Below are 115,343 nucleotides of genomic sequence, written 5' to 3' on the forward strand. Positions count from 1 at the left end.
GGAAGGTCGCGCGCATCCGTTCCTCGTCGCCGAAGCCGCACTGGCGGGCGATCTGGTCGATATTGCGCGCGGATTCCTCCAGCAGCCGGCGCGCCGCTTCCAGGCGGAAGATCTCCACGGCCTTGGCCGGCGTGCGGCCGGTCTTCTGCTTGTACAGGCGCGAGAAGTTGCGCGGGCTCATATGGCTGCGCTCGGCCAGGGCCTCCACGCTGAGGTCCGGGTTGCCGAGGTTGTCGGCGATCCAGTGGTGCAGCTCGTCGAACATCTCGCTGTCCTGCGTCTGGGCCTGCAGCAGCTCGCTGAACTGCGCCTGTCCGCCCGGCCGCTTGAGGAACACCACCAGTTCCCGCGCCACCTGCATGGCGATCTCGCGCCCGCAGTCCGCCTCGACCAGCGCCAGGGCGAGGTCGATGCCGGCGCTGACTCCGGCCGAGGTCCAGATTTTTCCCTGCTGGATGAAGATGGAATCGTTGTCGACCTCCACGGCCGGGAAGTTCGTCCTGAGCATGTCGCACATGGCCCAGTGGGTGGCGGCGCGCTTGCCGTCCAGCAGCCCGGCCTTGGCCAGCAGGAAGGCGCCGCTGCAGACCGAGGCGGTACGGCGGAACGTCCCGGAGTTGCTGGCGATCCACTCGATGAGCTCGCCGGACTCGGCCACCGCGCGTTCGATCTCCGGCGCTCCCGGGACGATCAGGGTGTCCAGGCGCGTGCCCTTGAAGCTGTCCAGCGGCTGGCTTTCCACGGCCAGCCCTTCGGCGGTCGGCATCAGCCCACCGTGAAGACTGGCGGTGTGTCTTTCGTAGCCCGGCAGGTGGCGCTGCTGCAGGGCCTTGTTCGCAGCCCAGAACACGGTCTGCGCCCCGGTGAGGTCGAGCAGGCCCATCTGCGGATAGGCGACGAACAGGATGCTGCGAGGATGGCTTGGCATGAATTCAGGGATATCCGTCATTTAGGCTGAATTCTTTTGTCCCTAGCATTGCCGGGTCAAGACGATTCACCCAGACGAGAGGGGCGAGCGATGAAACAACATATTCTCATTATTGGTGCGGGCTTTGCGGGTTTGTGGAGTGCGCTCAGCGCCGTGCGTCTGCTCGATCGTCATGGGCGCAGCGACGTGGTGGTGAGCATGCTCGCGCCGCAGCCTGAACTGCGCATCCGCCCGCGCTTCTACGAGCCGGACGTGCAGCGCATGGCCGCGCCGCTGCTGGAGCTGCTGGACGCGGTCGGCGTGCGCTTCATCCAGGGCACCGCCGTGCAGGTGGATGCCGACGGCCAGCGCGTCGAGTACCGCGATGCCAGCGGCGCCGTGGAGTGGATCGGCTACGACCGCCTGGTGCTCGCCTCGGGCAGCCGGCTGATCCGGCCGGCCGCGATCGGCGTGGTGGAACATGCCTTCGACGTCGACCAGATCGAATCGGCGGCGCGCCTGGAGCGGCACCTGCAACAACTGGCCGACCTGCCGGAATCGCCCGCGCGCAACACCGTGGTGGTGGCCGGCGGCGGCTTCACCGGCATCGAAACCGCCACCGAGCTGCCCGCCAGGCTGCGGACGATACTGGGGGACGCTGCGGATATCCGGGTGATAGTCGTCGATCGCGCCGAGCAGATCGGCGCAGCGCTGGGCGACGGCATCCGCCCGGCGATCGTCGAGGCGTCCCGCGAACTCGGCGTCGAATGGCGCCTGGGCACCTCGGTGGCGTCGGTGGATGGCGAAGGCGTGGTGCTGGCGGACGGCGAGCGCATCGAGGCGAAGACCGTGGTCTGGACCGTGGGTTTCCGCGCCAGCGACCTCACCGAGCAGATCGCCGCCGAGCGCGACCACCTCGGCCGGCTGCAGGTGGACCGCTACCTGCGGGTCAACGGCCATGCGGAAATCTTCGCCGCCGGCGACGTCGCCCGCGCCGCCACGGACGAGAGCGGCAACTACAACGTCATGTCCTGCCAGCACGCCATCCCGCTGGGCCGGCATGCCGGCAACAACGCGGCGGCGGACCTCATCGGCGTCGAACCGACGGTCTACAGCCAGCCGAAGTACGTCACCTGCCTCGACCTGGGGGCCTGGGGCGCGGTGTTCACCGAGGGCTGGGAGCGGGCGACGAAGCTGATCGGCGCGGAGGCCAAGGAGCTGAAGATGCAGATCAACAGTCAGTGGATCTACCCGCCGGTGGCGGACCGGGCGGTGGCCCTGGCGGCGGCGGATCCGGCGATTCCGGTGGCGTGAGTACCACGCCGGGATTGTAGGAACGGGCCATGCCCGCGACAGCCGTGCCCGGGTCGCGGGCATGGCCCACTCCTACAGGATTCTCGCCATCCGCATGGCACGAATGGTGGATCGATGGAGCCGATCCACCCTGCATCCCTTACAACGAAATCCCGTCCCCGAAGCCGTAGGGTGGATGAGGATTTTTTCATCCACCATTGCGGGGCCGCATGCGCGGCCATGGTGGATCGATGAAGCTGATCCACCCTACGATGGCCCGGCATTGCGTCCTTACAACGAAATCCCGCCCCCGCAGATCAGCACTTCCCCGGACACATAGTCCGACTCCGGATAGCAGAACATCGCTACCGCACCGGCGGCTTCGGCCGGGCGGCCGGCGCGGCCGAGGGGGATGGAGCGTTCCAGCATCTTCGCCAGGTCGGGGCTGACGCCGACCTTGATCTTGCGGCCCTCGATGTCCACCGAGGCGTCGGCATCGGCGGTGGCTTCGGTCAGGCGGGTGGTGATGAAGCCGAAGGCCACGCAGTTGACGTTGACCTTGAAGCGGCCCCATTCCTTGGCCAGGGTCTTGGTCATGCCGACCACGCCGGCCTTGGCGCTGGAGTAGCCCATCTGCCCGGAGTTGCCGCCGAGGCCGGCGACCGAGGAGATGTTGACGATCTTGCGGAAGTTCTCGATGCCCGCTTCGGCTTCCTTCTTCGCGGCCTCGCGGATGAAGCCGGCGGCGGCGCGGAAGATGCGGAAGGGCGCGGTCATGTGCACGTCGAGCATGGCGTACCACTGCTCGTCGGTCATCTTCTGCACCACGTTGTCCCAGGTGTAGCCGGCGTTGTTGACGATGATGTCGAGGCCGCCGAAGTTGTCGATGGCGGTGCGCACGAAGCGCTCGGCGAAGTCCGGCGCGGCGACGTTGCCGACGCAGGCCACGGCCTTGCCGCCGAGGGCGCGGATGTCGGCGACGGTTTCTTCCGCCGGTGCCGCGTCGAGGTCGTTGATCACCACGGCGGCGCCTTCGGCCGCCAGCTTGAGCGCCACTTCACGGCCGATGCCGCGGCCGGAGCCGGTGATCAGCGCCACCTTGTTTTCGAGCTTGCCCATCGTTTCTCTCCTCGTGATTCAGTTGTTATTGCGCAAGGGCGATCACGGCCTTGCCAAGGATCTTGGTTTCGCCGAACTGGTTGGCCATCTGCACCTCGACGGCGACGCGGCGTTCGCCGTCCTGCTCGTACTTCTCCACCACCTGGCCGGTCAGCACCGGCTGGTTGCCCAGGTGGGTGATGGCGACGAAGCGCACGCCGAACGAACGCAGCGCCGACTGCGGCACCCACTCGGTGAGCAGGCGGCCGAGGTAGGCCATGCCGAGCATCCCGTGGGCGAACACGTCGGGCATGCCGGCGCGGCGGGCAAAGTCGATGTCGATGTGGATCGGGTTGTCGTCGCCGGAAGCGCCGGCGAAGTGCGAAAGGGTGGCGCGGTCGATCGGCGCCAGGCGCAGTTCCGGCAGCGCGTCGCCGACCTGCAGGTCGTGGTAGCTGATAGGCGTCATGGGCGGTTCCTTACTTGTTGCGCACGACGAGGACAGTGCGCAGCTCGCCCACTTGTTCGCCGTTCTGATTGGTCAGGGTGGTCAGCTGGGTGACGAACTCCATGGCGCCGTTCTTCTTCTCGATGATGTCGCTGACGCGGGTTTCCACGCTCAGCACGTCGCCGGCGAAGATCGGCCCCTGGTAGTCGAAGGACTGCTCGCCGTGGAGGATGCGTGCGATCGGCACGTTCATCAGCTCCAGCGCGCCGGTCAGGCTGCGCGCGTCCATCATCGCGCTGAAGGCGAAGGTCGGCGGCGCCAGCAGGGACGGGTAGCCCAGCGCTTTCGCCGCTTCCTCGTCATTGCATTCCGGGCGGGTGTCGCCGATGGCGCGGGCGAAGGCGCGCACGCGGCCCTTTTCGATCTCCCAGCGGCTGGCGGGCAGCACCAGGCCGATGAAGCTCTTGTCGATCATCAGAATCTCCTTTGGATGGTTGCGCGCGGTCAGTCGACGCGGCGATAGAGGGTGACCACGCAGGCGCCGCCGAGCCCGAGGTTGTGCTGCAGGCCGATGCGCGCGTTGGCGACCTGGCGGACGCCGGACTGGCCGCGCAGCTGCTCCACCAGTTCGGTGCACTGGGCGAGGCCGGTGGCGCCCAGCGGGTGGCCCTTGGAAAGCAGGCCGCCGGACGGGTTGACCACGTATTTGCCGCCGTAGGTGTTGTTGCCGGCGGCGACGAATTCGCTGGCGCCGCCCTCGGGGCACAGGCGCAGGCCTTCGTAGGTGAGCACCTCGTTCTGCGCGAAGCAGTCGTGCAGCTCCACCACGTCCACGTCTTCCGGGCCGATGCCGGCGTGGGCGTAGACCTGGTCGGCGGCGGCGCGGGTCATGTCGGTGCCGACCAGGGCCATCATGCTGCGCTTGTCGAAGGTGCCGGGCAGGTCGGTGGTCATGGCCTGGGCGGCGATGTAGACGCTGGCGTCGAGGTTGTGGCGGCGGGCGAAGTCGGCGGAGACCAGGATCGCCGCGGCGGCGCCGCAGGTCGGCGGGCAGGCCATCAGGCGGTGCAGGTGGACTTCCGGGAAGACCAGCGGCGAGGCCAGCACCTCTTCTGCGGTGACCACGTTGCGCAGCAGCGCCATGGGATTGTGCTCGGCGTGGCGGCTGGCCTTGGCCTTCACCCTGGCGAACAGCTCCGGCCTGGCGCCGTAGCGGCCCAGGTACTCCTTGCCGGCGCCGCCGAAGTAGCGCAGGGCCAGCGGCTGCTCGTAGGGGCAGATCTCGTCGCACAGGCCGTCGAAGTTGGCGAACGGCGACGGGCGGTCGTCCCACTGGGATTTCAGCGCGCCCGGCTGCATCTGCTCGAAGCCCACGGCCAGCACGCACTCGACGGCGCCGGACTCGATCAGCTGGCGGGCCAGGAACAGCGCCGAGGAGCCGGTCGAGCAGTTGTTGTTGACGTTGACGATCGGAATGCCGGTCATGCCCACCTGGTACAGCACGCGCTGGCCGGCGGTGGAGTCGCCATAGACGTAGCCGGCGATCGCCTGCTGCACGTCGCGGTAGTCCAGCCCGGCGTTGGCCAGGGCCTTGCGCACGGCGGCGGCGCCGAGCTGGTCGTAGTAGGCACCACTGCCGGGCTTGACGAAGGGCACCATGCCCACGCCGGCGACATAAGCTTTGCTGTTCATTGCGTGTTTCCTCAGTCCGAAGTTGCCGGATCGCTCCGCTTGCGTGATTCGCATAGTGCAAAGAAACCCCGGCGGGGCACCCCTCCCGGCGCGGGAGGGGTGGCGGGGGGCGGGCATCGGTTACGTTGCCCACCATCCGCAATCGGGCGAGTGCAACTTCTGGAGGAAACCCAATGAGCATCCCGCGCACCCTGTTCAACGAGGAACACCTGCAATTCAGGGAGTCGATCCGCCGCTTCCTGGAGGTGGAAGTCCTGCCGCATTACGAGCGCTTCGAGGAACAGGGCTTCATCGATCGCGAGGTCTGGACCAAGGCCGGGGAGGGCGGCTTCCTCTGCTTCAGCATGCCGGAGGAATACGGCGGGCTGGGCGCGGACAAGCGCTACAGCGTGATCATGCTGGAAGAGTTCGCCCGCGCCGGCGCGACCAACCTGCTCGGCCTGACCCTGCATTCGGAGATCGTCGCGCCCTACATCCTGCACAACGGCAGCGAGTACCTGAAGCAGACCTACCTGCCGCGCATGGCCAGCGGCGAGCTGATCGGCGCCATCGCCATGACCGAGCCGGGCGCCGGTTCCGACCTGCAGGGCGTGCGCACCAGTGCCGTGCGCGACGGCGACCATTACGTGCTGAACGGCTCCAAGACCTTCATCACCAACGGCATGCACTGCGACGTGGTGATAGTCGTGGCCAAGACCGATCCGGCGGCCGGCGCCCGCGGCATCAGCCTGTTCCTGGTGGACACCTCGATGCCCGGCTTCAGCAAGGGCAAGCGCCTGAAGAAGGTCGGCATGAAGGCCCAGGACACCGGCGAGCTGTTCTTCGACAACGTCCGCGTGCCGGCGCAGAACCTGCTCGGCGCGGAAGGCCAGGGCTTCGCCTACCTGATGCAGGAGCTGTCCTGGGAGCGCCTGCAGATCGCCATCAGCTCCACCGCCCTGGCCGAGGCCGCGCTGGACTGGACCGTGCGCTACTGCCACGAGCGCAAGGCGTTCGGCAAGGAGCTGCTGGAGTTCCAGACCACCCGCCACAAGCTCGCCGAGCTGAAGACCGAGGTGCAGATCGGCCGCGTGTTCCTCGACCGCTGCATCGAACTGTTCCTCGACGGCGCGCTGGATGCCCCTACCGCCTCGATGGCCAAGTACTCGATGACCGAGCTGCAGTGCCGGGTGATCGACGACTGCGTGCAGCTGCATGGTGGCTACGGCTACATGTGGGAATACCCGATCGCCCGCGCCTGGGCCGATGCGCGCATCTCGCGGATCTACGGCGGCACCACCGAGATCATGAAAGAGCTGATCTCCCGCACGCTCTGAAACCGGCCGCCGGAGACGCATCATGCAGCCAACCCGCATCGACCACTTCATCGGCGGCGCCTCCGTGGCGCCGGCGAGCGGCCAGTACATCGAGGTCGAGAATCCCGCCACCGGCGAGGTGATCGCCCTGGTGGCGGCCGGTTCGCCGGCCGACCTCGACCGGGCCGTCGACGCCGCGCAGGCGGCCGCCGCCGACCCGGCCTGGCGCGACATGCCCGGCGAGCAGCGCGCGACGCTGCTCTACGCCCTTGCGCAGCGCATCCATGCCCATGCCGAGGAGCTGGTCTACCTGGAGTCGATCAGCTCCGGCGGCACCGTCAGCCGCATCGCCGGGCTGGACCTCCCGGCCGCCATCGACCTGTGCTGGAGCATGGCGGAGATCGTGCGCAGCTATCCCTTCGTCGAGAACCTGCCGCCACGGCCGCTGCCCGAGCCGACCCACGCCCAGGTGGTGAAGGAGCCGATCGGCGTCTGTGGCCTGATCACCGCCTGGAACTTCCCGCTGCTGCTGTTGCTGGCCAAGACCATCCCGGCGCTGGCGGCGGGCAACGCGGTGGTGGTCAAGCCGTCGGAACTGACGCCGCAGACCACCGCGCGCTTCGCCGAGATCACCGCCGACCTGCTGCCGCCGGGCGTGCTCAATATCGTCCATGGATACGGCCACGAGGTCGGCGCGGCGATGAGCCGGCATCCCGGCATCGGCAAGCTGTCGTTCACCGGGTCGAGCCGGGTCGGCAAGCTGATCCAGGCCACCGCGGCCGAGACCTGCAAGCGCGTCACCCTGGAACTCGGCGGCAAGGGCGCGGCCATCGTGCGCGCCGATGCGGACCTGGAACTGGTGGCCGAGGGCGCGTTGTTCGGCGTGATGCTGAATGCCGGGCAGATGTGCGAGTCGGGGACCCGGCTGATCGTGCACAAGTCCATCGAGCAGCCGCTGCTGGATGCGCTGGCGCAGGCTGCGCGGCGCCTGGTGGTGGGTAATCCGCTGGACCCGGCGACTTCGCTCGGGCCGCTGTCCAGCGTCGCCCACGGCGAGCGGGTGCTCGGCTACATCCAGTCGGCGCTGGTAGACGGCGGACGGCTGGTCTGCGGCGGCGAGCGGGTCGGCGTGCCGGGTTGCGAGGGCGGGCTGTTCATAGCGCCGACGGTGATCGCCGGCGCGAACAACCGGATGCTGGCCGCCCGCGAGGAAATCTTCGGGCCGGTGCTGCTGGTCATGACCTGCGAGGACGACGAGGAAGCCATCGCCATCGCCAACGACAGCCCCTACGGCCTGTCCGCCGGTATCTGGACCTCCGACCTGGTGGTCGCGCAGAGCATGTCGCGGCGCCTGCAGGCCGGCTCGGTGTGGATCAACGACTGGCACGCGATCCGCACCGACGCGCCCTTCGGTGGCTACAAGGAAAGCGGCTACGGCCGCGAGTTCGGTGTCGCCGGGCTGGAGAGCTACCTCGAAACCAAGACCGTGGTCACCGCCTTCCAGCGCGATCCCCGCGCCAAGCCGTTGTACGGCCTGCTGCACAAGCGGGCCTGAGGAACCGAGTCATGTCGAATACGGGATATTTCCACTACTGGATGCGCACGCAGGTGCACAGCGGTGACGGCGCACTGGTACGGGTGCCGGCGCTCATGCAGCAACTGGGCGGCCGCCGCGTGCTGCTGGTGACCGGTGCGGGCGTGCGCCGCGCCGGGCTGGTCGAGCGGCTGGAGGCGGTGTTCGCCGCCAACCGGGGCGGCGGCCAGCCGGTGCTGGTCGGCGTGGTCGAGGCCGATGCCGCGGCGGAAAGCGTCAACCATGCGGCCGCCGTTGCACGGTCGCTGCAGGTCGACGCCATCGTCGCCCTCGGCGGTGGCCGTGTGCTGGATGCGGCCAAGGCGATCAAGTACGCGCTGGGCCATGGTCTTGCCGACATCCAGGACGTGCTGCTCGGCGGCATCCGCCTGGAAACCAGTCCGCCGGCGCAGCCGCTGGGCATCGCCCATATCGCCGTGCCGACCCTGGCCGGCAGCGGCGCCGAGGCGAGCAATGCCGCGGCGATCCGTTGCGAGCGCCTGGGCGGCTATCGCGCGCTGCTGGTGGCGCCGTACCTGGACGCCGATATCGCCGTGCTCGATGCGCAGCTCACCGCCGAGGTGCCGGTGGCGCTCGCCGTGGCCGGCGGCCTGCACGCGCTGGCCCAGGCGCTGGAGGTGATCGCCAGTCCGGCGAGCAATGCCTTCAGCGATGCCAGCGCCTTCGCCGCCGTCGACCTGATCCGCCGCTGGCTGCCGCTGCTGTCCCGCGAGCCGGGCAATGCCGAGGCCCGCGCCGCGCTGCTGCAGGCCAGCATGCTCGCTGGCCAGGCGCGCGCCGGCGTGCTCGGCGCCATGCCGGTGCATGGCTGCGCCAGCGCCCTCGGCCTGTTCCACGACATTCCCTTCGGCCAGCTGAAAGGCGCGCTGCTGCCGGTGGCGCTGGACGTGCTGCGCGACTACTACCGCCCGGCCGCGTCCCGGCTGGCGCGTGCCTTCGCCATCACCGATGCGGGATGCAGCGCCGACGAGTGCCTGCAGCAGGTCATCGTCCTGCTGCAGGCGCTGCTGGACGAGACCGGCATGCCGCGGGCCATTCCCGAGGTGGCGCAGGCGGAAATGCAGTGGATCGTGCAGGCCGTCGGCGCCGATCCGGCGGCCATGTTCCTGCGCCTGACACCGGAGCAGGTCGGCCTGATGGTCGCCCGGCTGGCAGGCGCCTGAGCCGCCGCATCTCTTCCCAAGAACAAGAAGCCCTATCCAGGAGATCCCATGTATTTCACCCAGCCCCTGCACCGCAATCTCCAGCAGTCCCCCGAGCGGACGATGACCCTCTGCGGCGAGCGCAGCCACAGCGTCCGCCAGTTCGTCGAGCGCGTCGCCCGCCTGGCCGGCGCCCTGCGCCGACTGGGCGTGAAGAGCGGCGACCGGGTCGCCATGCTGGCGCTCAATTCCGACCGCTACCTCGAATACTGCTTCGCGGTGCCCTGGGCGGACGGGGTGCTGAACCTGTGCAACACCCGCTGGAGCGAAAAGGAAAACGCCTACGCCCTGGCCGATTCGGCGACCTCGATCCTGATCGTCGACGAGACCTTCAGGGACATGGCCGCCGGCCTGCGCGCGGCGGTGGATTGCATCGAGCACGTCATCTACGCCGGCGACGGCGAGATCCCGGCCGGCATGCTCGGCTACGAGGCGCTGATCGCCGCCAGCGAGCCGGTGGAGGACGCGCGGCGCGGCGGCGAGGAACTGCTCGGTCTGTTCTACACCGGCGGCACCACCGGTTTCCCCAAGGGCGTGATGCTCAGCCACCGGAACTTCTGGAGCAGCCAGATCGCCCTCGCCAGCGAGAAATTCTTCCAGCCGGAGGAAACCATGCTGCGGGTCGCGCCGATGTTCCATCTGGCGGACATGGCGCTGGGCTACGTCGCCACGCTGCTCAACCACACCCACGTGATCCTGCCGGCGTTCGCCCCGCTGGAAGTGGCGGCGGCGATCCAGCGCCACCACGTGCAGACGACCATCCTGGTGCCGACCATGATCCAGATGCTGGTCAGCCATCCGCAGCTGGCCGGCTACGACCTGTCCTCGCTGCGCCTGATGGTCTACGGCGCCTCGCCGATCCAGGAACGCCTGCTGCACGACGTCCAGGCCAGGCTGCCGGGGCTGCAGCTGTGCCAGGCCTACGGGCAGACCGAGATGGGCCCGCTGATCTCCACCCTCGGCCCCGACCAGCACACGCCGGAGGCCGCCGCCCGCGGCATGCTGCGCTCCTGCGGCCGCCCCGGGCGCGCGCTGGAGGTGCGCATCGTCGACGCGGAGGGCAGGGAAGTGCCGCGCGGCGAGGTGGGCGAGATCGCCGTGCGCGGGCCCAACGCCATGCAGGGCTACTGGAACAAGCCGGAACAGACCGCCGCCGTGCTCCGCGAGGACGGCTGGCTGCTCACCGGCGACGGCGCCTACATGAACGAGGACGGCTACCTGTTCATCGTCGACCGGGTCAAGGACATGATCGTCACCGGCGGCGAGAACGTCTTCTCCGCCGAAGTGGAAAACGCCCTCGCCAGCCACCCGGACGTCGCCATGTGCGCGGTGATCGGCATTCCCAGCGCGGAGTGGGGCGAGTCGGTGCACGCGGTGGTGGTCCCCCGGCCCGGCTGCGCGCCGTCGGTGGATGAGCTGCTCGCCCACTGCCGTGCGCGCGTCGCCAACTACAAGACGCCGAAGAGCATCGAGTTCCGCAGCGAACTGCCGCTGTCCGGGGCGGGCAAGGTGCTGAAGACCGAGCTGCGCGCGCCGTTCTGGAAGGGCGCTTCGCGCAGCGTGGCCTGAGCGGCGCACGCGCCCGGGGCCGCGTTCGCGGCCGTGGTGGATCGATGGAGCCGATCCACCCTACGGAAACTCCGGAGCCGGACGATCCCTTGGCCGTAGGGGGATGAGGCTTTTCTCATCCGCCATTGCGGGGCCGCGTTCGCGCTCCGCCCACCTCCCATACCTCCAAGCCCACCTCCCATACCTCCAAATCGTTCCCACGCTCCCGCGTGGGAACGCATCCGTGGACGCTCCTGCGTCCGCTTCTTCGCGGGCATGGCCCGCTCCTACAAAAGAACGCCGTGCGCCGGGACACTCCTTCCCCTCCCACCCCGGCAGGGGTCCCAAACCTCCTACCCCTCCCGCCTGGGGAGGGGGTATGCGGCCCGCGAAGCCCGTTTACTAACCCCAGCCAATCGCTGACCGAGGACCGCTAGGGAAGGGGCGGCTCGGAGGAGGGTTGGCCGTTTCGTCCCCCACGAACGGGATCACTTAGGGAAGGCACAATGACAACAACAATCGCTTCACACGCCACCGGTTTCGTCCGCCACGCGCTGGGCCGCGCGGTCCTGCTGGGCATGCTGGGAGCCGCTGCCGGGAACGCCCAGGCATTCAACTTCGAGATCGGCGACGGCTGGTCCGGCAGCCTCGACACCACGCTTTCCTTCGGCAGCAGCTGGCGCGCCGAGGAGCGCGACAACGAGCTGTACAGCCGCCTCGACGGCCAGGTGATCGGCAAGAACGATGGCCTCGGCGGCTCCAACACCGACGGCGGCAACCTCAACTACGACCGTGGCGACCGCTTCTCCACCGTCGCCAAGTTCCTCTCCGAGCTGTCGGTGAGCAAGGACGAGATGGGCGGTCTGCTGCGCGTCAAGGGCTGGTACGACCAGGCGCTGGAAGACGAGGACGTGCACTTCGGCAACCAGGCCAACGGCTACCAGCGCAAGCCGCTGTCCGACGACGGCTTCGAGGACCTGCAGAAGAACAAGGGCGTCTACCTGCTCGACGCCTACGTCTACGACACCTACTACCTCGACGAGCACCCGCTGCAGGTGCGTCTCGGCCGCCAGGTGCTGAACTGGGGCGAAAGCCTGTTCGTCCAGGGCGTCAACCAGATCAACCCGCTGGACGTGCCGTCCCTGCGCCGCCCGGGCACCGAGATCAAGGAAGCGCTGCTGCCGGTATGGATGATCTCCGGCAGCTTCGGCCTCAGCGACGGCCTGTCGCTGGAGTCCTTCTACCAGTTCAAGTGGGAGCCCACCGTCATCGAGGGCTGCGGCAACTACTGGTCGGTCACCGAGACCATCGTCTCCACCCATCCGGGCGGCTGCACCATGGCCACCTCGCTGACCAACGTCAGCAACCCGGTGGGCTTCGCCACCGGCGCGCGCCTGCCGCTGGTCAAGGGCAAGGACGCCAAGGACTCCGGACAGTGGGGTATCGCGCTGCGCTACCTGGTGGATTCCATCGACACCGAGTTCGGCCTCTACGCCATGAACATCCATGCGCGCACGCCCAACGTCTCCGCGCAGACCGGCGACTGGGGTGCGATTCCGGTCGGCGTCGCCGGGCGTGGCGCGCCCTTCCTCAACCCGGTGCAGCTGCACCAGGACCTGCCGTTCGGCGCCACCTCCACCAGCGCCTTCTGGGAGTACCCGGAGAACATCCGCCTGTACGGCATCAGCGCCGCCACCACCCTGGCCGGCTGGTCGGTGGGCAGCGAGCTGAGCTACTCGCCGAACGTCCCGGTGCAGCGCAACGGCAACGACGTGCTCGCCGCCGCCCTGCAGGGCGTGGGTCCGGTGGGCGCGGAGGCGCAGGCGATCGGCCAGAACGCCTACCTGCGCGGCTACGACCGCTTCGAGAAGACCCAGCTGCAGATCAACGGCATCAACCTGTTCCCCAACGTGCTGGGCGCCTCCAGCCTGCAGGTGGCCGCCGAGATCGCCTTCCAGTGGAACGACGTGCCGCAGGGCGACGACGACCTGCGCTACGGCCGCGGCTTCATCTTCGGCAGCGGCTCCCACCCGACCTACGGCGGCAACACCTGCGGCCCGCGCAACCCGCAGCCGGACGGCTGCAAGGACGACGGCTACGTCACCGACTTCGCCTGGGGCTACCGCCTGCGCGGCCAGCTGGAATACCCCGACCTGCTGGGCATCGGCGTGGCCACCTACCCGAGCCTGTTCCTCGGCCAGGACGTGGAAGGGGTATCGATGGACGGCCAGTTCAACGAGGGCCGCTTCACCGTGGGCACCGGCGTGCGCTTCGACTACCTGAAGCAGCACAGCCTGGAATTCAACTACGTCACCTTCAACAACGACGCCGAATACGACCCGCTGCGCGACCGCGACTACTACTCGGTCAACTACAGCTACAAGTTCTGACGAGGACACTGCCATGAAAACAATAACGATGCGCCGCACCCCGCTGGCCTGCATGCTGGCGGCCACCCTGTCCCTCGGCGCCGGCAGCGCCTGGGCCAAGCTGACTGCGGAAGAGGCCGCGCGCCTGGGCGCCGACCTGACCCCGGTGGGCGCCGAGAAGGCCGGCAACGCCGATGGCAGCATCCCGGCGTGGGATGGCGGCCTGACCACGCCGCCGGCCGGCTGGAGCGCCGACAAGGGCTACATCGATCCCTTTCCGCAGGACAAGCCGCAGCTGGTCATCACCGCGGCCAACGCCGAGCAGTACAAGGACAGGCTGACCCCCGGCACCCTGGCGCTGCTGAAGAAGTACGACAACTTCAAGATGCCGATCTACCAGACCCGGCGCACCGCCGCGCTGCCCACGGAAGTCACCGACAAGGCGAAAGCGCAGTCCACCCAGGTCGAGCTGCAGGGCTTCGGCGTGAGCAACCTGGCCGACTCCAACATCCCGTTCCCGATTCCGAAGAACGGCCTGGAGGCGATCTGGAACCACCTGGTGCGCTACATGGGCGGCGGCTTCGACCGCACCTACCACTGGTTCCCGGTGCGCAGCGGCGGCGATTCCTACAAGGTCGGCTTCCGCGAATACCGCATCTACAACCAGAACATGGACCGCGGCGACAACAACCGCCTGTTCAACATCCTCGGCTACTTCCTCGAGCCGGCGACCCTGCAGGGCACCGTGTACCTGGTCAAGGAGCCGGTGGACCAGGTCGCCGAGGCGCGTTCGGCGTGGATCTACAACTCCGGCGCGCGGCGCGTGCGGCGTGCCCCGGACCTGGCCTACGACAACGTCAGCGACGGCACCGAGAGCATGCGCGTGACCGACCAGTACGACGGCTACAACGGCGCGCCGGACCGCTACGAGTGGAAGCTGGTGGGCAAGAAGGAACTGTACGTGCCGTACAACGCCTACAAGCTCTCGGACAAGTCGCTGAAGTACTCGTCGATTCTGCAGAAGGGCACCATCAATTCCGACCTGATGCGCTACGAGCTGCACCGCGCCTGGGTCGTCGAGGGCACCCTGAAGACCGGCCAGAAGCACATCTACGGCAAGCGCGTGATGTTCCTCGACGAGGACAGCTGGACCGTGCTGGAAGAGGACGCCTACGACACCCGCGGCCAGCTGTGGCGAGTCGGCGTGCACCCGCTGATCCAGTTCTACGACGTCAAGCTGCCCTGGTATCGCGCCAACATCTGGCATGACCTGTCCAACGGCAACTACCTGGTCGGCGGCCTGGACAACGAGGTCAAGCAGCCGTGGAAGTTCGGCGTGAAGGGCCGCCAGGCCGAGTTCCAGCCGGACGCCCTGCGCCGCGCCGGGCACTGAGCCCGGAATGTGCGACGGCGGCTCCCAGTGGGGCCGCCGGTTGCCGTTCCATTCGAGAACATTCCAATAAGAACGAGGAGCCGCCAATGGCTATCTTCGCCAAGCCCGCCCGCGCGCTGCTGTGCGCCGCGCTGATCGCGGCGTCCACGGCCGAGGCCCGGGCGCCCGCCGCGGGCGAGCCGCGCATCCGCACCGACCGCATCATCCTGCTCGACATCCAGCGCGTCGGCGGCCAGCTGTTCAGCGCCGGCGAGCAGGGCTGGATTCTCCGCTCGGACGACGACGGCGCCAGCTGGCAGGCCGTGCAGACGCCGGCGGACCGCACCCTGACCGGCCTGGCCTTCGCCGACGACCGGCTCGGCATCGCCGTCGGCCACGGCGCCACCCTGCTGCGCACGACCGACGGCGGCCGGCAGTGGACGAAGGTCGAGCTGGACGGCATCGGCCGCGACTCGCTGCTCGGCGTCACCCATCTCGGCGGCCAGCGCTTCGTCGTCTACGGCGCCTTCGGCCACTACCTGGAATCCCTCGATGGCGGCCTGAGCTGGGAGCGCAAGCCGGTGCTCGACGAGGAGTTCGACCGCCACATCGCCCGCGTTCTCAAGGTCGGCGGGCAGCTGTTCCTGTTCGGCGAGTCCGGCACCCTGCTGCGCTCCAGCGACCTCGGCGCCAGCTGGGAACGCCTGCCGTCGCCCTACGAGGGCTCCTTCTTCGGCGGCCTCGCCACCTCCAGCGGCACGCTGCTGGCCTTCGGCATGCGCGGCAACCTGTACCGCTCCACGGACCACGGCGACAGCTGGACGAAGGTCCCGCTGGAGACCCGGGCCGCGCTGCAGGGCGGGCTGGTCCTGGCGGACGGGCGCATCGTCCTGCTCGGCAACGCCGGGCTGGTCGCTATCAGCGACGACGACGGGCGCAGCTTCGCGCCGGGCGACAAGGCCCGCGGCGGCCTCGCCCAGGCGGTAGCGGTGGCGGACGGCCTGCTGGCGGTCGGCGACAGCGGGGTTCAGGCGCTGCGCCTGGCCTCATCGACAGCGAACTGAGGTTGCTATGAGTCAATTCCAAGACAGCCGTGGTCTGCAGTCCGACCTCGATGAAGCGCGGCTCGACCGCCAGCATTTCTCCCGCGGTCTGGTCGGCCGGGTCTCGTACTGGATCTTCCATTTCCGCCGGCCGCTGCTGGCCTTCTTCATCCTGGTGACGATCGCGCTGGCCTTCAGCGCCACGCGCCTGCGGGTGGAGGCGGGCTTCTCCAAGATGATCCCGCTGCAGCACGAATACATGCAGTCGTTCCTCAAGTACCAGGACGACTTCGGCGGCGCCAACAAGGTGCTGCTGGCGCTGAAGAGCGAGAAGGGCGACATCTTCACCCCCGGCTTCATGGACAGCCTGCGCCAGGTGACCGAGGAGGTGTTCTACGTCAGGGGCGTGGAGCGCAGTTCGGTGACCTCGCTGTTCACCGCCAACGTCCGCTACAACGAGGTGATGGAGGACGGTTTCCGCGGCGGCAACATAGTCGCCGCCGACTTCTCCGGCACTCCGGAACAGCTCGGGGCGGTGCGCGAGAACGTGCTCAAGTCAGACTGGGTCGGGCGCATCGTCGCCAACGACCTGAGCGCGGCGATGGTGGTCGCCAACCTGCAGGAAATCGATCCGGAAACCGGCGAGCGGCTGGACCTGCAGCAGGTCGGCCGGGCGCTGGAGGCGATCCGCGCCAAGCACGAGAAGGACGGCGTCAGCGTCCACATCATCGGCTTCGCCAAGTCGGTGGGCGACATCGCCGACGGCTCGGCGGGCGTGCTGCTGTTCTTCGCCCTGGCCTTCCTGATCACCGCGGCGCTGCTCTACTGGTACTCCGGCTCGCGCATGCTCACCGCCTGGGCGCTGATCTGCGCGCTGGTGCCGGTGGTCTGGCTGCTCGGCCTGCTGCCGCTGCTCGGGCTGGCGCTCGACCCGATGTCGATCCTGGTGCCGTTCCTGATCTTCTCCATCGGCGTGTCCCACGCGGTGCAGATGACCAACGCCTGGCGCCTGGAAACCCTGCACGGCCACGACGGCCTGACCGCCTCGCGCAACTGCTTCCAGAAGCTGTTCATCCCCGGCGCCATGGCGCTGCTGGCCAACGCCCTGGGCTTCCTGGTGATCGCCTTCGTGCAGATCGAGATGGTCCGCGAGCTGGCGATCACCGCCACCCTCGGCGTCAGCCTGATGATCCTCACCAACAAGCTGCTGCTGCCGATCCTGCTGTCGTTCATGCGCTTCTCGGCGCGTGACGCGGAACACCTGAAAGGCAAGGAAACCGCCGGCGACTGGCTGTGGGAACGCCTCGGCCCGCTGGCGACGCGCAAGGGCGGCGCGGCGGTGATAGTCGTCGCGCTGGCGCTGCTCGGCTTCGGCCTGTGGGAAGCCGGCCAGCTGAAGGTCGGCGACATGGGCCAGGGCGTGCCGGAACTGCGCCCGGACTCGCGCTACAACCAGGACGTGGCGCTGATCACCCGCGACTTCGCCATCGGCGTCGACCTGCTGCAGGTGGTGGCGGAAGCCAACAACGGCAGCGATTCGCCCTGCGTCGACCGGGCGGTGCTGGGCAAGGTCGAGGACTTCGAGTTCGCCATGAAGCAGACCGACGGCGTCGGCACCGTGCGCGGGCTGGCCGGCTTCGTCGGGCAGGTCACCCAGGGCTACGCGGAGACCTTCGTCAAGTGGCGCGCGGTGCCCGAGGAGCGCGCGCAGATCGCCCAGGGCGTCGGCTTCGCCACCCGCCTCGGCAACGAGCTGATGAACTCCACCTGCACCGCCATGCCGATCTCGCTGTACACCGAGGACCACCAGGCTTCGACCATCGACCACATCATCCAGCGGATCAAGGCGTTCAAGGCCGCCAACGACAGCGACCAGCTGCGCTTCCAGCTCGCCAGCGGCAACGTCGGCGTGATGGCCGCGACCAACGAGGCGGTGGCCGCCGCGGACAAGTGGGTGAACCTGGCGCTGTTCGCCTCGGTGACGCTGCTCTGCCTGCTGAGCTTCCGTTCGCTGCGCATCACCCTCTGCATCATCCTGCCGCTGGCGCTGGTGACCGTGCTGTGCAACGCGCTGATGGCGCTGCTCGGCATCGGCCTCAAGGTCAACACCCTGCCGGTGGTGGCGCTCGGCGTCGGGGTAGGGGTGGACTACGGCATCTACCTGTTCGAGCGCATCCGCCACGAGATGCACTCGCGCAACCTGGACCTGCGCGCGGCCTTCGTCGAGTCCCTGAAGCAGCGCGGCACCGCCTCGCTGTTCACCGCGGTGACCATGACCATCTCGGTCAGCACCTGGCTGTTCTCCACCCTCAAGTTCCAGGCGGACATGGGCCTGCTGCTGGCCTTCATGTTCCTGGTCAACGTATTCGGCGCCATCCTCCTGCTCCCCGCGCTGGCCGCATGGCTGGTGCGCCCGGCGGGCAAGGTGGCCTGAAGCAGCGCTTGTCGTGCGGCGCCGGCGGCCTTCGGGCCGCCGTTCGGGTCCCGGGCGGTGCCGTTCATTGGCATTGGTTTTCCCCGGGACCTTTCTTTTTGTGCGCCGGCCTTGGTGGCGGATAACGCTGGCGCGTTATGCCTACGTGGCTGCTCATGGCCCGCTTGACGCCATACCTGTAGGAGCCAGCTTGCTGGCGATTGCCGTATTCTCCTTCCACGCCGACGTTGAGGGAAAACCTGGTTCGCCAGCAAGCTGGCTCCTACAGGTTCTGTGCGTGTTTCAAGGGCGGCGCGACTCCATGTAGGAGCGGGCCATGCCCGCGACCCGCGCGCATCGCGCGCCTATGGCGCGTTCATCTTCCGAACCGCCCGAACATCCGCTCATCCTCCTCCAGCAGCATCGCCTTCAGCGCCGCGCCGGCCGGCGACGGGCTCTGGCCCCGGCGGCTGACGATCGCATAGTCCGTCGCCAGGTCCAGGCGTTCCTTCGGCAGCGGCACCACGGCCAGGCGGCCGGCCTCCACGTCCTCGGCGAGCAGGTCCCAGGGCGCCATGCCCAGGGTGTCGCTGCTGCCGACCACCCCGCGCAGGGTGGTGAAGTTGTCGCACTGGAAGCTCAGCGGCGGGTAGCGGTCGTTCAGGCGGCCGACGTGGATGGTCTCGCGGGTCGGCAGCGGGGTGGTCGCCAGCGGGAAGCGCCCCAGCTGCTCGGGACCCAGGTCGCTGCCCTGCAGCAGCGGATGTCGCGGCCGGCAGAACACCAGGATCGGATAGTTGTGCAGCGGCTCGATGGCCAGCTGCGGATCGTCGAAGACCTCGCGGACGTCCGCCACGTACAGCTCGATGCGGTTGTTCAGCAGGTAGTCGCGCAGGCGCAGGCGGTTGTCGGAGATCAGCGACAGCTGCACCCGCGGGTGCGCTTCGAGAAAGCGTCCCAGTGCCCGCGGCACCAGCCCGACCGAGGGGAAGGTGCCGGCGCCGATATGCAGTTCGCCGCCTTCCAGGTTGCTCAGCCGGCTCACTGCGCGCTTCAGCGCCTGGTCGGCCGCCAGCAGGCGTCTGGCGTGTTCGAGGACCAGGCGGCCGTGTTCGGTGAGGTTCACCCCGCTGCGGGCGGAGCGGTCCAGCAGCTGGCAGTCCAGCGCGCGTTCCAGCGCCTGCAGGCTGCGGGTGAGGGCCGGCTGGGAGAGGTTCACCGCCTCGGCGGCGCGGGCGAAGTTGCAGTGCTCGGCCAGGGCGATGAAGTGGCGCAGTTGACGCAGGTCGTGCATGTGCGTGCTTCCGTCGGGGGGACTCCCCTACACATTAGCCAGCACAAGCGCGCACAGGGAGATGCGGAACGCTGGCGCGGGTGCGCGCCAGCGTCCGGGAGGAGGTCAGCGGTTGGCTTTCGCCGTGGTGGCCGACTGCATCTGTTCCACCACCTGGTCGATGGAGAAGCTCGCCGGCTTCTGCCGCGGCGGGAACTCCTTGAAGCTGGACAGGAAGGCACCCACCCGCTGCTGGGCGGGAACCAGCAGGAAGACGTGGTCGAGCAGCCAGTCGTAGTAGGTGTTGGAGGTGATGTTGGCGCGCTCGTAGGGGTCCCGGCGCAGGTTGAAGATCAGCGGCACGCGCAGCTTGACGAAGGGCTCGGCCCAGACCTGCAGGGTGCCGGCGACGCGCTGTTCGGCGAAGACGAACTTCCAGTCGTTCCAGCGCATGGCGGTGAGGTCGCCGTCATCGGAGAAGTAGAACACTTCCTCGCGCGGCGAGCGTTCCACCTTGCCGGTGATCAGCGGCAGCATGTCGTAGCCGTCGAGATGCACCTTGTAGCTCCGGCCGATGGCCTGCACGCCGCCCTTCAGCAGCTTTTCCTTGATGTCCGGCGCGCCCGCCGCGTCGAGCAGGGTCGGCAGCCAGTCCATGTGGTGCATCAGCTGGTTGGAAACGACGCCCGCCGGCACGTGGTTCGGCCAGCGGACCATGGCCGGCACGCGCCAGCCGCCTTCCCAGTTGGTGTTCTTCTCACCGCGGAACGGCGTCTGCCCGGCGTCCGGCCAGGAGTTCATGTGCGGGCCGTTGTCGGTGCTGTAGATGACGATGGTGTTGTCGGCGATGCCCATGTCGTCCACCGCCTTGAGCAGGTCGCCGACCATGGCGTCGTGCTCGACCATGCCGTCGGCGTACTCGTCCTGCCCGGACTTGCCGCGGTTCTCCGCCTTGACGTGGGTGCGCAGGTGCATGCGGGTGGCGTTCCACCAGACGAAGAACGGCTTGTCGGCCTTGACCTGGCGCTGCATGAAGTCGATCGCGGCGGCGGTGACTTCCTCGTCGATGGTCTCCATGCGCTTGCGGGTCAGCGGGCCGGTGTCTTCCACCTTGCCGTCGGCGAACGACTTGATCACCCCGCGCGGGCCGAATTTCTTGCGGAATTCCGGATCCTTCGGGTAGTCGGGCAGTTCCGGCTCCTCCTCGGCGTTGAGGTGGTAGAGGTTGCCGTAGAACTCGTCGAAGCCGTGGGCGGTGGGCAGGAACTCGTCCTTGTCGCCCAGGTGGTTCTTGCCGAACTGGCCGGTGGCGTAGCCCTGGGCCTTGAGCAGGCCGGCGATGGTCGGGTCTTCCTTGCGCAGGCCGAGGTCCGCGCCCGGCAGGCCGACCTTGGACAGGCCGGTGCGGAACACGCTCTGCCCGGTGATGAAGGAAGAGCGGCCGGCGGTGCAGCTCTGCTCGCCGTAGTAGTCGGTGAAGAGCATGCCTTCTTTGGCGATGCGGTCGATGTTCGGCGTCCGGTAGCCCACCAGGCCCAGGGTGTAGGCGCTGATGTTGCTCTGGCCGACATCGTCGCCCCAGATCACCAGGATGTTGGGTTTCTCGGCGGCCACTGCCGCCGAGGCGCTGCTGAGCATGGCCAATGCGGCCAGCCATGTTCTTGTTCTTTTCATCGCTGTCTTCTCTCGCGTGAGGGTCCCGCTGCCCGAAGGCATTCCTGCACCCGAAGCGAAGCCGGATGCTGGGCGAGGATGGTCGGCCGCGAGGGCGAATCCGGGCAAATGCGACTTTCGCATCGTGACGATGCATGGGGTGGGTACCCAATGCATCGAACCTTGTAGGAGCCAGCTTGCTGGCGATCAACCGTATCTGCCGGCAATGCCGTGGTCTGATGAAACCGCGGATCGCCAGCAAGAACTAGGCGTCCCCCTGGCTCCTACATGGATGGTGCAGGGTCGTACCGCGCCATCAGCGAGTTGATGCATTCCCACGCGGGAGCGTGGGAACGATCGGTTCAGGGCAACAAGCCGAGGTTGCGCGCCTTGGCCACCGCATCCTCGCGGGAGAAGGCGCCGAGCTTGCTGAAGACGTTCTTCAGGTGCCACTTGACGGTGCCGGGGGACAGGTTCAGCTCGCGGGCGACGCTCTTGGTGGACAGCGCCCGCGCCAGCAGGGTGACCACCTCCAGTTCCCGCGGCGAGAGGATGCCCTGGCCGGTGGGCTCGGCATCCTGCGTCTCGTCCGGGGCATCCTCCGGGGCGCTGGCGCGGTCCAGGCAGCGCTGCAGGTAGGCGCGGTCCCGCAGCGCCAGCGTGGTATCGGCGGACAGGCCGCGCAGCAGGCGGATGCCGGCCGGGCCTTCGTCGAGGAAGATGCGGTTCATGCCGTACTCGCTGGCGTCATGCAGCGCCGCCAGGGCATGGCGGTGGGCCGATTCCTCGTCATCCAGCGCCTGGTGGGCGATCGCCACGCGAATGCGCAGGATGCCGGCCGGCAGCAGCAGGCCTTCGTCCAGGCAGGTCTGCGCCCAGCGACCGGCGACCTCCGCGGCGTGGCGGTAATCGCCCTCGGCCAGCGCCAGGGCCGTCTCCGCCAGGCCGCAGGCCAGGGGAATCTCCGCCCAGGCGCAATGGCGGGTGTCGGCATAGTCCTGCGCCAGGGTACGCAGCAGGCGCATGGCTTCCCGCGCCGGCGGCAGGTCGTCGTGGAAGCAGGCGATGCGCACCTGCTCCGCGTAACGCCAGGCCTGCAGGCGATCCAGGCCCATGTCCCGGGCGATCTCGCCGAGCCGGTCGAGGGTGGCGAAGGCCGCGTCCGGCATGCCGCCGGCGCACTGCAGCTGCGCCCGCGCCAGGTAGGTGTAGAGGATGCATTCGAGGGTGCCGAGCACCTCGGAAACGCCGAGGCATTCCTCGACGTAGTCCTCGGCGGCATCCAGCTCGTCCAGCCCGTAGCAGGTCAGGGCCAGGGTGGACTTGGCGAGGGTCGCCGCCTCCTGGGCCAGCAGCGGCGCGCGGGATATCTGCGTCAACGTGGCGGCCAGGCTGCGCTGCGCCTGGTGCAGGTCGCCCTGGACGTAGAAGCTGAGGCCGCTGAGGGCGTCGAGGAAGGGGCGCGGGCGGGCGCCCTGCTGCCGGGTCAGGGTGCGCTGGGTGTCGTGCACCATGTCGCGCGCCTGCACCGGGTGGTTGGCCTTGATCTGCGCCACGGCGGCAAGGGTATAGAGCATCAGCAGGTGGAAGCGCTGCTCCGGCGGGTGTTCCAGCAGCGGGGCGAGCAGCTCGGGAATGTGCAGCGTGTCGTCGCGCTTGAGCAGGCGCATGGCGCGCAGCAGGCGCAGTTCGATTGCCACCTCCGGCGTGTTGACCGCGGGATGAGCGAGGATCGACGCGAGGGTCAGCTCGAAATCGGCCAGGCGGTTGCAGGTCAGCTCGGACCAGCCCATCGACAGCAGCAGCTCGATCTTCCGGCTCCAGGCCTGGCGCGGCAGGACGTCCACCAGTTGCAGCAGCTGGGCGAAATGCGCCTCGCCGACCAGCGGCCGCGCCACCCGGGCGAGCAGTTCGATGCTGCCGTCGAGGTCGCCGGCGTACTGCGCGTGGCGGATGGCCTCGACATACATGCCGTGCTCGGCGAACCACTGGCTGGCGGCGTTGTTGATGCGGTTGATCTCCGCCGGCGGCAGCTGGCTGCGCAGCTTGCCGAGGTAGCCGGCGAACATCTGGTGGAAGCGGTACCACTGCAGCCGGTCTTCCAGGTCGATGGGCATCAGGAACAGGTTCTGCTCCAGCAGGACGTCGAATACCGCGCTGCTCTCGACGTCGCCCGTCAGCGCCGCGCAGAGCTCGCGGTTGAAGCGCCGGCAGGCGGAGATGCGCACCATCACCGCCACCTGTTCGGGGCTGAGGACGCGGGCGATGCAGTCGTCCAGGTAGGCGTCCAGGCCGCGCTGGTCGGCGGTCATGCTGCCGCTGCCCCAGCTCTGCAGGCTGCGTTCGAAGTCGCCGCCGTTGCGCAGCGACAGGGCGCTCAGCTGCAGGCCGGCGGCCCAGCCGTCGGTCAGCTCGTAGAGGCGCCGCTGCTGCGTCCTGGACAGTTCGCCGACGCCCTGCTGGACGAGCAGCGTGTCCTGCTCCTCGGCGGTCAGGCGCAGTTCGGCGAAGCCCAGCTGGGTCAGCTGGCCCTTGATGCCGATGGCGATCAGGTCGAGGTCCGGGCGCTGGCGCGAGCTGATCACCAGGTGGAAGTTGTCCGGCGCCAGGTCGATCAGCTTCTGGATCAGCCCGAGGGCGGGCAGGGCGGCGAGGAACTGCAGGTCTTCGAGGAACAGGTAGAGCGGGCGCGGGTGGTCGTACAGCGCGTTGACCAGCAGCGGCAGCAGGACGTCCAGGGAGCGGCCGTCGCTGCGTTCGCTGAGGCCGATCATCTCGTCGGTGATCTCCAGCCCGGCGGTTTCCAGGGCGGCCACCAGATAGGCGGCCCACAGCGTCTCGTCGTCCGGGCCGAGGTTGTACCAGCCGACATCGTTGCCGGCGGCGATCAGCCGTTGCCGCCACTGCGCCGCCAGGGTGGTCTTGCCGCTGCCGGCCGGGCCGACGATCAGCGTCAGCCGGCGTTCCCGGCCTTCCTCCAGCTGCGCGAGCAGGCGTTCGCGCTGCAGTGTTCGGGCATCGACACGCGGCGGCATCAGCTTGGTACGGATCAGCAGGATGTTGGAGCGTTTCATGGGGCTTTCGACTCGGCTTCGTGACGGCGGGGACTCTACCCAGTGTATTGCGTAACCCGCCGGACGACAGGAATGCGCCCGGCGGCCGCATTCCACCCTCTCGGACCACCTCCCACCCCCTCCCGCGGCGGGAGGGGGTGGGGGCGCGCCGGCGGCAGTAAGGTTTCCGGCAGAAATGGCACCTCTCCAATGACGCGATACAAGAACCAGGAGCCCACAATGGAGTTCGATTACATCATCGTCGGCGCGGGGTCGGCCGGCTGTGTGCTGGCCAACCGCCTGAGCGCCGACCCGGCCGTGTCCGTGTGTCTGCTCGAGGCCGGGCCCGAGGATCGTTCTCCGCTGGTGCACGCCCCGGCCGGCATCGCCGCCATCCTGCCGACCCGGCACGTCAACTGGGCCTTCCACACCGTGCCGCAGCCGGGGCTGGGCGGGCGCATCGGCTACCAGCCGCGCGGCAAGGTACTCGGCGGCAGCAGTTCGATCAACGGCATGATCTACATCCGCGGCCACCAGAGCGACTTCGACGACTGGGCGGCGCTGGGCAATCCCGGCTGGTCCTACGCCGAGGTGCTGCCGTACTTCCGCAGGAGCGAGACCAACCACCGCGGCGCCGGCGAATTCCACGGCGGCCAGGGCGAGCTGTACGTCGGGCGCATCCAGCCCCACGCCGCCACCGAGGCCTTCGTCGAGGCCGGGCAGCGGGCGGGCCATCGGCATAACGACGACTTCAACGGCGCCGAACAGGAAGGTATCGGACAGTACGACACCACCATCCGCGACGGCCGCCGCTGGAGCACGGCCACGGCCTTCCTCAAGCCGATCCGCGCCACCCGCAAGAACCTGACCGTGCTGACCGGCGCCCAGGCCGAGCGCGTGCTGCTGGAGGGCCAGCGGGCGATCGGCGTGCAGGCGCGGATCAGGGGCAGCTCCATCACCCTGAAGGCGCGCCGCGAGGTGCTGCTGAGCGCCGGGGCCTTCGGCAGTCCGCATCTGTTGCTGCTGTCCGGCATCGGCCCGGAGTCCGAGCTGAAGCCGCATGGCATCGCCGTCCGCCATGAGCTGCCCGGCGTCGGCCGGAACCTGCAGGACCATCCGGACGTGGTGGCCTGCTACAAGAGCCCCGACACCTCGCTGATGGGCTATTCGGTGCGCGGCAGTCTGAAGATGGGCGCGGCGCTGACCCGCTACCTGGCGAGCCGGCGCGGACCGCTGGCGAGCAACTTCGCCGAGAGCGGCGGGTTCCTCAGGACCGACGCCAGGCTGGACCGCCCGGACATCCAGCTGAACGCGGTGGTCGGCATCATCGACAACCACAACCGCACGCTGCACTGGGGCCACGGCTTCAGCTGCCACGTCTGCGTGCTGCGGCCGAAGAGCGTCGGCAGCCTCGGCCTGCAATCGGCCGACCCCCTCGCGCCGCCGCGCATCGATCCCAACTTCCTCGCCCACGAGGACGACATGCGGACGATACTCAAGGGCTATCGCATGACCCGCGAGATCTGCGAGCAGGCGCCGATGTCCCGCTTCTCCTTCCGCGACATGTACAGTGACGGCCTGGACAGCGACGAGCAGCTGATCGACCTGCTGCGCCGCCGCACCGACTCGGTCTACCACCCGGTGGGCACCTGCAGGATGGGTCACGACGAGAACGCGGTGGTCGACAGCCAGCTGCGCGTGCACGGCATCGAGGGGCTGCGGGTGGTGGATGCGTCGATCATGCCGACCCTGGTCGGTGGCAATACCAACGCCCCGTCGATCATGATCGCCGAGCGCGCGATGGAATGGATCGGCCGCTGACCCCACCGTTTTCCCAGGAGGACTCCCAACCCATGCTGTCTGGAATCAAGATCGTCGAAATCTGCGGGATCGGCCCCGGCCCGTTCTGCGCCATGCACCTGGCCGACCTCGGCGCCGAGGTGATCGCCGTCGAGCGCGCCGAGTCGATGTCCATCACCGGCGCGGCGAACGCCGCCAGCAACCCGATGAACCGCGGCAAGCGCTCGGTGGTCGCCGACCTGAAGAGCGCGGAAGGGCGCGAGGCGCTGCTCAAGCTGATCGAGGGCGCCGACGCGCTGATCGAAGGCATGCGCCCGGGGGTGATGGAACGCCTAGGCCTCGGCCCGGACGTCTGCCTCGCGCGCAATCCCAGGCTGGTCTACGGCCGGATGACCGGCTGGGGCCAGAACGGCCCGCTGGCCCACGCCGCCGGCCACGACAACAACTACATCGCCCTGTCCGGCGCGCTGCACCACAGCGGCACGGCGGGGGAGGCGCCGTCCTCGCCGATCACCCTGATCGGCGACATCGGCGGCGGCGCGCTGTACCTGGCGGTGGGCATCCTCGCCGGCATCCTCGGCGCGCGCGCCAGCGGCAAGGGCACGGTGGTGGACGCGGCGATCGTCGACGGCTCCGCGCACATGCTGCAGCTGCTGCAGACCCTCGGCAGCCTCGGGCTGATCAAGGAGGAGCGCGGCAAGAGCGTCCACGACGGCTCGCACTTCTACGCCACCTACCAGTGCGCCGACGGCCACTACGTGACGGTCGGCTCCATGGAGCCGCAGTTCTACGCGCTGCTGCTGCAGAAGCTCGGCCTGCAGGACGACTCGCGCTTCGCCCGCCAGTGGGACACCCGCAGCTGGCCGGAACTGCGCGCCCAGCTGGCACAGATCTTCGCCACCCGCAGCCGTGACGAATGGCGCGAGCTGCTCGAAGGCAGCGACGTCTGCTTCGCCCCGGTGCTCAGCCCGCGCGAGGCCGCGCAGCACCCGCACCTGGTCGAACGCAACGTCTACTTCCAGCGCGACGGCCTGCTCCAGGCCGCCCCGGCGCCACGCTTCGACGGCCAGGTCCGCGAACCCGGCGCGATTCCCCAGCGCGGGGCGGATACCGAGGCGGTGATGGCGGCGTGGCAGGGCGGCGATCCGGGCGCTGCCTGGCGTTCGTAGGGCAGACGCAACGCCAAACCCATGTAGGAGCGGGCCATGCCCGCGACCGGTCGCGCGCATGGCGCGCTTGTACAAAAAAACGAGCGCCCATGTGGCGGATAACGCTGACGCGTTATTCGCCCTACGCGCTGCCGTCACATCCACCACCCCTACGAACGTTGCAAGGAAGATGAAAGCAAGGCCCGGCACAATGTGCTGGCGTTCTGCTCCTGCCTCGTGGCGGAGCCGCATGCCATCGCCCGGAACCACCCCCACCGGGCCATGCCCAACCATCCCAGGCGTCACCCGAGCGACGGTACCGGCCACAAGCCGGCATCGTCGCCTCGTTCATCGACCCGCGGCTCCGCGGCATCCATTGACGGCCCTGATGGCCGGACGATCACGAAACTGAGTGTGGCTGACAGGCCGACGATCCGGTTCCAGACTGGGTGGGCCAGCGACCTTGCGCTGCCCATCCGATAACAAGAACACGGGAGTCACCATGCAGCAGCACAGCCAGCAGGCGGACAACGCCTGGCGCATCCTGATCCTGCTTTTCCTGGCCAACCTGTTCAATTTCTTCGACCGCACCATCCCCGCCATCATCATCGAGCCGGTGCGCCACGAGTGGAGTCTCAGCGACTTCCAGCTGGGCCTGATCGGCACCGTGTTCACCCTGGTCTACGCCATCGCCGGCCTGCCGCTGGGGCGCATGGCTGACAGCGGCTCGCGCAGCCGCATCATGGGCTGGGGCCTGGCGGTGTGGAGCGGGCTGACCGCGCTCAACGGCCTGGCCTGGAACTATGTGAGCTTCCTGCTGATCCGCATGGGCGTCGGCATCGGCGAGGCCAGCTACGGGCCGGCCGCCACCTCGCTGATCGGCGACCTGTTCCCGCCGAACAGGCGTGCCCGCGCCATGGGCATCTTCATGCTCGGCCTGCCGCTGGGGCTGATGCTGGCGTTCTTCACCGTCGGCGCCATGGTCCAGGCCTTCGACAGCTGGCGCGCGCCGTTCCTCATCGCCGCGGTGCCGGGGCTGCTGCTGGCCTGGTTCACCCTGCGCATCCGCGAGCCCGTGCGCGGCGCGGCGGATGGCATGACGCAGACTTCCACCCCGCCGGACCGGCCGATCCGCCGGGTGCTGGCGGTGCGCACCTTCTGGTGGCTGATCCTCGCCGGGCTGACCTTCAACTTCGCCGCCTACGCCTGCAACTCGTTCCTGGTGCCGATGCTGCAGCGCTACTTCCTGCTGCCGCTGGGGCAGGCCGCCGCGGCGACCGGGCTGATCGTCGGCATCACCGGGCTGGTCGGCCTGACCGCCGGCGGCTGGATCGCCGACTTCCTGCACCAGCGCAGCCGCGGCGGCCGCCTGCTGTTCGCCGCCTTCAGCATGCTGGTGGCGGCGCTGGCCACCGGCTACGCGCTGCTCGCCGGGCGGATCGACACCGCCCTGTTCGTCGGCGTGTTCGCCATCGGCTGGCTGTTCTCCTACGCCTTCTACACCTGCGTCTACACCGCGATGCAGGACGTGATCGAACCGCGCCTGCGCGCCACCGCGATGGCGCTGTACTTCATCTTCCTCTACCTGCTGGGCGGCGGCCTGGGGCCGATCGCCGTGGGCCTGCTCTCCGACCACTTCGCCCACTCGGCGATGCTCGCCGCCGGCGCCACGGAAATGAGCGAAGCCTTCCGCGCCGTGGGCCTGCACGACGCCATGCTGCTGATCCCGCTCTCCCTGCTGCTGAGCATGCTGGCGCTGCTGCTGGGCGCGCGCAGCTACTGCGCGGATACCCGCCGGCAGACGGGCGGGGTGGGGCAGGTACAGCCGGCTGCCGGCTGAGGGGAAAACGACGGGAGCGCGCAGACCGGCCCGGAATGACGCATCATGGATGCATCAGATCACGGGAGGTTTCCATGCGCGTCACGTCATCCGTCGTGGGTCTTGTTGCGGTGCTGCTGTGGGCCGGCGCTGCCGGAGCGAGCGAGGAGTCGCAACTGGTGGAGTCGATCAACGCCTACCGCAGCCAGCCCCAGGGCTGCGCCGGCAAGGCGTCCGAGGAGCTGCCGCCGCTGGCCGCCGACCAGCGCCTGGCGCTGCCGGCCAGCGGCAGGGTGGACCTGCAGCAGGCGCTGAACGCCGCCGGCTATCCGATGCTCAATGTGCAGTCGATCAGCCTGTCCGGGCCGCGCGACGCGCAGTCGGCCATGACCGCGCTGCGCGAGAGCTTCTGCCAGGTGGTGCTCGACCCGCAGTTCGTCGACGTCGGCGTCAGCCGCGCCGACCGCGACTGGCGCATCGTCCTGGCGCGGCCGCTGCTGAGCGCGCGCCAGGGCGACTGGCAGGCGGAAGGGCAGAAGCTGCTGGAGGAGATCAACGCCGCCCGCGCCCAGGCGCGCAAGTGCGGCAGCCAGTCGTTCGGCGCGGCCAAGGCGCTGGCGTGGAACGCCACGCTGGGCACGGTGGCGGAGACGCACAGCCGCTCCATGGCCAACGGCAACTACTTCTCCCACACCGACAAGGACGGCCGCATCCCCAGCGACCGCGCGGAACTGGCCGGCTACAACGGCCGGCAGATCGGCGAGAACATCGCCGCCGGCATGGACACCCCGCGCCGGGTGGTGGACGGCTGGCTGGCCAGCCCCGGGCATTGCGCCATCCTGATGAACCCGCAGTACAGAGAGCTGGGCGCGGCCTATGCGCTGGACCCGAAGAGCGATGCGGGGATCTACTGGACGGCGATGTTCGGGCAGCCTTGAGTCGTCGGGTGGATGGCGTTTTTCCATCCATCATTGGCGTGGCCGGTTGGTGGATCGGTGGAGCTGATCCACCCTACGGTTGCAGCTTCGCAGGCGGGCCATGCGCGCGGGTCGCGGGCATGCCCGCTCCTACAGGGGCATTGGTTCTTCGCGTGCGTGAGGACTCGGATCGAGCCTACGAACCGAACTCCTCCATCAGCCCATCGACAATCCTCACCAGCGCCTCATCCCCGGAAAGTCCGCTTTCCACCGCCTGCTCATACCCGCGCAACTGCCGGTCCGCGCTGCTGCCCGTCTTCACGATCTGCCGCGCCCGGGCGAACGCCCAGGCATCTCCAGCGTCGCCGAACTCCTCCTGCATCCGCTCCAGCCATGCTCCGGCATCCAGTCCGTTGCCGGCGGATTCGTCGAGGAAGAGGGCGTGGATACCAAGATGCCGTGCCCGCCAGTAGTTCTCCGCGATCACCCGCCGCGCGACCGGCACGGGGGAGTCCGGCTCGCGCAGCGCTCCGGCGACCAGGGTGCGGAACAGCCCGGCGATGCACAGAGCGTCCTCCAGCAGCGGACAGGCGTCGGCGATGCGCAGTTCCAGGGTGGGGAAGCGGGTGGAGGGGCGGATCACCCACCAGATGTCGTTGCGGCTGCGCACCGAGCCGGTCTGCTCCAGCCAGTGCAGGTAAGCGCGGAACGCGGCTTCGTCGGGCAACGCCTCGGGCAGTCCCATCCTCGGCCACTGGCCGCAGATCGCCTGGCGGTAGCTCATGCTGCCGCTGGGGCGCCCGAGCCAGAAGGGCGATGACGCGCTCAGCGTCAGCAGCAGCGGCAGCCAGTGCAGGACCCGGTTCATCAGCCTGACGCGGTCGTACCCCGGCGGCACGCCGACGTGCACGTGCAGGCCGCAGAGCAGGCTGCACCGGGCGATCATGCGGAAGTCATCGAACAGCTGGCGGTAGTGCGGCGACGGCGTGGCGCGCTTGGACAGGCCGTCGGCGAACGGATGCGCGCCGGCGCAGAGCAGGCCCATGCCGAAGCGGCCCACCACCTCCGACAGCCGCGCACGCTGCCCGGCCAGGCATGCGCGCGCCTCGTCCAGGCTGTGCAGGACCGGCGAGGCGAGTTCCAGCTGGCAGTCGAACATCTCCTCGGCCAGGCGCGTGCCGAGGGCTTCCCGGCACGCGTCGCGCAGGCCGGGCGGCGCCTGGGCGGGGACGTCGCGGCTGCGGCGGTCCACCAGCAGGAATTCCTCCTCGATGCCGAAACCGGGCGCTGCATTTCCATCGGGCATGGCGGTGTTCCGTCATGGCTCTTCTTTCCTGCTGACCTCGCCTGGCGGCCGGCGGTTCAGGGCAGCCGCCCGTCCATCGCGCTGAATCTTTCCGCGGGTCGCGGGTTCCCAGACTCAGGACACAGAGGAGCGCAGCATGGATATCTCCCTTTCGCCGAAGCACAACGCCGTGGCCGCCGCCGATACGGCCGGGGACCTCTACCGCCTGCTTCTCGAAGAGCCGGTGTCGGCCTCGGCGCTGCAGCGGGCGCGGCGTTTTCTCGATGGCCAGCTGGAGCAGGCCGCCCGGCTGCCCTGCGACCTGCCGGGCGACCCCGCGCAGCTGCTGCCCTGGATGCGGGCGCGCACCCGCGCGACCACCCGCGCCTACGCCGAGTACCAGACGCAGCGGGCAGCCGGCGCGCCGCGGCGCTATTTCCGCAGCCGCGCCCACGCCCTGCATTTCCTCCGCGGCGTGGCGCCGACCAAGCTGGTGGACGGCGCCTGGCTCCATGGGCTGCTGCCGTACTGGCAGGAACAGCGCTTCCACGGGCTGCTGCGCACCTACCTGGAAGAGCTGGGCGAAGGCGTGCCGGCGCAGAACCATGTGCTGATCTACCGGCGGCTGCTGGCCCGCCACGGCTGCGACGACCTCGACGGCCTGGACGCTGCCTGCTACGTGCAGGGCGCCCAGCAGCTCGCCCTCGGGCATCTGGCCGGCGAGCGGCTGCCCGAGGTGATCGGCTACAACCTCGGCTACGAGCAACTGCCGCTGCACCTGCTGATCTGCGCGCGCGAACTCGCCGAGCTGGGCATCGATCCGCACTACTTCCGCCTGCACGTCACCATCGACAACGCCGCTTGCGGCCACGCCCGCCGGGCGGTGCTGGCGGTGCAGGACAACCTGCCGCTGGCCGGCGACCGTGACCGATTCCTGGCGCGAGTCGCCAACGGCTACCGGCTCAACGACCTGGGGCTGGGCACGCCGGCGGTGATCGCAGGCTTCGACCTGCAGCGCGAACTGCTGGCGATGCTCGAACGCAAGCGCCGGATCGCCCTGAACGTGCATGCCGATCGCTCGCGGGTGCAGGGCTGTCCGCTGAACCAGTGGCTGGCGCAGCCGGGGCGGCTGGGCAACCTGCTCACCGCGCTGCAGGCGCAGGGCTGGATACGTCGCCACGAAGCGCCGTCGGCCAGCCGCTTCTGGCACCTGGTCGACGGCGAAGGGGCGAGCATGTTCGGGGTGTTCAGCCCCTACGAGAAGCAACTGCTGCACGACTGGATCGCCGGCGACTGGCTGCGGACGCCCGAGGGCGCGAACCGTCCCTGGCGCCGCATGCCGCTCCAGCCGATGCAAGCGGATGGCACGGACGACGAGTTCGACGCCGAGGAACGCTCCCTGCAGGCGCGGCTGGCCGGGCTGGATGCCGATGAGCGTGTGCAAAGGCTGATCGCGCTGATGTCGCCGGCCTGCCACCACCGGCCCGCCGGGCTGCTCGCCACCCGCCTGTTCACTGAATTTTCCACCTGAAATCGAGGAGGCCACGACAATGTTCCACGACACCGACCGCAGCGAACTCTCCCCGCGCAACCAGGCGCTGCTGCGCCTCGGCCAGGTGCTGACGGAGCGCGGCTACCGCTTCACCACGGTTACCCCGCTGACCCACGCACGCATCAACCGCCGGCCGGAAAACGCCATGGCCGAGGACCTGGCCGGCGTGTTCGGCTGGAGCCGGCCCTTCGTGCGCGCGACGCTCGACGAGGAACTCTTCGGCCTGATGGAAGCCGCCGACGTGCTGCAGGCCGGCGTCGACGGCTTTCGCAGCAAGGTGCGCTGGTCCAGCCTGGGCGACGAACTCTACGTGCACTCCAGCCATCCCACCGAGGAAGCCGACGCGGTGTTCTTCGGCCCGGATACCTATCGCTTCGTCCAGGCCATCGACGCCTGGCTGGACGCCCATGCCGACCGTGAAATCCGCCGGGTGGCGGACATCGGCTGCGGCAGCGGCGCGGCGGCGATCCATGTCGCCCGGCGTTGCCCCGCAGCGTGCGTACAGGCGCTGGACATCAACCTGCGGGCGCTGGAGTTCACCCGCATCAACGCCTGCCTGGCCGGGACCACGGCGGTGCGCGCCATCGCCAGCGACCTGCTGCGCCAGGCCGAGGGCAGCTTCGACCTGATCGTCGCCAACCCGCCGTACCTGCTCGATCCGGCGCAGCGCACCTACCGCCATGGCGGCGGCGAGCTGGGCAGCGGGCTGTCGCTGGCGATCCTCGACGACAGCCTCGGCCGCCTGGCGCCGGGCGGCACGCTGCTGCTCTACACCGGCGCGGCGATGGTGGCCGGCCGCGACCCGCTCCGCGAACGGGTGGTGGATTTCCTCGGCGGCAGCGACTACCGCTGGCACTACCGCGAGCTGGACCCGGACGTGTTCGGCGAGGAACTGGAAGAGGCGGCCTATGCCGGCGCCGAGCGCATCGCCGCCGTGCTGCTGACGGTGCAGCGTCCTTGCGCCGGGTAAAAAAGCTGAACGTCGCGGCGGGCTCCGCGTCGGAAAAGAGGAAGGCCCGCCAAGGGGCATCCAACCACGCATTGGCTCGGCGCCTCGCTGCAGGCGTCGGTCGGGAGTACGAACCCATGGAACATACAGACGAACGCAAAGACGTCATCCGCACCCTCAACAACCTGATCGAAACCAGCAAGGACGGCGAGGCAGGCTTCAAGGTCTGCGCCGAGGACATCGAGCGCCCGGAACTGAAGCAGTTGTTCCTGGATCGGTCGCGGCAATGCGCCAGCGCCGCCGCCGAATTGCAGCGGGTGGTGGTGGAGTTCGGCGGAACTCCGGAGGAGAGCACCAGCCTCGGGGCGGACATGCACCGTCGCTGGGTCGACCTGAAATCCCTGGTGACCGGCAAGGACGAGGTGGCCATTCTCAACGAGGCCGAACGGGGCGAGGACGTGGCGAAGAAGCATTACGCCGAGGCCCTGGAAAAGGACCTGCCGACCGATGTCCGCGCCATGGTCCAGCGCCAGTACGAAGGCGTGCTGCGCAACCATGACCAGATCAAGGCACTGCGCAATCTCGCGCGCGCCCGTCCCTGAGCGGAAGGGGAGCCGCCGCAGCGGCGGCTCCCCCGGTGGCGAAGCGCTCGCGCAGACGCGCGAGGAGGTGCTCATGAACGCTCCCAGGAAAGCCAGGAAAGACTGGATTCCGGCGAATCGCTTCGGCGTGAAGGTCGTGGTGTCGCTGTCCCGCAGGCGCCGGCGCGCTCGGCGGAAGCCGGTCAGCCGTTGCCGCGCCTGAACCAGCCGATGCTTCAGGCCTGTCCAGGCGCGGATCGTCCTCTCCCGTCGCGGGAGAGGACGGTTTCACGGCTGCTGGTAGTGGCCGGGCGTGGTGCCTTCCTTGTGCGGATGGACGATGCGGGTGACCTGCACGTCGGTGAAGGCATCCGGCGTTTCGGAGGTATGGATGGAGCCGAGGTAGTAGCGCGCCTGGTCCGGCGTCATGGCTTCGCTGTCGGCTTCGACTTCCACCGTCCGCGGCTGGTTGTGGAGGATGTAGCTGATGAGGAAAAGCGTCTTCTTCGACATGGCACGGCACTCCATCTTGGCCTCTGTGCGGCGGTAGACCGGCGCGACCGCTGGCCGGGTTCCGGCAATCCGCCGGATGGTGACCGACACTGCGAGGGTGAACTCCCATGGCACGAGCGATCTGGAAAGGCGCGATCAGCTTCGGGCTGGTGCATATCCCGGTGGCGCTGGTCTCGGCGAGCGAGTCCGGCGGCATCGACTTCGACTGGCTGGACCGGCGCAGCATGGAGCCGGTCGGCTACAAGCGGGTGAACAAGGTCACCGGCAAGGAAGTGACGAAGGAAGACATCGTCAAGGGCGTCGAGTACAGCCGCGGGCACTACGTGATCCTCAGCGAGGAGGAAATCCGCGAGGCCCATCCGCGCTCGACCCAGACCATCGACATCTTCACCTTCGTCGATGCCGCGCAGATTCCCCTGCAGAACATCGATACGCCGTACTACCTCAGCCCCGACAAGCGCGGCGGCAAGGTCTACGCGCTGCTGCGCGAGGCGCTGGAGTCCAGCGGCAAGGTGGCGCTGGCCGAGGTGGTGCTGCGCACCCGCCAGCACCTGGCCGCGCTGATGCCGGTGGAATCGGCGCTGGTGCTGGTGCTGCTGCGCTGGCCGGCGCAAGTGCGCAGCCTCGACGTGCTGGAGCTGGGCCCCGAAGTGACCGGCGCGAAGCTGGCGAGGGGCGAGCTGGACATGGCGCGGCGGCTGATCGAGGACATGAGCAGCGAATGGAAGCCGGAGGACTACCAGGACAACTTCACCGCCAAGGTGATGGAACTGGTCGAGCGCAAGGCCAAGGCGGGCAGGATCGAGCGCGTCGAAGGCCCCACCGAGGAAGCGGCCGCCCGTGGCGCCGACATCATCGACCTCACCGAGCTGCTGCGCCGCAGCCTGGGCGGGAAGAAGGCGGGCAAGGAAGGCAAGGAGGAAGCGCCGCGGCGCAAGGCATCCGGCAGCGCGCCCAGGCGGGCGCGGAAATAGGCGGGTTCAGGATTCCGCTTTCGGCAGGAACAGCGATTCGTCCGGCACCTCTCCCGGGCGGATCGGCAACCCGTCGGCCAGTCCCAGCAGTTCCAGCAGCCGGCGGGCATCGTAGGGCGCGCGGACCTTCAGGTCGTTGTCGAAGTAGCAGTAGAGGTCCCGCGACTTGCGCGGCCGCGGCGGGTGGGCGTCGATCAGCCGGGCGTCGTCGGGCTGGCCGCCGGCGCTCCAGGCGCGGATGCGGCGTTCCCAGCGCCGCAGCGCCTCTTCGGTGTAGCCGCTGCTGTAGAGCTCCTTGTCGCCGTGCAGGCGCATGTAGACGAAGTCGCTGGTAAGGTCTTCCACGTAGGGCCATTTGCCGGCGGTGTCGGCCACCACCAGCGCCACGCGATGCTCGCGCAGCAGGTCGACGAAGGCGTCGCAGAGGAAGCTGTCGTTGCGTATCTCCACCGCGTGGCGCAGGGCGCCCCGGCCGGCGCCGTCCTGCTCGCCGCTTTCCTGCAGGCGGGCGTTGGCGTGGCGGGCGCAGGCGCGGGCGGCGGCGACGTCATGGGGCAGCAGGTCGAGGAAGCGGGCGAAGCGCTCGCGGTCGAACTTCATGCTCGGCGGAAACTGCCAGAGGATCGGGCCGAGCTTTTCGCCGAGCTGCAACGGCCCCGAGGCGAAGAAGTTGGCCAGCGGCTCCTCGATCTCCTTCAGCCGGCGGACATGGCTGATGTAGCGCGGCGCCTTGACGGCGAAGACGAAGTCCTCGGGCGTGTCGTCGCGCCAGCCGGCGTAGCGCCCGGGTGTCTGCAGGGCATAGAAGGAGCCGTTGATCTCGATGCTGTTGACCGCGCGGGAGGCGAAGGCGAGTTCGCGGCGCTGGAGCAATCCGTCGGGATAGAAGTCGCCCCGCCAGGGTGCGTAGCGCCAGCCGGATATGCCGATGCGGATCTCGCCCACCTCCCGTTTTCCCGGTCGCTACGAATTGCCGGCATCGCGGGCCTTGCGGCCTGCCGGCAGCGTCGCGCTGGAAGGGTCCTCGACCTGGCCGGACGGATCGGGCTCGGCCTTGCCGGGGCCTTCCGTGCCGCAGGAATCCCCCTGCGCATCGGGTTGCGGAACGCCGGCCCGGCGCGCCTTGCCGCCCGCCGGCAGGGTGGCGCTGTCGGGGTCCTCCGCCTGCCCGGACGGATCGGGCCGGTTCTCGTCGTGGATGATTTCCTCCGTCCCTTCCACATCGCCCCCGCTGCCCGACGGCTTCTGCGGCTGCAGTTCCACCTTGATCCAGCCACTGTCACGCCGGTCGAACGCCTTGAAGGCTTCGATGGCATCGCCCATGGGCTTGATCTGGGTGAGGATCTTCGCCGGGTCGATGCGTCCGGCCTGGATCATCTCGATCAGCGTCGGGATGTAGCGGCGGTGGTGGCAGTTGCCCATGTTGACGGTGAGGTTCTTGTTCATCGCCGCGCCGATGGGGAAGCGCCGCGCCTGCTGCGGATAGACGCCGATGATGCCGAGGGTGCCGGCCTTGGCCAGCGCCTCCACCGCCCAGCTCAGCGCCTGGCTGGGGGCATTGCCCGGCTGCCAGTTGGCGCCGTCCGGGCTGGTTTCGGGGGCGACTTCGGCCACTTCCTCGCTGGAGCCGCCGTCGCCGTGGCAGGGGCACTCGGCGTCCACGCCCACCGCGTCTATGGCGCGATCGACGCCGATGCCGCTGGTCAGCCGGCGCAGCGTCTGCACCGGGTCCTCCTCGTCGAAATTGATGACTTCCGCGCCCTGCTGCCGGGCCATGCGCAGGCGGTCGTCATGCCGGTCGACGGCGAAGACCCGCGCCGCGCCCATCAGCCTCGCGCTGGCGATGGCGAACTGGCCCACCGGGCCGCAGCCGAACACCGCCACCGTGTCCCCCGGGGTGACCTCGGCCAGGCTGGCGCCGAAGTAGCCGGTGGGGAAGATGTCGGAGAGCAGGATCGCCTGGTCGTCGCTGATGTCGCTGGGCAGCCTGACCAAGCCGATGTTGGCGTGGGGTATCCGCGCCATCTCCGCCTGCAGGCCGTCGAACGGGCCGGTCATGGCGGGGCCGCCATAGAAGGCGGTGCCGGCGTCCTTGCCGTTGGGGTTGGCGTCGTCGCATTGCGCGTAGTAGCCGGCCCGGCAGTAGGAGCAGTTGCCGCAGGCGATGGTGGAGGGCACCACGACACGATCGCCGACTTCCAGGTTGCGCACGTCCTCGCCGAGCTTCTCGACTATGCCTACGCCCTCGTGGCCGAGGATGGTGCCCTTCTGCATGCCGCTCACCGTGCCGCGCACGAAGTGCAGGTCGGTGCCGCAGATGGCGGATGCGGTCAGGCGGATGATGGCGTCGGTGGGCGCCTGGAGAACGGGATCGGGGACTTCATCGAGACGGATGTCCCCCACGTCATGAAAAACCACGGCTTTCATACTCGGTTCCTCTGGCTGTCCGGTCGTGCGATGGGTGCAGGCCGCCCGGAGGCGGCCCCATGCTTGTTCCGACTGGGAGGGGAAGACGAGGGTTCAGGGTTTTTGACAGAGTAGCGGGGAACGGGCCGGGGGATTTTGTAGGAGCCAGCAAGCTGACTCCTACAGGTCGACGCTGCACCCGTAGGAGCGAGCTTGCTCGCGAATCCTGTGCAGGAGCGGGCCATGCCCGCGACCGCGCGCATGGCGCGCTCCTGCGAAAGGCGCCGTCAATGCATCTGCGCCACCCCGCGCAGCAGGTTGGCGCTGACCTTGTCGTGGTTGCAGGTGGCGAAGTTGGCCAGGGAGACGATGCCCACCAGGCGCTTGTCGCGGTTCACCACCGGCAGGCGGCGTTTCTCCAGCTGGGCCATGTTCTTCGCCACGTGGTCGATCTCCTCGTCGTCGTGGCAGTAGCAGATTTCCTCGCTCATCACTTCGCTCACCGGCGTGCTCATGTTCAGGCCGTCCGCCACGGCGCGTATGACGATGTCGCGGTCGGTGACCATCCCGGTCATGCGGTCGTTCTCGCCGATCACCAGCGAGCCGATGTCGGCCTGGCGCATCAGCAGCGCGGCTTCCTGCAGGGTGGTATCCGGGCTGATGGTGCGGACTTCGCGGCTCATGATTTCGCTGACTTTCATCGTGCATCTCCCGTGTCTGGGGTTGAGGTACGCAGCTTTAGAAAGGCGGGGGAAAGGGGAGTTCGAGTTGGTTGACTGGCGTCTGCGACGGCCGTTGCGCTGCAGCGCAGCCGCAGAAAACAGTTCGAACCCAAGGGCGGCCCGGGCTCTCAGAACTCCAGAGCATTCGCCTGGAAAGAGGAGACGGCCCGATGAAAGACAAAGAGAAGAAGAGCGCTTCCGCCAGCCAGATGGCCGGCACCGATACGCTGGACCGCGGCAACGGCAACGCCAAGCTGGACCAGCTCGAACGCTTCCGCGAAGACGCCACCAACGAGGCGCTGACCACCAATACCGGCGCGCGCATCGCCGACAACCAGAACAGCCTGCGCGCCGGCGAGCGGGGTCCGACCCTGCTGGAAGACTTCATCATGCGGGAGAAGATCACCCACTTCGACCACGAGCGGATTCCCGAGCGGGTGGTACATGCCCGTGGCGCGGCGGCCCATGGCTACTTCGAGGTGACGGAGGCGCTGGGCGACCTGACCAGGGCCGACTTCCTCAGCCAGCCGGGCAAGCGCACGCCGGTGTTCGTGCGCTTCTCCACGGTGCAGGGGCCGCGCGGTTCGGCCGACACGGTGCGCGACGTGCGCGGCTTCGCGGTGAAGTTCTATACCGACGAGGGCAACTTCGACCTGGTCGGCAACAACATGCCGGTGTTCTTCATCCAGGACGCCATCAAGTTCCCCGACTTCGTCCACGCGGTGAAACCCGAGCCGCACAACGAGATCCCTACCGGCGCCTCGGCCCACGACACCTTCTGGGACTTCGTCTCGCTGACGCCGGAGTCGGCGCACATGGTGCTCTGGACCATGTCCGACCGCGCCATCCCGGTGGGCTTCCGCGCCATGCAGGGGTTCGGCGTGCACAGCTTCCGGCTGGTCAACGACAAGGGCGAGACGCGCCTGGTGAAGTTCCACTGGCGGCCGAAGGCGGGCGTCTGCTCGCTGGTCTGGGACGAGGCGCAGAAGCTCTCCGGCAAGGACCCGGACTTCCACCGGCGCGGCCTGTGGGAGGACATCGAGAGCGGCCACTACCCGGAATGGGAGCTGGGCCTGCAGGTGATGGAGGAAGAGGACCAGTTGCGCTTCGGCTTCGACCTGCTCGACCCGACCAAGCTGGTCCCCGAGGAACTGGTGCCGGTGCGGGTGGTGGGGCGCATGGTGCTGAACCGCAACCCCGACAACTTCTTCGCCGAGACCGAGCAGGTGGCCTTCCACGTCGGCAACATCGTGCCGGGCATCGATTTCAGCAACGACCCGCTGATGCAGGGCCGGCTGTTCTCCTATACCGACACGCAGCTGCTGCGCCTCGGCGGGCCGAACTTCAACGAGATCCCGATCAACCAGCCGCTCTGTCCGTTCCACAACAACCAGCGCGACGCGCCGCATCGCCAGCAGATCAACCGCGGGCGGGCTTCCTACGAGCCGAATTCCATCGACGGCAACTGGCCCCGGGAGACGCCGCCGGCGGCGCGCAACGGCGGCTTCTCGTCCTTCCATGAGCCGATGGAGGGCAGCAAGGTCCGGGTGCGTGCGGCCAGCTTCGCCGATCATTTCTCCCAGGCCAGCCTGTTCTGGCACAGCATGAGCGCGCCGGAGCAGGAGCATATCGTCGCCGCCTACAGCTTCGAGCTGGCCAAGGTCGAGCGGGCGCACATCCGCGAGCGCCAGGTGAAGGAAATCCTGCTCAACATCGATCCGCAGCTCGCCTGGCGCGTCGCGGAGAACCTCGGCATCGAGCTGTCCGGCAAGGCGCCGGCGCAACCCGCCAAGCCGAAGACCTCGCCGGCGCTGAGCCAGGCCAACCTGCTGCCGCAGGACATCCGGGGCCGCCGCGTGGCGCTGCTGCTGGCGCCCGGCTGCAAGGAGGCCGAGGTCAACGCGGCGCTCAAGGCGCTGCAGGCGGAAGGGGCGATCCCGCGGCTGCTCGGGCCATCGCTGGCGCCGGTCAAGGGCGCCGGCGGCGAGATGCTGCAGCCCGCGGCGACCTTCGCCGGCTCGCCTTCGATCAGCGTGGACGCGGTGTTCGTGCCCGGCGGAGCCGAAGCCGTCAGCGCCCTCGAACAGAGCGGCGAGGCGGTGCACTACCTGCTGGAAGCCTACAAGCACCTCAAGCCCATCGCCCTCAGCGGCGAGTCCACGCGGCTGATCGCCGAACTGGGGCTGGTGGAGGACGACGGCCTGCTCGGCGGTGACAGCTTCAAGCCGCTGTTCGCCAGCTTCGTCGCCGCGCTGAAGCAGCACCGCATCTGGGCACGGGAAGCGCGGGCGCAGAGTGTGCCGGCCTGATTCGAGGAGCACGCCATCCCATCAGCGCGGCTTGGTCGGCGAATGAAGCGTTCCGCTTCATTCGCCCTACGTGCAGGAGCACGCCATGCGTGCGAATCGCGGGCATGGCCCGCTCCTGCACAGAGTCGCGCGCCGCCCCTGAAGCACGCACAGAACTTGTAGGAGCCAGCTTGCTGGCGATTGCCGTGTTCTCCTTCCACGCCGACGTTGAGGGAAAAACTGGATCGCCAGCAAGAACTAGGTGTCCCCCTGGCTCCTACAGGTATGGCGTCAAGCGAGCCATGAGCAGCCACGTAGGGCGCATAGCGCGCCAGCGCTATCCGCCATCCCATCGGCGTGGCCTGGTCGGCGGATGAAGCGTTCCGCTTCATTCGCCCTACACCAGCGATTGGCCATGGCGCGAGACAGTTGCTCCTACGGTTCGCCGGACCTCGAATAACCTGAACTTCCCCGCACCCGGCCGCTTCCATAGGAAAGGCGCCGCTGCGAGGAGGATCGCCATGGTCACCCTGGACCCCGAGGAAAGCAGGGAACGGCAGGTTCCCGTACGGGAGAACCTGCGCATCCAGCGCGTGCACTGGGGCATCGAGCGCATCGGTTTCGTGATCCTGCTGGCGCTGATGCTGCTGACCCTGCTCGGGCTGTTCTCCCGGGGCTGGCTGAGCCACGTGCATGCGCAGACGGCGTCGGGCGGCTTGGAGCTGGAGTACCAGCGCTTCCTGCGCAATGGCGCCACTTCGAGCCTGGTCCTCACCGTACGCGGCGAGGCGGGGAAGGAGGCGGACGTGCGCATCGCCGGCGCATTCCTCCAGGGCGTCACGGTGGAAGGCCTGGTGCCGCAGCCCGCCGCCAGCTCCAGCCACGAGGAAACCGGCATCGCCCTGCGCCTGAAGCCGGACGCCAATGGCCGCGCCCAGGTGCACCTGGCGCTGCGCAGCGATGGCCTCGGGCACTACGCGTCACGGGTGCTCGCCAATGGCGAGAGCCTGGAGCTGAACCAGTTCATCTATCCCTGAGGATTCCACCATGGACGCCGTACTGCGAGCCGCCGCCCTCTACCTGACCCTGCTGGTGATCTTCAGGATCGCCGGGCGCCAGTCGCTGTCGGAACTCACGGTGTTCGATTTCGTCCTGCTGCTGATCATCAGCGAGGCGACCCAGCAGGCGCTGCTGGGCAACGACTTCTCGCTGACCAACGCGGTGCTGGTGATCGGCACGCTGATCGCCATCGACATGAGCCTGTCGCTGGTCAAGCGCCGCTGGCCGGTGGTCGACCTGTGGCTGGAAGGCGCGCCGCTGATCGTGCTGGAACACGGCGTGCCGCTGGAAAGCCGACTGAAGGCGGCGCGGCTGGGCGTCGAGGACATCCTCGAATCGGCGCGGGAGAAGCACGGCCTGGAGCGGCTCGACCAGATCAGCTACGCCATCCTCGAGAAGAACGGCAAGATTTCGATCATTCCCGCGTCCGGCTAGGCGCGCCGGCGGATCTTCTTCTCCGACACTTCCCGGGCATGGACGCGCAGGATGGTCGAATCCTGGCGCAGCGTATCGATGTTCTTGCGCAGCAGGCGGGAGATTTCCTCGTCCTCCAGTTGCTGAGCCGCCGCATTCATCGCCAGGCAGGCGACCTCGATATTGATCGCGGCATCCCGCAGGGCACGGAGCAGGCGTTCGTTGGTCTTGTTCATCCGGGCCTCCCCGCCGTCACTTGCCGTGTTCCGGAGAGCTGGGCCCGCGACCGTGGCCGCGCGGCCCGGCGATGCCCCAGCAGATCAGCCCGAGTACGGGAAACAGGGAAATGCCCAGCGCCCACAGCGACTTGGTGCCCACCGACTTGTCGCTGCGGAAGACGCTGATGATCGCCCAGACGTCCACCAGGACGATGATCCCGGCGACGGCGATCCAGAAATATATGGCGAGGTCTGTCATGACGAGCGCTCCGTGTTGGCTGCCTGCGCTATCCGCGCATCACGGTCGGTAGAAGGGAAGGGCGTTGGGGAAGTTCAAGGAAAGTGCCGGGGATGCCTTGCGCCGTCGCCGCCGGGGCGCCCGGCTCATTGACCCAGCTCCTCGTGATAGTCCGATTCGCCCTGGCGCCAGTAGGCGGCTATGCGCATGGCCTCCTTGGGATGGCCCTTGCCCTGGGTGAGCAGGCTGCGCACGCGGACCATGCTGGCAGCCTCGCCGGCGCCCCAGGCGAAGCCTTCGCCGGCGGGAAGCCGCAGCGCTTCGGCGGCGGCGAGCAAGTCGCCGGTGCTGTCCAGCCAGCGCAGGTCGAGGTCGGCGGCGCTGGCGAAGTCGCGGCGGTCGGCCGCTTCCACCTGCAGCAGGGCGATGGCGCGCGTGCCGGCCGGCATTTCCTCCAGGCGGCGGTGCACGGCGGGCAGGCCGGTGGCGTCGGCGATGAACAGGTGCCAGGCGAAATCCAGCGGCACGATCATCGAACCGCGCGGGCCGCCGATTACGGCGCGGCCGCCGACCTGCGCCCGTTCCGCCCACTGGCAGGCCTTGCCGTCGCCGTGCAGGGCGAACTCGACGGTCAGCTCGCGCGCCTGGGCGTCGAATCGGCGCGGGGTGTAGTCGCGGCGGATCTCGGTGCCGTCGGCATCGGTGAAGATGAACTTGATGTGATCGTCGAAACCGGCGGAAACGAAGCCGTCCAGCGCCTCGCCGGCGAAGGTGAGGCTGACGAAATGCGGGCTGACCTGCTCGCGTCGAACGATTTCCACGTCACGCATGCGCAGCTCGTGACGGACCCGCTGCACGCGGCGTTGGGGAGTGGCCTGGGTCATGCTGGCTCTCTTGCTCTATGGTTGATAATATCAACCATAATAAGAATCACTAGTTGATAAAGTCAACCGTATAGCCATGAATAGCGCCGACGACGTCTTCGAAGCCATCCACTCCGTCATGCACCTGTACCGCTCCCGGCAGTACCGCGACCTTCGCGACGGACCTCATGAACTGACCCACATGGAATTCAAGGTGCTGAACTTCTTCGCCCGGCATCCCGGCGGCACCCAGCGCGACCTGGTGGAGCACAGTGGCCGTGACAAGGCGCAGATCACCCGGCTGATCCAGGGCCTGAAGGCCAAGGCGCTGCTGGAGGCGGTGGTCGACGAGGAGGACAAGCGCTTCCAGCGCATGTACCTGACTGCCGCCGGGATCGAGGTGCAGGGTTTCGTGCAACGGCAGGGCAGGCGACTTTCGAAGGTGGCGGTGAAAGGCCTGAGCGAGACGGAGTGCGCGCAGCTGCAGGGGCTGCTGGAGCGGGTGAAGGCTAATCTGCAGGGGGATTGAGATTCGCTGCCGATCGGTTTGAACATGCCCGGGGGCCGGCAGTCCATGTCATGAGCGTTCATTCAGGCGAGGTGGCCATGTCCCGTTCACAGAAACAACGCATGCTCGTCGGCGAACCCTATATCGCCGACTGCACCGAGCTCGCCGCGGACGCGGCGCGGGCGGCGCGCTGGATGCAGGACTACAACGCTTCGCTCGCGTCCTCGCCGGAGGAACGCCTCGCCATGCTGCGGGAACTGTTCGGCGAAGTGGGCGAGGGGGTGAATATCCGTCCGCCGTTCCACTGCGACTACGGCTGCAACATCCGGGTCGGCAGCAGGGTTTTCATGAACTTCAACTGCATCATCCTCGACGTGAACCCGGTGACCATCGGCGACGGCACCCAGGTCGGCCCCGGAGTGCAGATCCTCACCGCGGACCATCCGCGCGATCCTGTCCTGAGATCGCAGATGTGGGAGTCCGGCAAGCCGGTGTCCATCGGCTCGAACGTGTGGATTGGCGCGGGGGCGCTGATACTGCCCGGCGTGACCATTGGCGACGATGCAATCGTGGGGGCGGGCAGCGTGGTCACCCGCGACGTGGAGGCTGGTGCGACGGTGATGGGCAACCCGGCGCGGATACGCAGTCCCATGCCGGTCGAATAGTTTCCGCGCGGTACCAAAGCGCGGATCGGGCCTCTAATATGACGTGTCAGTCCAACCACCGGGTCGAGAGCGATTCTCCGTGAAAATTCAACCACTTCCGCCGCTCAACAGCCTGCTCGCCTTCGAAGCGGCCGCCCGCCACCTGAGTTTCACGCTCGCCGCCAGGGAGCTGAACGTCACCCAGGGCGCGATCAGCCGTCAGGTGCGGCTGCTGGAGGATTATCTCGGCAAGACGCTGTTCGAGCGGACGACCCGCACCATCAACCTGACCCCGACCGGCGCCCAGTACTACGAGACGGTGCGCGACTGCCTGCAGCAGCTGGCGCGTTCCACCGGGGAGATTCGCCAGTGGCGGGGCAACCAGCAGGTGACGGTGGCGACCAGCACGGCGATGGCATCGCTCTGGCTGCTGCCCAAGGTGGCGGAGTTCCAGAGCCAGCACGAGGAGATCGATCTGCGGATCATCGCCCTCGACCATGTGAAGGACCATTCCCGGCTCGATTGCGACCTGGCGCTGTACTACTGCAGTTCGCCGCCGAAGGAGATGGAGGTCACGCCGCTGTTCTCCGAGGAGATCTTTCTGGTCTGTAGTCCGGCCTATCTGGCGAAGAACCCGCAGTTGGCGTCGGTCGAGGGGCTGTCCGGCTGCACCTGGCTGTGGCTGGAGGATTCGCAGCGCGACTGGGTCGGCTGGCCGGAGTGGTTCAGGCGCATCGGCCACGAGCCGCTGACGCCGAAGCACCGGATCAACATCAACAGCTACGGCATGCTGATCCAGTCGGCGATCAGCGGGCAGGGCGTGGCGCTGGCGTGGAACCGGCTGGTCGACGATGCGCTGAGTACCGGTGCGCTGGTCCGGCCGAACGATGCCGTGCTGCGCACGGACGCGACCTTCTGCCTGCTGGAACCGCTCAGCGGGCACGGGCGGCGGCAGAGCGTCAGGCTGTTCCGCGACTGGCTGATGGGACATCCGTCGGTGCGCGGATAGACGATTTTCGAAAGCCTTGAACGACCAACGCCGCCGGCTTGTGGCCGGCGGCGTTGGTGCTGTCAGGTGGCTGAATCGCCAAGGTCAGCCGGCCTTGCGTGCGCTCCAGGCTGCACTCGAGGCCCCGCCCGGCATCGGTCCGCTGCGCTGCGCGACACCCTCCCGGGAAGATTCCTGCCTGGATTCGCGACGGCCCGGAGGTAGGTCGGGCAAGCCGCTTGCCACTTCCTGCCGCAGGCTGCGGAACAGGGTGTAGCTGGTCAGCAGGATGAATGCTGCGATGGGCAGGCCGGCGGCGATGCTGGCCATCTGGATCGCCTTGAGCCCTCCCGCCATCAACAGGCCGGTGGCGATGGCGCCTTCCAGGATGCACCAGAGCAGCCGGATGCTCTGTGGTGGATTGGTGCTGCCCATCGAGTTGAGGGTGCACAGCACCTGGGTTCCCGAGTCGGCGGAAGTGATGAAGTAGGTGGCCAGCAGGATGCAGACGAGCACGCTGAGGGCCTTGCCGATCACGCCGCCGTCGATCTTCTGCAGCAGGGTGAACATGGCCGACGTGGTTTCCTTCTTGGTCGCCAGCAGGACGGTGCCGCCTTCGAACTTCGCCTGGTCGCCGACCAGTTGGCCGCTGGCGACCTGTTGCTCATGCAGTTGCCGGTCGGTCTGCTCGGCTTTCAGCGCGGAACCGCCGAACACCGACATCCATATGATGGTGACCAGGGTCGGCACGATGAGCGCGCCCGCCACCAGTTCGCGGATGGTGCGGCCCTTGGAGATCCGCGCGATGAACAGGCCGACGAACGGGCCCCAGGTCATCCACCACGGCCAGTAGAAGGCGGTCCACCAGTTCTGCCAGCCGCTGTCCTTCTGGGCATCGCTCCAGAAGCTCAGGCCGACGATGTTCTGGGCATAGTCGCCGGTGCTCTCCAGCATGAGGTTGAGGATGTAGCGGGTCGGCCCGAGGACCAGGAGCAGCAGCACCAGGACCACGGAAAGCAGCATGTTCCATTCGGACAGGCGCTTCATCCCGCGGGAGACGCCGGCCATGACCGACATGGTGGTGACGATGCTGATCACCACGATCAGGGCGATCTGCACGCCCAGGCTGACGGGCAGGTCGAACACCTGGCTGAGGCCGGTGTTCATCTGCACCACGCCCAGGCCCAGGGACTGGGACACGCCGAACGCGGTGATGACGACGGCGAGGATGTCCACCACATGGCCGATGGGACCGTAGATGCGCTCGCCGATCAGCGGGTAGAGGATCGACCGCATGCTCAGCGGCAGCCCCTTCCGATAGGCGAAGTAGGCCAGTCCAAGCCCGACGATGGTGAAGATGGCCCAGGGATGCAGGCCCCAGTGGAACAGGGTCAGCCGCATCGCGGTGGTCGCGGCCTCGTCCGTCAGGCCGGTGGCGAACGGATTGCCCGCGTAGTGCCACATGGGTTCCGCGACCGACCAGAAGATCAGGCCGATACCCATGCCGCCGCTGAACAGCATGGCGATCCACGAACCGAAGCTGAACTCGGGTTCGTCTTCGTCGCGGCCCAGCTTGAGATGGCCGTAGCGGCTGACCATCAGGTAGAGCAGCAGGCCGAGCACCCCGGTGACCGCGGCCAGGTAGAACCATTTGAAGTTCTGCAGGATGAAGTCGGAGGTGGTCTGGAAGACAGCGCCCGCAGCTTCTGCAAAGAGGGCGCAAAACAGGACGAAAACCACGACGGCGACGATCGAGACGAGCGTCACCGTGGGATTGAGGCCCTTCAACGGGCCTGACTCTGCACGCATGGAGTTATCCCCTTTTTGTTTTTGTACAAGGGTTGGTTTTATCGGTGATGGCGAAAGCCAGGCATTGGCATCTGCCTGGATCACGGAGTTCGCTTCACGCTGGAATGATCCCGGGTCGATCAGCCCTGGATGCGGCAACAAAATGGTGGACGCAGGGCCCTGCGACAACTCATTTCTGCTCATCAAGTCATTACATTTTCGCATTAATGAGGAATGCTGCCCCCTATTGCATGTGTGCGAGCCGCGCTGCGTTCAGGGTAATCCTCGAATTCCGTATTCATGAGAAAAGGTAATTAATTCCGCCAAAAAAATCGTTTGTCCGCTGCTCTGTCTCTTGCCGAAACTCGCCGCCATGCAGCAGGCCGAATGGCCGCGCATTTCCTTTCGTGCCAAGCAAGAGAGAACAACAATGACTTCGACTGCCCTTCGCCTGATTCCGACCCACGCCCTGGAAACCATCCTGGCTCCGATCCACGAAGCCCACGGCCTGACCAACGAGTTCTATACCGAGCAGCGCTATTTCGAGCTGGAGCGCGACCACGTGCTGGGCCGCAACTGGGCCTGCATCGGCTTCGCCAGCGACCTGCCGAAGAACAGCTACGTGAAGCCGGTGGATTTCATGGGCCTGCCGCTGCTGATGATGCGCAACCGCGAGGGCGTGGTTCAGGTCTTCCACAACGTCTGCAGCCATCGCGGCGTGAAGCTGGTGCAGGAAGCGGGCGAAGTGCAGGGCGTGATCCGCTGCCCCTACCACTCCTGGACCTATGACCTGAACGGCGGCCTGAAAGGCACGCCGCACGTCGGCGGCATCAACCAGCACAAGGACGAGCGCTTCGCCTGCGAGAAGCACGGCCTGAAGGCCCTGCGCAGCGCCATCTGGATGGACATGGTGTTCATCAACCTGTCCGCCGACGCGCCGGAGCTGGAAGAGCAGCTCGCCCCGCTGACCGAGCGCTGGACCCAGTTCCTCGGCACCGACGGCATGGGCCTGATGCGCCGCGAAGCCAACAGCGGCGCCCTGAGCATCGAGGTCAACTGCAACTGGAAGCTGGCGGTGGAGAACTACTGCGAGTCCTACCACCTGCCGTGGGTGCACCCGGCGCTGAACACCTACTCGCGCCTGGAAGACCACTACAACATCATGTTCGACCAGTTCGCCGGCCAGGGCAGCCACGCCTACAACCTGTCCGACGTCGCCGGCACGCACCTGCCGACCTTCCCGTCCTGGCCGCAGGATCGCATGCGCACCGCCGAGTACGTGTCCTTCTTCCCCAACGTGCTGCTGGGCATCCAGGCCGACCACGCCTTCGCCATGATGCTGGAGCCGGTCGCCCCGGGCAGGACCATCGAGCACCTGCGTCTCTTCTACGTCGGCGACGAGGCCCTCGACCCGCGCTTCGAGGCCGCCCGCGACGCGGTGAAGGAATCCTGGCGCGTGGTGTTCGCCGAGGACATCGCCTCGGTGGAAGGCATGCAGAAGGGCCGTCATTCCCCCGGCTACAACGGCGGCGCGTTCTCCCCGGAGATGGACCTGCCGACCCACTACTTCCACCAGTGGGCCGCACGCCAGCTGCTCGACTGCGCACAGAACGCCTGAGGTGGCCGCCATGCATCAGATCGCATCGCACTGGCTGAACTTCATCGACGGCCAGTGGACCGACAGTGAGCAGCGCCTCACCGTCAGCAACCCCGGCACCACCGAGCCGGTCGCCAGCATCGCCCAGGCCACCGTGGCCGATGCGGAGCGCGCCGTGCAGGCGGCGCGCCGCTGCGCCGACAGCGGCGAGCTGACCCGCGCCCGCCCGGCGCAACGGGTCGCCTGGCTGCTGGAGATCGCCGCGCAGATCCGTGCGCTGACCGAGGAGGGCGCCTGGGCCCTCTGCCAGGAGAACGGCAAGCGGCTGCGCGACGCCCGCGACGAGTTCGTCGAGGCCGCGCGCTACTTCGAGTACTACGCCGGCATGGCCGACAAGATCGAGGGGACCTCCATTCCCCTCGGCAACGGCTACATGGACTTCACCGTCTACGACCCGATGGGCGTGTCGCTGCAGATCGTGCCGTGGAACTTCCCGGTTTCCATCTGCGCCCGCTCGCTGGCGCCGGCGCTGGCCGCCGGCAACGCGGTGGTGATCAAGTCGCCGGAGCTTTCGCCGCTCGGCCTGTGCGTGCTGCTCAAGGCCATCGAGCGCGCCGGCCTGCCGAACGGCGCGGTGAACCTGATCTGCGGCCGTGGCCGCGAAGTGGGCGCCTATCTGGCCGGGCATCGCGACGTCGACCAGATCGTCTTCACCGGCTCGGTCGGCACCGGCCAGAGCATCCTGCGCACCGCCGCCGAGCACGCGATTCCCAGCGTGATGGAACTGGGCGGCAAGTCGGCCGCGCTGGTCTTCGCCGACGCCGATCGCGAGCAGGTTCTGGCCAGCGTGCGCAATGGCATCTTCTTCAACGCCGGCCAGGTCTGCTCGGCCATGTCGCGCCTGCTGGTGCAGCGCTCGGTATACGACGAGGTGGTGGCCGAGGTGGTGGCGATGGCCGAGGGCCTGAGCGTCGGCCTGGGCCAGGACGATCCGGACCACACGCCGGTGATTTCCGCCGGCCAGCTCGAAGGCATCGAGGCCATGTGCCGGCGCGCCCAGGAGCAGGGCGCGGTGGTCGCCACCGGCGGCGAGGCGCTCGGCGGCCTGCGCGGGCATTTCATGGCGCCGACGGTGTTCCGCGACGTCACCCCGGCGATGGAAATCGCCCAGGCCGAGGTGTTCGGGCCAGTGCTCGCGGTGATTCCGTTCGACACCGAGGAAGAGGCCATCGCCATCGCCAACGGCACCGACTTCGGGCTGGTGGCCGGCGTCTTCACCCAGGACCTCAACCGCTCGCTGCGCTGCGCACGGCGCCTGCGTGCCGGCCAGGTGTTCGTCAACGAATGGTACGCGGGCGGCATCGAGACGCCGTTCGGCGGGGTAGGACTGTCCGGTTTCGGCCGGGAGAAAGGGCAGGAGGCTCTCTACAGCTACGTACGGACCAAGAACCTGGCCCTGCGTATCCAGGGCGAGTGAGGGCGCGGCTATGAAGAAGTGGCTCTGCATCATCTGTGGCCTGATCTACGACGAGGCCCTGGGCTGGCCGGACGACGGCATCGCCGCCGGCACCCGCTGGGAAGACGTGCCCGAGGACTGGCTGTGCCCCGACTGCAAGGTCGGCAAGGCCGATTTCGAGATGATCGAGATCAGCGAGCCGGTGACCGCCGTCGCCACTCCTCCGGCTGCCGTGAAGCAGCCGCTGGCCGCCGCCGTACCCGCCGGGCCCGTGGTCATCATCGGCAGCGGCCATGCCGGCTACGGCCTGGCCCAGGAACTGCGCAAGGCCAACCCGCAGCTGGACATCCGCGTGCTGACCCAGGAGTCCGGGCACAACTACTCCAAGCCGGCGCTGTCCATCGCGCTGGCGCAGGGCCGCAGTGCCGCGGCGCTGGCGACGGAGAGCCCGCTGGCGCTGGAGCGGCGCCTCGGCATCCGCATCTACACGCACTGCCGGGTCGAGCGCATCGATACCGCGGCGCGGCGGCTGCACACCAGCCTCGGCGAGATGGAATACGGCCAGCTGGTGCTGGCCAGCGGCGCCTCGCCGGTGCGCCTGCCCATCGAGGGCTGCGCCGATGCGCTGCTCAGCGTCAACAACCTGCAGGACTACCACGAGTTCCGCGAGCGCCTGGAAGGCGTGCGCAGCGTGGCGATCCTCGGCGACGGGCTGATCGGTTGCGAGTTCGCCAACGACCTGGCGAGCAGCGGCTACCAGGTGCGGGTCATCGGCCTCGGCTCCTGGCCGATGGAGCGGCTGCTGCCGGAACAGGCGGGCCTGCAACTGCAGCGGGCGCTGTCCGGGCTCGGCGTGCAATGGAATCTGCTCAGCACCCTGCAGCGCATCGAGCGGGGTGCGGACGGCTATCGGCTGACCCTGTCCGACGGCCAGACCGTCGAGGCGGATCTCGTGCTCAGCGCCGTCGGCCTGCGGCCGAACCTGCAACTGGCCGCGGACGCCGGCCTGGAATGCGGGCGCGGTATCAAGGTCGATGCCCATTTGCAGACCTCGAAGCCCGGCATCTACGCCCTGGGCGACTGCATCGAGATCGACGGGCAGCTGCTGCCGTATCTCGCGCCGATCAACGAGGGTATCCGCGCCCTGGCCCGGACCCTGTCGGGACAGCCGACTTCCGTCAGCTACCCGCTGATGCCGGTCACGGTGAAGACCCCGGCGGCGCCGCTCTGCCTGCTGCCGCCGCCGGTCGACTGCGAGGGCCAGTGGCGCTGCGAGGCGACCGCCGACGGACTGAGCGCGGCCTTCCATGCCCCTGACGGCGCGATGCGCGGCTTCGTCCTGCTCGGACGGCAGGCGCAACAACAACGCAATGCCTGGCTGCAGAGCTGCCAGGCCACACAACAGAACGTGGCGTGAGTGCCGAACAATGAACAGTATCGTTAACCTGCCTCATGACGACCGCAGCTGCGGCTGGTACGCTGCGCTGCCCGAGCCCTTCCCCTGCAAGCGTCTCGTTGGCGAGCAGAAGGCCGACTATGTGGTGATCGGCGCCGGCTTCGCCGGCCTTGCCGCGGCGCGCCGGCTGGCCGAGCACATGCCGCAGTCGCGCATCCTGCTGGTGGATGCCCAGCGCATCGGCTACGGCGCCTCGGGCCGCAACTCCGGCTTCGTCATCGACCTGCCGCACAAGTTCGCCCTGGAACATCCCGATCCGCAGCACAAGCAGCGCCTGCTGGGCCTCAACCGCGCCGCCATCGACCAGCTGCAGACCCTGATCGGCCGCCACGGCATCGACTGCCAGTGGTCCCATGCCGGCAAGTACCAGGGCGCCGTGGGCGAACGCGGTCTCGCCTATCTCGACCATTTCGAGAAGCTGATGGCCGACCTCGGCGAACCCTACCGCCTGGTGGAACGCGACGAACTGGCCGGCGTGCTCGGCACCCGCCATTACAGCCGCGCCATCTTCACTCCGGGCTGCTACCTGATGCAGCCGGCCGCGCTGGTGCGCGGGCTGGGCGATTCGCTGCCGGAGAACGTCGAGGTGCTGGAGGAATCGCCCATCCAGCGCCTGGAGCGCGAGGCCGGCGGCGGACGCTGGGTCCTGCATGGCGAGGACGGGCTGATCCGCACCCCGCGCGTGCTGCTCGGCACCAGCATCTTCACCCAGGAGTTCGGCTTCCTGCGCAACCGCCTGCTGCCGGTGATGACCTTCGCCAGCTGGACGCGCCCGCTCACCGACTCCGAGATGAAGGCAACCGGCATCCAGGCCGACTGGGGCCTGACCCCGGCCGACCATGCCGGCACCACGGTGCGCATGACCCAGGATCGCCGCCTGATCATCCGCAACACCTACAAGCACGTGCCGCGCTACGGGCGCAGCATCGGCGACGACACCCGGGCGAAGATCCGCGACGACCACCGCAAGGCGTTCCTCGCGCGCTACCCGCAACTCGCCAATGTGCCCTTCACCCATACCTGGGGCGGGGTCTACGCCATCTCGCGCAACTTCACCAACTTCTTCGGCCAGCTGGACGACGGCCTCTTCGCCACGGCCTGCGACAACGGGGTAGGGGCGGCGTGGGGCACGATTTCCGGAACGCTGCTGGCCGACATGGCGGTGGGCGCCAAGTCCACGCTGCTCAGCGACATCCATGCGGTCACCGGCATGCCGTCGCTCAATCCGCCGGAGCCGTTCCTCGGGCTCGGCGTGCGCACGCGCATCCGCTGGGCGGCCTGGAACAGCAGGAGCGAGCTATGACCACGCCGAGCGGCAAGGGGCCGGTGCTGCTGGTCGATCACCGCAACCTGGAATTCAGCCATCGTGGCGGCCCGCCCGGCGGCGCCAGCGTGGCCCGCGCCATCAGCAACGAAGTCTCGCCGAACATGGGCATCGGCTTCGCCCTGTGGGACGGCGCCGAGGTGGCGTGGACGGTGCTTTACGACGAAGTGATCTTCGTCATCGAGGGCTGCTTCGAGCTCCGGGCGAACGGCGAGCTGTACCGGGTGGAGCCGGGGCAGCTGCTGTGGATTCCCGAGGGGACCGAGCTGGTCTACGGCGGCCATGCGCTGTTCGGCTACGTCGTGCATCCGGGCGACTGGAAACAGCGCCACGGCCTCGCCTAGGACCTGACCGGGGACTCCAATTGTTCGCACTCACCAGGGCGTTCGGAACGCTCTACGCGGCAGCCCTGCTGATGCAGCTGGGCTCAAGCCTGCTGATGACCTACCTGGCGTTGTACATGGACGCCAGCGGCGTCGCCGAACGCTGGAGCGGCGCGCTGATGGCGGCCAACGCGCTGGGCATGGTGGCGGGCGGACGCATCGGCTACTGGCTGATCGGCCGCGTCGCCCATGCCCGCGCCTTCATCACCGGCGCCGGGATCATCGTCACGGCGGTGCTCTGCCACCAGCTCAGCGACTGGCTGCCACTCTGGCTCGCGCTGCGCTTCGTGGTCGGGGCGGCGATGATGTGCCAGATGATGGTCATCGAAAGCTGGCTCAACGAGTGCGCGCCGGGCGATCGCCGTGGCGGCGCCATCTCGCTGTACATGGTGGCCAGCTACGTGGGCATGATGCTCGGACAACTGCTGCTCAGCCTCGGCAACGGCCTCGACGCCCGCGCCCTGGTCGGCGTGGCCATCGCCTTCGCCATCGGGCTGGTGCCCATGGCCATGCATCGCGGAGCGCAGCCGAACGCCATCAGCCAGACGCGGGTCAATCCCATGCTGTATGTCCGGCGCCTGCCGCAGGCGCTCGGCACCGTCCTCGCATCGGGTCTGCTGAATGGTTGCTTCTATGGGCTGACACCGATCTTCGCCGCGCAGCTGGGCTTCACTCCGGCGCAGGTGGGGCAGTTCATGGCCCTGAGCATCGCCGCCGGACTGGCCGCCCAGCTTCCCCTCGGCAGGCTGTCGGATCGTTTCCCGCGCGTCACCCTGATCCGCCTGACCGCCGCCCTGCTGGCCGTGGCCTTCCTGCCGCTGGCCTTCCTCGATGCGCCGCAGCACGGCTGGGTGCTGCTCGCCGGCGCGGCGATCGGTTGCCTGCAGTTCAGCCTGTATCCGCTCGGCGTCGCCCACGCCAACGACAACCTGGAGCCCGAACTGCGGGTGTCGGTGGCCGGCGTGCTGCTGGTGGCCTTCGGCATCGGCGCAACCATCGGCCCGCTGGTCGCGGGGGCGTTGATGGAGCGCCTGGGCCCGCAGGCGCTGTATCTGTTCGGGGTGGGCGTGACCGTGCTGCTGGCTGGGCTGGTCAGGGGGAAGCGAAGGGAAGACGCTCCGGCCATCCGGGCGAGCCAGCCGGGTTCCGTCGGCTAGTCGAAACGGTGCGCCAGCTCCGCCACGGCGGTCGGCAAACCGGCATCGCTCCCTGTGACTGGCCGCGCTCATGAGGTTCGGGCGGGGCCACCCTGGTTGTCGTCATCGAATGGCGGGGCTTCGAGCAGCACCTGTACTGCCCGCACCCATTGTGCGATGAGCTTTTCGTGGTATTCCCGGCTGCTCACCAGAACGCTCGAGAGCGCCATCCCTCGCAGAAACACAAGGCTCAATGATTTGACTGCCTCGTAGTTCGGGCTTTCCCGCACTGCCGAGAAGAGGCTCTCCACCACGCGCTCCCGCTCCGCCCGGGCAGCTCTCTCCGCGCCTCTGATGGCCGCTTGCAGATCGCTGTCTGTGCGTGACGTCGCCCAAAGCTCCAGCTCCGCAAGAAACGCTGGCTGCAGGCTCATCGAGGACAGGATGCGTATGGCCCGTTCCAGCGGATTCAACACATCCCCCATCGTCAATTCCGCCTGGCGTACCGCCTCGTCGTTACGGCGAACCAGTTCCTCGATGGTGGCCGACAGCAAGGCGGCATGCGTGGGGAAATGGTGCAGCAGCGCACCTCGGCTGGCTCCGGATCTGCGCTGCACTTCCAGTGTGGTAGTGGCGGCGGCGCCCAGTTCGATCAGCGACGACACCGCCGCATCCAGCAGGCGCTGCCGGGTGGCGAGTTTCTTGGAGGGGGCTGTGGGGTTGGTTGCTCTCTGCATGAAGGGATATTTGCTCGATGAATGATGAGTACAGTCAGTGTTGACTGTCTTTGCTTCGGCTCATACAGTCAATTCTGACTGTTTTCCTCCGATCAACCAAGATCGTACTGCCTGGAGCCTGATATGCCGACCTTCGCCACCGTCACCATCGAACAAGATCCCCAGTCGCCTCGTGTAGCGCGTCTGCTGCTGAACCGCCCGGAACGGCTCAACGCAATCACCGACCAGACGCCTCGCGACATTCGGGCGGCAGTGGAGTGGGCGGAAGGCAATGATGAAGTCCATGTGATCATCGTCGAAGGCGCCGGCAAGGGCTTCTGTGGTGGCTACGACCTCGCGGAATCCGCCGAACAGATGCAGGAGCACCCTTGCCAGCAGGAGGGCGCCCCCTGGGATCCGATGGTCGATTACGCCTTCATGAAGCGCAACACGGAGGACTTCATGAGCCTCTGGCGTTGCAGCAAGCCGACCATCGCCAAGGTACACGGCTATGCCGCGGCGGGTGGCAGCGACATTGCACTGAGCTGTGACCTGCTGGTGATGGCCGAGGATGCCCGGATCGGCTATATGCCAACGCGCGTCTGGGGCTGCCCGACGACTGCCATGTGGACGTTCCGCCTGGGCTTCGCCCGGGCCAAGCAACTGATGTTCACCGGCGACACCATCGATGGGGCCAAGGCGGCAGCCTGGGGACTGGCCAATGAGGTGGTGCCGAAGGAGAACCTGGAGGCCGCCACCATGAAGCTCGCCGAGCGAATTGCCGGCGTGCCCAAGTCGCATCTGGCCATGCACAAGATGGTGGTCAACCAGGTGATGCTGACCATGGGGCTGGAACAGACGCAGATGATGGCCACGCTGTTCGACGGCATCACCCGCCATAACCCGGAAGGCGTCTGGTTCCGCCGTTATGCCCAGGCAGAGGGTTTCAAGGCGGCGGTGCAGTGGCGCGACAGCGGTCGCCCGATCCCGGAGCGGGAGGAGGCCCGGGAGTTGATCAAGGAGCTGGAGGCCCGGCTGAACCGGTGACGCGCCGGTAAGCCGTTTCAACCCTTACGCACCGTGCAGCGTCCGTTCTCGCTGCGCTGTGGTGGATCCGCTCCTGGCCCAAGGAGATGCTTGATGTCGACTGCCGCATCCACAAGCTCCTGCATACAACATCGCATGGAGTCGACGACTTCGCCCTTTGAACTGCTTGCCCGGACAGCGCAGCAGTTGCCATCCCATACCGCGCTGGAATTTCTTCCCGACGACCTCGAAGGAGCACCACTCAAGCTCAGCTATCGGCAACTGCTGCAAGAGGTGCAGACAGTCGCGGCAGCGCTGAAGGCGACGGGTATTCGTGAAGACGAGTCCGTTGCCATCCTGCTGCCATTCGTTCCTCAGGCCGTATCCGCGCTCATCGCCGCAAGTGCCGTAGCCGTGGCATTTCCCGTCAACCTGCTGCTTTCGGCGGAGGCCATACGCTCGCAGCTCACCATCGCTCGCTGCCGTGTCGTCGTGACCATGGGGGCACACCCGTCCCTGGATGTGCATGCACGTGTCATGCGTGCGGTGGAGTCGATGGCGGTCGCACCCACGGTAGTCGAGGTGCCCCTGGCTGGACCTGCCCGGGGCGCTCTGGCCTGGGAGGAATTCATTCGCTTTCCGGCCTCGGGATTCGAGCCGGTCGGTTCGCCTGATCGCATCGGCGCACTGGTTCATACCGGCGGGACGACCGGGCATCCCAAGCTGGCCCGGCTCTCGTTGCGCAATGTGGCCACGGCGGCGTTCATGGCGAGTGCTGGCCTGGGCATCAGGCCATCCGAGCGGTTGCTGACGGGGCTGCCGTTGTTCCATGTGGGCGGCGCCATCGATGCCCTCATGGCCGCGCTGTCGGTTGGCGCGACGGTTGTCTTTCCCTCGCCCCTGGGAATGCGCAATCCGGCTGTCGTGCAGCGGATCTGGGAGATCATCGCCCGCTACAGGATATCCCTGCTGGGAGTCGTTCCGACTTCTCTCGCGGCCTTCAGGGACAGTCCGCGCGGAATCTCGGATCTCGGCAGGTTCAGGGCGATCATGACTGGCGGGTCGCCCTTGTCGGAGGATCTTGCCCTGCACCTGCAGGCCTGGATCGGCAAGCCCATCTACCAACTCTACGGAATGACCGAGTCCAGCGGGATCGCGACGGCACAGCTGATCAGCGGCCGGCGTGTAGCCCACGCGGCAGGCGCTCCGGCTCCTGGGGTGGAGATCAGCCTTGGCGAGCCCGGCGCCGAGTACCGGCCGGGAGCGAAAGGCGAAATCCTGATTCGGGGGCCGAACGTCTTCCAGGGTTACCTGACCGCCCAGGGTGTCATCGACGACCCGCAAGGGGGCTGGTTCTCGTCCGGCGATCTGGGTGAGGTTGCGGCCAATGGCGAGTTGAGGATCGTCGGCCGTTCCAAGGACGTGATCATCAGGAGCGGGCACAACATCGATCCCCAGGTCATCGAGGACGTCGCCCATCGGCATACCTCCGTGGCCCATGCGGCGGCAGTGGCGATGCCTGATGACTATGCCGGAGAGGTCCCCGTGCTCTTCGTGGTGGCACGCGCGGGCACGGCGTTCTGGCCAAGCGAGTTTTCCAGCTTCGTGGCGCAGCAGATCGCCGAGCCGCCGGCGCGCCCGAAACACATCTTCGTGCTTGACGAGTTGCCGCTGACCCCGTTCGGCAAGGTCGCGCGCTATCGCCTGCGCCAGCTGGCGGTTGAATACAAGGTCAGGGAACTGCTGGCAGAAGTCATCGACTCCCCAACGGTGACTTGCAGCGACCCGGCGGCCAGGTGCGTGGCAATCGATTCAGGGGACCGCCTGACAGCCGCCCAGATGAAGGACATCGATCGCATTCTGAGGCGATTCGATCTACAGGTAGAGGGTTAGGGAAACTACATGAGAGACGTATACATCTTCGACGCGGTCAGGACTCCCCGCGGTCGCGGCAAACCAGGCGGCAGCCTCAACGAGATCAGCCCGGTGTCTCTGGCGGCGCAGACGCTGGGCGCGCTTGCAGGACGTCTTCAGCTCGACACGGCGGCGATCGATGACGTCATGCTGGGCTGCGTGACACCTGTTGGCGAGCAAGGGGCGAATATCGCCCGAAGCGCCATTCTGATGGCCGGCTGGAACGAGAGCGTCGCCGGGCTGCAGGTCAACCGGTGGTGCGCGTCTGGTCTCGAAGCCGTCAATCTCGCGGCTGCCAAGGTTGCCTTCGGGGAGGCCGATCTTGCGGTCGGCGGCGGTGTTGAATCGATGTCCCGTGTGCCGATGGGGGGCGATGGCGGCTCGCTGTGCGCCGATCCCTCCGTGGCCATCCCTTTGCACTTCGTACCCCAAGGCATTTCGGCGGATCTGATTGCCACCTTGCATGGCATCGATCGCGCGCAGGCGGACAGGTATGCAGCCGAAAGTCACAGGCGAGCAGTGCTCGCGCAGAGCGAGGGACGATTCGGCAACTCGCTGATTCCCGTTCGGGACATCCTTGGCCAGGTCATCCTGGCGCAGGATGAAAACATCCGGGCCGGTACTACATTCGAAGCGCTCGGTGCATTGCCTCCGTCCTTCGCCCAGGCGGGTGAAGGAATGCCTGGCTTCGATGCGGTGGCTATCCGCAAATATCCCCAGGTCGAGGCGATCGATCACATCCACACCGCGGGCAACTCTTCCGCGCTGGCGGATGGAGCTGCCGCCGTGCTGCTGGGAACCGCCGAAGCGGGCCGGATCCATGGGCTGACACCTCGTGCCCGAATCCGTGGCACAGCCTCCATCGGTTCCGAGCCGACCATCATGCTGACCGGTCCGGAATTCGTGACCCGCAAGGCGCTCGAAAGAAGCCGCATGACGGCTCGGGACATCGATCTCTGGGAGCTGAACGAGGCGTTCGCCTCCATCGTCCTGCGCTTCATGCAGGCCATCGATGCGCCCTGCGACAGGCTGAACGTGAATGGCGGGGCGATTGCCATGGGGCATCCGCTGGGGGCGACCGGCGCGATGATCCTTGGAACGCTGCTCGACGAAATGGAGCGGCGTGATCTGGAAACCGGGCTGGCGACTCTGTGCGTAGGTGGCGGCCTTGGGACAGCGACGATTCTGGAGCGGGTCTGATGGAACGTGAAGCGACTTACACCACCATGCGCGTGGAACTTGACGGTGGCGTCATCGTGGCGACCATCGATCAGCCTGGCCGGACGCTGAATGTCATCGATCGCGAACTGCTCGCGGACCTGGGGAGGCTGATCGATCGCCTTGAGCGGGAAGATGCCGTTGGCCTGGTGCTGACATCGGGCAAGCAAGGCAGCTTCATCGCCGGTGCCGACCTCGACATGCTGGCCGAATATCCCGCCAGTCCTGCCGAGATATTCCCTCTCATCTGGGAAGCGCACCAGTTGTTCCGGCGCCTGGAAACGGTGGCATCACCCGCGGGGAAACACCCTGGCGGACACTTCGCAAAACCGGTGGCAGCGGTGCTGCGGGGGGATCTGCTCGGTGGAGGGTTCGAGCTGGCGCTCGCCTGCCACGCCCGCTTCGCGCCGGGCGATGCCCGTTTCTCCTGTGGCTTTCCCGAAGTCCAGCTGGGGTTGATCCCCGGTGGCGGCGGTACGCAACGAACCAGTCGGCTGGCCGGCATGCCGGCAGCCGTCGACCTGATCATCAGCGGTCGCAGGTACGATGCGGCAACCGCGCTGAATAAGGGGCTTGTCACCGAGGTTGCGCCCGATGCGGAACTGGAAGCCCGGGCAATCAGGTGGGTGCGCCAGGCCGGGCCCGTCTCCCAGCCCTGGGATCGTCCGGGTTTCGCTGTTCCTGGCGGGGCAGGCATGTCGCCCAAAGGGTTCTCGACCAGTGTCGGCGCCTGCGCCAGGTTGAGCGGGATGAGCCAGGGCAACAGTCCCGCAGCCGAGCAGGCGCTGGCTGCGATCTGGGAAGGCTCCCTGCTGCAGATCGATGTCGCCCTTCGACTCGAAGCCAAGCGCTTCGCCCTGTGCCTTGGATCGACACAAGCCAGGATGATGATTCGCGCGCTGTTCCATGACCGGACCGCGCTGGAAAAAGGCACTGCCCGGCCCGCCGGCATTCCTCCGCACACCATCCGGAAAATGGGTGTGCTGGGCAGCGGGTTGATGGGATCCGGCATCGCCTACATCGCCGCCAGGGCCGGGATCGAGGTGGTCGTCATCGATCGCGACGAGGAGTCCTCGAGAAAAGCGGTCGACTATGCCAGGCGCATCCTCGACCGGCTCATCGGTCGCGGTCGCCTGACGGAAGAGGCGGGGAGGGCGGTTCTGTCACGGCTCGTGCCGAGCACGGACTACGCCGCCCTGGCGGGCGCGGATCTGGTCATCGAAGCGGTCTTCGAGGATCTGGGCCTGAAGCGCGAGCTGCTGCGCAAGGCGGAGCAGGTTGTCGGTCCGAATGCGATCCTGGCATCCAACACGTCCACCCTGCCGATATCCCATATCGCGACTGCGCTCGAGCGTCCCGAGCGATTCATTGGCATGCACTTCTTCTCGCCAGTGGAGGCCATGCCGCTGCTGGAGCTTATTCCGGGCGAGAAAACGGGGGAGCAGGCGCTTGCCATGGGCTTCGATTTCAATCGCATGGTGCGCAAGATCCCCATCGTCGTCCGCGACGTCCGGGGGTTCTACACGAACCGGATCGTGCCGGCCTACCTGCACGAAGCCATGCTGATGGTCATGGAAGGCGTGTCGCCGGCTCTCGTGGAGAATGCCGCGCTTGCGCTCGGGATGCCCATCGGGCCCCTCGCCGTGATCGATGAGTTGACCCTGGAGCTGGTCTACAACATTTGCGAAACCAACCGTAAGGAACAGGGGAAAGACTACGTTCCGAACGGAACGGAGGAGTGGCTGGGCCAGCTGGTGCACCAGCTGGGCCGTCGCGGCAAGCGTTTTGGCGGGGGCTTCTACGACTATCCGGCGGATGCGAAGCGTCGACTCTGGCCGGGGCTGGCCGCTGCCTCCGCAACGCTCGAGGCTCAGCCGGAGCGTGCCGAGGTGGTCGAGCGGTTGCTCTATGCGCAGCTGGTTCCCGCTGTGCGTGGGATCACCGAGGACATCGTGCAGAGCCGGGCGGAGGCTGACGTTGGCGCCATCTTCGGTTGGGGATTCCCCGCGTGGACAGGTGGGCCGATCAGCTACGTGGAGTCGATTGGTGCCGAGCGCTTCATCGCGTCAGCTGACGCCTTGGCCCGGAAGTTCGGGCCGCGCTTTTCTCCCCCCAGGAATACCGTCGAGCGAATTTCAGCCGACACCTGGTGACGCTCGCCTGAACGCGGGCTCGGTGGCGATATTCCCCGGGCCCGCTACCAACAACAAGAATCTCTTCCATAAGGGACGGCAATGAACAGCCTTTTCCAAGCTATCCGCAGTGTGGCCTGCAGGTATCCCGGGCAGGACGCCATCGTGTTTTATCCAGACCCGGAGTTACCTGCCCAGGTCCTCACATACCGGGAACTGGACGCAGCGGTCGAGGCGGCGATCTCTGCCTTCATCAACGACGGCGTCAGGCCGGGTGATGTCATCGGCGTGATTCCGGCACTCAATCCGGAAAGCCTCATCGCCATCATTGCCGCCGCGAGCCTTGGCGTCGCACACCCGGTCAACGTACTGCTTTCGCCTGAGGCCATGAAGGCCCAGTTCGGCGCACTCGCGGTAAAGCGAATAGTGTCGCTGGGGAAAAGCCCGATGCTCGACGTGATGGGTCCGCTGGTACTTTCAGGTATCGACGCATCGAAGATCATCGAGATCCCTGTCGTTCCCGGTGCATCGGCGTTCAGGACCTGGGCCGAGTTCATCGGCGGTGCCGCCGGGCGCGTCGACATCGAGCGTGAGCAGGACGAGGTCGCGCTGATCTTCGGCACGGGAGGAACCACCGGGACTCCCAAGCTCGCGCAACTCTCGACGTCCAACATCATCTTCGCCAGTGATGCCTATAGCCGGGGGGCGGGGATGACGGAAGGGGATCGCATTCTTTCGGGATTGCCGCTCTTCCACGTAGGCGGATTGATCAATGCGGCGCTCGGTGCGCTGCTGTGCGGAGCGACCGTGGTGTTTCCTTCGGCCTTCGGCATGCGCAACCCGAAGGTCCTTGACGCTACCTGGCGCCTGATCGACGAGGCGCGAATCACCCTGGCGGCGCTGGTCCCCACTTCGATCTCGGCGATCCTGGATAAGCCGAAGGGCGATGCCGACCTTTCTCGACTGCGAGGGATCTTTACCGGCAGCGCGCCCATCTCTGCCGAGATCGCCGCCAGGCTGGAAGCCTGTGCACAGGCGCCGCTGATCGAGCTGTACGGCATGACGGAGACCTCCGGCATCACCTCGTGCAACTCGACGTCGAGTCGGAAGTTGGGCACCGTAGGCATGCCTGTCGAGGGTGTGGAGGTTTGCATCGGTGTCCCAGGCTCCGGTCATGCTCAACTGGAGCAGGGTGAGATCTTCGTCAGGGGACGCAACGTCTTCCTGGGCTACACCGATGCAGCCGAAACAGCGAAGGTGCTGAACGATGGCTGGATGGCCAGTGGCGATCTTGGTTACTTCAGGCCTGATGGGCGCCTCGTCATAAGCGGCAGGAGCAAGGACATCATCATTCGCAGCGGTCACAACATCCCGATGTGCTCTACGCAGCGGCCATAGGCTTTCCCGATGAGTATGCCGGGGAGCTTCCAGTGCTGTACGTCACGCTCAAACCCGGCGCGACAGTCACTGCAGAGGAGCTGCGCGCGTTCGTGTGCAGTCGCGTCAGCGAGCCACCTTCCCGACCCAAGCGCGTGTTCCTGATCGAGGAGATGCCATTCACCCCGGTTGGCAAGATCTTCAAGCCGGACCTGCGCATCGATGCGAAGAACCGTGCGGCTGCTGGTGAAGTGCTTTCAGGGTACTGATGGAGCGCCTGGGCCCGCAGGCGCCTTATCTGCTCGGGTGACCGTGCTGCTGGCAGGTCTGGTCGGGGGGAGACGGGGGGAAGGCGCTTCGGTCAGCGCTGGATGATAACGAGGACCACGCCGCCCTGAGCGTCCCCAGCGAGGGTGGCCGGCTCCGCACGCTGAAGAACGTCGAGGGCGACACCATCACCGGGCGCCTGCTGGAGTTCAACGAAGCCCGCCGCAGCTACACCATCCTCCACGGACCGGCGCCGGTGCGCGACTACCAGTCGACCCTGCGCGTCCTGTCGGCCGACGAAGGCCGGCCCGCACCAGGTCCTGAATGGGAGACGTTGATGCCCCGGCAGGACTCCCAGCAGTGCTGTTCCTATCGGCAGCAGGTCGGCGATCAGGACGGCGGGGCCGGCCGGTATCGATCAGCCTGCCGCCCCAGGGACGGTCCATGGCGGCCATCAGACCGGTCCTCGACCCGGGAGCCGTTCGGCGCGCAGGCCTGCTTACCACTGGTGGCTATAGCTGACCGTCAAGACTGTGCCCGGGGCAGGCAAGTGGCTGGTGTTGTTGTTGTTACGCATCAGCTGGCTGTAGAGCGGGTAGTAGTCGCGATTGAACAGGTTCTGGATGCCCGCGCTCACCTTGTCGGTGTCGCTCAGCCGGTAGTCGCTGACGAGGTCCACCGTGGTGTAACTGTCGACATCGCGGCGGCCGAAGCTGGTCTGGCCGTTCAGGCGATAATCCTCACTGGCGAAGTAGGTGGCCTGCAAGCGGTTGCTCCAGTCACTGCTGGGCTTGAACTGCACATAGGCGGTCAGCTTCAGCGGCGGTATGCGGAAGCCGGTCATGTCCTGCCAATCGCCATTTTCCGGTTGTTCGCGGCCCTTCATCCAGGTGAAGGTTCCACCCGCACCCCAGACTTCGTCGAAGGTCAGCCAATCCGCACTGCCTTCGATGCCGTACACGCGTTCCTTGGTACGGGTGAGGATCAGGCCATTGTTGAAGCTCTGCACATCGCCCAGTTTGGAGGTGGTGTAGAACAACGCGAGCGACGCCAGGGTCTGTTCGCCGAGCACTCCACGCCAGCCCAGTTCGTAGTTGTTGGTCTTCACCGGTTCGAGATCGGACGAGTCGATGTCGAAACCACGGCGGGCGTTGCGGATCTGTACGCCGATATCGGGCAACTGGAAGCCCTGGCTGAACGCGGCGTAGATCTCCTGGCCAGCCACCGGCGAGAAAGTCACGCCGATGTTGGACAGCACGTCGTCGTAGCGGACTTTGCCACCCTGCACGGTCGCCGGGTTGGCGTTTTGGATTTCCGACAGTGGAATGAAATCGTCGAACTCGGCGGTGGCGTATTCGTAACGCAGTCCGCCATCGATGGACCACTGGTCGTCGAAGCGGTGCTGCAGCTGGGCAAACACGCCGGTGCTGACGGTGGTCAGGTCCGGCATGTAGGTCAGCTCGCCGATCTTCTCGAACACACGACCACCGCTGGCGTCGTAGAGCGCCGGATCGAAAATGTCGAGGGGCATGTTGCTGCGCTCGCGGTTGAGGTCTCCGCCCCATACCAGTTCGGTGTTTTCGCCCAACGGTGTCCGGAGCGTCAGGCGACTGCCAAAGACTTCGCTGTTTTGCATCACCTGGTCCACGTTGCGGCCTCGGGTGGCCACACCACGTGCATCGAAGGGCGTGAAGCGGGTGAAGTAGTCGCGGTAGTAGAGCTGGGCCGACAGTTTGCTGCCAAGCAGGTCCTGGTGGCTGTACTCGAGGTTGGCGATGGTGCTCTTGATCTGGTTCTGCTCGTCCAGTTCGAGGCCACTCAGGGGGCGTGCCGGGACGGACCCCGGCGGCAGGGCGGCAACCGACGGATCGGACGTGTAGTCGCTGTCCTGCCTGGCGTCGAGGTGATTCAGCGCCAACTGGATGCGCTGATCTTGGTCGAGGCGCAGCCCCAGTTTTCCGCCAATGTTGTAGGTGTTGGAGTCGAACAGGTCACCCTGGCTGGGTTCCGGCGCGATGCGATGGCCATTGGCATCGAAGGCGCCGCCGATGTGGCGGGCACCCAGGTCCAGGGCATAGTCGACCTGTCCTTGCGAGCCGGCGAGATGGTGCTGGAGTTCGCCGCCGAGGCTGTCGTTATCCAGCTGGGTCAGCGAGGAGGAACCGGTCAGCGTGGTTTCTGCACGTGCCTCTCCACCGGCCGGGCGGGTGGTGATGTTGATGATGCCCCCGGTAGCGCCGGCGCCGTAGATGGCGTTGCTGCCATGAATCACTTCCACGCGTTCGATCAGGGCCGGATCGACATTGGCCAGGTTGCGCGAGGAGTCCCGGTTGGTATTCAGCGGAACGCCGTCGACCAGAATCAGCATGGTGCGGCCGCGCAGAGTCTGCCCGTAGTCGGTGATCGTGCGGCTGGAGTCCGACATGCCCGGGATGCTCTTGGCCAGCAGGGTGGCCAGGTTGTCGGAGCCCTGGCGAAGCTGTTCCAGCTGCTCGCGCTCGATGACGTTCACCTGGCGGGCTTGGGGAACCAGCGCGCTCGACGTCCGCGAAGAGGTGATTTCCATGGGCGCAAGTTCCACCGGCGTGGCATCGGCCGAACTCACGCTGGGTGTTGCCGCTTCACCCGGCACCACGATGAAGGTGTGCTCATCCTGCTGCTGAACCTGCAGGCCGCTATTGTCGAGCAGGCGCTGCAGCGCTTCCGTCGTGGAGAAACGACCGCGCAGCGCAGGCGACCGCTTGCCGGTTGCGATGTCGCTGGAGAAGAGAATCTGGGTGCCGGACTGAGTCGCCAGGGTATTCAGCGACTTTTCAAGAGGCGCAGCGGGCAAATCGAAGTTGATCTCGTTGGCCGCTTGCACCATCGACGACAGGCCGAGCAGCAAGCTGCTGGCCAACAGGGAATGGCGCCGGGTCGGGGTTCTCACTGATTGTTCTCCAGGAAGGGATTGTCTGTTCCTGGAGATAGCCGCCACAGCGAGGACAAAACCCTACCTCGAATTCAAATTTATTTTCGGGGCGCTTTTCGAGTTACCAGCAGACCGCCGTCGGCATCCGCCGCCACGTTCACTGGCAGGATCTTCGGCAGCAAGGCCAGCATGCGATCCAGGCGAGCGCTGTCGAAGGTGCCGGACACCGGAAGCTGCGCCAGGCTGTCGTCATCCAGGCGGATCGAGATCTGCCGGTATCGACGAATGACATCCAGTACTTCACGCAACGGTGTTCGATCGAACACCAGGCGACCTTCGGCCCAGGCGGCGACAGCGCTCGCGTCGACCTGCGAACGGCGTCCCAGCTGACCGTCGTGAACGAGCACCTGGTCGCCGGGCAGCAGCATGAGACCGGCGTCCCGCCCGAGCACACTGACCTTGCCTTGCTCCACCGTGACGCGCACGTCTTCCTGTACGCGGCTTACGTTGTAACGGGTGCCCACCACGATGATCCTGGTCGCGCCGGCGAGGGTATGGAACGGCCGATAGCGAGCCGGGGCCACGTCGAACAGCGCCTGTCCGGCCTGCAGTTCCACCTGGCGCGTACGCAGATGCCAGCTGACTGCCACTCGACTCGAACTGTCCAGCGTCATGCGGCTGCCGTCCGCCAGTTCGATGAGCTGACGCTGGCCAGCCCCACTGTTGAACTGTTCGGTCTTGTAGGCTGGGTCCAGCCAGAACAGGCCGCCGGCAAGCCCCAGCACGGCGATCGAGGCTCCGAGCGTGGCGGGGCCTGGCCGTTTTGGCTTCTTCGACGGCGAGGGAAGCGGAAAGCGCTTCTTCAGTTCCTCGCGATGGCGCGCGATGGCGTCGTCTGCCGTTGTGAACTCGTCCGGGCGGGGAGTGGGGCGCGTCATCACGCAGGGTCCTGGTAGCCAAGCCTTTCACGGCATCGGGTCATCCCGAGTTTAAGGTGCTTTTCCACGGCCTTGATCGAGATTCCCAGGTAGTCGGCGACCTCTTGCCGAGGGTGCTCATAAATCTTGTGCATCACGAAAACCTGCTGGCATCGCGGCGGCAGGTCCGCAATGGCAGCACAGAGCCGCTCCAGCTCATGAGCAGTTGCATGGCGAACGTCCGGTCCTGGTGCGCTGCAGACGACACCTGTCAGCTCTATCTGCTCGTCGATCCAGTCCAGCCTGCGTCGCTCGCTGCGATAGCGGCTGTTGGCGTGGTCGAAAGCGATCTTGCGCAGGAGTGCCAAGGGTACCCGCACATCGTCCCTGTCAGGAGACTCCAGCAAGTGCACGCACACATCATGCACCACCTCGCGTGCGGCATGCCGGTCACCAAAGCGGCGACGCACAGAATCGACCAACTCGTCGTAGTGGCGAATCAGCGTCGCGACTAACGACAGCTTGGAGGGGGCATGTGGCACGGCGTTACGAGGCAGGCAGATTGAAGGCTAGTGCTAATATAAATGAGAAGATAATGCATTTGATAGTGTGTTTTATCGCGCGTGCACGCTACCTGTAAATGGCGGCCGGCCGGGGTCAGATATGCGTAATGGATGTGGACCGCAGCAGATCCATCAGGGCCAGGACGATCAGGGTGGCGACGATGAACCTGGAAATGGCGATGAAGGTGGCCGGCAGCAGCGCATACAGGCCGTAGCCGAGGCTGCGCACCAGCAGCCTCGGCAACTCGCCGGAAACCAGTGGCGAAGGCCGATCCGGCATGGCGAAGCCGACGAGATGGGCAAGGACGATGGAAAGGATCAGCATCAGCGGCGGGCTGAGCATGCCGCTGAAGCGCCGGTCAGGCTGCTGCTTGAGCTGTCGGCGGGTATAGAGCGAAACGTCGATGGGGTTGCGCAGCACTCGCCAGAGCGTTCGCGGAAAGAAAATGGGCCAGGCCGCGACCTTCCACAGGAAGGCTTCGAGCGATTGCAGGCTGCGCAAGAAGACCACCATCCGACAGGCATCTGGAGTGGCTGCAAGGGTTGCCCCGCATCCCGTTCAAGGGGCCTCACGGGCAATCCACACCTGATCTGCGCGATGTGATCGAAGCAGATCCAGTCCACTTGAGGATGGCCGAACCACCTCCGGTATTCGCTTCTTCGCCAGCCGGGAAGGGTGCTTCTCCTGAACAACCTTGGCCTTGGGCAGCGAACGACTGTGAATTGGGCCTGATGAGGGGCTGCGACTGGCCGGTCTCTGTCGGGTATGACTAGCAGGCAGTGCGCGGCTGAAAGTAGGCCGCTTCCCAATGTAAAAAGGCCGGTGAGCAAATGCTCGCCGGCCCTTCCGACTGCTCCTCTTCATCATCATCCCAAGCGGCTCCGAGGTTCCTGCTTGTTACACTCCGCACTCATTTGGTGCGTTCATTTCACTTTTAAGTGAAAAAATTCCAATTCATCGTGAGAAATTACGCGTCCAATGCCTTTCAAGATTTCTTGAACCCGGGTTGTAAGAAAATCAAGAAATTATGGTTTCCGAATGTCAGGCTTTTTGAATTCGATTTTCAAGAAAAATGAAATCGACACATCAGCGCTTAGCTGAACTTGAATTTTGTCATTGTGCGCGTATTGCTAGGAAGCGCTGTGAGGATAGAGAGAAAGAAGAGGAGCGTGGGAGAGCAGAGTACTGGCCGAATGAATCGGTACGGTAAGTTACATGTGCGACGTAGTGGCTATTCCGAATCCGGACTCGCTGCCTTGAGATAGTTGGCTGTGGTTCGCCTGGTGATCAGCCAACCTGCCGCGCACGCACGATCAATATTTATAAAAATCCGCACACCGGTGACGTTGTAAAGACCAAGGGCGGTAACCACAAGGTGTTCAAGGCTTGGGCCGAATATGGCAGACAGACTGTCCACGCCCGATGTTGTTGATTGGGTGATGAGTCGCGTAGCCTTGTAGGGGCGACACGGTGCTAGTTCGTCGACAGTCGTTGGGTCGAGTAGTAGTAGGCCAGCACGCTGCCGATCAAAGGGCCAGAGAATGCCAGGACCTCACTAAAATAGCGGCTCTGAAGTATCCCGCATATTAGTACGCCCAGAAGCAACATGAATATCACGAAGAAGCCAACTAGCGCGGGTAGGCGTTTGTTCAAGCGTTCAGTCCTGGGCTCGGCCTGACCGATTCCACCGCAGACCATGCAGGGTAAACCTGCGAAGCTTTTACCTTTTAGTTCATTCTCTTTAATGCATGCGGCGCAGGAGAGTTGTAATTCACCATTACGGCAGGTCCCACTGCCCTCACAATGCGCGCATGGATACAAGTTGGATTTGATGTCATGCATCGTCATGGTTGTACCAGCAGTGCGGTTAAGGAATACGAATGCCCAATGCATTAAGCGTAGGGGTATCCATTCGGCCATTGATTTCCAAGCCAGCATCCATCTGGAATGACATAAGCGCACCGCGGGTAGTTTTACCCAGGATCCCGTCAAGGGCGCCTTCGTAATACTTACGCACCATCAGCGCGGTCTGCACACGTATGACCAGGTTGGACAGCTCCCCGGCAGATGGGCGAGTGGGTATGGTCCTGGAGGTAGAGGTATTCACTGAGGGCGATGTCAATTTGTTGAGGTTGGAGTTACCTCCAGAACTGTTGCCGGACTGATTGCCACCACTTGAGGTGCTGGGAGAACTGTAAGAGGGGTTGGGTGTGTAGCTTGGCGCCGGTGGTGGGCTGTAGTAGCGCGGAGCGCTGTAGCTGCCCGAGCCGCTGTAGTGTGAACTATGCGATCTATGAGAGCTGTGCGATCGGTGTGAGCTGTGCGACCTGTGTGCTGCGTAGATGTTCACCGTATCGGGGGCGTTCAGCGTATTGGTGAATACCGGTGGCTGAGTGTCGCTACGGGGCGAGCATACGCTGTCGGCGAGGGGCAATTGGTTGGCCTGGGCAAAAGCCGTACTGGCCACTGGCAGGAGGGTGATATGGCCGATCAGGACCTTCCAGCGATCGAGCAGACTCATGGGGCGCTCCTTGCGTAGGCAGTGAACTCTTCCGAGGTCAGCGGGCGGATACCGCGGCTTTGCCAGCGAGCGGTGTGGGATTTGAAGAAGCCTGCGCAGTGGCTGGTTGCAGCACAGGTCTGGCAGGCGTCGATGAACAAGTTCTTCCAGTCAGAAATGCTCTGCCGGGCAAAACGCGACAGATGCGCCGGCAACAGGCACAACGGTAGGTTGTAGATGGAGACCGGCATGCCTCGGTTATGCAGGAAGTAGGCGGCCTGACCGAGCTGGTCCTGGTAGTCCAGAGGATCGATCCAAAGTTCATCGTAGTGTTTCTTCGCCAGTCCGGTGCTTTCGATACCCATGAAGGCGACGTGGCGAGCGAAGGGGAGATTGCGGAACACAAAATGAGCCAGCTCGGCCAGCCTCGGTGTGGTCAGGCGATTGAGCACTACGCGAATCTCCACCACTTGGCTGGCTCGCGCGAGGTTGTACAACCCCTGCATTGTTTCGCTGAAGGCTCCGGATGCCTGGACCAGATGGTCGTGATCACCTGCGTTATCGGCGTAGAGCGGGATGCCCCAGCTCAGTCTGGGATGGTCCAGATGTCTCAACTCGGAGATCCAGCTCGGGTCTTTCAGCAGCCGACCATTGCTGAGCAAATGGATCGACTTCTCCGGCAGAACCGTTTTGCACTTGGCCAGGATCTCCAGCAGTCCTTCGCGATACAGCGTCGGTTCGCCGCCGCTGATGCCGATGTTCTCCTCACCCGGGTCCATCAGGTCGATGAGGCGCAGGTTCTCTTCGGTGTGCCAGCGGTCATCGATGTCTTTCGGCGGCTGTGAGCACATTAGGCACATGCTGTTGCAGCGGTTGGTGATGAACAGCAGGTTGGAATTTGCGCCGCGCCGGTACAGCACACGCACGAGATTGCTGGCCGGGGTGAGGGCGATGACGTCCCCAGGGCGAACGACCTGCGGGTCCTTCGGTGCGCGAAGCTGCAACACGCCTTCGGGCAGATCGAGCGGTTCCTGCTCGGGACTCAGGAAACCTCCCACAGGCAATGCCAGCAGGCCTGGGTGCTCCCGCAGTTCGTGCGCCTCGATCCAGAGCACCAGGTCGTCGAAGGTCGCGTGGCCAGCGCAGGCGGCCGTGCCTTTCTCGATGAGCTCGTTGGCGGTGATCACCTTCAACAGGCGTGGGCCGGGAAGGTGCAGGATGTCGAATTGGGTCTCTCTGCGCAGCATGGCTTACCCCGTGTAACCGGCGTAAGGAATGTCAGCGAAGGAGCGCCGACTCAGCCAGGACAGCAGTACACGCTGGATATCGTCGTCCCCATCTCTCAGCAGACCGAAGAGATGCTGGAGCAGGCCCATGTTCTTCTCGCAGAAGCTGCTGAAGGCGCGATGACCCACTGGATCGCCCTGGCGGGCGAAGTGATCGATCGGGTCGGCGCCGCAATAGGGGACCAGCGCGCAATCGCTGCAGCCGGGCAGTGCCTCGGCAATGCCCGCCCCCAGGAGGAGCTTCATGGCCGGGGCGTTCAGGAGTTCATGCAGTGGTTGCCGAACACTGCCGAGGCGCAATCCGTCTTCTCCCATCTCCAGCAGCATCCGGGCTTCATCGGACGGATAGACATATCCGTCATAGTTGTAAACGAGAGCGCCGGTACCCGCCCCCACCGGAGAACGTAGATCGACGTAGCCGGAAGAGAAGGGCGTTAGAACGTTGTTCAGCAGTAGCGCGGTATAGCCTTCCGAGAGGTAGGTGCCTTGCTGGTTCAGCTCCAGCAGATAAGCGAGCGCCTCCTTGTAGAAACCTACGTAGCGCTCCATCGGATAATCAAGGCGTTGCGAGCTCCTGGAGGCGAATCCATAGGGGCTTAGTGGCCGCAGGGAGATGCTGGAGAAACCCTGCTTCACATACTCGTCGATGATTGCCCGTGGCTGTTCCAGGCTCCGAGCAGTGAGTGTCGTAAGTGCTGATACAGCGTCGTGACCCAGACGCGCACGGACTCGCTGGATGCCGTCCAGGGTTCGTTCGTAGGAGTTCCGAGTGGGTGTCGGCCGATTGGCATTGTGAAGCGCAGCCGGACCATCCAGCGAAGTGGAGAATTGAATGCCGTGGGTTTGCGCGAAATCGAGGACTTCATCGGTGAGGTGATGCAGCGTGCTGGTAATGACGAACTGGATGTCGCGCTGCTCTGTTTCGTTGCGCTCGACCACGCGCTCGACGATCTGGCGGATGCGCGCGAAGGCCAGCAAGGGCTCCCCACCCTGAAACTCGACGGTTAGAACAGGCGACGTCGACTCGAACACTCGCTCCACCGCATCGAGTGCATTCTGCTCGGACAGATCATGTCCGTCGCCGCCAAGCGGTGCCCGTGAGACTTGGCAGTACTGGCAGGTGTGATTACAGCGCAAAGTCACCACGAAAAGATGCAGCGCCGGGCCCTGCAGGAGGAAGTCCTTGCGGCTGCGGTATTGCGCGGCCATTTCAGGGAGCGGGTCATGGCCCCAGGGCTCGTAGATGAAGTGACGGGCCAGCAGATCCTTGTACAGAGGCGTCCCGGGATGTAGACGCTTGTCCAGCAGCTCGCGCAACTGGTTACCCGAGACAAATAAGTACTCGCCGGTGTCCGCGGTGATCAGCACATCTCGCGTGCTTCCGCAGCTCAAGCGCATGAACCGGAAGGGCAGCAGTCGATAGCGGCTATCCGTAATGATCACGGTGTTCATTCAGCGGCTGCAGCCGGCGAACGCAGTGAGGATCAATGTTTCCCTGATTCCGGCGGTTTCCTGCTGGACTCGTTCACGTAGAGCGAAGTCGTTCAGCTGCTGCAGTATCAGCGCTCGGACGTGGTCGCTGGGAAGTGATTCAGCGGTGACCGAGGCCGAATTTGGCATGACGACCAGGGTAATTCGGTGTTCCTGCGACTGCACTTCCACCGCAAAATCGTCAGCCACGCTGTAAGCCGTTCGTTGCGCCACGCTGAGTGAATAGGCTCTCTCATCCAACTGCAAAGTGACGGGCCATGTCATGAATTTCTGTTCCTGATATCACGATAGTGCATGCGGGATTTTGCCCTGCATCGTGGCAAACAGCTACTACCGCACTGCATAAGATGCCTAACGGCCGCCGCCGCTGCCGCGTCTATTCAAGCGCTCATTACTAAAGATTGGAATTATCCTGGCGCGTAAAATCCTTGTAAATCATAAGCCTAATTTTTGCCATTATGAAAATTTTCAAAGATTTAGTTTCTAATGGCAGGCCTTATAAAAAGCCAACCGAATTGTCCGCAACTAAAGATTCACACGTGCGCGAAGCGATTTAGTGTGGTGGCGGTGATTTTATTGCTTTTTGTTATAAGCGGACCGATACAAGCTGTTCTCGATTGCCAAGAGTATGGATGATATGTGCTCAGGAGATATTTCGGGACGATCCTTATCCCTATCTCGTTGGGTTTTTCCTACGCGCGTCTTAGAGGCATGGCTTATATAAAATGGAGCGTATTTTAGTATTTTCCGACGAGACCAACCATTATCTATAAGAAAGAAGTAAAGACTGTAGCGGAGTGATCGGGTGTTGCGCGGAGGTCCGGCATGCGTCGACATTAATTTTTTGAAACTACTCTGCACAGTTCTAGAGGTAACTGGGGTGGTTCGTGTGGGGCGGCTTGCACAGGAAAATATATAGTGGGTCGAGCTTCCCGAATGAGCTAACCAGTCTTCTATCGCTGCCAAAGGACAGAGCAATGGAAGTCGAGTAATCTGAAAAGAATATCTCTCTCTACCTCCATTGGGGCTGAGGCGATTTGCGGTGATCTTAATCGTATTCTTTGTTATGTGTAGATCATCTTTCGTAAGCTTGCACACCTCTCTGGTAGCAAGTCCGAACCAAAATGCTATCAATAAGATCGCCCTATTGCGAAGGGCTATAAATGCTGGGCTTGAGACTTTCCTTGTCTCATTGTCGCGGCGGTCTTCGCCTAGCGCCATCTCAGGAGAAAACTGGCGCCCATATAGTTCGGATAGATATATTACATCGTTTATTGAAATTGGCAGTTGAAGTGAAGGGCAGGTCTGTCTGGGTGTCCTGCATTTGATTTGACGTAGCAACTCGATGACTGATGGGCTTGCTGTAGGATCAGGGAAATTATTCTCCTTGTGCCAGTGGCCAAGAGCAGAAAGCGTAAAGCTCATTTGTTTGCTGTCAATAAGACCAAAATTATCTGACAAGTAGAGGCAGACTTCGTAGGAAAGTGTCGGCAAATCTCGTTGTTGCCATTCGATATAGGGGCGCAATGCTCTGCGCTGAGCGTTTTTTGCCCAGCCGGGATGAATGCGATTTAACTCAGCTCTGTTTGTATACATAATGTGTCATCCAAAAAACTTGCACCATTCAATGGTGACCCTCATATGCGTGCTGACTTCATAACCCTGCAGTCTTCTGTGCATCTAGATACTAGGTGTAATTTATAGTTGAGAATTCTCAAGGAATTCTCTGGGCTTATATGCCGAGGATGCATATTAAATTAACTTTTTAGTTTTTTATTTTATAGGTTATCGATTGATAGTGGCTATCATTGTAGTTGGTGCATGCCCCCTCACTTAAATGGACTTCACGCGCGGGAGAGGTGAGTCACCCCCAAGGCTCAACTCAAATGAGAAGGGGTGGCTATGCCCAACAAGACACCAGAGAATGCTTTTCTCGCGAGGCTCCGTAGTCGACGATCTACACGTAGCTACTTATGGTTAGTCTATAGCCATAAGAAGCGCGACGACCTTGTCTTGGAAAGCAACCAAGAGCTCGCGCACTGGTTGCTGAATATCGAATTTGATTCCGATATTGTTGACTTCTGGATTCCGACAGCCGACGAGTTGTATGGTGACCAAGTAGGCGGCCGCCGGACTAGGCCAGATGTGGTGGCTAGGAACTCTAGCGGCATTCTGGAGTGGCATGAAGTCAAGGCTGGCTATGTTGATGAAGTGCGCTCTAGCGAACAGATAATTAAGCAGCGGGAGTTGGCTGAGAATAACGGGGCATTATACCGCTTGTTCGATGAGTCGACACGCACTGCCCGCCAATATGAGTTACTGCCACGTCTCCGCCTTATGCATTTCATCGCGGTTACGCGCAATCAATCCCAGATGAATCACGTTCAGAAGACGGTTTGTGAGTACGTGAAGCTGGAGCAGGAAGGTACGTTTGGTGGATTGCTGCATGCATTTCCCATGCTTGCACCGACGCATCTAGTTAGTGCCATGGTGCGTCTCACTATTGAAGGTGTTGTGGCGCTCGAGATTGAGGAGTCTACCCCCACTCAACGGACGACATGGTCGTTTAGGGGGCCATCATGAAACGTACCGCGATCCCTCAGTCCATCAGGCTGGGCGAGTGGCCGCGCGTCGAGCCAGCGACGGTACCAAAGGCGCAGTGGGCGGATTTCGCCAGCAGGCGGCTCGCCGTGTCGATGTACATCGACGGGGCCTCAATGAAAGCGATCAGGCTGCAAACTGGGTTGCCGTCCAACGAGGTCAACCGGCTTGTACAGCGCTTCTGCACTTTGGATGAAGAGGGGCATTGTTTTGGCGAGCGGGCGTTAATCTCGCATACCCGGGTTGTTCCCTATGAGCGTCGTAAGCCCATTGGCGTGAAGCGATCCGAGCAGCAGGGGGGGCTGACGGGGGCGCTCAACCTGCTGTTGTCCGAGCACCCTGAAATTGAAGTGGCGGTGATCGACCTACTCCGTACTCCCGGTGCGGTCTTAAATGACGCCCGAGGGGGGATGAGTTACTTGGTCTCAGCGTTCTACCGGACGCTGGAGAAGGCAGGCATTGTCTCGCCGGCTTGGCCTTTCAATACCAAACACGGCGGCCGTACATCCATCCGGAAGTACCTAACAGCGCTGCGTTCCAGGTTCGCGGTTCAATACATTCATGCCCACGGCGAGGAAGACGCCGTGGCTCATCTGGCGACTGGCACAGGTCATCGACGTTTCATTCGCCCTAAGCGGCCTTTCGATTGCGCGCAGCTTGATGGGCATTCCATCGATGCCATTTTCGCGCTGCGCATAGAGGAAATTCCGGGTTCCTATCAATGGGTCGCGATTGATCGGATCTGGTTGTTGTCGCTAATCGAACCTTTTTCCCATGCAGTCCTGGCCTATAAGCTCGTTCTGAGAAGTGAGGTCTCGGCGGCCGATGTGCGTGAAGTTATCGCCCAGGCCTGCCTGGGGAAATGGTGCCCAAGAGCGTTAGCAAACGAAGAGTATAGGTATCGGCCAGGCGCAGGGCTGCCTTCGGGCATCATTGAAGGCTGCCAGGGAGTCGGCTTCGGGGCTTTTTTTGCAGACGCTCACTTATCTAACATCGCCAAGAAAATTACAACGGGGGCACGTCGCGACTTCGGTTTCCAGGTGTGCATCGGGCCGGTGGGGCACTTCGAAGCACGCGCGGAAATAGAACGTTCCTTTCTGGAGGTGGCTCGGAAAGTTCACGGATTGGTCTCATCTACTGGAAGTCATCCTCATGCCGGGCGGGCCAAGGACGCCGAGCAAAAGGCCGTGAAATACGAAATAGACTTCACGCTGATGGAGGATGCTATAGATGTGATGCTCGCCAACTACAATGTCACGCCCAGCGAAGGGCTGGGGCTCCTTTCTCCGCTGGGTTGTCTGGAACAGTTCTTCCGCCAGGACGCACTGATTCCGCACTACGCAGCCGACCAGCTAGAGCGATTGCAGGCGGATCTGGCCACTCGCAAAGCGACTGTGCGTGGTGGCTGCGACAGTGGACGTCGTCCTTACATCCAATTAGATCGGGTGCGCTACACCAACGGAGTCCTCGCTGGTGATTTCGGCTTTGTTGGCATGGAATTGTTGATTGAAGTCGACAATCACGATTACCGAGCGGTCAAAGCCTATCTGCCCAACGGTGAGTGTATTGGCTTTCTCCAGGCTCAGGGGTGGTGGGGAGAGTTCAAGCATACGCCCTCCGTGCGCCGCAAGGTGAACAGCTTGATCCGTTCTGGCGACCTGAAGATCGATGAGGATAAATGCCCAGTTCAGCAACTCAGTGATTACTTCACTCAGCACGGACAAGCTGGAGTGGCGTTGTCCATCGGCCGGGAAGCGGCGACCCAGCAGGCGGAAAACCCGCAACCCCGAAAAAGCCGGGCAGCGCGAGCGGACTACTTCATCCAAGCAGATAGCGAATACGGTGAACTGCCCACGCCTGGTCGCGCGCTTAACCGAGTCGAGCGATGAGCATCACGGCTCACCCTCTCAAGACCGACCAGGCGCTGTTTATCACGCACCAGATGGTGCGCGTCCTTCGCTTGAGTCTCGATCGGGTGGCCGCCAGACGATCTGGCGTGCTGTTCGAAGGCGCGTCGCGGGTCGGCAAATCCCGTTGTGCAAAATTTGTCGCCGAGCAGTTAAAGGTCCAGTTGCCGGACATTTTCACGGTGCTCCACATCGCCCGCCACCGCGAACCCGGCCGGCGGCAGTCCGCATTGAAGGAGTTATGTGAGTCGGAGCATACGAAGCCTGCATCACGTGGCGTAGATTTTCTTCAGCACCTGCTGGCCTATATTGAGGCGCATGTGACCGGTCAGCCCGCGCCACAATGCGTGCTAGTTATCGATGAGATTCAACATTGGCGTCACAACGACTTTCACGTGTTAGCGGACCTCTACAATTATCTGCAGTTACAGGACATATATCTAACGGTCATCGGTTTTGCGCAATCGGAGATATATCAGCTACTCAGCGGGCTTAGGGCGGTGCAGCACCTGCAGACAGTGGCTCGCTTTTTTTCAGAAATTATTCCGTTCCACGGGTGCCAGAAGGTCGACGAACTGGCGACGATACTGCAGGCGTGTGACGAGGGTTCCGAGTACCCCGTCGGATCGGGTATCAGCTATACCGCTTTCTTCGCGCCAGAGGCCTTTGCCGCAGGACTCAGGCTGGCGCCGCTGGCGGATTTGCTCTGGAAGGCATTCGACGAAAGCGTGGCGGGGAAGTACGTCAACAATCTCCCTATGCAGCACGTGCGTGAGTCGATCGTCGACCTATTGCTGCTTATCGCTCCGCATGACAGCGCCTTGTTTGAAGTCGATGAGAAACTGGTCACTGAAGCGGTTCGTCGCACGAGTGTTCGGATGTTCTGCGATGCATTATAAGAACGGGTTATTTTTTCCTGATAATTTTCCATGGCCGTTTGATCATGCTGTTGCCATTTTGCACAAAGCGGCTGTGGTGAATGGTGTCAGTGGCAGGGTAGTGCTGAGAATGTCTCAGCTAATGAAGTCACGACGGGGCTCGAAAAAGGGCAGGGAAACTCAGATCGAGGAGGCTTTGGGCGAGATTTGTTCCTGCTCTCGCTGCCCGTCGTCATATAGCAATTTGATCAAAGGAATCGGCGACTTTTTCCCGAAGAATGCTTTCGGCCCCATTAAGTATTGTGCGGAATGTCTGGCGGAGACAGGATTCGTTCCAACAGTCTTTTCCCTGCGCTTTGTGGCCAGTTGTCCATGGCATCACCATCCGCTTAAGCCCCTATGCGAGCGTTGTCACGATGTTCGGAAATTCAAACCCACGCCATTCGGGAATCCGGTCGGCTACCGATGCAAGGAGTGCGGCTATTGGGTGCCTAGTCGGGCAGCGATTTTTGCTGCCTGTCGTTCCCATACTATTGTCCGCCACGGACTAACTTGCTTTGCTTTTTATTTCAATACTGAGCGACTACACCGGTTGGCGGTGATGGACGTGATTCATTTCAATGAGACTGCCGATGATGGTAGACAAGCCCTTATCGACGGTTGTGCGATACAGGAATTCCTGCGTGATGAAACAACCACAGTCTGGCGTAAGAAACTTGACTTGAATGGACCTTGTGCGGAGTTGAGCCTGCCCGACGAGTACTACAGGGACTTTGTCCGCTTTCATCAAGAGCGCCTGCTCAAAGCGCATCGCGATTGCACTTGCTGTGCTGTTCTCTCGCGGCCCGATTTCGGTGATACACCACGCAGCGTGTGCGTGTATAACGCGGCCTTGTCGATATTTCGGCAAAAGTTTGAATACTTGAGCAGTGGTAACGTGGAGCCGCGACTTTCCGAGCAGGCCGTGCAGCAGCTGGTAAAGCTCCAGCTGCAGCCTTGGGAGGCGCGACGATTCTTTCAATGCGTGTTCTACCAACTCCTCGCACGCTTGAGATTCTGGAGTTGCGCTGCGTCGCGCTTCTTCGTTCACATTGATCCGCGGCATTTCTTCGCGGTGCTAAATACCGATTACACCCCAGTTCTGCTTAGTCGGTTCCTAGGCAAGTATTTGCGAACTGACTACTTGTGTAAGTTCGATCTGCCCACCAACCGTGCGGCCTTGCGTCAGCTCTTGGGGCCTGCCCAGGCTGGACAGGCGCTTGTTATTCGCAATTTCGGGACCCGCGCAGAGCTGAGCACCTCAGCAACATCCAGGCTGTTCTACGGCTCGCTGCGGGCGACGGCGATGTTTTACTTCTAATTTTGGTGCCTGAAAAGCCGTGCTAAGCGCCTTTGAGGTGCCCTGTCGCCAGCGACAGTCTCGCCTGAAGCGACCGCCGTTGAATCCCATTACTTATTGGCGAATTCAGCGGGGCCAGGTAGCCAAGGTGCGAGTGGCGACGCGGTGCAGGTGTACCAGTTCACGAAGCCCGCAATTGCTGGGTCAAGCCGGTGTATTGGACTTCAAATTGCAGGCACTTGTACTGGTTCATCGAGTAGTGACAGGTGCCTACCAACGGGCTGGGGCTCAGGGAATTATCCCAAAATATCTCGGCAACTATAATTTATAGTCACCGAGATATTTCGGGCATAGAAGCCGGCGCGCTGGCTGGTTCTCCGCTCCCGGCTGGGCCTGACAGCCATCGAGCGGCTTGCCCATCTGCCTTTTCGGATTGGCCAGTATTCCCCCCAATAACGCTGATGGGGAATGATCGCGCAAGCCTGGGACGGTTAAGGGGCTGCTGAGTAGTAAGGTGGATGCAGCGCAGCCATACAAACTTTGTGGCGCTACAGCCAGGCGCAATCGAACGCGCGCTCCTCCATTGCAGCGGCAAGGGCCGCTGGGCGAGGCCTACGGCAGCAGCGCTGCGTGTCTGCAGTGCAATGTGTATGACCTCGGCTTCAACGCGCGATTTCAAGCAGTAGGGGGCTCAGTCTTCGCTTGGTTGTACGTCGTTGCCTCGCCGCTCGACTGTTGATGGCTCAGGGGCGAACACTGCTGGACCGAGCAATTGACTGGCCCGACTGTCGAGCAGGGTGCCCGTCTGAAAGTAGCCCATCACGGTGCCGACACTGCGGTGCTCAGTCATGGCCATCACTTCGCCCAAAGGCACACCCTGACGGCCGGCCTCACTAACAAACCCGGACCGAAGGCTGTGTGCCGACCAGTCACCATCAAGCTTGGCCAACTTGGCCCGGCGCTGCACGATGCGTGCAACCTGGTCGCTGGACAAGCCTGTTGACCCGACCCGCCCGCCGCGATAGACCCGCCGGAACAGAGGCCCCGTAGAGGCGGGCGCCACCGTCAGCCAGGCTACGAGTGCCTGTGCCGCAAGGCCACGCAGAGGCTTTTCCCGACGTAAGCCCTCGGTTTCTGTCTTGGTGACGCCCAAGGCGTAGAGCCAAGTGTCGGCATCCAACTGACGAACATCGCCCACCTGTAGCCCAACCACCTCCGAGCGCCGCCGGCCGCCGCCACTCCAGGCTAGGAGGAGGAGCGCGCGGTCACGCTGGCCGCGGAGGCCATCGGTACAGGTGGCAAGCATGGCTTCCAGAGGTTCGCGCATTGCCGCGGTTTTCTTGCGTACAGACATTCCCTGCCGGACCTGGGCCTTGCGCGCCTCGCGCAGCAGCATCTTCACAGACGCCGTCTCGGTTGGGCTCGGCCAGTTCTTCAGGTCATGCCACTTGGCGAGCACCGCCAGGCGATGGCGCACCGTGTTGTAACTCAGGGCGCCGAGTTTGGCTTTGACGCCTGCGTCGACCAGCGCGGCATCCAGCGCCGGCGGCAGTAGGTGAGTCCAGTCTCCGTCTGCCGGGCGCGCAAGATGATCAAGGATGAACTGCACCGCCACCGTGTCGGCCAGCGGCCCCGCCTCCAACGTATGGCCATAGCGCAGTTGCAGCCAGCCGGCCCAGTAGGCGAGGGCGCTTCGGTAACTGCGCACGGTATTGGCGGCGGTGCCGGCGGCGACGAACGCTGCGGCGGCGGAACGGGCCTCGGCATCGAGGCGATCGACGGCCAGCAGGCTGCTATCGCTGGAGAGTAGCATTTTTGTATTATTCATTACGTTCAACGTATTAAATATTTAATTTAAATTCGATTGAGTCGGATAACATTCATTTATCAGACCTAATATAGCGAGGAGCTGGCGATGGCGGTAGGCGTACCGGAAACCGAAGTGTTCGCGGCGGCGGATGCGGTGCTTGAGCGTGGCGAGCGGCCGACGGTGGAGCGGGTGCGCCAGGAACTGGGGCGCGGCAGCCCGGCGCGGGTCGGCGCCTTGCTAGACCTGTGGTGGGAACGCCTGGCTCAGCGCCTGCGTGGCGAAACACGCTTGCCGGCGCTGCCGACGGAGATCTCGCAGGCCTTTGTCGCGGTCTGGCAACAGGCCATGCTCCTTGCGGAGGGCGTTTCCGAGCAGGCGCTGGCCGAACGCCGCGCCGTGATAGAAGCCGAACGGTTGCGAGTGGCCGCGGTCGAGGATGAGGCTCGCCAGCTGATAGCCCAGGCCCGGCAGCAGGTGGCTGCCGGGCAGGCAGCACAGCATGCCGTCGAGACCCGTCTGGCCGACTTGGAGTTGCTGCTTGCGCAGCAGCAGGCACAACTGGCGGACCAGCAAAACCGTTGCGCGGAACTTGCCGAGGAACGCAGGACGGCCCTGCAGGAGACCAGTGTGCTGCGTCAGGAGTTGCAGGCCGCACAACAACAATTGATCCGAGAGCGTGATGCCACGGCGACCTATGTGCGCGGCATCGAAAACCGCGCCCACCGCGAGGTCGATCGTGCTCGGGAAGAGAGCAGGGTGGCCGCCGCTCAGCTTAAGGCTCTTACCAAGCAACACGACCAGTTGCGCCAACGACTAGACATTGCGCTGTCACAACTTAGCGAGGCGCAGCAGGTCGCTGCCGCCGAGCAAGCTCGGGCCAATACCCTTGAGCAACAGCTTGTTAAGCCTGCCCGAGTCAGACGCGCCAAGGTTAAGCCGGCAAAGTCGAAGCCCAGACCGAGCGCTCAAGCTTAGACTCCCAGCTCTGGGCGTTAGCTCTGGCGCGCCGGATGGGCTAATTCGTGGCTCAATGCTCTACGCATCCACCGAGGCATTTTGCAGGTCATTAGCGTGGTCTGGTCTGCGGGTTTGAGCGCTTTCTTAATGGCAGCAATGCATTCTGTGGTCGCCCCCTCTTTGCCGAGATAAAAGAGCGCGCTGATGGCGGTCCCCACTTCGGTTCCGGCATGCTGCATGACCATTGGCGGCGCATGTATCAGGCGAACCTCAGCTTTTCCGAAAAAAAATGATCGACTGGGCCCGCTGGTGTAGTAAATCTGGATCAGCGGCATCTGAGTGCTCAGGCCAAACATCCGCACCGCATTGGCGCCGTGAATCTGCAGGGTTTGGCGGCTCTGCCTGGCAACCAAGCGCACCACCGCCCAGGCACTAGGTCGAAACTGCGTCTCATACAGACTGGGTTTGGGGCGCATATAGATACCTCGATGTAGCCGCTCGAGCTCGCCTCTGCTGACCAGCTGGGCCATTGCCTTGGATACGGCGTTGCGTGTTCCAAATTCCGCAAAACGTCGGATCGAAAAAGGCTGTCCTCTAGGCAGGCGTTTGACCCACAGTGCAATCCGGGACGGAACTGACAAAGGAAAATCATCGGAAGTCATTGCGGCTCCCATATCTATCGCCTTAAGTAAATCACAATACCGAGATAACGCCGATAGGCGTCATGAGGACTTGGAGTCGAACCGTAGTTTCGTGAGCGGTTGACCGGAATTTGGTGAGCGCTGCCGACCGAAATGCCACCTATGTTGGGTGACCGCCCCTGATTTCCGCGGTCTTCAAGGCTATCGGAGCATGCCAATCGCTCGAAAAACCCATGAAATCAGGGCACCGGAATCAGCTGAGCGCTGAAACACTATTGGGCTACCGAGCCAGTTGCACGTCATCAACCACAAAGCTGACATTGGTTTCCATGAAATTGCTGTCTGGGGTCTACTGGTGCTGCGGCAAAATGGTGGAATGCGTGAAGGAACCGAGCAGACCTGTGCAAAAGCTTTACGTGCGAAAAGGCGACAGATCGACGCGTTCGTCGACCGGGAATAGGGTATGTCTCATATCCTGGACTGGTCGGAGAGACGCAGCATGTGGATCATCGGTACCCCGCTCGATAATGCTCTGGCCTTGATGGTGCTGGGCGCATTTCTACTCCTGCTCGCTCGGCTGGCATACGGTCCGGCCGAGTGAGTGACCAGATCTGTACCTCCCCGAGACTTAGGCGTAAAGCCAGCGGCTGAGATCGTCCAGGTTGGCCACCACGATTTGTTGCGCGCTGGCCTTGGACTGAACCTTGTGTGGGTCAATCTGGTAGCGTTGCAGCACGTATTGCACCAGAGCGCCCCGGCTCGGGACGATCAACCTACCTTCCTGCATGCCATAGTCCGTCTCGATGATAGCCTTCTGGTCGGGCTTCAGGCGTGGATCCGGCTCGATCAACACCTCCACTTCGGTCGCCCAGCCTTCGTCGGCGTCGCGGCCATTCTCGGTCGCATCCAGTACTTCAGGTTGGCCGCGAAAACGGCTCAGCACGAAGTCCCGATAGTCACGATTCTTCTCGCAATAGGCGCGGACATGCCAGCGCATGCCGGTGTAGATCAGCGTGTGCGGGGCGATCAGGCGAGTTTCGGCTACCGGGTTGGTCAAGGAGACGTACTCGCACTCCAGGCGCAGCCCCTCACGGCAGGCGCGGAGAAGGGGACGCAACACTTCGGGGCGTACGGAGCGATCCGGCACCTTCAGTACTTCGGTGTGCGCATAGGCCAGTGCCAGGCCCTCAATGTGTGGGGCGCGCTCGTGGTTCTGGTTGAGAAGGTGCAAGTACGCACTGGCGCTGTCGTCGATGAATAGGGGATGGAAGCTCTTGCTCGGGACGTAGCCCTTAAGATGCTTGTCGTAATCGAGGTTTCTCGGCGCGTATTCGCCGAGGTAGCTGTTGATGTCCTTGGACGCTTGCTGGCGACTGATGCCGAAACTCAGCATCAGGTGGTTCGTCGTCAGGCGGCCCTCCCACCAGGCCACCGTTTCGATCAAACGATATCGCAGGGCCAGGTCCCAGCGAACGCTTTCTACCGATTGCTTGCGCTTCATGCCCGCTCCTTCTGCGCGAAAACTTTACCTGTACGTGTAAACACTCTGGATGCGTAGTTGAAAGCTACATAGCATTCATCAGTAGCTCAAGCATCTAGGCCTGCGGGTGAGGTGGGCATAGAGGGCCGGCGCTGAGCTGGGCCTTGCTGGGTATCATGGATGGATACCTCGGGCAGTGACCTGTTTCGGGTGGTATGCGAGGCGGATGGGTGGATAAAAAATGATCATCATGGCGACAAAGTTTCCAGCATCAAGCTACTTTGCCTTTACCCGTGATGGCAGTCTGGATAATGTGATGGGCATCGCAGCAAGGCAGGCCGTGGTATCCCAAGGATGGCCCTCCTCAGGCGTTTCTCCGCGATATGAAATGCCCACTCCAGCGCCGTTCTCGCTACCAAGATCCGCCATTGATGGACATCGATTCATCTTGTCCAGCAAGACCTGTGATCCATTGCCTTTGAGGCATGAAATGGCAGACGAGGAAATCTAGATGGGCAGTCTCTTCGCCCCAGGGGCACGGGTAGAGATCCGTGACGCCGAGTGGCGTATCAAGCGTATCGACATGACCTCAGACGGTGGTCATCTCATTACCTGCGAGGGGCTTTCCGAGTTGGTGCGCGGCCGTGAAGCCATGTTTCTCAGCAAACTGGAGCAGGGCATTCGCGTGCTCGAACCCGAAGCGACAGAGTTGGTAGATGATCTTTCCAGTGGCTACCGTGCCAGCCTGTTGTATCTGGACACGCACCGGCGCCAGACGCCGCCGACCGACAGTCGTATCCATATCGCCCATCAGGCCGCTATGGATCTACTGCCATTTCAGCTCGATCCTGCCCGCCAGGCGCTGGAGCAGCCGCGTCAGCGCATCCTGATCGCCGACAGTGTCGGCCTGGGTAAGACCCTCGAAGCTGGCATCCTTGTTAGTGAATTGATCGCCCGTGGGCGAGGCAAGCGCATTCTGGTGCTGGCGGTGAAGTCCATGCTCAGCCAGTTCCAGCAGGAGTTCTGGAGTCGCTTCACCATCCCCTTGACTCGTCTCGACTCCCAGGGCCTGCAGCGGGTACGCAACCGTATCCCGGCCAACCACAACCCGTTCCACTACTTCGACCGGTCGATCATCTCCATCGACACGCTCAAGCAGGACATCGAGTACCGCCATTACCTGGAACAGGCCTACTGGGACATCATCATCATCGACGAAGCGCACAACGTGGCCGAGCGCGGCTCCAACTCGCAGCGCGCCCGATTGGCAAAGCTGCTGGCCACCCGCTCGGACACGCTGGTGATGCTGTCTGCCACGCCCCACGACGGGAAAGCGGAGAGTTTCGCCAGCCTGGTCAACATGCTTGATCCCACGGCCATCGCCAATCCGTCCGACTATAGCGCCGAAGACTTCCGCGACAAGGGCTTGGTGATTCGCCGGTTCAAGCACGATGTGCGCGAGCAACTGGCGCAGAGCTTCCCCGAGCGTGACATTGGCACGCTGCATTGCAGCGCGACTCAAGTGGAGGATCATGCCTATGACGTGCTGATGGAGAGCAGCTTCCACACCCTGAACGGCAAAGGCAGCGGTCAATTGTTCCGCACCACCCTAGAGAAAACGCTGTTTTCCAGCCCGGCGGCCTGCGTCAGCACCATTCGCAATCGCCTCAACCGCCTGGCGAAACGAGCCGATCAGCCGGAGGTAAAGGAAGATATCGACACCCTCAACGGTCTGCTTTCTGCCGTCAGCGCCATCACCGTCGAGCATTTCAGTAAATACCAACGCCTTTGCCAACTGCTCTGCGGAGGGGATGGTTTTGGCTGGAACCCCAAACAGGCTGACGACCGCCTGGTGATCTTCACCGAAAGCATCGTCACCCTGGAGTTCCTGCAACAGCACCTGCCGACAGACTGCGGACTCAAGGCCGACCAAGTCGCCGTGCTGCGGGGCGACATGCGTGACAGCGATCTCGCCGCCACTGTCGACAGTTTCAACAACCAAACCAGTCCCATTCGTCTGTTGATCTGTTCGGATGTCGCCTCCGAAGGCATCAACCTGCACCACATGAGCCATCGGTTGATCCACTTCGATATCCCCTGGTCGCTCATGGTGTTCCAGCAGCGGAATGGCCGTATCGACCGCTACGGCCAAACCCGTCAGCCGCTGATCCGCTACCTGCTTACCGAAAGCGCCAACTCGAAGGTGCGCGGTGATGCCCGCATTCTTGAGATTCTCATCGAAAAGGACCGGCAGGCCGGCAAGAACATTGGCGATCCGTCCGAGTTCTACGGACTCGGTAGCGCCGAGCTGGAGGAAGCCAAAACCGCCGAGTTCATCGAGCGAGTTGACGCCGGTGCAGGCGACGATATCTCCGCACTGTTTGCCGCCTTCCTCGACAGCACTGCCCAAACCAGTGAAAGCGGCCTCGCCGCCTTCATTCCGGAGACAACACCTTCCTCCAGCCTCGAACAGGCTATTGCCCATCGCCCGGGGCTGTTCGACAGCGATCTGGATTACGCCCGCGCCGCCCTTCGCTGGCTTTCGGAGCAGGGGGTGGATTTGCAAAGCGAAGTGGATGGTTCCACCGTGCGCCTGACCGCGCCGGACGACCTGCGCCAGCGACTCCGCTACTTGCCCAATGAAATCTGGCCGGATAACCACCGCTTCATCCTCTGCGCAGACAAGCAGCGGATCTACGACGAACTCAAACGCTGCCGCGAAGAAGACAGCCCCTGGCCGGCCATTCACTACCTGTGGGCGCGTCATCCAGTCATGGAGTGGCTGGCTGACCGCGCCCTCAATGCCTTTGGTCGCCACACCGCGCCGGTCATTCGCATGCCACAGCAGCTCGATCCGGACCAGCACTGGGTGCTGATCCACGGCGGCTTTCCCAACCGCCGTGGCCAGGTGCGTATCCAGGCCTGGTGTGCGGTGAAGATCGAGCAGGGCCAGGTGGTCTCCAGTGGAGATTTCTCTGTCTTGCAAGAACAACTGCCGCTGAGGTCGCTGGTCAATGCAGGCCAGGCCGGCGACACCAGCAGGCTGCAGGCCCTGCTGCCGATCGCCGTGGCCCACGCCCGTGACCTGCTCAAGCAACAACGCAAGCAGTGCGAAGACGCAGACAACGAGCACCTCAATGCCCGTCTCTCCGCCCTGGAGTCTCTGCGTCAGCGACACCTGGGGCAGATGGAGTTGGAGCTCGGTAGCCTGCTCGAAAGTGTCCGCACGAGACGCCGAGAGGACCGCGCTGCCCAGATCAACCGCGTCTTCGACGACTACCTGCACTGGCTGGAGAATACCCAGATCACCGAAGAGCAGCCCTACTTGCAGGTGGCGGCGGTATTCACCGGTGCGCCGGCCTAACGGATACGAGGGGAGCATACAATGCCGCGATTTCTGCATACCGCTGACTGGCAGATTGGGCGTCAGTACAGCCGCTTCGCCCAGGACGATGCCGTGGCGCTGGCCGAGGCCCGGTTCGCAGTCGTCGAGCGCATCGCACAGCTGGCGTCCACCGAAGCCTTCGATGCCGTGCTGGTTGCCGGCGATGTGTTCGATGCCCAGACGGTTTCCGATCGCACCATTCGCCGCCTATTCAATGCCCTGCAAGGATTTGCCGGCCCCTGGATCATGATCCCCGGCAACCACGACGCGGCACTGGCCGAAAGCATCTGGAGCCGCGCCCAGCGTCTCGGGGCTATTCCCGCCAACGTCCATGTCGCCTTGACGCCTGACGTACTGGAATTTGCCGAACAGGGTTTTGCAGTGCTCACTGCGCCGCTGACCCAGCGTCAGACTCACGATGACCTCACCTGCTGGTTCGACGCTGCCGAAACTGCCCCAGGGCTGCTGCGCATCGGTCTGGCCCACGGCAGCGTGCAGGGCATCCTCGCCGAGGATATCGACTCACCGAATCCGATCGCACCGGAGCGCGCCCAGCGCGCATGCTTGGACTATCTGGCCCTGGGCGACTGGCATGGCGTCAAGCAGATAGATACCCGCACCTGGTACAGCGGCACGCCTGAACAGGAACGTTTCAAGAACAACGGTGCAGGGCAGGTTCTGGCGGTGGAGATAGCTGCACCCGGTACCGAGCCTCAGGTCACGCCGCGGCTGATCGGTCAGTACGTCTGGCAGCACTGGCAGGTTCAGCTCACGGTCGATTCCGACCTCGATGTTCTGCTGCAGCGTTTGGATGAAGTCGCCGCCCCCTCCGTGCTGGACATTGCCCTGAGCGGGCAGACCAGCCTGGCCGGCAACTACCGATTGCAGCAAGCCCTGTCCGTGGCCGAAGCGCGTCACCGCAGCGTGCAATGCGACTTCGCCGATCTTCGCCTGCAGCCCACCGATGAAGATATTGCCGCCCTACATGCCGATGGCTATCTAGGGGAAGTGCTTGCCGAGCTGCGGGAGTGCCAGCAGACAGAAGATGCCGAAACCGCCCGCGACGCACTGGCTATTCTGGCCGGCCTGCTGCGCGATCGACAATTGCAGGAGGGCATGGAATGAAACTTCACCGGATGCGAATCGAGCAGGTTCGTCAGTTCCGCCAGCCCCTTGAAATCTGCGATCTGGAACCGGGCATCAACCTGTTCACCGGGCCCAATGAGTCCGGTAAGAGCACTCTGGTGCGGGCAATCCGTGCCGCCTTTTTCGAACGCCACAAATCCAGCAGCGTCGAAGATCTGCAACCCTGGGGAGACTCCTCGGCCGCCCCTGGCATCCAGCTGGAGTTCGACTGGCAAGACAAGCGTTGGCGGCTCGCCAAGAGCTTTCTCAGGCAAAAACGCTGTGACCTCCAGGTGGGAGGCCAGTCCTTCAATGGTGATGAAGCAGAAGAGCGACTGGCGGAGCTACTTGGCTATCAATTTCCCGGACGCGGTGCCAGCAAAGCCGAGCATTGGGGGATACCCGGCCTACTGTGGATCGAGCAAGGCTCCGGCCAGAACATCCATGACGCCGTCGCCTATGCCGGCGATCACCTCAAATCCGCATTGGGTGAAAGCCTGGGTGAAGTCGCCAGCAGCGCCGGCGATGAATTGATAGCTCGGGTCGAGCGGGAGCGTGCAGTCCTGCTAACCAGCACAGGGCGCCCCACCGGCGACTACGCGCGCATCAACCAGCAGTACGACGAGTACCGGGCACGCCTGGATGAACTGGACGCCAGTATCAGCACCTACCGCCAACAGGTGGATCGACTGGGAGAATTGCGTCAACAGCAGCAAGAAGATGCCACCAAGCCTTGGCAAGACTACCGTCGCCAGGCCAAGGAAGCCGAGGACCGCCTAGCCGAGGTAGAAGGCTGGGTACGTGAGCAGCAACGCGAGCAGAAGGAACTGCAACACTGTCTCGACAGCCAGCAGCTATGCCGCGATCAACTGCGTACCTTTGCCAAGCAGCAGCAAGAGCTGGAGCAAAGGGACAAGGCGCGCCAGAAGGCAGAAACAACCCTCGCTGAACTTCAAGCACGTCAGGAACAGGTCGAAACCCGTCTGACCCGGGCGCAAACGGCCTACCAGCAAGCTCGCGAAACCCTGAAGCAAGCTCGCCAGGACGAGCAGCGTACAGCCCTTTCCCGCGAATCAGCCCAGCTCGACCAGGAGCTGGCCGAAATCGAAGGCAACCTGAGCAATGCCCGCGAGCTGCAAGCGCAATTGCTGCAGCAACGAGAGCAACTGCAAGCCAACCGTATCGACGCTGCCCAGCTCAAGAAGCTGCAAAAACTTAGCCGGGATCTGGACGACCTCGCCATCGCTCAACAAGCAGTGGCGACACGGCTGCAGTTCGAGCTGCTGCCTGGCCAGAGCCTGCAACTCGACAGCGAGTCGCTCACCGGCCAGGGCGAGCGCCTGTTGCTGGAGCCCACCGACCTGCATATCGCTGGAGTCGGCAAGCTGCGCGTTCAACCCGGCGGCGAGGATATCGCTGACCTTGTCCGCCGCCAGCAGGTATTGCAGGACGACATCACCGGTCTGCTGGGCAGCTTGCGGGTAGAAAATCTTGTCCAGGCCGAGGAACGAGCCGAGCAGTGCCGGTCACTCCAGGAAGATATACGCCGTAATGAACTCCTGTTGAACAGCCACGCACCCGATGGGGTGGATGAGCTGAGCAACAGGCAGCAGCTCGGTAATCAACGCAGGCAAGAGCTTCAAGCGCTGCTGGCAGAGTTGCCGGAATCCGCGGCCGATAAGATCAGCGTGACTACCGCGGAAACCCATCTGGAAACCGCCGACGAGACGCTCAAGGCTGCCGAAAAAGCTGAAGCCAGTTTCAGGGTGGAACTCGGCCTGGCCAGCCAGGCCCTACAAAGCTCGAACACCGAATGGCAAAAGCTCCAGGACGAGATTCAGTCCCCGGATCGCCAGCAACGCGAGCGGCAGCTCAACGATCAACTGCTCGACCTGCGCGCCACAGAAACGGGGTTGGAGACTTCAATAGGCTCCCGCCAGCAGCAGATCGATGCCGCCAATCCAGACATACTCCGTCAGGATATCGATCGCCTCAGCCGCACTGCCGACGCCATGGAAAAGGCCGCTCAAGAGCGCGACAAGGAATTGATCCGACTGCAGACCAGCCTGGAAACCCTCGGCGCCCAGGGGTTGGAAGAGCAACGTGCCGAACTGGCTCAAGATTTCCAGCTTGTCAGCCGCCGCCGTGACGAGTTCAGCCGTCGCGCCGCCGCCCTCAACCTGCTGCTGGAGTTGCTCAAGGCCAAGCGCCAGGCGCTGACCCGCAGGCTCCAGGCGCCCCTGCAACGCCACCTCAATCGTTACCTGCAATTGCTCTTCCCGCAGGCCAGCCTCACCGTAGATGAGGATCTGATTCCCGAACAACTGATCCGCACCGCCAACGGCACCGAAGAGCGTGGCGATTTCGCCGCCCTCAGTTTCGGTGCCCGCGAGCAAATGGGCCTGATCAGTCGCCTGGCCTATGCCGACCTGCTCAAGGAAGCCGGCCGGCCGACCTTGATCATCCTCGACGATGCTCTGGTGCACAGCGACCCGCAACGCCTAGGGCAAATGAAGCGCATCCTCTTCGATGCAGCGCAGCGGCATCAGATTCTTTTGTTTACCTGTCACCCGGAGAACTGGCGCGACCTCGGCGTAGCCCCGCGTGACATGCAATCGCTCAAGGTTAGCGCCTGATATGAACTGGATCGGCATCACCAACGAAAACGATTTCTACAGCCAGCACTACCTCTCGGAAATCTTCCAGGGTGATGTGCGCGGCGTGATCGAGACCTGGCAGTTGCAGGAAGACGCGTCCCGCGAGCAGGCCCGTGCCGAGGGTCGAAGGGAACCTGACTGGCGAACGCTCTGGGCGCGTCTCAGCACCCTGGGCCGCGACTGGCTACAACGCCTCGACGAAGCCGAGCGCCAGCGCGACGCCGGCGAGCGGGCGCAGCAGGGCAGGGCGTTGATCCGCGAGCTGCTGGCCCTGTTCGAACTGCCCCATCAGCCCCAGCGCCTGGTGCTGGAAACGCCGGCCGATGTCGAACTGCCGCTGCTTGGCGAGCTACGCTCGGCGGGTGGCGCCCCCCTGCTGTGGATCCTCGAAGCCCAGCCCCTGGATGCCGCGTTCGACAACGACAGCGATCCCCTCAGCCTGCCGCTCTATCACAAGCAGCTGAGCACGCTGCCCAATCCGCCAGGTGCCGGCCCCGCCGGCGTACCCGCCGCCGAACGTGACTGGCAGCAGCTGCTATCCAGCAGCGTGTTCACCCAGCCACGGCCGCCGCGCTGGGTGATTTTGGCCGCGCCTCGCCAATGGTTGCTGCTCGACCGCGCCAAGTTCGCCCAGCACCGTTTGCTGCGCTTCGACTGGACCGAGCTGCTGGGCCGCCGCGAAAGCGACACCCTCAAGGCCGTCAGCGTGTTGCTGCACCGCCAATCGCTGTTCGACGCCAACGGCCAGGCGCTGCTCGACACCCTCGACGAGAACGCCCACAAACACGCTTATGGCGTTTCCGAAGACCTCAAGTACGCCCTGCGCGAGTGTATCGAGCTACTCGGTGACGAGGCCGCGCGTCAGTTGATCACCCAGGCGCAAGAGAAGAAGGAAGGGATCTTCAGCGGCAAGAACGAACTGGATGCCGGCCAGCTCTCCCTGGAATGCCTGCGCTACATGTACCGCCTGTTGTTCCTGTTCTACATCGAGGCACGCCCGGAACTCGGCTACGCCCCGGTCGGCTCCGATGTCTACCTCAAGGGCTATTCGCTGGAGCACCTGCGCGAGCTGGAGATGATCCCGCTCACCAGCGACACCGAGCGCAACGGCCGCTACATCCACGACTCGCTCAGCCTGCTGTTCCGCTTGGTCAACAACGGTACGCCCGATGCAGGCAGTACCCAGGCCGACCTGCTCGCCGCCGGCCAGAGCGGGCGCGATGCGTTCAGCCTGCAACCGCTGAAGTCACACCTGTTCGACCCGACGCGTACCCGCTTGCTCGACCGCGTGGTGTTCCCCAACGCCTTGCTGCAGCAGATCATCCAGCTGATGTCGCTGACCCGACCGGGCAATGGCCGCCGCCGCCGGGGCCGTATCTCTTACGCCCAGCTCGGCATCAACCAGCTGGGTGCGGTGTACGAGGCCCTGCTCAGCTACCGCGGCTTCTTCGCCACCGAAGAGCTGTTCGAGGTGAAGAAAGCCGGCAGCGAGCCCAACGATCTCGACACCGGTTATTTCGTCAATGCCCGTGAGCTGGAGGAGTACAGCGAGGCCGAGCGCGTCTACACCCGCAACGAGCGTGGCGAGAAGATCCTGCGCCGGCATCCTAGAGGCAGCTTCATCTACCGCATGGCCGGACGCGACCGGGAAAAGTCGGCCTCCTACTACACCCCGGAAGTGCTCACCCGCAGCCTGGTCAAATACGCACTTAAGGAAGTCTGGAAGGAGCAGCTCGACCCGCTGCCCAGCGACCGCGCCCGTGCCGAGCGCCTGCTCAAGCTGAGCATCTGCGAGCCGGCCATGGGTAGCGCGGCGTTCTTGAACGAAGCCATCAACCAGATCGCCGACAAGTACCTGGAGCTGATGCAGAGCGCCATGGTCGCCGAGGGTAAGGGCGAGCGCATTCCCCAGCACCGTTACCCGGAGGAGCGGCAGAAGGTCAAGATGTACCTGGCCGACAACAACGTCTTCGGCGTCGACTTGAATCCGGTCGCCGTCGAGCTGGCCGAAGTCTCGCTCTGGCTCAACGCCCTCAGCCGCGACCGTTTCGTGCCCTGGTTCGGCTTGCAACTGCATTGCGGCAACTCACTGATCGGTGCACGCCGCGAGTACTTCAAGGCCAGCCAGCTGGGCCTCAAGGCCAGGGATGCCGACTGTTGGCTCAGCCAGGCGCCGCAGGCGCTGGCTATGGGCACGCCACGCGAAAGCGGGCAGATCTGGCACTTCCTCCTGCCCGACAGCGGCATGACCAGCTACGCCGACAGGGACGTCAAGGCCCGCTATCCGGAGCAGATCAAAGCCATCAATAGCTGGCGCAAGGAATTCACCAAGCCATTCGACGCCGAACAGCGCGCCATTTTGGAAACCCTGAGCCAGAAGGTCGAAGAACTCTGGCAGGAGCACACCGCCACCCTGCGCGCCATGCGCCGCAAGACCACCGACCCTTTCGATATCTACGGCCTGCACATCGACGGCGCCATCACCAGCCTTGACTTTAAGGACCGCGTACTAGACCAGGAGCTGCACGCCCGGGGCCTGGACAACACCAGCGCCTACCGCCGCCTCAAGCTGGTCATGGACTACTGGTGCGCACTCTGGTTCTGGCCGATCCATGAGGCTGAAGCTCTGCCCAGTCGGGATGAATGGCTGTTCGACCTGGAGAACCTTCTGCTCGGCGACACCGTTGCCGCTGGCCCGGCCCACCAGCAGCACGACCTGTTCGCCAGCACCCAGAACCCGGAGGAGGGCAAGCGCTTCGTCAACAAGTACGGGGTGGTCAACCTCAAGCACCTGTTCGCCGCCTTCCCGCGCCTGCATCTGGCCGACCGCATAGCCGAGCGGCACCGTTTCTTCCACTGGCACCTGGCCTTCGCCGATGTGTTCGCCGACCGCGGCGGCTTCGACCTGACCCTGGGGAACCCGCCCTGGCTCAAGGTGGAGTGGAACTCCGGTGCGGTGCTCGGCGACTTCGACCCACGCTTCGTGCTGCGCAATTTCAGTGCCACCCAGCTCAACAGGCTGCACGACGAAACCTTCGAACGCATCCCCGCGTTGGAACCGACCTGGCTGGCCGAGTTCGAGGAAAGCGAAGGCACACAGAATTTCCTCAACGCGCTATGCAACTATCCCTTGCTGCGTGGGGTACAGACCAATCTCTACAAATGCTTTCTGCCCCAGGCTTGGAGCCGCAGCTCTGAAAAAGGCGTCAGCGGTTTCCTGCATCCGGAAGGGATATATGACGACCCGAAGGGTGGGGAATTCCGCAAGGCGCTGTATCCGCGCCTTCGCGCACACTTCCAGTTCATCAACGAGACCAAGCTGTTCGCCGAGGTGCATAACCAAACGCTGTTCAGCGTCAACGTTTTTGGCCCGCTGGCCTCACCTCGATTTGGACACATCTCGAACCTCTTTATCCCGCAGACCATAGATGCCTGTTTTACCCATCAGGGTGACGGCGAGGTGCCTGGGATTAAGGAGGAACTGGAGTTACCGGACGGTCGAGTCAAGGTTCGCTGGTGTTTCGAAGGCCATCGCGACCGTATCGTCGAAGTCAAGGAAGCCGAGCTGGCTCTGTTCGCCAGACTCTATGACGAGGTGGGCACCGAGCCGCTGGCCGCCCGCCTGCCGGCGCTGCATGCTCGCCAGTTGATCGGCGCGCTGCACAAGTTCGCCGAACAGCCCCTTCGGCTAGGCGACCTCAAGGGTGAATATCTGTCACTGGAGATGTGGCACGAAACCAATGCTCAGAATGACGGCACCATACGCCGCGAAACCCGCTTTCCGCAGGATGTCGGCGAATGGGTGCTTTCCGGCCCGCATTTCTTTGTCGGCAACCCCTACTACAACACGCCACGCGCTATCTGTAATACCAACAAGGCTTACGACAACCTTGACCTGCTTACCCTGCCCGATGACTACCTGCCGCGCACTAACTACGTTCCAGCCTGTAGTCCAGACGATTACCGGGCGCGTACGCCGAAGGTTAGTTGGGTGGAGCCGGGGGAGACAGAACCGAGGCGGGTGACGGAGTATTATCGACTCGCTTATAGGGGGATGCTGTCACAATCAGGCGAGCGCACCCTCACCCCTGTTATTGTTCCGCTTGGGGTTGGGCACATTCATGGTGTCCAAACTACGTCCTTCAAGTCATCAGAGCTATTGATCAGGCAAACAGCGATTGGCATTTCGACTGTGGGCGACTTCTATACCAAGTCCACGGGGCGAAGTAACCTCATGGCTACATGGGCTGCACTTCCGCTGGTCAGCGCTGATTCGGAGATTTTTCTTAGGGTTTTAGCCCTTCATTGCTTGACGTCGTACTACGCAGATCTCTGGCAATCCACCTGGCGACCTACCTATCGCGAACAACGCTGGTCCATTGCCTCGGATAGTGGCCACCCCGGTGCCCGCGTGCTGGCCCAGGACTTCTTCCAGCAGCTTACTCCTGACTGGCAACGCAACTGTGCCCTGCGCAGCGACTACACCCGTCGCCAGGCCCTTCTGGAAATCGATGTGCTGCTCGCCCAAGCCCTGGGCATGACCCTCGACGAGCTGCTCACCATCTACCGTGTGCAGTTCCCGGTGATGCGCCAGTATGAGGCGGATACCTGGTACGACCAGAACGGCCGCATCGTCTTCACCCCCAGCAAGGGGCTGGTTAGCGTTGGCCTGCCGCGTAAGGCCCGCAAGAGCGACCTGGAAGAAGGCACCTTCTACAGCCTCGAGTCCCCCGGCCGCACCGAGCACGACATCACGCTGGGCTGGGAAGATATCCAACACCTGCCCGCCGGCAGCAAGGTGCGCAAGACCTTTTTGGACGACACCCTGCCCGGCGGGCCCCATGAAACCACCATCGAATACACCGCGCCCTTCTTCAAGCCGGATCGGGAAGAGGATTACCGCCGGGCCTGGGCGTTCTTCGCCGAGCGGGAGAACGAAGCAGGCGCATCGCCGGCGCAGGCCGCCGCGGCCTCCTGTGAGGGCTAGGCGAACGCCGAAACCCTGCCACTTACCCATATCCATGCAATTGCCCAGGAGGGAGCCTGATGAAAAAGAAGATAGCGCTGGTTGCTGTAGGTCTGCTCGCGGCAATGGCGGGGGGCTTCTACTACTACACGACCACCCCGAGCTATTCCGTCCTGCAGATCCGCGAGTCGGTGGAGAGTCATGACGTCGCCCTGTTCGAAAAGCATGTGGATGTCGACACGCTATTCAATCGGCTGATCGACGATGTGATGGCGCAACAGCTCGCCAAGTCCGCGGGAGGTGAAAAAGACGCCTGGGGCAAGCTCGGCAGCGCGATCGGTGCAGGCATGGTGCAGATGATCAAGCCAACCCTGGTAAGTGGGCTGAAATCTTCGACCTTGCAGTACATCGAAACCGGTGATCTGAGCAAACAGGGATCACCTACCGCTGGGCCGACCTTGCCTGCCGGCGGCGCCACGGAAAAGGCCAGCTTGCACGGCATGGCAGCGAACTTCGGTATGGAGGAAGGGCAGGTTCTCGATTATCAAATCGAGCAGCGAGGCAAGGTGGCGATGGTGACCGTTCCCTACCGCAATGAAGAGCTCGATCTTCCCCTGCAGATGCAGTTCACCCTCCGCGACCAGGGAGGCTACTGGCAGTTGGTGCAATTCAATAATGCGGCCGAACTGATCTCCACGATTGAGCAGGAGCAGCAGCGTCGACTCGTCGCCGCCAATAGCCGAATCGAAGCGGAGTTGGGCTCAAGGGTTCAGTTTGTGGGCAGCGAGAAGCATAACGAGGCGGATAAGTGGGAGATCAACAAGAAGGTCTACTTAGGGGTGGCCTTCGAGTCGATGTCCGATCAACCGCTTAAAGGCTGGACTGGCACCCTGGAAGTGCTGGATGCAGATTTGCAGCCATACTTTGCGTTCAACGCCAATGGTGAGTTCGACCAGCCGTTGGCCAGAGGAATGCGGGAAACGATGGTCTGGAAGGTCGATATTAACCAGTTCATGGATGGCCACAAGGAACTGTGGGCTGCCCCGGAGGGCAAGCTCAATGTGCGGGTGAAAACCAGCCTGGTTCGTTTCGACGATGGCACGTCCATCGAAAAGCTGGGCAGTTATGCCGAGCTGCGCAAGACCAAGGGTTGAACGGATGTCGGTCAGCTTATCGGGGCCGCGTCGGAAGGTTCGAGAAAGGCGGAGCCAGTAGCTGTCATCTGGCAGCACATGGAGTCCGTCAAGAGTCAGGGAGTCTGGTTTTACGGCCAGCCCCCATTTTCGCAACGAGTGCAGGGTGGGGTAGAGAATGATTTCCGAGCGCCTGGAAGGTTGGCTGACTGCGTTGGAAAGTAGCGCTGTGACGGAGGTCTTCATTTGGCTGACGATGGCGGTCTTATGCCTATCGCTCTATGAGGCGAATAAGGGTAAGCACTCCCAGTTTCTGGAGTACGCCCCAACGCTGATGACCTCCCTGGGTATTCTCGGCACCTTCATCGGTGTGGTGATTGGTCTGCTGCACTTCGATACGGAGAATATCGACCAAAGCATTCCGGCACTTTTGGGCGGCCTGAAAACGGCCTTTATCACCAGCGTCGTTGGGATGACTGCAGCCATGTTCTTCAACGCGATGGACGCTTGGCGCTTTGGGCCGAAACGAGCGCTGAACGGGGTTGGCCAGAAAGTCACACCAGAGCACATCCATGCCACTTTGGAGGCCCAAAAAGCACTGCTCCTTGATATCGCGCGTGGCATGAATGGTCAGGAGGAGGGCTCGATCATCGGTCAGCTCAAGCTGTTGCGTAGCGATATCTCTGATTTTTCCCGAGATAATCGTGCATACAACGCCGAGTTCAGCCGCAAACTGTGGCAAGAACTCGAGCGCTTTGCCGAGATGATGTCGAAGTCGGCGACCAGCCAGATCATCGAGGCGCTGCGCCAGGTGATTCAGGACTTCAACGAGAATCTGATGGAGCAATTCGGGGAGAACTTCAAGGCCCTGGATGCCTCGGTGAAGAAGCTGGTCGACTGGCAGGCTGCCTACAAGGAGCAGGTCGACAGAATGGGTGAGCAGTACCAGCAAAGCGTCGAATCGCTGGTACAGACCCGCACCGCTGTGGCCGGCATTTGGGAGGAGTGCAAGGAGATTCCGCTGGCCATGGCCGAGCTCAAGACCGTGCTGGAAGTGAACCAGCACCAGATCAGTGAACTGCAACGCCATCTGGAAACCTTTATCCAGATGCGTGATGCCGCCGTGCAGGCGGTGCCGACAATCCAGCAGAAGGTCGAGGAAATTGGGGATCTCTTGCAAGCTGGAGCTACCGGCTTGCAAAGCTCGTTGGAGCGAACCGGTCAGGAGCTGCTGACAAATTCCAACAAGATGCAGGTGGCGTTAGAGGAGGGGGCCGAGCACTTCCGTGATTCGGTCACGAGTACGCAGCAGGCCTTCAGTGCCATGTCCAAGGATGTAGCGGAAGCTTCCGAGAAACTCACCGAGTCGTTGAACGACACGGTGAGTGATATGAATGCATCGGCCAAGGACTTGCTCGATACCATGCGCCGTTCGGTCGACGACATGGGGGCTCAGCTTCAACGGCATTCCGGCGAACTCACGACTCAATTCAAGCAGGCCGCGAACGAATTTGAGCAGAGCGCCCAGCGGATCATCCTGCAAATGGGGCAATCCGGCTCGCAGGCTCAGCAAAGCTTGTCTTCCGCTCTCGAACGTATGCTGGGCGAGCTGGCTAACTCGATGAGCAAGGCCCGCGCCGAATTGGACGCTCATGTGACGGATGCACTGAAGACGTTTGGCGAGGATGTGAACAGCAAATTGAAGCTGTTCGAGACCGGTACGATGCGAGAACTCAACAGTGAGCTGGAGACTGTTGGAGTTGCCTTAACATCCATTACCGGTCGCTTCGTAGACGATTATCAGCGCCTAGTTGGCCGTATGGATGAAGTCATTCGTAGTCAACCTGGCGTAGGTGTCTAAGCGTGGACGAGTATTTCGGCATCCACCGCAAGGCGACTCGCCAAGCCAGTGAACACTGGATATCGATGTCGGACCTGATGGCCGGCCTGATGATGGTATTTCTGCTGATCTCCGTAGCTTTCATGCGATACGTGCAGATCGAGCGAGACAAGATCAAAGAAGTTGCGGTTGCCTACCAGAACACTCAGGTCGCCCTATACCAGGCGCTTGATGCCGAGTTTGTGAATGATCTTCCGGTTTGGGACGCGGAAATCGACAGAAACACGCTGGAGTTTCGCTTCAAGTCACCTGAGGTGTTGTTCGATACCGGCAAGATCAATCTCAAACCCACATTTAAAGCGATACTGGATAACTTCTTCCCACGCTACATGCGTGTGCTGGAAAATTTTCGCCAGGACATTACTGAAGTGCGTATCGAAGGGCACACCAGCAGTGACTGGAGTGGCACCGTCAGTCCTGATATTGCTTACTTCAACAATATGGAACTCTCCCAGGGGCGAACGCGAGCTGTCCTGCAGTATCTGTATATGATGCCTGCGGTGGAGCGTGAACGTGCGTGGCTGAAGAGATCATTTGCCGCGGTAGGTTTTTCATCGGCGCATCCTGTTTACTCGGAAGCGGATACTGAGGATCCCGTGCGATCCCGTCGAGTCAGTTTCAAGGTCGTGACTAATGCCGAACTGCAGATCCGACGGATTATCCAGGAGTAGGCATGAAGCTCAAGGTTGACTTCACCGAGCTCGTCCGACTAGGGCGGGTCATGATGCCTGAAGGTTCTGACTTCAGCCTTACTCGCCTAGCCTTGGGATTCGAACCGATCGACATTGCGCTAAGTTCCGGGAAGGATGTCGAGATTGGTGAACTGGACTCGGGCATTACGCTCTTGTCCTACCAGGGACGCCAGGTTCTGCTCTATATCAAGGATCACACCGGAAAGTTCGATGCTGCCCTAGTGAATGGGGAGCAGGGTAATCGTTTTCATATTGCGCATTGTTCAACTCTGGAGACCATGAAAAACCATGATCGCTATCAGCGGTATGTGGCCACCAACAGGCTGGACGGACGCTTTCTGATCGAGGATGCAACGAGTTGGGGTGGTGTGCCAAGAAGCGGCGAGGCCGCCCTGAAAGTTTGCAAGAACTGCTTATTGAAATTGAATTATAGAAATTACACGTCACATGCAGTGCGGCAAAATGTCTTTGCGGCCTTCTCGCTGACGAATTTTTTCTCTCATTACAGTACTTGCTTCAAGTACATGCCTAAGGACCTGAGCGACAGAGCAAGTATTGGTTATTCACCCGATTGGCCAGAGCTGTCGAAGCAAGTTCGCGAGGCGGCTGGCTATCGGTGTAACGAATGTTTCATCGACCTTTCCACACACAAAAAACTATGCGATGTGCATCATATAAATGGGGTCAAGTCCGACAATGCCCCGTCCAATCTTAGAGTATTATGCAAGGATTGCCATCGGAAGCAGCCCCGGCACGGAGGAATATTCCTTTCCAGTAGGGATATGGAAATCATTCGAGCGCTGCGTTCGCGCCACGGAGTGCTGGATAATCTGCAATGGGACGGCGTATATCAGTTAACAGATACATCCGTCCATGGCGATATCGCGGTATTGCAGAACAAGGGGTTTCCAGTTCCGGTAGCCGGTTTCGATGTGCTCAATGCTAAAGGAGAGGTGCACGCCACGCTTGAGGTGGCATGGCCGGACAGGCGCATTGCGGTCAATCTGACCAAGATCGATTTGCCGGGCTGGCAGGTGTACCAGGTCGGTGAAATTTGTGGCGGTCTTGGTTGATAGGGCAGGTACAGAGTGCCGGGTTAAGATGCTGCCTCGTTACATGAGTTTTCCGATGATCAAACAATGTTTGTAGTGGACCGCAAGAGCGGCCGAGGAAGGGATTCAAGATACCTATGCTCCCGTCAATAGTTGCCCGTGAAGTTCAGGCCGGTCTAAAGCGCTTTTTGCGCACCACCTTTCCAATGACCACGCCTGGCTTTATGCATGGCCCCGAAAAAAGCACGCTGGATGCCTTTCTGGAGCAGGAGCATGCGCTGTTCAAGGGGCCCTGGCTGGAGGTCAAGCTGCCGTTTCGCCGCGCGCCGCTGGGGCAGCCACTGCCGTTCACTCATATCACGCTGGGATTCCAGCCTTACCGACATCAGCAGGTCGCTTTCGGGCGGTTGTGTCAGCTCAAGCCAGCGTCGAGCATCGTAGCGACGGGGACAGGCTCGGGAAAGACCGAGTGTTTCATGTACCCCTTGCTGGACTACTGCCTGCGCGAGCGTCGGCAAGGCATAAAGGCGATCATCATCTATCCGATGAATGCGTTAGCCACAGATCAGGCGCGGCGTTTCGCCAAAGAAGTGAACAAGCTCGACACCAAGCTGAGCGTTGGCCTGTTCACTGGTGATGACGGTTCACAGAACCGCCGCATGACTCCGGAGCAGGTGATTACCCACCGCGACACGCTGCGGGAAAGCCCGCCAGACATTCTGCTGACCAACTACAAGATGCTCGATTTCCTGCTGATGCGGCCCAAGGATCAGCGCTTGTGGCGGCACAATACACCGGGGTTGTTGCGCTATCTGGTGGTGGACGAGCTGCATACCTTCGACGGTGCCCAGGGTACCGACCTGGCCTGTCTGGTGCGGCGCCTGCGGGATAAATTGAAGATCGGCGATGAGCTGGCGTGCGTTGGTACCTCGGCAACCATCGGTGATGACAGCGGTGTCGACGCGCTGTGCGCCTATGCGGCGGACGTGTTCGCCACGCCCTTCGAGCGTGAGGCGATCATTCTGGAGGATCGCCTGAGCGTCTCGGAGTACCTGGATGATCCGGGAAATGATCGGGGCGAGGTGCTCAGCCGCTGGCCTCGGGACAATCTGCGTGAACTGGAGCCTGGGCGGCGAGAGCAGGGCGTGTATCTGCGTCAGCTGGCACAACTGTGGCTGGGAGCCGATCTGGCCCTGGACGACCGTAATGCCTTGCGCCAACAGCAGGCCTGTGTCGAACTGGGCCAGCTCTTGTTGCGGCATACGGCCTTCGAGGCATTGCTCCAGGCAGCGCACAAGGTGTGCGACATGCGTGTGCTGGCGGCGGATTGGCAACGCCGTTTCAACCTGGCGGTGAACCTGGAGCAGGTGATGCTGCTGATTGACAGCCTCTGTGCGTTGATTTCCGCGGCGCGCATCTGGGTTGATCCGCAGCAGCCCTCGAAAGGTGTGCAGCCCTTTCTGCAGGTGCGTGTGCAGCTGTGGCTGCGAGAGCTGCGTCGCATGGTGGCCAGCGTTGAAGCAATGCCCATACTGCGTCACCACGACGACCTGCAGAATCCGCAGTCGCCCCTGCATCTGCCGGTTCTACACTGTCGTGAATGTCATGCCACCGCGTGGGGGGCGATCAGGCCCGAAGGGGAGCAAAGCATTCGCGCTGATCTGCAGTCGTTCTACAGTGCCTGGTTCAGCCATAGGCCCGATGCCTGTCTGATCTTCCCGCTACCGCAGGAGGCGCCACGGCCTCAGGAAGGGGATCGCCAATTCTGCAGCAGCTGCCTGACGCTGCATGCTCAGCCTGGGGAGTGCCCGGATTGTCAGCGGCCGATGATGCGGGTGTGGCTGCCCAATCTGCTCAAGCAGCGCACCGTGAAAGGTGAGGCGCGGGTCGAGGCTTCCAATGACTGCCCTTGCTGCCAGGGCAAGGCTGCGCTATCCATCCTGGGGTCGCGCGCTGCCAGCCTGGCCAGCGTCGCGATCGGTGATCTCTACGGCTCTGACTACAACGATGACTACCGGCTGATTGCTTTTTCCGATTCCGTCCAAGATGCCGCGCACCGCGCCGGCTTCTTCGGCGCGCGCACCTACAGCCAGGTGGTGCGCCATGCGATCGCCGGCGTTTTGCGCGAGCAAGGCGATGGGATGGCCTTATCCCGTCTGATAGATGAAGTGCCCAGCTACTGGCGCCGTGAACTGACGCGAGCGGAGGATTTCGTCGGCACCTTCATCGCGCCAAACATGGAGTGGCTGGCGGATTATCAGACGTTGACCACTGAAGGGCAGTTGCCCAAGGGCAGCGATCTGGTCGATCTGGTCGCCCAGAGATTGCGCTGGGAGACGCTGGTGGAGTTCGGCTTGCGTTCTCGCATAGGACGCACGCTGGAGCGCTCCGCCGTAGCCACTGCGCAGGTTGAGCTGTCGGCACTGAAGGCAACTGCCGATCGGTTGACGCGGTTGCTGCGTGAGGAAGTGGGTACGTTGCGCGATATTGGCGAATCGCAGGTGCTTACCTTCCTGCTGGGCCTGATGCGTCGGTTGAGGCAGGCCGGGGCATTCTATGACGAGCAGCTGGACGGCTATGTGAAGGGACGAGGTAACACCTTCTTGTTGACGCAGCGTTTGCATCTGCCTGGCTATGGCCCGCTTAACCAGCCGCCGGCGGCGCTGTCCTTGGGCTTTGTCAGTCAGTATTTCGAGACTCTGTTCAGCAAATCCAGCGGCTGGTATCTAGGCTGGTTCAACAAATGCCTGGCCGTAGACCAGCCGCTGGCTACCGCAGAATATGAGCAGGCCTATCGCTTTACTCTGCAGCTTTTGGAGAGCGACGGCTGGCTGAAGCGGTTGGATGCCGGCCAGGATCCGGCCTGGTTGCTGCTCCCGCAGCGTTGGAGCATGACGGCCCGCTTGGCGGAAATGGCCTGTGATGACTGTGGTCACCGGCAGATGGTGGCTGCCGAGCAGTTTCAGCAGTGGCAGGGTATCCCCTGTATGCGTCACGGCTGTGCCGGCCATTACCGTTTCCAGGCCATGCCCAACGGGGACCAGGCTTACCGCGCCCGGCCACGTCGCCTGGTGGCTAGCGAACACACCGGGCTTCTCGATGGCAAGCGTCGCCTGGAAATCGAAACCTCGTTCATGCGTGGTGCCGATCGCCATTCCTGGGATATCAACCTGCTCTCGGCAACACCTACCTTGGAGATGGGCATCAATATCGGCGACCTTTCCACCGTATTGCTCTGTTCCATTCCGCCCGCTCAGGCGAACTACCTCCAGCGCATCGGCCGTGCCGGGCGGACCGATGGCAATGCCTTGGCCATGGCCATCGCCAACGGGCAGAACCACGACAACTACTTCTATGAGCAGCCGCTGGAGATGCTCGCCGGCTCCGTGGCAACCCCCGGCGTATTTCTGCGCGCCATGGCAGTACTTGAGCGCCAGATGATTGCCTGGTGCTTTGACCGCTGGGCCGATACCGGAGTGGATGAGTCAGCGATTCCCGGTCGCATGCAATCGGTGTTGGATACCATTCAGGCCGGTCGACAAGATGCCTTCCCGCATAACTTGCTGACTTTCATCGAGCAGCACGCGGATCGGCTGCTGGCGGGCTTCCTGGTACTTTTTCCGCATTTGGACGCTGATGAGCGCGAGCACCTTGGGAGCTTCCTACTGGGCGACAGGCAGCGGCACGGCTCTCTCGGTTGGCGCATTCTCGATCGTCTCAATGAGCTGAAAGAGGAGCGCGGCAGTCTCCGCAAGCGCATCGACGCGTTGAAGAAACAGATCGAGCAACTGGAGAAACAGCCAGAAGATGAAGAGCGCAATCTCTTGTTGCAAGGCTGCAAGGAAGAGCGTGGTGCCTTGCTGACACTGATTGCGCGAATGAACAATCGTCTGACGCTGAACTTCTTCACCGATGAAGGACTGCTGCCTAACTACGCATTCCCGGAAGAGGGGGTGATCCTGAAGTCGGTGATTCTGCGCCGTAAGCAGCTACGTGAGCAGCCGGCGGCCGAGGGGGAATCAAATAAAGGACGCTTCGAGGTCCTCAACCTGGAGTTCCAACGCTCCGCTGAGGCCGCTTTGGGCGAGTTGGCGCCGGAAAACAGCTTCTACGCTGCCGCCCATCAGCTGAATATCGAGCAGGTCGATCTCAATCTGTCGAAGCCGGAGACCTGGCGGCTGTGCAACCAATGCCATTACGCCGAGAACGTGACCGAAGCGCAAAGTAGCCACAGCGTTTGTCCCAAGTGTGGTAGTCCGCAATGGGCAGATATTGGCCAGCAGCGCAGCTTGTTGCGTTTGCGTCAGGTATATGCCCGTGCCGATTCGCGCTATGACCGAATTGGCGATGATGCCGACCAGCGCGAACCGACGTTCTATCAGCGTCAGCTGCTGGTGGATATTCCCGACCAATCGGTGACGGCAGCCTATCGGCTGGACAGTGACAGCCTGCCGTTCGGTTTCGAGTTTCTGAGCCGAACCAAACTCCGTGAAATCAACTTTGGCCAGCGTGGCGGCGAGGCGGAAGGCTTTGCCGTGGCGGGGCAAATAGAGTCGCGCAGAGGTTTCCGCATCTGCGGTAAATGCGGCATGGTCAAGCGTGACCGTCTGCGTAGGGGGCAGTTTGCTCATGCGCTGGATTGCCCCTATGCGCGCTCCGGTGTGGATGAGCGTGAAGTCGAGTGGATCGACAGTTTGTACCTCTACCGTGAACTGAACTCGGAAGCCATTCGCATCCTGCTACCGCTGGCCGATGTGGCGTATTCCGAGGTGGCGCGCCACTCATTCATCGCTGCTCTGAACATGGGGCTGAAGACCTTCTTCAAAGGTGATGTAAATCATCTACGCATCACGGAGATGCTGGAGCCGGCGGGAGAGGGGGGCTCTGCGCGCCAGTATCTGGTGCTGTACGACAGCATCCCGGGTGGCAGTGGCTACCTCAAGGAACTGATGCGCGAGCCGGGCAGGTTGCTGGAAATGCTGCGTCAAGCTCTTGCACGCCTGACTCGATGCGTTTGCGTGGATGATGAGCATCGCGACGGCTGCTATCGGTGCCTGCTGGCTTACCGCGACAGCCGTAATATGCCGAAGATATCCCGTAAGACTGCCGCCCACCTGCTGGAGCAGATCCTTGAGCGATCCGATAGCCTGGTTTCGGTCGAGGGCCTGTCGCAGATCAGTACGGCCAATAGCCTGGTGGAGAGTCCACTCGAAAAACGCTTTATCGAGGCCATGGATAGGCGCTTTGGGCTGGAAAAGCGCACGGTGAATGGCAAGGCCGGCTACTGGTTCAAGGCCGGCGAACGGCAGTGGGAGCTTGAGTTGCAAGTCGACTTCGGTCCTGCCCAGGGCATTGTGTTGCCAACGCGAGCCGACTTCGTCATTCGTCCCGCCCGCGAGAGTGAGCGTGCGCCGCAGAACGAATGGCTTATCTACACCGATGGTTTTGCGCCGCACCACACCAACTTGCTCGACGACACGCGGAAGCGCCAGGCGCTGGTCATGGCTGGGCGGCAAGTACTAGTACTGGCTTGGGACGATCTGCCGGAGGCGGGAAAGGCTCCGCCGGTGCCGGCATCTGATCTGTTGGCGGCGGGTCGCCAGGTGAGCATGTTGCAGCTGTTCGAGCAGTTGGCAAAACAGCATGGTTGGCAGTCCAGCGCGATGCTCAGCGGCTTTTGTGGCCTTGGTAGCTATCGCTGGTTGGAGAAGTGGTTGCTTGACCCTCAGACGACCCAGGTCTTCTTGCAGCAGGCAGCGATGATGACTCTGGTTGGTTGGCTCGATCCCCACGTTGGCAAAGGGGCGCGCTGGGAGGCTTGTCGCACCGAATTGCAAGCACTGTTGCCAGGGCCATTATTTGCTGTCCTAAGTGAGTCACCGGGAGCAGTCGGTGGCTTGTTGAATAGCCAGAATCACTGCCTGGGGCCGGTTAATTCATTGGCGCGTGTGCCGCTGGCCGCGATGAGTTCATTGACGCGCTTGCTGGAGGAGGCCGAGGTGCACCTCTTCATCGATGATCTCCAGGCGGCTCAGACGAATGAGTTCAATCGGCAGTGGCGCGCCTTCTGGCAGGCCTTCAACCTCCTCCAGTTCGCTCCACGCTTTTCGGTAAGTTGCCGCACTGGGGTTGCCCAGCATGGCTATGATTCCGCATTGCTGCACTGGCCTCGGCGCGGCCAGCCTGAGGGGGCCGCTGCGACCGAGCCGATGGATGATTGGGCGCAGGTGTTTAGCGACTGTTTTATCGACCCCCTCAGTCTGGAGCGCTTACGCGAGAGCGGGGTACCGGTTCCGGAAGTGGGGTTGGATCTGACGGAAGGCGACACTACTGTCGCCACCGCCGAGTTGAGCTGGCCCACTCATAAACTGGCGCTGTTCACTGAGCCCGAGCATGAATTGCCAGTCCTGAGCGACTGGGTATGCCTTTCGACGCAAACCGATACCTGGCTGGAGCAAGTGACCAGTCAGTTGAGCAAGGAGCAGGCCTGATGCAACCAAAAATCGCGCTAGGAGACAGTTTCCTCGGAGCCTTCGCGGAAATTCCGCGTGGCAAGCAGAAGAAGGTGATGGAGTTCGTCAGCAAGTTCCGTCGCAACCCAGAGGCAAGTGGCATCAACTACGAGAAGATCAATGATGCCAGTGACCCCCATTTCCGGTCGGTGCGCATTGATCAGGACTATCGCGGTATCGTGCTTAAGCCCGACAGCGGGAATGTTTATGTGTTGCTTTGGGTCGATAAGCACGACGATGCCTATGACTGGGCGAGGCGCAATCGCTGCCATGTGAATCCGACCACCGGAGTGCTTCAGCTCTTCGAGAGCTCCCTGGAGGAGACGGCTACATCTTACTTGCCTGCAGTTGACCAGGTGCCTTCTGATCAACAGGCAATCCCTGGCGAACTGGCGGAAGGGCCTTTGCTTGATCTGGATGATGCAACTCTGCGGCGCTTGGGAGTACCTGAAGGCAGCCTGCCCCAGGTTCGCTCATTGACCTCGGAGGAGGCGCTGGAGGCGCTGGAGAAATGCCTGCCTATCGAGGCCTTTGAGGCGCTGTACATGCTTGCCGCTGGTGCCTCGCTTGAAGAGGTACTGGCCGACTATGCTGCGCGTGCCGATCAGCAAGTTGATCCTGAAGACTACGCCACAGCACTGCAGCATCCTGGCTCCCAGCGTCGTTTCCATGTGGTGGAAGACGAGATGGAGCTCATCCAGATGCTGGAGGCTCCACTGGAACGTTGGCGGGTTTTTCTGCACCCGTCGCAGCGTCAACTGGTCGAGCGCAGCTGGAATGGCCCGGTTCGAGTGCTGGGTGGAGCAGGTACTGGTAAGACCGTTGTCGCCATGCATCGGGCGCGGTGGTTGGCGAGTCGGGTGTTGGGAGCAACTGAGAAACTGCTGTTCACCACATTCACCCACAACCTAGCCACGGATATTCGTACCAGTCTGCGTAAGATCTGTTCCCCGGAGATTTTTGATCGCATCGAAGTACGGCCGTTAAATGAATGGGTCAGTCAGTTCGTCAAGAGTCAGGGGTATACCTCGACCATCGTCTATCCGGGAGGGCAGGATGGTCATTATGAGCATTGCTGGAATGCCGCTATCCAGTTGAAGCCGGGAGAGTTGGATCTGCCTTCCAGTTTCTACCGGGAGGAGTGGGAGCGAGTCGTTCTACCGCAAAGGATTATTGATCGGCAGGGCTATCTCAGGGCCAACCGCAACGGCAGAGGAGTAGCGCTTAACCGTAAGCAGCGCAGTGACATTTGGCCGGTGTTTGAGGAGATGCGCCTGCAATTGGCTAACCGCAGAGTGGCTACTGCCGAAGACGCAATGCACCATGCCATGGATGTTCTGGATCGGGGCGAGGACCGCCGCCAATATCGTGCAGTGGTAGTTGATGAGGGACAGGATCTTGGACCGGAGGCTTTGAGTCTGATTCGTCGGCTGGCTCCGGAGCAGGGTGATGATCTCTTCGTAGTCGGTGACGGCCATCAGCGTATCTACCAGCGGAGAACCTCGCTTAGTCAATGCGGCATCAACATTCGAGGGCGTGGTAAAAAGCTACGCATCAATTACCGCACCACTGAACAGATCCGTCGCTTTGCCACGGCTTTGCTCGAAGGTATTGAGGTAGATGACCTGGATGATGGGCTGGATGGCACCCAGGACTATCGTTCGCTGGTGCAGGGGGAAGCACCTCACATTCACCAAACAGTCAGTCTGCAGGATGAGTGCGACTGGCTGGTTTCGCAGATGCAGATACTAGAGGGCGGAGGCATGCCGCTGGCAGACATGTGCCTGGTGGCTCGCACTCAGTACCAACTGGGTGACTATGAGCAGGCCCTGCAGCTGGCTGGACTCGCGACCTGTCGCTTGTCTCGTGATCAGGCTGATGACCGTAACAAGGCAGGAGTGCGCCTTGCGACCATGCACCGGGTGAAAGGGCTCGAGTTCAAGGCCGTCTTCATGGCAGGAATCAATGACGGTGTCGTACCCCTCAGCAAGGCAGTACAGGCCACTGATGATCCAGTTGAGCACCGCTTGCGGGATCTGAATGAGCGCGCGCTGTTCCACGTGGCTGCCACGCGAGCGGTGAGGCACTTGCTGATTTCGTACTGTGGAAAGCCTAGCGAGTATCTGGTGCCGCGGACTATTGAGCGGTCACGGTGAAGTGAATCGACCTAACCAACGCCGCGGCTGTTGCCGCGGTGTTGGATATTCGGACGCTCTGAAGGATGAGCTTGACCGCCTATGGCGAGTGAAACGCCCGGAGATCACTCAGAAGGTTGCCTGGGCCGAACAGCGTGCGCCCGGGCCTGCATAGACATCGCTGTTCCGCAGGAAGGATGCCCCGACCCAACCAAGTTCCTGTGCCAAATCGGCGATCAGAGAAACTGGCAGGCCAGTCAGCAACAGCCCTATATGCGCCCAGGCTCAGCCATCGCCCCAGAACTCATCACGTCGCACCAAACCGAACTCACCCTCCAGGGTATCAGGCTCCTCGTCAAACATGGTGTTGACCATGCTTTCCCGACGTAGAGCGCTCAGTGTGCGGAAAAAGCAGAGTTCACAAAGATGAACCTCATAGCGCTCGCCATCATGCCTGGAACCATACCCCCAGTGCGCCCTAAGGGTTCCAAACTGTTGGCCATAGCCTTCCACGCGAGTGCTTTGGTGACAGACATCACAGGTAATATCTACGACCGTTTCAACCGATTGGGTGACAGTGTGCTTCACGATTAGAACCTCCCGCGACGGTCGAGAAGGGTGCCATCAAAAGCCGCAGAATCCCTTTATTGCTACAGCTTTCCATACCGTGATGTGTGGGGGATGATCAGTCAAGCTTCGGCGTGCGGCCTTGGCTGATCGCTTTAGGTCTTTGTCGGCCCTGGCCGATGTGGACGCCGGCCGCGTGATTGTGTCCGCCGCGGTGGGCCCGAGGAGTGAAACTAAAGCTTCTCAAATGTGCGAGAGCCGATTTCTCAAAGGATTAGTTCTCGAAATTTCGAGTTGTTAGTTCTGAGCGCTATTCAGTCGGGCCGGCGGTGGGCGGCGCTTGGAAGTGGAGCGGCTCGATCACCACCCCATTGCGCTGGAAACCTGTGGTCCGGCAAGAATCCCGAAGACCGTGCCCGTTTCCGAAGTGATCCGTATCGAGTTCATCTGGCTGGCCACCGCGCCGCTGGGCATGGGACTGACACCGAAACGGCACTGGCGCAGGTCGCCCAGGTGATTGGCGCGACGCAGCCGCACTGTGTCTACCTCTGCACCAACAAGCGCGCCAACCGAATGAAGATGCTGGTGCACGTGCCAGGCTGACCGGCCCCTGCCTTGCTTCATGCGCTTTCAGCCCCTGTCTGGGGCGGGCTTGGTTTCCGATCCTTCTCGTCCTGTCACCCCAATCCCTTTTCTCCTGAACGGTTGCCGGTATGCGCCGTTTCGTTCCGCTTCATCTCCGAAGCAATAAAAGCTTTCGCATAGATTTGACGTATGTAGTTTTATAGCTATATAGTTTTTGAGCGGCCAAGAACTACAGGCCCGTCCACTCGGTAGGAGTAGAGATCCATGTATGACGTAGAGCTAGGTTTGTTCATCGACGGGCAATGGCGCAGCGGCGAAGGGCGCCGCACTGTCCCTGTCGTCAATCCGGCTACCGAAGAAGTGTTGGCCGCGCTGCCGTTGGCCACAGAGCAAGACATCGAGGACGCGCTGAATTCGTCCTTGGCGGGGTTTGCAGTCTGGCGCAATACCTCGGCCTGGGACCGTCAGGTCGTGATGAACCGCGCTGCCGCGCTGATTCGCGAACGCCGCGAAGCGCTGGCTTTGGTTCTGACCCAGGAAAACGGCAAACCGTTGGCCGATTCCAGGGGCGAGATCGACCGGGTGGTGGAGACCATTGAGTGGTGTGCCGAAGAGGGCAAGCGTGCCTATGGCCGCCTCCTGCCTCCCCGCCAATCGGAACTGCTGCAAACCACAGTCAAGCGTCCTATCGGTCCGGTTGCAGCTTTCGCTCCCTGGAACTTCCCGGCGGTGTTGGTGGCGCGCAAAGTGGCCGCGGCACTGGCCGCCGGTTGCTCTGTGATTCTCAAGCCTGCCGAGGAAACTCCCGGCGTGTGTGTCGGGATCATTCGTGCCTTCGTAGATGCGGGCGTACCCGATGGCGTGATCAACATGCTGTTCGGTGAGCCAAGCCAGATTTCCGAACGACTGATCGCCTCGCCCGTCACTCGCAAGGTGTCATTCACCGGGTCGGTACCGGTTGGTCGTTTGCTCAGCACTCTCGCAGCGCAACAACTCAAGCCGGTGACCATGGAGTTGGGCGGTCATTCGCCCGTGGTGGTATTCGACGACGTCGACGTTCGGGCGGTGGCACGAGCCTGTGCGGGCTTCAAGTTCCGCAATGCAGGTCAGGTATGCGTATCCGCCAGCCGCTTCTTCGTTCATGAGCGGCTGTATGGAGAGTTCGTTCGCCATTTCGTCGAGTTCGCCAATGCGATCAATGTCGGCAACGGCCTCGAGCCGGGTGTGAGCATGGGGCCCTTGGCCAATGGCCGGCGTCTGGAGGCTACGGCAGGGCTGGTTGCCGATGCCAAGGCGCGCGGCGCGACGATTGCCGCCGGCGGAGAGCGCCTGTTCGACCGCGGTTATTTCTTCCAGCCGACAGTGCTGACCGATCTGGATCCCCAGTCGCGGATTCTCCACGAAGAACCGTTCTGCCCGGTTGCGCCAATCATGCCGTTCAGCGACTTCGATGAAGTAATGGGTCGCGCCAATGGCGTGGATTTCGGCCTGGCGGCATATGCCTTCACGAACTCGATCAAACGTGCGGCTGCGATTTCCGAGGCATTCGATGCCGGATGGATCGGGATCAACAGCTTCACTCCCGCTTTGGCGGATGCCCCGATCAGCGGCTCCAAACAAAGCGGTATCGGCCACGAAGGTGGCCCAGAAGGGCTCGATGCTTATTTGCAGACCCGCTTTGTCAGCCAGGCGAGTTCTGTTTAGGCCCAGCAAACAGCGCTGAATCCAACAAAAAGAGGAACGAATCATGAGCCGTGCAGATGGTAAAGCCCAGAACATTGCTTACGGTGGCTACCACTACAACCTGATCCCGACCGAGGACGCCGAGCTGACCCGCGTGGGGCCGGGCACCGAGATGGGGGAGTACATGCGCCGCTTCTGGCATCCAGTGTGCCTGTCAGAAGAGTTGGGTGAGCTGCCCAAAGCGATTCGCATCCTTGGCGAGGATCTGGTCGCCTTCCGAGATCGCAGTGGTCGTGTCGGCGTGTTGCATCGTCATTGCGCCCACCGTGGGGCGTCGCTGGAGTTCGGCATCATTCAGGAAAACGGCATCCGTTGTTGCTACCACGGCTGGCAATGGGATGTGGACGGCACCCTGCTGGAAACCCCGTGCGAGCCCGAGGGCAGCAAGCTGAAGGAAAGCGTGTGCCAGGGCGCCTATCCGGCGTTTGAGCGCAGCGGCCTGGTGTTCGCCTACATGGGGCCGCCGGATGAAAAACCGAAGTTCCCGGAATTCGAGTCCTTCACCCAGCCGGAAGGAACTGAGCTGGTGGCCTTCTCCAATATCTACCCGTGCAACTGGCTGCAGGTGTTCGAGAACATCATGGACCACATGCATACCGCCGTGCTGCACAACAACATGACCGTTGACAGCGTCGACGCTGCCACGGCCGCCGGCGTTTCCCTGGAAGGGTTCGGTGATATGCCGGTCATGCACTGGGAACCGACCCGTAATGGCGCTGGCGTAGCCTTCGTCGCCGGGCGTCGGGTGGCAGAAGATCGTGTGTGGATCCGCATCACCGAGATGGCGTTCCCTCACCTGTGCCAGATCGGTTCACTGGTTCCCACTGCCGCCGAGGAGCGTCATTCCACTGTGGCGATGAGCCGCTGGCATGTGCCGGTCGACGATACCAACACCATCCTGTTCGGCTGGCGGCACTTCAACGACGAGGTCGATCCGAAACACATGGGCTGCAAGGAAGATTGCGGCGTGGACAAGATCGATTTTCTCGAAGGTCAGACCGGTAGCCGCACTTACGAGGAAGGCCAGCGCGCGCCGGGTGACTGGGAAGCTCTGGTCAGCCAGCGTCCCATCGCCATCCATGGGATGGAACACCCGGGGCGTTCGGATATCGGCGTGTACCTGTGCCGCAAGCTGCTGCGCGATCAGGCGAAAAATCTTTCCCAGGGCAAGCCGATAGGCCGCCCCGATCTCAATAACGACGATCCGCTGGCGATGTACAGCCAGGATTCCACTCTTTACATCCCGCGGGATCCGCAGCGCGATGACAAGGAGTTGTTGATGGAAATCAACCGCACGGTCATCGGCGTGATGAAGGAAGCGGATGCCTATCCTGCCGCCGAGCGTGATGCCTTCGTGCGTTGTCGTCTCGACGAGATCGACGACCGTCAGTTCGCGTCGCGTTGATGGACGAACCGGGTATGCACCTGCATGCCCGGCCCGCCGAAATGCCAGCCAAAAAGAAAGACCGAGGCGCATCATGCAAACAGTCAAAGTGCGGTGCATCGAGAACCAGGCTGCAGGTATCAATACCTTCGAACTGGTCGATCCGGCAGGCCGCGAACTGCTTCCCTTTACCGCAGGCGCGCACATCGACCTGCACCTTCCCGGAGGCTTCATTCGCCAATACTCGCTGTGCAACAGCCCGCAAGAGCGCCATCGCTATGTGGTCGGTGTGCTGA

Annotated in this window: 85 protein-coding genes and 3 pseudogenes (2 of these 88 running past the window's edge); 57 read left to right on the forward strand and 31 right to left on the reverse strand. The window is 63.8% G+C overall.

Going from position 1 to position 115,343, the window contains the following annotated elements; all coding sequences use genetic code 11:
• Positions 1-928, reverse strand: partial view of a GlxA family transcriptional regulator gene (locus BLR75_RS08715; protein ID WP_217633596.1) — the 5' portion only. Its footprint begins 53 nt before the window's first position; only the first 928 of its 981 coding nucleotides appear in the window; it begins with the start codon at positions 926-928; the stop codon falls past the left edge of the window.
• Between the two features lie 90 nt (positions 929-1,018).
• Here BLR75_RS08715 and BLR75_RS08720 point away from each other — a divergent pair, with 90 nt between their 5' ends.
• The gene (locus tag BLR75_RS08720) at positions 1,019-2,221 is read left to right on the forward strand and encodes an NAD(P)/FAD-dependent oxidoreductase (protein ID WP_084310647.1); all 1,203 of its coding nucleotides are present in this window, start codon (positions 1,019-1,021) and stop codon (positions 2,219-2,221) included.
• Between the two features lie 270 nt (positions 2,222-2,491).
• On the opposite strand, the gene BLR75_RS08725 is transcribed toward BLR75_RS08720, so the two are convergent.
• The 4 genes from BLR75_RS08725 to BLR75_RS08740 are packed head-to-tail and all read right to left on the reverse strand — an operon-like array spanning position 2,492 to position 5,438.
• A complete protein-coding gene (locus BLR75_RS08725) occupies positions 2,492-3,319 on the reverse strand; it encodes an SDR family NAD(P)-dependent oxidoreductase (protein WP_084310646.1) in 828 nt (275 codons plus the stop codon).
• A 25-nt stretch (positions 3,320-3,344) separates the two neighbouring features.
• Entirely contained in the window at positions 3,345-3,767 is a 423-nt protein-coding gene (locus BLR75_RS08730; RefSeq protein ID WP_084310645.1) for a MaoC family dehydratase, read from the reverse strand.
• Between the two features lie 10 nt (positions 3,768-3,777).
• Positions 3,778-4,221, reverse strand: a complete 444-nt coding sequence (locus tag BLR75_RS08735) for a MaoC family dehydratase N-terminal domain-containing protein (protein ID WP_084310644.1) — start codon at positions 4,219-4,221, stop codon at positions 3,778-3,780.
• A 29-nt stretch (positions 4,222-4,250) separates the two neighbouring features.
• Positions 4,251-5,438 carry a lipid-transfer protein gene (locus BLR75_RS08740; protein ID WP_084310643.1) on the reverse strand — a complete coding sequence of 396 codons (1,188 nt, stop codon included), beginning with the start codon at positions 5,436-5,438 and terminating at the stop codon, positions 4,251-4,253.
• 173 nt (positions 5,439-5,611) lie between these two features.
• Between BLR75_RS08740 and BLR75_RS08745 the strand changes: the two genes are divergently transcribed.
• From BLR75_RS08745 to BLR75_RS08780, 8 genes are all read left to right on the forward strand, one after another.
• A complete protein-coding gene (locus BLR75_RS08745; protein ID WP_084310642.1) occupies positions 5,612-6,754 on the forward strand; it encodes an acyl-CoA dehydrogenase family protein in 1,143 nt (380 codons plus the stop codon).
• A gap of 22 nt (positions 6,755-6,776) precedes the next feature.
• A complete protein-coding gene (locus BLR75_RS08750) occupies positions 6,777-8,288 on the forward strand; it encodes an aldehyde dehydrogenase family protein (RefSeq protein WP_084310641.1) in 1,512 nt (503 codons plus the stop codon).
• Positions 8,289-8,299: 11 nt separating this feature from the next.
• Positions 8,300-9,490, forward strand: coding sequence for an iron-containing alcohol dehydrogenase (locus tag BLR75_RS08755; protein ID WP_084310640.1), 1,191 nt, complete (start codon positions 8,300-8,302; stop codon positions 9,488-9,490).
• A gap of 48 nt (positions 9,491-9,538) precedes the next feature.
• Positions 9,539-11,098: a long-chain-fatty-acid--CoA ligase gene (locus tag BLR75_RS08760; RefSeq protein WP_084310639.1), complete on the forward strand. Its 1,560-nt coding sequence runs from the start codon at positions 9,539-9,541 to the stop codon at positions 11,096-11,098.
• Between the two features lie 485 nt (positions 11,099-11,583).
• Positions 11,584-13,467 carry a DUF1302 domain-containing protein gene (locus BLR75_RS08765; RefSeq protein WP_084310638.1) on the forward strand — a complete coding sequence of 628 codons (1,884 nt, stop codon included), beginning with the start codon at positions 11,584-11,586 and terminating at the stop codon, positions 13,465-13,467.
• Positions 13,468-13,480: 13 nt separating this feature from the next.
• Positions 13,481-14,839 carry a DUF1329 domain-containing protein gene (locus tag BLR75_RS08770; protein WP_084310637.1) on the forward strand — a complete coding sequence of 453 codons (1,359 nt, stop codon included), beginning with the start codon at positions 13,481-13,483 and terminating at the stop codon, positions 14,837-14,839.
• 86 nt (positions 14,840-14,925) lie between these two features.
• Positions 14,926-15,882 (forward strand): WD40/YVTN/BNR-like repeat-containing protein, encoded by a 957-nt coding sequence (locus tag BLR75_RS08775; RefSeq protein WP_084310636.1) that lies wholly within the window; start codon positions 14,926-14,928, stop codon positions 15,880-15,882.
• Between the two features lie 7 nt (positions 15,883-15,889).
• Entirely contained in the window at positions 15,890-18,295 is a 2,406-nt protein-coding gene (locus tag BLR75_RS08780; protein WP_084310635.1) for an efflux RND transporter permease subunit, read from the forward strand.
• A gap of 355 nt (positions 18,296-18,650) precedes the next feature.
• On the opposite strand, the gene BLR75_RS08785 is transcribed toward BLR75_RS08780, so the two are convergent.
• The 3 genes from BLR75_RS08785 to BLR75_RS08795 form a co-directional block, all read right to left on the reverse strand.
• Entirely contained in the window at positions 18,651-19,568 is a 918-nt protein-coding gene (locus BLR75_RS08785) for a LysR family transcriptional regulator (RefSeq protein ID WP_084310634.1), read from the reverse strand.
• A gap of 105 nt (positions 19,569-19,673) precedes the next feature.
• Positions 19,674-21,221 (reverse strand): arylsulfatase, encoded by a 1,548-nt coding sequence (locus BLR75_RS08790; protein WP_084310633.1) that lies wholly within the window; start codon positions 21,219-21,221, stop codon positions 19,674-19,676.
• Positions 21,222-21,562: 341 nt separating this feature from the next.
• A complete protein-coding gene (locus BLR75_RS08795; RefSeq protein ID WP_084310632.1) occupies positions 21,563-24,274 on the reverse strand; it encodes a winged helix-turn-helix domain-containing protein in 2,712 nt (903 codons plus the stop codon).
• 219 nt (positions 24,275-24,493) lie between these two features.
• Here BLR75_RS08795 and BLR75_RS08800 point away from each other — a divergent pair, with 219 nt between their 5' ends.
• The 4 genes from BLR75_RS08800 (at position 24,494) to BLR75_RS08815 (ending at position 29,958) form a co-directional block, all read left to right on the forward strand.
• Positions 24,494-26,074, forward strand: a complete 1,581-nt coding sequence (locus tag BLR75_RS08800; protein WP_084310631.1) for a GMC family oxidoreductase — start codon at positions 24,494-24,496, stop codon at positions 26,072-26,074.
• A 32-nt stretch (positions 26,075-26,106) separates the two neighbouring features.
• Positions 26,107-27,222, forward strand: a complete 1,116-nt coding sequence (locus tag BLR75_RS08805) for a CaiB/BaiF CoA transferase family protein (protein ID WP_084310630.1) — start codon at positions 26,107-26,109, stop codon at positions 27,220-27,222.
• 481 nt (positions 27,223-27,703) lie between these two features.
• Complete coding sequence (locus BLR75_RS08810) at positions 27,704-29,041, forward strand: spinster family MFS transporter (protein ID WP_084310629.1); 1,338 nt, start codon at positions 27,704-27,706, stop codon at positions 29,039-29,041.
• 74 nt (positions 29,042-29,115) lie between these two features.
• Positions 29,116-29,958, forward strand: coding sequence for a CAP domain-containing protein (locus BLR75_RS08815; protein ID WP_084310628.1), 843 nt, complete (start codon positions 29,116-29,118; stop codon positions 29,956-29,958).
• 175 nt (positions 29,959-30,133) lie between these two features.
• On the opposite strand, the gene BLR75_RS08820 is transcribed toward BLR75_RS08815, so the two are convergent.
• Complete coding sequence (locus BLR75_RS08820; protein ID WP_084310627.1) at positions 30,134-31,243, reverse strand: carboxylate-amine ligase; 1,110 nt, start codon at positions 31,241-31,243, stop codon at positions 30,134-30,136.
• A gap of 136 nt (positions 31,244-31,379) precedes the next feature.
• On the opposite strand from BLR75_RS08820, the gene BLR75_RS08825 reads away from it, so the two are divergent.
• The 3 genes from BLR75_RS08825 to BLR75_RS08835 all read left to right on the forward strand — a co-directional run bounded on the left by BLR75_RS08825 (position 31,380) and on the right by BLR75_RS08835 (position 34,325).
• Entirely contained in the window at positions 31,380-32,753 is a 1,374-nt protein-coding gene (locus tag BLR75_RS08825) for an iron-containing redox enzyme family protein (RefSeq protein ID WP_084310626.1), read from the forward strand.
• 19 nt (positions 32,754-32,772) lie between these two features.
• On the forward strand, positions 32,773-33,744 hold the full coding sequence (locus BLR75_RS08830) for a N5-glutamine methyltransferase family protein (protein ID WP_084310625.1): 972 nt from the start codon (positions 32,773-32,775) through the stop codon (positions 33,742-33,744).
• A 116-nt stretch (positions 33,745-33,860) separates the two neighbouring features.
• Positions 33,861-34,325 carry a PA2169 family four-helix-bundle protein gene (locus tag BLR75_RS08835; RefSeq protein WP_084310624.1) on the forward strand — a complete coding sequence of 155 codons (465 nt, stop codon included), beginning with the start codon at positions 33,861-33,863 and terminating at the stop codon, positions 34,323-34,325.
• A gap of 267 nt (positions 34,326-34,592) precedes the next feature.
• Here BLR75_RS08835 and BLR75_RS08840 read toward each other — a convergent pair whose 3' ends face one another.
• Positions 34,593-34,817 (reverse strand): hypothetical protein, encoded by a 225-nt coding sequence (locus tag BLR75_RS08840; protein ID WP_084310623.1) that lies wholly within the window; start codon positions 34,815-34,817, stop codon positions 34,593-34,595.
• A gap of 107 nt (positions 34,818-34,924) precedes the next feature.
• Between BLR75_RS08840 and ku the strand changes: the two genes are divergently transcribed.
• Positions 34,925-35,791, forward strand: a complete 867-nt coding sequence (gene ku, locus BLR75_RS08845; RefSeq protein ID WP_084310622.1) for a non-homologous end joining protein Ku — start codon at positions 34,925-34,927, stop codon at positions 35,789-35,791.
• 6 nt (positions 35,792-35,797) lie between these two features.
• On the opposite strand, the gene BLR75_RS08850 is transcribed toward ku, so the two are convergent.
• The 3 genes and pseudogenes from BLR75_RS08850 to BLR75_RS08860 form a co-directional block, all read right to left on the reverse strand.
• A complete protein-coding gene (locus BLR75_RS08850) occupies positions 35,798-36,736 on the reverse strand; it encodes a DUF72 domain-containing protein (RefSeq protein ID WP_084310621.1) in 939 nt (312 codons plus the stop codon).
• A gap of 293 nt (positions 36,737-37,029) precedes the next feature.
• A pseudogene (locus BLR75_RS08855) lies at positions 37,030-38,218 on the reverse strand (zinc-dependent alcohol dehydrogenase); the annotation flags it as partial.
• 266 nt (positions 38,219-38,484) lie between these two features.
• Positions 38,485-38,898 carry a CBS domain-containing protein gene (locus BLR75_RS08860; protein ID WP_084310620.1) on the reverse strand — a complete coding sequence of 138 codons (414 nt, stop codon included), beginning with the start codon at positions 38,896-38,898 and terminating at the stop codon, positions 38,485-38,487.
• 191 nt (positions 38,899-39,089) lie between these two features.
• Between BLR75_RS08860 and katE the strand changes: the two genes are divergently transcribed.
• The 3 genes from katE (at position 39,090) to BLR75_RS08875 (ending at position 42,701) form a co-directional block, all read left to right on the forward strand.
• A complete protein-coding gene (katE, locus tag BLR75_RS08865) occupies positions 39,090-41,228 on the forward strand; it encodes a catalase HPII (protein WP_084310619.1) in 2,139 nt (712 codons plus the stop codon).
• Between the two features lie 500 nt (positions 41,229-41,728).
• Complete coding sequence (locus BLR75_RS08870) at positions 41,729-42,244, forward strand: hypothetical protein (RefSeq protein WP_084310618.1); 516 nt, start codon at positions 41,729-41,731, stop codon at positions 42,242-42,244.
• 10 nt (positions 42,245-42,254) lie between these two features.
• A complete protein-coding gene (locus tag BLR75_RS08875; protein ID WP_084310617.1) occupies positions 42,255-42,701 on the forward strand; it encodes a DUF421 domain-containing protein in 447 nt (148 codons plus the stop codon).
• Here the strand turns inward: BLR75_RS08875 and BLR75_RS08880 are convergent.
• The 3 genes from BLR75_RS08880 to BLR75_RS08890 form a co-directional block, all read right to left on the reverse strand.
• Positions 42,698-42,916 carry a hypothetical protein gene (locus BLR75_RS08880; protein WP_084310616.1) on the reverse strand — a complete coding sequence of 73 codons (219 nt, stop codon included), beginning with the start codon at positions 42,914-42,916 and terminating at the stop codon, positions 42,698-42,700. The genes BLR75_RS08875 and BLR75_RS08880 overlap by 4 nt on opposite strands.
• A 16-nt stretch (positions 42,917-42,932) precedes the next feature.
• Entirely contained in the window at positions 42,933-43,157 is a 225-nt protein-coding gene (locus BLR75_RS08885) for a PLD nuclease N-terminal domain-containing protein (RefSeq protein WP_084310615.1), read from the reverse strand.
• Positions 43,158-43,282: 125 nt separating this feature from the next.
• Positions 43,283-44,020, reverse strand: a complete 738-nt coding sequence (locus BLR75_RS08890; RefSeq protein WP_084310614.1) for a siderophore-interacting protein — start codon at positions 44,018-44,020, stop codon at positions 43,283-43,285.
• 76 nt (positions 44,021-44,096) lie between these two features.
• Between BLR75_RS08890 and BLR75_RS08895 the strand changes: the two genes are divergently transcribed.
• The 3 genes from BLR75_RS08895 to BLR75_RS08905 all read left to right on the forward strand — a co-directional run bounded on the left by BLR75_RS08895 (position 44,097) and on the right by BLR75_RS08905 (position 46,160).
• The gene (locus tag BLR75_RS08895) at positions 44,097-44,528 is read left to right on the forward strand and encodes a MarR family winged helix-turn-helix transcriptional regulator (RefSeq protein WP_217633597.1); all 432 of its coding nucleotides are present in this window, start codon (positions 44,097-44,099) and stop codon (positions 44,526-44,528) included.
• A gap of 77 nt (positions 44,529-44,605) precedes the next feature.
• Positions 44,606-45,172: a sugar O-acetyltransferase gene (locus tag BLR75_RS08900; protein WP_084310613.1), complete on the forward strand. Its 567-nt coding sequence runs from the start codon at positions 44,606-44,608 to the stop codon at positions 45,170-45,172.
• 79 nt (positions 45,173-45,251) lie between these two features.
• Positions 45,252-46,160: a LysR substrate-binding domain-containing protein gene (locus BLR75_RS08905; protein WP_084310612.1), complete on the forward strand. Its 909-nt coding sequence runs from the start codon at positions 45,252-45,254 to the stop codon at positions 46,158-46,160.
• An 84-nt stretch (positions 46,161-46,244) separates the two neighbouring features.
• On the opposite strand, the gene BLR75_RS08910 is transcribed toward BLR75_RS08905, so the two are convergent.
• Positions 46,245-47,948, reverse strand: a complete 1,704-nt coding sequence (locus BLR75_RS08910; protein WP_084310611.1) for a BCCT family transporter — start codon at positions 47,946-47,948, stop codon at positions 46,245-46,247.
• A 409-nt stretch (positions 47,949-48,357) separates the two neighbouring features.
• Between BLR75_RS08910 and BLR75_RS08915 the strand changes: the two genes are divergently transcribed.
• The 7 genes and pseudogenes from BLR75_RS08915 to BLR75_RS08940 all read left to right on the forward strand — a co-directional run bounded on the left by BLR75_RS08915 (position 48,358) and on the right by BLR75_RS08940 (position 55,300).
• Entirely contained in the window at positions 48,358-49,545 is a 1,188-nt protein-coding gene (locus tag BLR75_RS08915; RefSeq protein ID WP_084310610.1) for an aromatic ring-hydroxylating oxygenase subunit alpha, read from the forward strand.
• Positions 49,546-49,555: 10 nt separating this feature from the next.
• Positions 49,556-51,001, forward strand: a complete 1,446-nt coding sequence (locus BLR75_RS08920) for an aldehyde dehydrogenase family protein (RefSeq protein ID WP_084310680.1) — start codon at positions 49,556-49,558, stop codon at positions 50,999-51,001.
• Between the two features lie 10 nt (positions 51,002-51,011).
• A pseudogene (locus tag BLR75_RS26995) lies at positions 51,012-51,173 on the forward strand (rubredoxin); the annotation flags it as partial.
• The gene (locus BLR75_RS08925) at positions 51,162-52,397 is read left to right on the forward strand and encodes an FAD-dependent oxidoreductase (RefSeq protein ID WP_245726123.1); all 1,236 of its coding nucleotides are present in this window, start codon (positions 51,162-51,164) and stop codon (positions 52,395-52,397) included. The pseudogene BLR75_RS26995 and the gene BLR75_RS08925, both read left to right, overlap by 12 nt.
• A gap of 10 nt (positions 52,398-52,407) precedes the next feature.
• Positions 52,408-53,739, forward strand: a complete 1,332-nt coding sequence (locus BLR75_RS08930; RefSeq protein ID WP_084310608.1) for an NAD(P)/FAD-dependent oxidoreductase — start codon at positions 52,408-52,410, stop codon at positions 53,737-53,739.
• The gene (locus BLR75_RS08935) at positions 53,736-54,104 is read left to right on the forward strand and encodes an ethanolamine utilization protein EutQ (RefSeq protein WP_084310607.1); all 369 of its coding nucleotides are present in this window, start codon (positions 53,736-53,738) and stop codon (positions 54,102-54,104) included. Before BLR75_RS08930 ends, BLR75_RS08935 begins: the two co-directional genes overlap by 4 nt.
• Positions 54,105-54,124: 20 nt before the next feature.
• Positions 54,125-55,300 (forward strand): MFS transporter, encoded by a 1,176-nt coding sequence (locus BLR75_RS08940; RefSeq protein ID WP_084310606.1) that lies wholly within the window; start codon positions 54,125-54,127, stop codon positions 55,298-55,300.
• A gap of 68 nt (positions 55,301-55,368) precedes the next feature.
• Here the strand turns inward: BLR75_RS08940 and BLR75_RS08945 are convergent, their stop codons facing one another.
• Positions 55,369-56,016 carry a TetR/AcrR family transcriptional regulator gene (locus BLR75_RS08945; RefSeq protein ID WP_084310605.1) on the reverse strand — a complete coding sequence of 216 codons (648 nt, stop codon included), beginning with the start codon at positions 56,014-56,016 and terminating at the stop codon, positions 55,369-55,371.
• Between the two features lie 123 nt (positions 56,017-56,139).
• Here BLR75_RS08945 and BLR75_RS08950 point away from each other — a divergent pair, with 123 nt between their 5' ends.
• The 6 genes from BLR75_RS08950 to BLR75_RS08975 all read left to right on the forward strand — a co-directional run bounded on the left by BLR75_RS08950 (position 56,140) and on the right by BLR75_RS08975 (position 63,931).
• A complete protein-coding gene (locus BLR75_RS08950) occupies positions 56,140-57,042 on the forward strand; it encodes a crotonase/enoyl-CoA hydratase family protein (RefSeq protein WP_084310604.1) in 903 nt (300 codons plus the stop codon).
• 93 nt (positions 57,043-57,135) lie between these two features.
• Positions 57,136-58,914 carry an AMP-binding protein gene (locus tag BLR75_RS08955; RefSeq protein ID WP_084310603.1) on the forward strand — a complete coding sequence of 593 codons (1,779 nt, stop codon included), beginning with the start codon at positions 57,136-57,138 and terminating at the stop codon, positions 58,912-58,914.
• A gap of 9 nt (positions 58,915-58,923) precedes the next feature.
• On the forward strand, positions 58,924-60,135 hold the full coding sequence (locus BLR75_RS08960) for an acetyl-CoA C-acetyltransferase (protein ID WP_084310602.1): 1,212 nt from the start codon (positions 58,924-58,926) through the stop codon (positions 60,133-60,135).
• Positions 60,135-62,306: a 3-hydroxyacyl-CoA dehydrogenase NAD-binding domain-containing protein gene (locus BLR75_RS27195; RefSeq protein WP_084310601.1), complete on the forward strand. Its 2,172-nt coding sequence runs from the start codon at positions 60,135-60,137 to the stop codon at positions 62,304-62,306. The genes BLR75_RS08960 and BLR75_RS27195 overlap by 1 nt, the downstream gene beginning before the upstream one ends.
• 81 nt (positions 62,307-62,387) lie before the next feature.
• Complete coding sequence (locus BLR75_RS08970) at positions 62,388-63,683, forward strand: class I adenylate-forming enzyme family protein (RefSeq protein ID WP_084310600.1); 1,296 nt, start codon at positions 62,388-62,390, stop codon at positions 63,681-63,683.
• A complete protein-coding gene (locus BLR75_RS08975; protein WP_084310599.1) occupies positions 63,662-63,931 on the forward strand; it encodes an AMP-binding enzyme in 270 nt (89 codons plus the stop codon). The genes BLR75_RS08970 and BLR75_RS08975 overlap by 22 nt, the downstream gene beginning before the upstream one ends.
• A 497-nt stretch (positions 63,932-64,428) precedes the next feature.
• On the opposite strand, the gene BLR75_RS08985 is transcribed toward BLR75_RS08975, so the two are convergent.
• The 4 genes from BLR75_RS08985 to BLR75_RS09000 all read right to left on the reverse strand — a co-directional run bounded on the left by BLR75_RS08985 (position 64,429) and on the right by BLR75_RS09000 (position 68,822).
• Entirely contained in the window at positions 64,429-66,795 is a 2,367-nt protein-coding gene (locus BLR75_RS08985; protein WP_371858113.1) for a TonB-dependent receptor, read from the reverse strand.
• Positions 66,796-66,938: 143 nt separating this feature from the next.
• The gene (locus BLR75_RS08990) at positions 66,939-67,778 is read right to left on the reverse strand and encodes a FecR family protein (RefSeq protein ID WP_084310597.1); all 840 of its coding nucleotides are present in this window, start codon (positions 67,776-67,778) and stop codon (positions 66,939-66,941) included.
• Positions 67,778-68,299 (reverse strand): RNA polymerase sigma factor, encoded by a 522-nt coding sequence (locus BLR75_RS08995; protein WP_084310596.1) that lies wholly within the window; start codon positions 68,297-68,299, stop codon positions 67,778-67,780. Before BLR75_RS08995 ends, BLR75_RS08990 begins: the two co-directional genes overlap by 1 nt.
• A 115-nt stretch (positions 68,300-68,414) precedes the next feature.
• Complete coding sequence (locus BLR75_RS09000) at positions 68,415-68,822, reverse strand: hypothetical protein (RefSeq protein ID WP_139207003.1); 408 nt, start codon at positions 68,820-68,822, stop codon at positions 68,415-68,417.
• Positions 68,823-69,639: 817 nt separating this feature from the next.
• Here BLR75_RS09000 and BLR75_RS27335 point away from each other — a divergent pair.
• Positions 69,640-69,753, forward strand: coding sequence for a hypothetical protein (locus BLR75_RS27335; protein ID WP_425439001.1), 114 nt, complete (start codon positions 69,640-69,642; stop codon positions 69,751-69,753).
• A 435-nt stretch (positions 69,754-70,188) separates the two neighbouring features.
• On the opposite strand, the gene hxsA is transcribed toward BLR75_RS27335, so the two are convergent.
• The 5 genes from hxsA to BLR75_RS27340 form a co-directional block, all read right to left on the reverse strand.
• A complete protein-coding gene (gene hxsA / locus BLR75_RS09015; protein ID WP_084310593.1) occupies positions 70,189-70,842 on the reverse strand; it encodes a His-Xaa-Ser repeat protein HxsA in 654 nt (217 codons plus the stop codon).
• Complete coding sequence (hxsC, locus tag BLR75_RS09020; protein WP_084310592.1) at positions 70,839-72,068, reverse strand: His-Xaa-Ser system radical SAM maturase HxsC; 1,230 nt, start codon at positions 72,066-72,068, stop codon at positions 70,839-70,841. The genes hxsA and hxsC overlap by 4 nt, the downstream gene beginning before the upstream one ends.
• A gap of 3 nt (positions 72,069-72,071) precedes the next feature.
• On the reverse strand, positions 72,072-73,559 hold the full coding sequence (gene hxsB, locus BLR75_RS09025) for a His-Xaa-Ser system radical SAM maturase HxsB (protein ID WP_084310591.1): 1,488 nt from the start codon (positions 73,557-73,559) through the stop codon (positions 72,072-72,074).
• Positions 73,560-73,862, reverse strand: coding sequence for a His-Xaa-Ser system protein HxsD (gene hxsD / locus BLR75_RS09030; protein WP_084310590.1), 303 nt, complete (start codon positions 73,860-73,862; stop codon positions 73,560-73,562).
• A 309-nt stretch (positions 73,863-74,171) separates the two neighbouring features.
• The gene (locus tag BLR75_RS27340) at positions 74,172-75,194 is read right to left on the reverse strand and encodes a tyrosine-type recombinase/integrase (RefSeq protein ID WP_084310589.1); all 1,023 of its coding nucleotides are present in this window, start codon (positions 75,192-75,194) and stop codon (positions 74,172-74,174) included.
• A gap of 417 nt (positions 75,195-75,611) precedes the next feature.
• Here BLR75_RS27340 and BLR75_RS09040 point away from each other — a divergent pair, with 417 nt between their 5' ends.
• Genes BLR75_RS09040 through BLR75_RS26435 form a run of 4 tightly spaced genes read left to right on the forward strand, consistent with a single transcriptional unit; the run spans position 75,612 to position 80,344 of the window.
• Entirely contained in the window at positions 75,612-76,181 is a 570-nt protein-coding gene (locus BLR75_RS09040; RefSeq protein ID WP_084310588.1) for a hypothetical protein, read from the forward strand.
• Positions 76,178-78,088 (forward strand): hypothetical protein, encoded by a 1,911-nt coding sequence (locus tag BLR75_RS09045; RefSeq protein WP_084310587.1) that lies wholly within the window; start codon positions 76,178-76,180, stop codon positions 78,086-78,088. The genes BLR75_RS09040 and BLR75_RS09045 overlap by 4 nt, the downstream gene beginning before the upstream one ends.
• Positions 78,085-79,005, forward strand: coding sequence for an ATP-binding protein (locus tag BLR75_RS09050; RefSeq protein WP_084310586.1), 921 nt, complete (start codon positions 78,085-78,087; stop codon positions 79,003-79,005). Before BLR75_RS09045 ends, BLR75_RS09050 begins: the two co-directional genes overlap by 4 nt.
• Entirely contained in the window at positions 78,995-80,344 is a 1,350-nt protein-coding gene (locus BLR75_RS26435) for a hypothetical protein (RefSeq protein WP_139207004.1), read from the forward strand. The genes BLR75_RS09050 and BLR75_RS26435 overlap by 11 nt, the downstream gene beginning before the upstream one ends.
• Positions 80,345-81,014: 670 nt before the next feature.
• Here BLR75_RS26435 and BLR75_RS09065 read toward each other — a convergent pair.
• Complete coding sequence (locus BLR75_RS09065; RefSeq protein ID WP_371858110.1) at positions 81,015-82,160, reverse strand: tyrosine-type recombinase/integrase; 1,146 nt, start codon at positions 82,158-82,160, stop codon at positions 81,015-81,017.
• Between the two features lie 78 nt (positions 82,161-82,238).
• Here BLR75_RS09065 and BLR75_RS09070 point away from each other — a divergent pair, with 78 nt between their 5' ends.
• A complete protein-coding gene (locus BLR75_RS09070) occupies positions 82,239-83,108 on the forward strand; it encodes a DNA-binding protein (RefSeq protein WP_084310582.1) in 870 nt (289 codons plus the stop codon).
• 17 nt (positions 83,109-83,125) lie between these two features.
• Here the strand turns inward: BLR75_RS09070 and BLR75_RS09075 are convergent, their stop codons facing one another.
• Complete coding sequence (locus tag BLR75_RS09075; protein WP_084310581.1) at positions 83,126-83,752, reverse strand: DUF6088 family protein; 627 nt, start codon at positions 83,750-83,752, stop codon at positions 83,126-83,128.
• A 607-nt stretch (positions 83,753-84,359) separates the two neighbouring features.
• Positions 84,360-85,232 carry a helix-turn-helix transcriptional regulator gene (locus BLR75_RS09080; protein WP_084310580.1) on the reverse strand — a complete coding sequence of 291 codons (873 nt, stop codon included), beginning with the start codon at positions 85,230-85,232 and terminating at the stop codon, positions 84,360-84,362.
• Positions 85,233-85,452: 220 nt separating this feature from the next.
• On the opposite strand from BLR75_RS09080, the gene BLR75_RS26440 reads away from it, so the two are divergent.
• The 12 genes and pseudogenes from BLR75_RS26440 to BLR75_RS26445 form a co-directional block, all read left to right on the forward strand.
• The gene (locus tag BLR75_RS26440) at positions 85,453-85,722 is read left to right on the forward strand and encodes a hypothetical protein (protein WP_139207005.1); all 270 of its coding nucleotides are present in this window, start codon (positions 85,453-85,455) and stop codon (positions 85,720-85,722) included.
• Positions 85,723-88,575 (forward strand): DEAD/DEAH box helicase, encoded by a 2,853-nt coding sequence (locus BLR75_RS09085; protein WP_084310579.1) that lies wholly within the window; start codon positions 85,723-85,725, stop codon positions 88,573-88,575.
• Positions 88,576-88,596: 21 nt separating this feature from the next.
• Positions 88,597-89,721: a metallophosphoesterase family protein gene (locus BLR75_RS09090; protein ID WP_084310578.1), complete on the forward strand. Its 1,125-nt coding sequence runs from the start codon at positions 88,597-88,599 to the stop codon at positions 89,719-89,721.
• A complete protein-coding gene (locus tag BLR75_RS09095) occupies positions 89,718-92,357 on the forward strand; it encodes an AAA family ATPase (protein ID WP_084310577.1) in 2,640 nt (879 codons plus the stop codon). The genes BLR75_RS09090 and BLR75_RS09095 overlap by 4 nt, the downstream gene beginning before the upstream one ends.
• 1 nt (position 92,358) lies before the next feature.
• Positions 92,359-97,365 (forward strand): Eco57I restriction-modification methylase domain-containing protein, encoded by a 5,007-nt coding sequence (locus BLR75_RS09100; protein WP_084310576.1) that lies wholly within the window; start codon positions 92,359-92,361, stop codon positions 97,363-97,365.
• Positions 97,366-97,424: 59 nt separating this feature from the next.
• Positions 97,425-98,498: a DUF2939 domain-containing protein gene (locus BLR75_RS09105; RefSeq protein WP_084310575.1), complete on the forward strand. Its 1,074-nt coding sequence runs from the start codon at positions 97,425-97,427 to the stop codon at positions 98,496-98,498.
• Between the two features lie 157 nt (positions 98,499-98,655).
• Positions 98,656-100,338: a type II Zorya anti-phage system protein ZorA2 gene (gene zorA2, locus BLR75_RS09110; RefSeq protein ID WP_084310574.1), complete on the forward strand. Its 1,683-nt coding sequence runs from the start codon at positions 98,656-98,658 to the stop codon at positions 100,336-100,338.
• A gap of 2 nt (positions 100,339-100,340) precedes the next feature.
• Positions 100,341-101,048, forward strand: a complete 708-nt coding sequence (gene zorB2, locus BLR75_RS09115) for a type II Zorya anti-phage system protein ZorB2 (protein ID WP_245726121.1) — start codon at positions 100,341-100,343, stop codon at positions 101,046-101,048.
• A 2-nt stretch (positions 101,049-101,050) separates the two neighbouring features.
• Complete coding sequence (gene zorE, locus BLR75_RS09120; RefSeq protein WP_084310573.1) at positions 101,051-102,142, forward strand: type II Zorya anti-phage system protein ZorE; 1,092 nt, start codon at positions 101,051-101,053, stop codon at positions 102,140-102,142.
• A gap of 167 nt (positions 102,143-102,309) precedes the next feature.
• Complete coding sequence (locus BLR75_RS09125; RefSeq protein ID WP_175469372.1) at positions 102,310-108,612, forward strand: DEAD/DEAH box helicase; 6,303 nt, start codon at positions 102,310-102,312, stop codon at positions 108,610-108,612.
• Positions 108,612-110,789, forward strand: coding sequence for an ATP-dependent helicase (locus BLR75_RS09130; RefSeq protein ID WP_084310571.1), 2,178 nt, complete (start codon positions 108,612-108,614; stop codon positions 110,787-110,789). The genes BLR75_RS09125 and BLR75_RS09130 overlap by 1 nt, the downstream gene beginning before the upstream one ends.
• Before the next feature lies 1 nt (position 110,790).
• Positions 110,791-110,916 (forward strand): annotated as a pseudogene (locus BLR75_RS26445) (hypothetical protein); the annotation flags it as partial.
• Positions 110,917-111,053: 137 nt separating this feature from the next.
• Here the strand turns inward: BLR75_RS26445 and BLR75_RS09135 are convergent.
• Positions 111,054-111,356 (reverse strand): hypothetical protein, encoded by a 303-nt coding sequence (locus BLR75_RS09135; RefSeq protein ID WP_084310570.1) that lies wholly within the window; start codon positions 111,354-111,356, stop codon positions 111,054-111,056.
• Between the two features lie 828 nt (positions 111,357-112,184).
• On the opposite strand from BLR75_RS09135, the gene BLR75_RS09140 reads away from it, so the two are divergent.
• The 3 genes from BLR75_RS09140 to BLR75_RS09150 all read left to right on the forward strand — a co-directional run.
• The gene (locus BLR75_RS09140) at positions 112,185-113,624 is read left to right on the forward strand and encodes an NAD-dependent succinate-semialdehyde dehydrogenase (protein ID WP_084310569.1); all 1,440 of its coding nucleotides are present in this window, start codon (positions 112,185-112,187) and stop codon (positions 113,622-113,624) included.
• A 43-nt stretch (positions 113,625-113,667) separates the two neighbouring features.
• Entirely contained in the window at positions 113,668-115,068 is a 1,401-nt protein-coding gene (locus tag BLR75_RS09145) for a Rieske 2Fe-2S domain-containing protein (protein ID WP_084310568.1), read from the forward strand.
• A gap of 73 nt (positions 115,069-115,141) precedes the next feature.
• Positions 115,142-115,343, forward strand: partial view of a PDR/VanB family oxidoreductase gene (locus BLR75_RS09150; protein WP_084310567.1) — the beginning only. 746 nt of this gene lie beyond the right edge of the window; 202 of the gene's 948 nt are visible here — the first part of the coding sequence; its start codon is at positions 115,142-115,144; the stop codon falls past the right edge of the window.

The organism is Pseudomonas jinjuensis (genome assembly GCF_900103845.1).
GTDB lineage: Bacteria > Pseudomonadota > Gammaproteobacteria > Pseudomonadales > Pseudomonadaceae > Pseudomonas > Pseudomonas jinjuensis.

Coding starts and splice junctions, on each gene's coding strand:
- BLR75_RS08720 (WP_084310647.1), top strand. CDS start 1,019: ATGAAACAACATATTCTCATTATTGGTGCGGGCTTTGCGGGTTTGTGG.
- BLR75_RS08725 (WP_084310646.1), bottom strand. CDS start 3,319: ATGGGCAAGCTCGAAAACAAGGTGGCGCTGATCACCGGCTCCGGCCGC.
- BLR75_RS08730 (WP_084310645.1), bottom strand. CDS start 3,767: ATGACGCCTATCAGCTACCACGACCTGCAGGTCGGCGACGCGCTGCCG.
- BLR75_RS08735 (WP_084310644.1), bottom strand. CDS start 4,221: ATGATCGACAAGAGCTTCATCGGCCTGGTGCTGCCCGCCAGCCGCTGG.
- BLR75_RS08740 (WP_084310643.1), bottom strand. CDS start 5,438: ATGAACAGCAAAGCTTATGTCGCCGGCGTGGGCATGGTGCCCTTCGTC.
- BLR75_RS08745 (WP_084310642.1), top strand. CDS start 5,612: ATGAGCATCCCGCGCACCCTGTTCAACGAGGAACACCTGCAATTCAGG.
- BLR75_RS08750 (WP_084310641.1), top strand. CDS start 6,777: ATGCAGCCAACCCGCATCGACCACTTCATCGGCGGCGCCTCCGTGGCG.
- BLR75_RS08755 (WP_084310640.1), top strand. CDS start 8,300: ATGTCGAATACGGGATATTTCCACTACTGGATGCGCACGCAGGTGCAC.
- BLR75_RS08760 (WP_084310639.1), top strand. CDS start 9,539: ATGTATTTCACCCAGCCCCTGCACCGCAATCTCCAGCAGTCCCCCGAG.
- BLR75_RS08765 (WP_084310638.1), top strand. CDS start 11,584: ATGACAACAACAATCGCTTCACACGCCACCGGTTTCGTCCGCCACGCG.
- BLR75_RS08770 (WP_084310637.1), top strand. CDS start 13,481: ATGAAAACAATAACGATGCGCCGCACCCCGCTGGCCTGCATGCTGGCG.
- BLR75_RS08775 (WP_084310636.1), top strand. CDS start 14,926: ATGGCTATCTTCGCCAAGCCCGCCCGCGCGCTGCTGTGCGCCGCGCTG.
- BLR75_RS08780 (WP_084310635.1), top strand. CDS start 15,890: ATGAGTCAATTCCAAGACAGCCGTGGTCTGCAGTCCGACCTCGATGAA.
- BLR75_RS08785 (WP_084310634.1), bottom strand. CDS start 19,568: ATGCACGACCTGCGTCAACTGCGCCACTTCATCGCCCTGGCCGAGCAC.
- BLR75_RS08790 (WP_084310633.1), bottom strand. CDS start 21,221: ATGAAAAGAACAAGAACATGGCTGGCCGCATTGGCCATGCTCAGCAGC.
- BLR75_RS08795 (WP_084310632.1), bottom strand. CDS start 24,274: ATGAAACGCTCCAACATCCTGCTGATCCGTACCAAGCTGATGCCGCCG.
- BLR75_RS08800 (WP_084310631.1), top strand. CDS start 24,494: ATGGAGTTCGATTACATCATCGTCGGCGCGGGGTCGGCCGGCTGTGTG.
- BLR75_RS08805 (WP_084310630.1), top strand. CDS start 26,107: ATGCTGTCTGGAATCAAGATCGTCGAAATCTGCGGGATCGGCCCCGGC.
- BLR75_RS08810 (WP_084310629.1), top strand. CDS start 27,704: ATGCAGCAGCACAGCCAGCAGGCGGACAACGCCTGGCGCATCCTGATC.
- BLR75_RS08815 (WP_084310628.1), top strand. CDS start 29,116: ATGCGCGTCACGTCATCCGTCGTGGGTCTTGTTGCGGTGCTGCTGTGG.
- BLR75_RS08820 (WP_084310627.1), bottom strand. CDS start 31,243: ATGCCCGATGGAAATGCAGCGCCCGGTTTCGGCATCGAGGAGGAATTC.
- BLR75_RS08825 (WP_084310626.1), top strand. CDS start 31,380: ATGGATATCTCCCTTTCGCCGAAGCACAACGCCGTGGCCGCCGCCGAT.
- BLR75_RS08830 (WP_084310625.1), top strand. CDS start 32,773: ATGTTCCACGACACCGACCGCAGCGAACTCTCCCCGCGCAACCAGGCG.
- BLR75_RS08835 (WP_084310624.1), top strand. CDS start 33,861: ATGGAACATACAGACGAACGCAAAGACGTCATCCGCACCCTCAACAAC.
- BLR75_RS08840 (WP_084310623.1), bottom strand. CDS start 34,817: ATGTCGAAGAAGACGCTTTTCCTCATCAGCTACATCCTCCACAACCAG.
- ku (WP_084310622.1), top strand. CDS start 34,925: ATGGCACGAGCGATCTGGAAAGGCGCGATCAGCTTCGGGCTGGTGCAT.
- BLR75_RS08860 (WP_084310620.1), bottom strand. CDS start 38,898: ATGAAAGTCAGCGAAATCATGAGCCGCGAAGTCCGCACCATCAGCCCG.
- katE (WP_084310619.1), top strand. CDS start 39,090: ATGAAAGACAAAGAGAAGAAGAGCGCTTCCGCCAGCCAGATGGCCGGC.
- BLR75_RS08870 (WP_084310618.1), top strand. CDS start 41,729: ATGGTCACCCTGGACCCCGAGGAAAGCAGGGAACGGCAGGTTCCCGTA.
- BLR75_RS08875 (WP_084310617.1), top strand. CDS start 42,255: ATGGACGCCGTACTGCGAGCCGCCGCCCTCTACCTGACCCTGCTGGTG.
- BLR75_RS08880 (WP_084310616.1), bottom strand. CDS start 42,916: ATGAACAAGACCAACGAACGCCTGCTCCGTGCCCTGCGGGATGCCGCG.
- BLR75_RS08885 (WP_084310615.1), bottom strand. CDS start 43,157: ATGACAGACCTCGCCATATATTTCTGGATCGCCGTCGCCGGGATCATC.
- BLR75_RS08890 (WP_084310614.1), bottom strand. CDS start 44,020: ATGACCCAGGCCACTCCCCAACGCCGCGTGCAGCGGGTCCGTCACGAG.
- BLR75_RS08895 (WP_217633597.1), top strand. CDS start 44,097: ATGAATAGCGCCGACGACGTCTTCGAAGCCATCCACTCCGTCATGCAC.
- BLR75_RS08900 (WP_084310613.1), top strand. CDS start 44,606: ATGTCCCGTTCACAGAAACAACGCATGCTCGTCGGCGAACCCTATATC.
- BLR75_RS08910 (WP_084310611.1), bottom strand. CDS start 47,948: ATGCGTGCAGAGTCAGGCCCGTTGAAGGGCCTCAATCCCACGGTGACG.
- BLR75_RS08915 (WP_084310610.1), top strand. CDS start 48,358: ATGACTTCGACTGCCCTTCGCCTGATTCCGACCCACGCCCTGGAAACC.
- BLR75_RS08920 (WP_084310680.1), top strand. CDS start 49,556: ATGCATCAGATCGCATCGCACTGGCTGAACTTCATCGACGGCCAGTGG.
- BLR75_RS08925 (WP_245726123.1), top strand. CDS start 51,162: ATGATCGAGATCAGCGAGCCGGTGACCGCCGTCGCCACTCCTCCGGCT.
- BLR75_RS08930 (WP_084310608.1), top strand. CDS start 52,408: ATGAACAGTATCGTTAACCTGCCTCATGACGACCGCAGCTGCGGCTGG.
- BLR75_RS08935 (WP_084310607.1), top strand. CDS start 53,736: ATGACCACGCCGAGCGGCAAGGGGCCGGTGCTGCTGGTCGATCACCGC.
- BLR75_RS08945 (WP_084310605.1), bottom strand. CDS start 56,016: ATGCAGAGAGCAACCAACCCCACAGCCCCCTCCAAGAAACTCGCCACC.
- BLR75_RS08950 (WP_084310604.1), top strand. CDS start 56,140: ATGCCGACCTTCGCCACCGTCACCATCGAACAAGATCCCCAGTCGCCT.
- BLR75_RS08955 (WP_084310603.1), top strand. CDS start 57,136: ATGTCGACTGCCGCATCCACAAGCTCCTGCATACAACATCGCATGGAG.
- BLR75_RS08960 (WP_084310602.1), top strand. CDS start 58,924: ATGAGAGACGTATACATCTTCGACGCGGTCAGGACTCCCCGCGGTCGC.
- BLR75_RS27195 (WP_084310601.1), top strand. CDS start 60,135: ATGGAACGTGAAGCGACTTACACCACCATGCGCGTGGAACTTGACGGT.
- BLR75_RS08970 (WP_084310600.1), top strand. CDS start 62,388: ATGAACAGCCTTTTCCAAGCTATCCGCAGTGTGGCCTGCAGGTATCCC.
- BLR75_RS08985 (WP_371858113.1), bottom strand. CDS start 66,795: ATGGTGCAAGCGGCCAACGAGATCAACTTCGATTTGCCCGCTGCGCCT.
- BLR75_RS08990 (WP_084310597.1), bottom strand. CDS start 67,778: ATGACGCGCCCCACTCCCCGCCCGGACGAGTTCACAACGGCAGACGAC.
- hxsA (WP_084310593.1), bottom strand. CDS start 70,842: ATGAGTCTGCTCGATCGCTGGAAGGTCCTGATCGGCCATATCACCCTC.
- hxsC (WP_084310592.1), bottom strand. CDS start 72,068: ATGCTGCGCAGAGAGACCCAATTCGACATCCTGCACCTTCCCGGCCCA.
- hxsB (WP_084310591.1), bottom strand. CDS start 73,559: ATGAACACCGTGATCATTACGGATAGCCGCTATCGACTGCTGCCCTTC.
- hxsD (WP_084310590.1), bottom strand. CDS start 73,862: ATGACATGGCCCGTCACTTTGCAGTTGGATGAGAGAGCCTATTCACTC.
- BLR75_RS27340 (WP_084310589.1), bottom strand. CDS start 75,194: ATGTATACAAACAGAGCTGAGTTAAATCGCATTCATCCCGGCTGGGCA.
- BLR75_RS09045 (WP_084310587.1), top strand. CDS start 76,178: ATGAAACGTACCGCGATCCCTCAGTCCATCAGGCTGGGCGAGTGGCCG.
- BLR75_RS09050 (WP_084310586.1), top strand. CDS start 78,085: ATGAGCATCACGGCTCACCCTCTCAAGACCGACCAGGCGCTGTTTATC.
- BLR75_RS26435 (WP_139207004.1), top strand. CDS start 78,995: ATGCATTATAAGAACGGGTTATTTTTTCCTGATAATTTTCCATGGCCG.
- BLR75_RS09070 (WP_084310582.1), top strand. CDS start 82,239: ATGGCGGTAGGCGTACCGGAAACCGAAGTGTTCGCGGCGGCGGATGCG.
- BLR75_RS09075 (WP_084310581.1), bottom strand. CDS start 83,752: ATGACTTCCGATGATTTTCCTTTGTCAGTTCCGTCCCGGATTGCACTG.
- BLR75_RS09080 (WP_084310580.1), bottom strand. CDS start 85,232: ATGAAGCGCAAGCAATCGGTAGAAAGCGTTCGCTGGGACCTGGCCCTG.
- BLR75_RS26440 (WP_139207005.1), top strand. CDS start 85,453: ATGATCATCATGGCGACAAAGTTTCCAGCATCAAGCTACTTTGCCTTT.
- BLR75_RS09085 (WP_084310579.1), top strand. CDS start 85,723: ATGGGCAGTCTCTTCGCCCCAGGGGCACGGGTAGAGATCCGTGACGCC.
- BLR75_RS09090 (WP_084310578.1), top strand. CDS start 88,597: ATGCCGCGATTTCTGCATACCGCTGACTGGCAGATTGGGCGTCAGTAC.
- BLR75_RS09095 (WP_084310577.1), top strand. CDS start 89,718: ATGAAACTTCACCGGATGCGAATCGAGCAGGTTCGTCAGTTCCGCCAG.
- BLR75_RS09100 (WP_084310576.1), top strand. CDS start 92,359: ATGAACTGGATCGGCATCACCAACGAAAACGATTTCTACAGCCAGCAC.
- BLR75_RS09105 (WP_084310575.1), top strand. CDS start 97,425: ATGAAAAAGAAGATAGCGCTGGTTGCTGTAGGTCTGCTCGCGGCAATG.
- zorA2 (WP_084310574.1), top strand. CDS start 98,656: ATGATTTCCGAGCGCCTGGAAGGTTGGCTGACTGCGTTGGAAAGTAGC.
- zorE (WP_084310573.1), top strand. CDS start 101,051: ATGAAGCTCAAGGTTGACTTCACCGAGCTCGTCCGACTAGGGCGGGTC.
- BLR75_RS09130 (WP_084310571.1), top strand. CDS start 108,612: ATGCAACCAAAAATCGCGCTAGGAGACAGTTTCCTCGGAGCCTTCGCG.
- BLR75_RS09140 (WP_084310569.1), top strand. CDS start 112,185: ATGTATGACGTAGAGCTAGGTTTGTTCATCGACGGGCAATGGCGCAGC.
- BLR75_RS09145 (WP_084310568.1), top strand. CDS start 113,668: ATGAGCCGTGCAGATGGTAAAGCCCAGAACATTGCTTACGGTGGCTAC.